Below are 115343 nucleotides of genomic sequence, written 5' to 3'. Positions count from 1 at the left end.
GATGGTCTTGCCGACGCCGAGCTCGACCAGCGTCTTCGGTGCCGAGCCCTGGAACTGCGCCGGGTACTCGAGCGCTCCGGCGCCGACGATGCAGCCCTGGCCCTTGGTCAGGCGCGGGACGGAGTGCTCGGTGCCGATGCCGCCGGGGTTCGTCAGGGAGATCGTCGTGCCCTGGAAGTCCGACGGGGTGAGCTTGTTGTCCCGGGCGCGCTTGACGACGTCCTCGTAGACGGAGAGGAACTGCCCGAACGTCAGGGTCTCGGCCCGCTTGATGCTCGGGACGAGCAGGGAGCGCGTGCCGTCCTTCTTCGGGACGTCGATCGCGATGCCGAGGTTGACGTGCGCGGGGGTGACGAGGAACGGCTTGCCCTCGCGCTCCTCGTAGGAGACGTTCTGGCTCGGGAACTCCTTGAGCGTCTGGACCATGGCCCAGCCGATCAGGTGCGTGAAGGAGATCTTGCCGCCGCGGGCCCGGCGCAGGTGGTTGTTGATGACGATCCGGTTGTCGATCATCAGCTTCGCCGGGATCGTCCGGACGCTGGTCGCGGTCGGGACGGTCAGCGAGGCGTCCATGTTCGACGCCAGGGTCTTCGCCATGCCGCGCAGCGGGGTGGCGACGTCCTCGTGGGTCTCCTCGTGCTCGTCGGCGGAGTCGTTCGCCTCGGCCGGGATGGGGGGCGGCGTCGGCTGGCGCGAGGTGGTCCGGGCCTGGAGCGGGGTCTTCGCCTCACCGGTCGCGGGCTGCTGTGTGCTGGACGGCCCGGCGACGGCGGCGGGCTGCTCGGCGGGGGCGTCCGCGGCGGCAGCGGCCTGCGCGGGGGCTTCGGCGGTCGAGTCGGTCGCGGCGGTCGAGTCGGTCGAGGTGGTGGAGGCGGTGCTGCTGAGCTGGGTGCGGTGGTAGCTCTCGAGGACCGGCCACCAGGACTCGTCGACGCTGCTCTTGTCGGCGACGAACTGCTCGTAGAGCTCGTCCACCAGCCACTCGTTCGCGCCGAATTCGCCCGCGGTCTCGTCAGTTCCGGTCAGATGGCTCGACACAGCCGATCGCCCACTCTCCGTCGATTGATGCTCGTGTGTGTCGTGCAGGGCAACCCTGTCCCGCACGCCGTCAACCCTAGCCGCTCATCCGTGGCCGTGAGGTGGGAGACGGCGGGTGAGTCGAGCCTCCAGACCCGGTCCGCGTGGCGCTCCCCGGCGGCCCTCCGCAGGCCGCCGTACAGTGGCCGTCATGAGGTTCTACGAGACGCGGCCGACCCACGACCTGACCTACTCCGACGTCTTCCTCGTCCCCAGCCGGTCGAGCGTGACGAGCCGCTTCGACGTGGACCTGGCCACGAACGACGGCACCGGCGCGACGATCCCGATCGTCAGCGCGAACATGAACTCCGTGACCGGTCCGCGGCTGGCCGCGACCCTCGCTCGGCGGGGCGGCCTCGGCGTGCTGCCGCAGGACATGCACCTGCAGGACCTCGACGCGGCGATCCGCTGGGTGAAGGCGCAGCCGGTCGCGTTCGACTCCGCGCTCGACCTGGGCGCCGACACCACCGTCGCCGAGGCGCTCGAGCAGCTGCTGCCCGTCGCGGGCCGTGGTGTCGTGGTCCGCGACGAGGCGGGGGAGTACCTGGGATGCGTGCCCGCCACCCGTCTCGCCACCGCCGGTGCCGACGCGGTCCTCGGCGACCTGCTGCACGGCGCGACGACCGCGATCGACGCCGAGGACGCTGGGTCCTCCCGCCACGTGTACGACGTGCTCACCGCGGCCGGCGTCGACTTCGCGCCGGTGATGCGGCACGGCAAGGTCGTCGGCACCGTCAGCCCGACGAGCGCCATCCGCTCCGACATCTACCGGCCCGCGGTCGACGCCTCCGGCCGACTGCGTGTCGCCGCGGCCGTCGGCATCACCGGCGACGTCGGCGCGAAGGCCGCAGCGCTGGCGGACGCCGGTGTCGACGTCCTGGTCCTGGACACCGCGCACGGTCACCAGGAGGGCATGATCCGCGCGCTGCGCGCGGTGTCCGCGCTCGACCTCGGCATCCCGCTCGTCGCCGGCAACGTCGTCACCGCCGACGCCGTGGCCCACCTCGTCGCCGCGGGTGCGTCCATCATCAAGGTCGGGGTCGGTCCCGGGGCGATGTGCACCACGCGCATGATGACGGCGGTCGGTCGTCCGCAGTTCTCCGCCGTCCTCGAGACCGCCGCCGCCGCGCGTTCGCTCGGCGCGCACGTCTGGGCCGACGGTGGCGTCCGCTACCCCCGCGACGTCGCGCTGGCCCTGGCCGCGGGTGCGTCGGCCGTGATGATCGGCTCGTGGTTCGCCGGCACACTCGAGGCACCCGGCGTGCTCCGCCGCGACGACGCCGGACGCGCGTACAAGGAGAGCTGGGGGATGGCGTCCGCCAAGGCGGTGCGGGAGCGCTTCGAGCGCCTCGACCCGTACGAGCGGGCGCGCAAGGCGCTCTTCGCGGAGGGCATCTCGTCCTCGACGATCTACCTCGATCCCGAGCGGCCGAGCGTCGAGGACCTGCTGGACATGATCACGACGGGCCTCCGCAGCTCCGCCACCTACGCCGGCGCGACGAGCCTGCCCGAGTTCGCCGACCGTGCCCTGGTCGGCATCCAGTCCGCCGCCGGTTACGAGGAGGGCAAGCCCCTGCCCGTCAGCTGGTAGGGGAGCACCGACGGACGGGAGGCCCGGTACCAGCTGGTACCGGGCCTCCCGTCCGTGAGGGCGTCGCGTCAGCGGCGGGCTCGGCCGTCCTCACCGCGGAAGCGACAGTCCAGCGCCGATGACCGGGACACGACTGACGCTGCCACGAGTGGAATCACGACGTCGGGTCAGCGACGCCGGGTCGCGTCCTCGACGGTGCCGATGAGTTCCTCGAGGATGTCCTCGAGGAACAGCACGCCCGTCGTCCGGCCGTCCGCGTCGAAGGCCCGCGCCACGTGGCGTCCAGCCCCGCGCATCGTCGCGAGCGCGTCCTCCAGGTCCATCTCCGTGTAGAGCGAGATGAGCTGGCGGATGCGCTTCGGCGGCACCGGGTCGTCGAACTCGTCCGGCCGCAGGTCGATGACGTCCTTGACGTGCACGTACCCGGTCGGGTCGCCCGCGTCGTCGACCAGGACGTACCGCGAGAAGCCGCGCTGGGCGACGGCCCGTTCGACGTCGGCGGGCGTCGCGTCCTCGTGGAGGGTGACGAGCCCGGACATCGGCACGGCGACGTCCTTGACCTTCTTCTCGGTGAACTCGAACGCCATCCGAAGTGTGCCGGAGTCGTCGGCGAGGGTGCCCTCGCGTCGGGACTGCTCGACGATGGTCTGCACCTCTTCCACCGTGTACGCGCTGACGGCCTCGTCCTTGGGCTCCACCTTGAACAGGCGCAGCACCGCGTTCGCGACCTCGTTGAGCCCGACGACGACCCAGTGCAGGCCGTGGCCGATGTACCAGAGCGTCGGGACGAGCAGCAGCGCCGCCCGGTCCGGCATCGAGAACGAGATGTTCTTCGGGACCATCTCGCCGAAGACCACGTGCAGGAACGACACGAGCAGCAGCGTGAAGACGAACGCGATGACGCCGATGACCTCGCCGCTCCAGCCCGTCAGGTGCAGCGGGACCTCGAGCAGGTGGTGGATCGCCGGCTCGGAGACGTTGAGGATCAGCAGCGAGCAGACCGTGATGCCGAGCTGTGTGGTCGCGAGCATCCGGGTGGCGTGCTCCATCGCCCACAGTGTCATCTGTGCGGCTCGCGACCCCTGCTCCGCACGCGGCTCGATCTGCGAGCGGCGGGCCGAGATCACGGCGAACTCGGCTGCGACGAAGAACGCGTTGCCGCCGAGCAGCACGAACAGCCAGAAGATGCCCCACCAGTCGGAACTCATCGGGTGGCCTCCTGGTCCGTCGTGGTGGTGCGCTTGCCGTTGCCGTTGCCGGCGCTGCTGCCCAGGGTGTCCTCGCCGACCGGGTTCGGCGTGTACCGGATCCGGTCGATGCGCCGGCCGTCCAACCGCTCGATGCGGAAGACGCCGGAGTCGATGGCGACCTCGTCACCCACGACGGGCAGGCGTCCGAGCTCCTGCATGAGGAACCCGCCGACGGTCTCGTAGGGGCCGTCCTCGGGGACGGTGACGCTCGCGCGGTCCTCCAGCTCGTCGGGGCGCAGCAGCCCCGGGAAGGTCAGCCAGCCGCGGCTCCGGACGACGTCGATGCGCGCCCGGTCGTGCTCGTCGGACACCTCGCCGACGATCTCCTCGACCAGGTCCTCGAGCGTGACGACGCCGGCGGTCCCGCCGTACTCGTCGACGACGATGACCATCTGGTAGCCGCGACCTCGGACCTCGGTGAGCAGGGTGTCGCCGGGCATGGTCTCCGGCACTCGTTCGGCGTCGGTCATCAGGGCGCCGACCGGCACCTCGGCGCGCTTCTCACGCGGGACCGAGACGGCCTGCTTGACGTGCACGAGCCCGACGACGTCGTCCGCGTCCTCCTCGATGACGGGGAAGCGGCTGAAACCGGTCTTGCGCGCCAGGGCGATGACCGCCTCGGCGCTGTCGGACACGCGGATCGTCGACAGGCGCGGACGCGGCGTCATCACGTCGCTGGCGTTGAGCTCGGAGAAGGACAGCGTGCGCTCGAGCAGCGTTGCGGTGTCCTGTTCGAGCGAGCCCTCGGACGCGGACCGGCGGAGCAGTGACGTGAGCTCCTCGGCACTGCGGGCGCCGGAGAGCTCCTCCTGCGGTTCGATGCCGATCGCGCGGAGGACGGCGTTCGCGGTGCCGTTGAGCAGGGCGACGGCGGGCTTGCACACGGTCGTGAAGCCGACCTGCAGGGGCACGACCAGGCGTGCGGTCTGCAGCGGCAGGGCGAGCGCGAAGTTCTTCGGCACGAGTTCGCCGAGGATCATCGACAGCAGGGTCGCGATGACGAGCGCCACGATCGAGCCCACGGTCTCGACGACGCCCTCGGCGAGGTTCATCGCGAGGAACGGCGCTTCGAGCAGCGTGGCGATCGACGGCTCGAGCAGGTAGCCGGTGAGCAGCGTCGTCAGCGTGATGCCGAGCTGCGCGCTGGACAGGTGCGTCGAGGTGACCTTGAGCGCACCGATGACGGTGCTGAGACCGGTCTCACCGCGGTCTCGGCGGGCTTCGACGTCGGCGCGGTCGAGGTTCACGAGCGCGAACTCGGAGGCGACGAAGACGCCGGTGCCGAGCGTCAGCAGGATGCCGCCGATCAGCATGACGATGTCGACGGGGCTCACGAGGCACACCTCGGAGTCGGGCAGCTCACTGTGTGAGCGGCGGGCATGTGATGGTCAGAACTAGGAGGGTCGTCCACAATGCCTCGATGGTACCGGGCGCTTCCTCGGAGGAAGCGAGAAGGCGTCAGGAGGTGAGCCGTGCCTCCCGTCAGATGCTGGCCGCGAGCTCCTCGAGCGACCGGCGCAACCCGGCGGCCGAGGTGAAGTGCACCCCCACCGCGCCGACGGCGTCCGCGCCGGCGGCGTTCTCCGCGCGGTTGTCGACGAAGACCATGGCACTCGGCTCGATGCCCAGACGTGTGCAGGTCTCGCGGTAGATCGAGGCGTCCGGCTTCAGGACGTGTTCCTCCGCGCTCACCACGACTACCTCGAACAGCGAGCCCATCGGCGAGCGTCGGTACGGGTCGCCGAAGTCGAAGCCCGCGTTCGAGAGCAGCGCCAGCCGGGTGCCGCCGTCGTGGAGCTCCTCGACGAGGGCCAGGACCTCGGGGTCGACCTCGAACCAGCCGGTGAAGTCGAGCGCCCACAGCCGGTGCACCTCGGTCACCGACCAGGTCCGGCCGGTGCGCTCGGCGATCGCGCCCCAGTACTCCAGCACCGTCAGGTCGCCGCGGTCCAGGTCGTGTCGGAGCTCCTGGTACACCGGGAACAGCGTGTCGGCGTCGAGCCCGGTCGCGTCGAGCAGTGCGGCACGGGCGGCGTGCGGGGTCCGGCTGATCACCTCGCCGTAGTCGAAGACGACGACACGACCAGGCAGGGACAGGCTCATGCCCGTCACCGTACCGTGGGCACGATGAACGACTTCGTCTCCGTCCGACCCGTCGACGCCGCCCCCTGGATCACCGTTCCCTCCGGCGACACCTCGAAGTACCGACGCGGGGTCCTCGGCGTCGCCACCGGGTCCGCGCAGTACCCGGGTGCGGCCGTGATGGGGGTCGACGCGGCCGTGCACACCGGCCTCGGCATGGTCCGCTACGTCGGCCCGGAGCGGGCCACCGACTTCGTGCTCGCCCGTCGGCCCGAGATCGTCGCCGGCGTCGGTCGCGTCCAGGCGTGGCTCCTCGGGTCGGGCACCGCCGCCGGTTCCCTCGACGAGCTCGACGAGACGACCCGAGCCGGTTTCACGCACGCCTCGGACGACGGCGTGCCGGTCGTCGTCGACGCGGGGGCGATCCCGCTCGTCGACCTCGGCCCGCTCGCGGTGCTCACCCCGCACGCCGGGGAACTCGCGTCGCTCCTCGGCGTGTCCCGGGACGAGGTCGAGGGCGACCCGCGCGGCTCAGCACTCCGTGCCGCCGAACGGACCGGGAGCGTCGTGCTCCTCAAGGGCGCCGACACGCACGTCGTCACGCCCGACGGCGGGGTCCGGCTGGTCGCGTCGTCGGCGACCCCCTGGCTTGCGGCAGCGGGGGCCGGGGACGTGCTCGGCGGGGTGCTCGGCGCGCTCGTCGCCGCCCGCGCCGGCACGTCCGAGGTCGGACCGGAGGAGCTCGCGTACCTGGCGGCGGCGGCAGCGGTCGTGCACGGGGTCGCTGCCCGTCGGGCCTCGCGTGGTGGGCCGTTCCCGATGACGGCGCTCGTCGAGCAGCTGCCCGGGGTGGTGCGCGACCTCGCGGTCACGGGCGACGCGCAGGTCGACTGACGGGGCCGCGGGACGGCCCGTCGGACGGGAGGCGCGCCGGCGGGCCGGTGCCGTGCCTCCCGACTGTCAGCCGGTCGCGCCGAGACCCGCCCGGTCACCGGTCAGGACGACGGCGAGGCGTGCACGAGGAACTCGACCGCCCCCGCGTCGTCGACCTTCACGAAGCCCAGGTTCGGCGCCTGCACCGAGTAGTCGGAGAACGTGATCGGGACCGTGCCCGAGACGTCGACGCCGTCGCCGCTGAGTCCGACCTGCAGCGTCGCCGTCACCGGCTTGGTGACGCCGTGCAACTCGAGGGTGCCGGTCGCGCGGACCTCGGTCGTGCCGCCGCCGGTCGGGACGGCGTCGGACACCGGCTCGGTCAGGGTGAACGTCGCCGTCGGGAACGCCTGCGTGTCGAGGGCCGAGTCGCGGAAGTACGAGTCGCGCTGGGCCGAGTCGGTCGCGATGGTGCCGACCTGCACGGTGATCGTCGCCGCGCTGATCGTGGTGCCGTCGACGGTCGCTGTCCCGGTGACCTCGGACGTGCGGCCGGTGACGGTGACGTCCGATCCGTTGAGGACCTCGTGGACGCGGTAGCCGGCCTCGGACCCGTCGCCGACCGTCCAGGTGCCGGACAGGTCCTGCGCGTCGAGCGTGGAAGGAGCACGGCTGGCGGCGACCGTCGGTGTCGCTGACGCCTTGGCGTTCTCACCGGAGGTGTACGCGCGGGTGCCGATCGCGACGGCGACCACCGCGACCACGGCGACGACGACGAGCACGACGAGCACGACCACGAGGCGGCGCCGGGGGCGGGGGGACGGGCGGTTCGGAGCGGAGGTCACCCGAGGACGGTGACACGTCACTCTCGGGATCGGCTGAGGATCTGTGCCCGGTCGGTACGCTCGTCCGGTGCGCAGGAACCCGTGGCCCGAGATCGTCGTCTTCGGGGTGGCGTTCGTCACGGTGCACCTGGTCCTCTGGTACCTGACGCTCGTCGTGCCGAACCAGCCGATCGGTGACGTCACCATCACCTACCGACGGTGGATCGAGTCGGGGCAGGCGTCGCACTTCTGGGTCGGCATCGACTCGGCGTGGGTGTACCCGATCCTGGCGATCGTGCCGATGGCGGCCGCGGCCCTCGGCGGCACCGCGTCGATCGGCACCGGATGGCTGCTGCTCATGGTGCTGTTGAACGCGGTCGCGGCCGCGGTCCTCTGGCGCTTCCGGGCGTTCGGCGTCCGGGTGGTCTGGTGGTGGCTGGTGTTCCTGCTGGCCCTCGGTCCGATCGGCCTCGGACGGATCGACACCGTCGCCACCGCGGTCGCACTGGTCGGCGTGGCATTCGTCGCCGCACGACCCGGGATCGCCTCCGCGGTGTTCACCGTCGCGGCTTGGATCAAGGTGTGGCCGGCCGCCCTGGTCGGGGTGCTGTTCGTCCTCCGCCGCGGGCGTCGCGTCGAGGTCGTCGCCGGTGCGTTCACCGTCACCGGGCTCGTCGTCCTGGTCGACGTGCTGTTCGGCGGTGCGACGCACCTGCTCTCGTTCATCGGCGAACAGACCGGTCGTGGGCTGCAGATCGAGGCGCCGCTCGCCACCCCGTTCCTCTGGGCCGCCGCCGCCCACGTGCCCGGCGCTGCGGTCTTCTACGACCGGGAGATCCTGACCTTCGAGGTCTCCGGTGCCGGCACGACGGTCGCCGCGGCACTCTCCACCCCGCTGATGGCGGCCGTCGTGGTCGTCGGCGTCGTGCTCGCGCTGCTCGCCGTCCGGACCGGGGCCCGCCGCACCCAAGTCGCCCCGGTGCTGGCGCTGCTGTTCGTCGCGGCGCTCATCGCGACGAACAAGGTCGGGTCGCCGCAGTACATCGGGTGGTTCGCGGTTCCGGTGGTCTGGGGGCTCGCCGCCGGACGGGGGAGTGCCTGGCGGTTCCTGCCGGTCGCCGCCGCGATGCTGCCGATGGCCTTCCTCACGCAGCTCGTCTACCCGGGCTACTACGACCAGGTGCTCGCCGTGCAGCCGTGGATCCTCGTCGTCCTGTCGGTGCGGAACGCCCTCGAGGTCGCCGTGCTGGTCTGGGCGGTCGTCGTGCTCGTCCGGCTGTGGCGGCAGGGGATCGAGCCACGCGCCTCCCGTCGGGCCGCCGACGCGACGCAAGCGGACCCCGTCGCGCGTTGACGTGTGGCGGGGCAGGATGGGGGCATGATCGTCGCCTTCTCCATCGCCCCGTCCGGTGGGCCCGCCGCAGCCGAGGACGGCTCCGTCCACGACGCCGTCGCCGCAGCCGTGCGGGTCGTCCGTGAGTCCGGCTTGCCGAACCGCACCTCGTCGATGTTCACCGAGCTCGAGGGGGAGTGGGACGAGGTGTTCGCCGTGGTCAAGGCCGCCACCGACGCCGTCGCGCCGTTCGGGACGCGGGTCTCGCTCGTGCTCAAGGCAGACATCCGGCCCGGGCACACGGGGGAGATCGACGGGAAGCTCGAGCGGCTCGAGGCGGCGCTCGCCTCGGCCTCGGACGGTCCCGAGCACTGAGTGCCCTCGGACGGCGCGGTCTCAGCGCGACACGCCGCCCACGTTCCAGCGATGTCAGCGGTCGGGTGTGTGCTGGATGCATCGGCCGGCGCACGAGCGCCGGCACCCGCGACGGAAGGAGCCCGCTCATGATGCACGACGGTTGGTGCCCGGACTGCGACCTCCCCTCGGTCGTGATCGACGTCTCCGATGACGAACAGCACGCTTGGGCGAGCTGCACCGAGTGCGGCACCGGTTGGGTGCACCGCGACGAACTGCCGGAGGCGCGCATCGCCACCCGCGCATCGGAGCAGCGAGCAGCCTGAACCGTGAGTGATCTCGACGCCGAGCGCTGATCCTCAGCGGACCCCGACCCCGACGGTGACCCACCGCCGGGGTCGCTTCATGTCGGCCGCTCGGTTCGTTGACTTCGGTCAATCATGTGCAATGATTGACGCTGGTCAAGTAACGGGTGCAGCGTGGCATGCCGGAGAGTTCTGAGGAGTCCAGATGTCACAAGCCGAACCCGAGGCCGCCCACGGGCCCTCATCCGACGCACCAGCGATGACGCAACGGCAGGTGCTCGAAGCGCTGTCCGGTCTGCTGCTCGGCATGTTCGTCGCGATCCTCGCCTCGACCGTCGTCAGCACGTCGCTGCCGCGGATCATCGGCGACCTCGGCGGCGGTGAGAGTGCCTACACGTGGGTCGTCACCTCGACACTCCTGGCGACGACCGTGTCGACCCCGGTGTGGGGCAAGCTCGCCGACCTCTTCAACCGGAAGCTGCTCATCCAGCTGTCGCTGGTGGTCTTCGTCCTCGGGTCGGCCCTGGCCGGCTTCTCGCAGAACCCCGGGACGCTCATCACGTTCCGCGTCCTGCAGGGTCTCGGTGCCGGTGGCCTGACCGCGCTGAGCCAGATCATCCTGGCCGACATCATCAGTCCCCGCGAGCGCGGTCGCTACGGCGGGTACTTCGGTGCGGTCATGGCCGTCGGCACCGTCGGCGGACCGCTCTTCGGTGGCTTGCTGACCGACAGCCTCGGGTGGCGGTGGAACTTCTTCGTCGGAGTCCCGTTCGCGGTCGCGGCGATCATCCTGCTGCAGCTCACCCTGAAGCTCCGCGCGATGCCGAAGCGCAAGGTGTCGATCGACTACCTGGGCATCGCGACGATCGCCGGTGGTGTCTCGCTCCTGCTGATCTGGATCACCCTGGCGGGGAAGAACTTCGACTGGGTGTCGCCGACGTCGGCCGTCATGGTGATCGGCGCAGTCGTCCTGCTCGTCGCGACGGTGTTCATCGAGCTCCGCGCGACGGAGCCGATCCTCCCGATGACGCTGTTCCGGAGCCGGACCTTCTCGATGTCCGTGATCGGGTCGATCGCCGTGGGCATCGCGATGTTCGGCGCCACGGTCTACCTGGCGCAGTACATGCAGCTGGCTCGCGGGGCCACTCCGACGCAGTCCGGCCTGCTGACGATCCCGATGATCGGCGGACTGCTCATCGCCTCCACCGTCGGCGGCAGTCTCGTGACGAAGACCGGCAAGTGGAAGCCGATCATGCTGATCGGGTCGATCGCGCTCGTGGTGGGTCTCGCCCTCATGGGGACGATCGAGTACGACACCCCCTACCTCGTCGTGGCCGTGTACATGTTCGTGATGGGTTCCGGCGTCGGTCTCGTGATGCAGAACCTCGTCCTCGTGGTGCAGAACACGACGGAGCCGCGGAACATCGGTGCGGCCTCCGCCGGCGTCGCGTTCTTCCGCTCGCTCGGCGGTGCGCTCGGGGTGTCGGTGCTCGGGACCGTTCTCGGCAACCGCGTCACCGACCTGCTCGGCGACAAGCAGGCCGAACTCGGCAAGGCGATCGCGGCGCTCGGCGCCAAGGGCGCGGCCGTGGCGAAGGAGCTGTCCTCCGGCAGCATCCCGGCCGTGAGCAAGCTGCCGTCGGGCGTCCGCCAGATCATCGAGTCGGCGTACGGGCAGGGCGTCGCCGACGTGTTCCTGATCGCGGCGCCGATCGCGGTCCTGCTCGTCCTGGCGATCGTCTTCATGCCGAACGTGCCGCTGACCACGAAGACCGTCGCCGAGCGCTCCACGGACCAGGGGCCGCTGGCCGGGTCCGCGGAGGACTTCGCCGGCATCGGTACCGTCACCGGATCGAACCCGGTCATCGAGGCCGGTGGTTCCCAGGGTTCCGCCGGGACACGTGCTCGAAACTCGTGAGATGACGTCGTCCGGGACTCCGCCCACCGCAGGTGACGACGGGGTCCCGGACGGCCTGGAGGCCCGCGTCGGAGTGCTGGAGCGCCAGTTCGCGGCGCTGTTCAGCGCGTACCGCACGCGCCTCCGGCAGCAGGCGACGGACGTCGACCCGGCACTGCAACCGTCCGGCTTCCGGACGCTGCAGGAGCTCGTCGACCGCGGGCCGGTCGGCGCGGGGGAGCTGGCGGAGTCGTTGGGCTTCGACAAGAGCGTGCTCAGCAGGCAGCTCCGGCAACTCGAGTCGCTCGGTCTGGTGTCGAGGGGTCAGGACCCGGCGGACCGCCGCGCGGTCGTGATCAGCCCCACCGATGACGCCGTCGCCCGGATGGAACGGATCCGCACCGGAGCGCGAGACGAGTTCCGCACCAACCTGGCGGAGTGGCCCACCCGCGACCTGGACGAACTCGCCCGACTGCTCGCCAATCTCCGGCCGCGGTGACGCTCGGCACCAGCACCAGCACCAGCACCAGCACCAGCACGGACAGTTCGTCGTGACGGGACCGTCGCGCCGGTCGGGAATCCCGGTCGGCGCGAATGCGTTCCATCGTCCAGTCGGCGACAGTGTCGGCATGTCGGTCGAATCGATTCGGCCACTCGTCTTCCGCCGCCGTGTTGGAGCGGTCTACACTGATCCGGCACCCGATCCCACGTGCTCGTACCCACCGTGCTCGCGCACGAGAACAGGTCCCATGTCCCAGCTCACGCCGGCACGTCGTACGCTCGCCATCCTCGCTCTCGCGCTGGGTGGCTTCGCCATCGGGACCACCGAGTTCGTCGCGATGGGGCTGCTGCCGAACATCGCCGAGGCGCTGCTGCCCGGTCAGTACTCCGCCGACCCCGAGGGCGGGGTCGCCCACGCCGGGTGGATCGTCAGCGCGTACGCCCTGGGGGTCGTGGTCGGTGCACCGACGATCGCGGCGATGTCCGCCAGGTTCCCGCGCAAGGGCCTGCTCATGGTGCTGCTGGTCGGGTTCGTCGTCGCGACGGTCGCGAGCGCGGTCCTGCCCTCGTTCGGCCTGGTCCTCGTCGCCCGGTTCGTCGCCGGACTCCCGCACGGTGCGTACTTCGGCATCGCCTCGATCGTCGCCGGCGACATCATGGGACCGGGGAAGCGCGGCAAGGGCATCGCCCTCGTGCTCCTCGGCCTGTCGGTCGCCAACGTCGTCGGTGTCCCCGCGGTCACCTGGATCGGTCAGGTCGCCAGCTGGCGGACCGCCTACGGGGTCGTCGCCGCGCTGTTCGCGCTGACGTTCCTCGCCGTGTCGGTGTTCGTGCCGCGCAGCGGTCGGGACGTGCACGCGACCATCGGGCGGGAGCTCCGGGCCTTCCGGGTGCCGCAGGTCTGGATCGTGATGAGCCTGGGAGCGGTCGGCTTCGGCGGCTTCTTCGCCGTCTACTCGTACATCTCGCCGCTGGTGCAGAACGTGACCGGGTTGTCGGAGTCCTCGGTGCCGCTCGTGCTGGTCGTCGTCGGGCTCGGCATGGTCGTCGGCGGTTTGCTCGGTGGATTCCTGGCGGACCACAGCGTCAAGGCCACCATCTTCGTCGGGCTGTTCGCCCTGATCGGCGCGCTGCTCGTGACGGTCCTCACCGCACAGTGGGTCGTCGGCCTGTTCATCGGGGCGTTCCTGCTCGGTGCGACCTCGTCCGCGATCCCGCCGGCGGTGCAGTCCCGACTGATGGACGTCGCCGGTGACGCCCGCACCATCGCGGCAGCACTCAACCACTCCGCCTTCAACCTGGGCAACTCGCTCGGCGCTGCGCTCGGCGGCGCGGTCATCGCGGCCGGCTTCGGCTTCGTCGCCCCGGGCTGGCTCGGCATCGGTCTGGCGCTGCTCGGTGTCCTCGTCGCGGTGATCAGCTACGCGGTCGAGAACCGAACGAACCGACGCGCAGCGGCGGTCCGGACGGCGGGAGCCAGCACCGGCCCGATCCGCGAGTCCGTGTCCTCGCACTGACGGCACCTCGCGGCACCTCGCGGCGCCGGGTGGGTCTCACGGACAGCAGTGTCCGCGCGCGCTGACCGACCCTGGCCGTATCGCCACATGCCGTGACTCGCCGCGTGCGCTCCGCCGCGGTGCGCGCATCGTGGCATCTCGACGCGTGAAATGCCTCAATTGCGGCACCTCGCGGTGGAGCCCGCCCGCTCGCCCGGCGACCCGGCCCCTACAACCCGTGTGGGGAACCGTCCTGGACGATGATGCCGTCGGTGATCGCCCGCTTCCGGAGCGCCACCTTCGTGCCGACGTCGAACCCGGCGACGCGGTACTTCTCGCGGATGCGCTTCAGGTAGCTCTTCGCGGTCTCCTCGGAGATGCCGAGCTGGTAGGCCACGCTCTTCACGGGCTCGCCACCGCCGTAGAGCGCCATCACACGACGCTCCTGGGCGCTGAGCTTCGGCACGCCGCCGACGTCCCCACTGTTGATCGCCAGGTCGAGTTCGGCGGAGACGTACTGCTCGCCGCGCTGCGCCGCACGGATCGCCTCGACGATCATCGCCGCGTCCTCGCTCTTGACGAGGTAGCCGAGGGCTCCGGCACCGAGGGCCTCACGAACCACGTTCGGCTCGGAGTACGTGCTCATCACGACCGTCTTCACGCCGGCGGTCTTCAGCGTCGAGATCTTCAGGGACACCGGGATGGAGTCCTTCAGGTCCAGGTCGAGCAGCACGACGTCGACGGGGAAGGCCGGACTGGTGAGCAGCTCCGGCCAGGTGGTGACCGCGGTGACCATCGCGATGTCATCGGCTGCGTTCCGGATCCACTCGGTCAGGGCGCTGAGCAGCATCCGGTGGTCGTCGACGAGAGCGAGTCTGATCGGTTCTGCTGGAGTCGCCATGCGCGATGGTCCTTTCTGGTGGGTCCGTCCCGGGCCTGCTGATCCTAGGAGGATCGGCGACCGGGTTCGGGGAGGCTGGCCATGTTGTCCGGTAGCGGCACTCGCTGCGTGCCGGCGTCGCTGCCGGGAGGCTCGTGGTGCGTCACATCTGCGGGTGCCGGTTGACGACGCAATGCGCCGTGACGTGCAGCACGCCGTCGCGGACGCTGTCGGTGTAGGGCCCGATGCGCTGCAGGGCCGTCCACGCGGCCGGGCCGAGACGACGGCGGGGGACTCCGCGCGACTCGATGACGACCGGGACGTCCATGGTGTCGTCGGTGACCGGGTGGCCGTCGCTGCCGACGGGACCGAGGGTGACCGAGACGACGGGCACGCCAGGCTGCTGGGCGCGGCCGTCGCCGACCATCTGCCACAGCGCCTGCAGCAGGCCGTCGCGCTGGGCGGGGGTCAGGTGCCCCGCGAGGGCGCTCGGGTCGGTGACGGCGACGGAGCGGCCGAGGTTGTCGGACTCCGTGATCGCGTGGTACAGCCAGGTCTCGCGGCGGCCCTCGATCAGGTGCAGGCGGAGCTCGGTGGCGAGGGACGCGGCGACGGAGGCCGATGCGTCGGACAGCGGCAACGGGTCGGAGCCGTTCGCGACGGCGTCGAGCAGCTTCTCGGCGGCGAGGTCCAGGCGGGCGAGTTCGTCCGAGGCGAGCATCCCGACGGCGAACTGGGGGGCGCCGACGTTGCTCTGCACGAGCACCCGGTCGAGTTCGCGCTGCACGAGCTGCCGGAAGCGGTGCACGACGAACAGCGCCACGGACGGCGGGACGACGGTGACCGCGAGCATGGTGACGATGCCGGGCAGGGTCTCGGTCGTCAGCGGGGTGGACACAGCGGCGTAGACGGCGAACGCCAGGCCGAGGCCGACGATCGCGGCGATGACCTCACGGGCGGGCCGGAGGGTCGTGATCGGCAGCAGCGCGAACCCGGCCGCCATCGACGCGGTGGCGGTGTGGCCGACGTCGTGCTGGTCCCACATCCCGATGAAGTCGAGCGTGACGATGCAGGCGAGCACGACGCAGATCAGCCCGAAGGCGACACCGGTGAGTCGTTCCCCGTACGTGAGGACCGTGGCGAGCACGCAGCTCGCGGCGACGACGAACAGCGCCCAGGCGGCCGCGGTCATCCACGGGTTGGTGTAGTCGTCCCAGTGCACGAGGAAGAAGACGATCCCACCGAGCGCCTCGAGTCCGGTGAGCACGGCGGCACCGAGCCCGAGGTGGCCGGCACCGAGCGAGGCACCGGGCTGGGCTGCCTGTCGGAGCGAGCGGGCGCCGGTCGAGGTGGAGGGCAGGCCGCGCGCCTGTCGTCGTTCGGTGCCCCGGTAGCGTTCGCGGGCCTCCCGGCGGGTGCGGGGGGCGGTCTGCTCACCGGGCAGGCCGTGGCTGATGGTGTCCTCCGGCACGCCGCTCATCGGGGTGCCTCCAGGACGACGGTGGTGCCGGCACCCGGTGCCGAGAACAGGCGGGCGTCGCCACCGACCTCGCGGAGGCGGTTCACGACGCTCTCCTTGAAGCCGAGCCGTTCGGCGCTGACGGTGTCGAGTTCGAAGCCGACGCCGGAGTCGGTGACCATCGCGCGCACCGTCGCCTCGTCGTGCACGATCGTGACGTGCGCCTCGGGGACGCCGGCGTGGCGTCGGACGTTCTCCAGGCACTCGCCGAGCGCGAGCAGGAACGCGTCGAGCACGTGCTTCGGCAGCAGCACCTGCCCGGTGCCGTGCCAGGCGACCTCGAGACCCATGCGGCCGAAGCGCTGCTTGACGGACTCCAGGGTCTGGCCGAGCGGGGACTCCTCGGTCCGGGTGAGGGAGTAGTCACCGGACTGCTGTGGCTGCGGGGTCGCGCCGAGGCGGAGGTGGCGGAGGAGTCGTGCGTCCTCCGCGGCCTGCTCCCGCATCGCGTGCTCGGAGACGCCGACGCCGGAGTGCGCCAGCAGGGTCAGGGTGGCGAGCACGGTGTCGTGCAGCAGTCGGGCGCCCTGTCGTCGCTGCGCCTCGGTCTCGCTGGCCTGGCGTTCGGCGCGGTGGGCGGTGCCGATGCTGTAGATGCGACGAGCCACGCGCGGGATGCTGCGGCTGATCCAGACGGCGACGACGGCGACGAGGACCCAACCGAGGAGCACGCCGCTGACCGGGGCGCTGAGGACGGCGCCGCTGGCCCAGCTCATCAGCCCGAGGGAGACGACTCCGGCACCGGCGGCGAGGCCGAGTCCGACCCGGTGTCCGCGCTGCGCCATGAGCAGGGAGGCGAGTCCACCGCCGGCGAGCGGGACGAGTGCGCTGGCGATCACGCCGCGGTCGTCCGCCGCGACGGCCGTGGTGAGGATCGTCACGGCGCCGAGACCGGCGACGACGGTGGTGGCCGTCCACCAGGTCGAACCGTTGGCCCCGAACGCGAGGAGCGCCCCGACCATCACGGCGATGCAGCCGAGTCCGAGGACGAGCTGTGCCACGGGGACGGCGAGGGACGTGGCCACGCCCACGACGCTGACGAGCGCGCAGACGACGCCCACGACACGGGTCGTCGACCGGAGGAGGCGGTCGCGTTCCTGCGCGAGGAGTTCCATCGTTGGTCCTGGCTGTTCCTGGTTCGGGAAGCTGGTTGGTCTTGGGAAACCGAGCACTGGTCGAGACCGTGCACTCTGCATCATTCCACGGGCGACACCCGTAGTGGGGTCTTCGGCGCGCGGGGGTCGACGGATCGGTCTGCGGGTGTCCCGTCTTCCGGGGACACCGATGCACCCCGATCAGTCGAGCAGTCGCCGCAGGTGCGCCCCGACGGCCTCGTGTTCGATGAGGAAACCGTCGTGACCGAACTCGCTCGTGATCACCGCGGCGCGGTCGCCGTCCAGCGTGTCGGGCACTCCGGCGGCGATCCGGTGCTGGTCCTCGACGGGGAAGAGCCGGTCGCTGGAGATGCCGACGACGAGCGTCCGAGCGCGCACCCGGGTGAGCGCCGCAGCCACCCCGCCGCGTCCGGCACCGACGTCGTGCGAGTCCATCGCGTGCGTGAGGGCGACGTAGGACGCCGCGTCGAACCGTCGGGTGAACTTGTTGCCGTGGAAGTCGAGGTAGCTCTCCACCGAGAACCGTCCGTCGTCGCCCAGCGGGGAGACGTCGCTCTGCCACGAGCGGGCGAACCGGCCGTTGAGCTCGTCCGAGGCCCGGTAGGTCATCATCGCCATCCGCCGCGCCAGCGCCAGGCCCCGGTGCGGGCCCTCGCCGGGTTCGGCGTCGTGGTGGTCGCCGCCGGCGAACCCCGGGTCCATCTGGATCGCCGCACGCTGCAGGGAGTTCGCGGCGATCTGGTCCGCGGTGGTCTGCGCGGTGCTCGCCAGGACCGCGAGCCGGGCGACGCGTTCCGGGGCGGTGACGGCGGCCTCCAGGGCGTGCATGCCGCCCATCGAGCCACCGACGACGGCGGCGAAGCGCTCGATGCCGAGCCGGTCGGCCAACCGCAGCTGCGTGGCGACCTGGTCGCGGATCGTGACGAACGGGAACCGGGAGCCCCACTCGACGCCGTCGGGTGCGAGCGAGGACGGGCCGGTGGTGCCCTGGCAACCGCCGAGCATGTTCGGCGCGACGACGAACCAGCGGTCGGTGTCGATGGCGCGTCCGGGTCCGACGACGTCGCCCCACCAGCCCGCCGTGCGGTGCCCCGGTCCCGGCGGGCCCGCGACGTGCGAGTCGCCGGTCAGGGCGTGGAACACCAGGACGACGTTGTCCTTCGCGGGGGAGAGCGTCCCCCAGGTCTCGTACGCGACGCGGACCGACGGGATCCGGCCGCCGCGGACGAACTGCTCGCCGAGCGCCTCGAAGCGCCGTGCGCCGGGCGGGTCACCCGGCCGCCACGCACCGGTGACCGGCGGCTTGCCGAGCGTGCCGAGCTCGGCGCCGGGCACCAGGGTGGACGGCACGGAGTCCTCGGGAGTCGTCTGCCAGTCCATCGTGCGTCCATCCTCCCTGGAGGCGCGGCTCGCCGCCGCCGTGTTACGTCGCGCCCGGCGCGTCTCGGCCTCGCGGGACGCAACGTGGGCGGCTTCCCGCAACGGAACACCGCTGCGAGGAGCCGCCCACGTTGCGTCCCGTGGGTGCCTCAGCCGGGAGGCGCGGCACGGGTCAGGCGCGCAGGCCCGCCTGGGCGACGGCGCGGGCCGCGGCGAGCCCGGCCTCGAGGTCGGCCTTGAGGTCCTCGACGTTCTCGATGCCCACCGACAGGCGCACCAGGCCCGGCGTGACCCCGGTGGTGAGCTGCTGCTCGGGGGTCAGCTGCGAGTGGGTGGTGGACGCCGGGTGGATCACGAGCGAGCGGACGTCGCCGATGTTCGCCAGGTGCGAGAACAGCTGCAACTCGTCGACCAGGGCACGACCCGCGTCGACGCCGCCCTTCAGTTCGAAGGACAGCACGGCGCCGACACCACGGGGCGCGTACTTCGTCGCCGCCGGGTACCACGGGCTCGTCGGCAGCCCCGCGTACGCCACCGTCGCGACGTCCGGGTGCCGGTCGAGCCACTCCGCGATCTCCTGCGCGTTGGAGACGTGCCGTTCCATCCGCAGGCTCAGCGTCTCGATGCCCTGCAGGAGCGCGAACGCGGTGTCCGCCGAGTTCGACGCACCGAGGTCGCGGAGCAGTTGCACGCGGGCCTTGACGATGTACGCCAGCGCGTCACCGACGGCCTGCGAGAACACCGCCCCGTGGTACGACGGGTCCGGGGTGCTGAACTCCGGGAACCGCTCGGCGTGCTCGGACCACGCGAACGTCCCGCCGTCGACGATGATCCCGCCGATGACGGTGCCGTGCCCGCCGAGGAACTTCGTCGCCGAGTGCACCACGATGTCCGCGCCGTGCTCGAACGGACGGATCAGGTACGGCGTCGCGATCGTGTTGTCGACGATCAGGGGCACACCGGACTCGTGCGCGACGCCCGCGACGGTCTCGATGTCGAGCACGTTGATGCGCGGGTTGCCGATGGTCTCGGCGAAGAACAGCTTCGTGTTCGGACGGACCGCGCGACGCCACTCCTCCGGGTCGTCCTGGTCCTCGACGAACGTCGTCTCGATGCCGAGCTTCGCCAGCGTGTACTTGAACAGGTTGTAGGTGCCGCCGTAGATCGACGACGACGACACGATGTGGTCACCGGCACCCGCGATGTTGAGCACCGCGTAGGTCTCCGCCGCCTGGCCGCTCGACACGAGCAACGCCCCGGTCCCGCCCTCGAGCGCGGCGATGCGCTGCTCCACGACGTCGTTCGTCGGGTTCATGATCCGAGAGTAGATGTTCCCCGGCTGCGCCAGCGCGAACAGGTCGCGGGCGTGGTCCGAGTTCTCGAACACGTACGAGGTGGTCTTGTAGATCGGCGTCGCCCGGGCACCCGTGGTCGGGTCCGGTGCGGCACCCGCGTGCACCTGCGTGGTCTCGAACCGCCAGGCGGCTGCGTCGTTCGTGGTCATCGGGGCTCCTCTTCCGTCGCCCGTCACGCTACGCAGCTGACCGGGCGGGCACCAGCGGGGGAGTCGTCGGACGTAACGCGCAGTGCCGAGGGGGAGGGGCCTCGCGGCATGGCGGGAAGTGGACGACGGGTCCGCTCGTGTCGCGACAGGGAACACGCGTGACCTACAGTGTCGCCGTCATGCCCTCTCCGAACCCGCCCGCGCAGCCCGGACGCTCGCACGTCAGACGGCACGACGTGGCCGGCCGGGACATCGACGAGGCCACCCACTTCTACGAGCGTGTACACGACGCGCACGCCGTGCGGCTCACGCAGGACGAGGACCGGCCGTTCGGGTACCGGCTGCGTGCCGTCGGCGACGAGCGGTTGCGACTGCGCAGCTCGGCACTCAGCGCTCGCCGCTGGGGCCGGATCGAGCCCCAGGGCCGCTACCTCGTCACCTGGGCGCACGACGGCGAACTGGCCATCGACGGCGGCACCGACACCGAACTCGTCGTCAGCGCCGGCACCCCCGCCGTCTACCCGACCGGCCGCCCCTTCACCATCGAGGCCCCGCCGAGCATCACGCTGCACACGATCGACATCGACGGCCCGGCCCTCGAAGCGCTCCACCTGGCACGGAGCGGCGAGCACGCGGAACCGCTCCGGTTCGCCCAGACGCCGGACCCCGAGGGACTCGCCGCACTGCAGCGCACGCTCGCCGCGTCGACCCCGGTCCTCCTCGACCCGAGCGCCGACCGCCTCACCCGGGCACGCCTGGTGGACGCGGTGAGCCGCCGGGTCCTCGACGCCTTCGCGCCCGCCCCGGCCTTCCCACGCTTCCCCGGCCACCCGGCGAACGTCGTCCGCGCGCTCGACTACATCGAAGCCCACCTGACCGAGCCGATCACGACGGCCGACCTCGCCGCAGCCGCCGGCCTCAGCCAACGCGGACTCCAGCAGGCCTTCGGGCGGAACGACCTGCCCACGCCGCTCGAGGCCCTGCGCGAGGCAAGACTCCGTCGAGCACGCACCCTCCTCGCCGACGCCCGACCCGGCGAGGTCAGCGTCGCCACCGTCGCCCGACAGCTCGGGTTCGTGCACCTCGGACGCTTCGCCGGGTACTACGCCGAGCGGTTCGGGGAACGCCCGAGCGACACGCTCCGCGGCTGACCCGGTCCCCGGGCCGCTGCCCGTGTCCGGCACACGCGGCAACGGTCCCCGTCTGACCTCCCGCCCTGTCGTCCCGGCGTTCCGTGGGCCGCCGGGACGAAAGGCACGACATGTGTGGACTGGCTGCCGAACTGCGGTTCGACGGGGGACGGGCGGACATCGACGCGGTCCGACGGATGACGACGTGCATGCAGGACCGCGGCCCGGACGGCGGGGGACTCTGGGACGGCGGCTGGGCGGTGCTCGGACACCGACGGCTCAGCGTCATCGACCGCACCGACCGTGCCGCGCAGCCGATGGAGTCCGGCGTGCAGGACGTCGCGATGGTCTTCAACGGGTGCGTCTACAACCACCGTGAACTGCGCGGCGAACTCGCCGCCGACTACCCGTTCCGCACCACCAGCGACAGCGAGGTCATCCTCGCCGCCTACGCCCGCTGGGGTGAGCGCTTCGTCGACCACCTCGTGGGCATGTTCGCCGTCGTCATCGTCGATCGTGACCGACACCGGGTCGTCATCGCCCGCGACCGGCTCGGCGTCAAACCGCTCTACCTCGCCGAGGTGGAGGGCGGCCTCCGCATCGCCTCCACCCTGCCGGCACTCCTCGCCGGCGGGGACGTCGACACCGCCCTCGACCCCGTCGCACTGCACCACTACTTCAGTTGGCACTCCATCGTGCCGGCACCCCGCACACTCCTCCGCGGCGTGCAGAAGCTCCCCGCCGCCACCGTCCGCACCATCGACACCACCGGCACCACCGAGGACCGGCTCTTCTGGTCACCCGCCTACGAACGCGACCCGGCACGCGCCCACTGGAGCGACCGTGACTGGGAGGACGCGATCGAGGAGAGCCTCCGCACCGCCGTCCGCAGGCGGCTCGTCGCCGACGTCCCCGTCGGGGTCCTGCTGTCCGGCGGACTGGACTCGAGCCTCCTGGTCGCGATGCTCGCCGACGAAGCCGGCGGCACCACGGGCACCTACAGCATCGGCTTCGACGGCGCCGGCGGCGAGGACGGCGACGAGTTCGCGTGGTCCGACCTGGTCGCCGACCGCTTCGCCACCGACCACACCCGGATCCACGTCCCCGCCACCGACCTGCCCGCGGCACTCGTCGACTCCGTCGGCGCGATGCCGGAACCGATGGCCACCCAGGACGTCGCGGCCTTCCACCTGCTGTCCCAGCGCGTCGCCGAGACCGAGCGGGTCGTGCAGTCCGGACAGGGCGCCGACGAGGTCTTCGCCGGCTACGCCTACCACCGCCCGGCGATGGACGTCCGACGCGGTGGCGCGCTCGCCGCGTTCACAGGCGCGTTCGTGGACCCCGCCGCGAGCGCCCGCACCCTCCTCGCACCCGGCGCCCTTCCGGCCACGGACGTCAGCCACCTGCTCCTGCAGGAACACCTCGGCGCACCTGGCGCCGAGACCGCCCTCGACGCGGTCCTCCGGCTCGACACGCACCTGCTCATGGTCGACGACCCGGTGAAACGCGTCGACAGCATGACCATGGCCTCCGGTCTGGAGGCCCGTGTCCCGTTCCTCGACCAGGACCTCGTCGCACTCGTGGCCGCGTGCCCGCCCGCACTCAAGACCGCCGACGGCGGCAAGGGGGTCCTGAAGTCCATCGGCCGACGCCTGCTCCCACCGGAGGTCGTCGATCGGCCCAAGGGCTCCTTCCCGGTGCCGGGCGTCCGCAACCTCGACGACGACGTCGTCACGGTCGCGCGGGACGCCCTGCTCGCACCCGAGGCACGGGACCGCGGCCTCGTCCGCGCCACCGCCGTCGACGCACTCCTCGCCGACCCGCGCCGCCACCGGACCCGCGCCGGGGGGACCGTGCTCTGGCTCCTCGCGGTCCTCGAGCTGTGGCTGCAACGACAGGGCATCCGGTGAGCGGCCCACGCGCGGTGCAGTGGACCAGCCCCGAGGACGGCTTCTGGCTGGCCCGCGTCGACGGAGTCCTCGCCGGACAGGTCGACCGGCACCGCCACGGGTACCTCGTCACGGACGCGCACAGCCGCTGGGTGGGGGACTACCGCGACCTCGGCACCGCCCAACAGCAGCTGCGCCGGTCCCTCGACGGGATCTGAGCGCGTTCAGGCCGGGTCCCGGCGGAACAACCAGTCGACCTTCGGCTCGAGCAGCCACCGCATCCCGCGCCGCACGAACGGCTGTGCCAGGAACAGGCTCACCGCACACGCCACCAGCACCATCAGCAGCACGAACGGCCACGCCGAGTGCTCACCCGCCAGCACCCCCGACTCGCGGATCGGGTAGAGCAGGAACGTGTGCAGCAGGTACACGTACATCGTCGCCGCACCGAACCGCGTCAACCAGACCGTCCGCCGCGGCACGAGGACCAGGAACGACGCCGTCAACAGCGTCGCCAACAGCATCAGCGCGAAACGGACCCCGCCGGCCCACCACGCGTCCTCGCCGAGTCCCGAGTACGAGTCGTCGTAGAAGAACCAGTGGTGCAGGTCGAACTCCTTGAACTGCGGGATCCACAGCGCGCACGACACCGCCCACGCCAGGAACACCACACCCGCGAGGACCCGCACGCGGACCACCGTCCGCCGGGAAGCCTCGTACCAGCGGTCGAACAGCCCCCACTGCTTCACCTGCCAGCCGAGCAGGAAGAACGGCAGCAGGCTGATCGCCCGGCCGAGGGACAGCGTCGAGTCCACGTTGTCGAAGTACCCGACGCCGATGCTCAGCACCACCGCCCACACCAGCGGTGCCCGCAGCTGCGCCAGGTACGGCAGGATCAGCCGGAAGATCCCCAACGCCAACAGGAACCAGAGCGTCCACGTCGGCTTCGTCGGGTTGAACTCCTTGCCACCCTCCACCACCGCCTGCACCACGGTCCAGATCGTCTGCATGATGATGTACGGCACCACGATGTCCGTGAACGTCCGCCGCATCCGCTTCGCCGTCGGGGTGTCCGCCGACGAGAAGTACCCGCTGATCACCCCGAACGCCGGCATGTGGAACGCGTAGATGAACGTGTACAGCGCCAACGCGTGCTCACTGCCCGTGGTCTGCCGCTGGATCGCGTGCCCGATCACCACCAGCGTCACCGCCAGGAAGCGCGCCGTGTCCCACATCGGGATCCGCCGCCGGATCCGACCCGGGTCGAGCGCGCCCGCCGGGGCAGAGGGCGCGGGAGGGGCGGCGTCCGTCGTCATCCTCCGCACGTTACCGTCCGACGGGTGCCCCGGTGTCGGTAGCGTTGCCCCGGGCCGCCCACCGTCCCCGACCCGCGAGGAGCATCATGACCACACGTCGAGCCGTCGTCACCGGAGCCAGCTCGGGCATCGGCGCCGCCACCGTCCGCCTGTTCCGCCGACACGGGTGGGACGTCCTCGCCGTCGCCCGCCGAGCCGACCGGCTCGAGGTGCTCGCCGCGGAGACCGGCGCGGACACCCTGGTCGTCGACGTCACGGACTCCGCCGACGTCGCGGCGCTCGCCGCACGGGTGGACGAGCTCGGCGGCGCGGACGTGCTCGTCAACAACGCCGGGGGAGCGTTCGGGTCGGCCTCGGTCGAGCACAGCGACGCCGACGACTGGCGGGCGATGTTCGAGGTGAACGTCCTCGGCACGAAGCGCGTCACCGCTGCCCTCCTGCCGGCACTCCGTCGTCGTGCCGGCGAGACCGGCGGCGCGGACGTCGTGACCGTGACGAGCACGGCGGGCTTCGTCGCCTACGAGAACGGCGGCGGGTACGTCGCCGCGAAGCACGCCGAGCACGCCCTGGTCGGCGTGCTCCGACTCGAGTTGAACGGCGAACCGATCCGGGTCGTCGAGATCGCGCCGGGCATGGTGAAGACCGACGAGTTCGCACTGGTGCGGTTCGGCGGCGACAGCGACGCGGCCGCGGCGGTCTACGACGGGGTGGAGGCACCACTGGTCGCCGACGACGTGGCCGAGGCGATCGTGCACGCCGTCGAACTGCCGGCCCACGTCAACCTGGACCTGGTGACCGTCCGGCCGGTCGCCCAGTCGGCGCAGCACAAGCTCGCCCGCGGGCCGCTGACCCCGAAGGCGTAGCGGCCGGGCCACGGCGCGGGGCCCGCAGCGCCCGGGCGGCGATCACGGGTCGCGGTCGGAGCATCCCTGCCGGTACCGTGGGCGGATGCCGATCAGCAGCGAACCCGCGGAGTCTCCCGCCTCGTCGACCGTGACCGTGACGAGCGGACCGGAGGTGCTCGGTTGGCTCGAGTTCGGCGACGCAGCCCGGCTGCTGGCGAAGGACGTCCTGTCCGCCGGCTTCGAGCCCGAGGTCGTCGTGGCCGTCGCCCGTGGCGGGCTCATCATCGCCGGTGCCGTCGCCTACGCCCTCGGCACCAAGCAGTGCGGCTCGATCAACGTCGAGTTCTACACGGACGTGGAGCAGCGCCTGGAGGAGCCGGTCGTGCTCGCTCCGGCCCTCGACGCACCGAGCCTCGCCGGCAAGCGGGTCCTGGTCGTCGACGACGTGTCCGACTCCGGACGCACCCTGGCCCTGGTGGTCGACATCATCCGCAGCGCCGGCGCCGACGTCCGCAGCGCCTGCCTGTACTCGAAGCCCGGCACCGTCCTCGAGCCGGACCACGTGTGGCGTCGTGTCGACGGCTGGATCACGTTCCCGTGGAGCGCCCTCGCACCGGTGACGGCCGAGTCGTGAGCATCCACCTCGTCGGCGGCGGCCCCTTCGTCGCCGCGGATGCCGCCGCGGGCTTCACCGCCGAGGCCACCGCCCGCTCGGCCGCCGTGGGACGGACCGTCCCGCGCATCGCACTGCTCTCCGTCGCCTCCGCGGACGGGGCCTCGCCGTCGTCGACCGCGGACATCGCCGAGGTCCTCGGAGGGTCCCGTGCCGCCGAGGTGCTGGTGACCGAGGTCGCGGCGGGCGCGGTCTTCGAGACCACGGTCCTCAGCGACGTCGACGCCCTCGTCGTGGGCGGCGGTCGTACCCCCGACTACCTGGACGCCGTCGCTCCGCTCGTCGACCAGATCCGCCTGCTCGTCTCCGACGGGCTGCCCTACCTCGGCTACTCCGCCGGCGCGATGATCGCCGCGGACCGCGCCCTGGTCGGCGGCTTCCGCATCGGCGGCGTCGAGGTGTGTCCCGAGGCCGCGTCCGAGGGGCTCGACGAGGTCGAGCTCCGCGAAGGGCTCGGGCTCGTCGACCTGACCATCGACGTCCACGCGGTCCAGGCCGGCACCCTCGCCCGCCTGGTCGCGGCCGCCGAGGCCGAGTTCGTCACCGCGGGCCTGGCCGTCGACGAGGACACCACGCTGGTCGTCGGCGAAGGCGCCCTCGAGGTCCGGGGCACGGGGAGCGTCTGGCGGGTGCTGGCGGGCGACGAGTCCGTCTCGGTCGCCACCATGGGCGCCTGAGCGTGCAGCCGAAGCCCCTCGCCGACCTGGTCGACCCGGGCTGGGCGGCAGCGCTCGCGCCCGTCGAGGACGACGTCCACCGCATCGGCGCCTGGCTCCGTGCCGAGACCGAGGCCGGTCGTCCGTACCTGCCCGCCGGTCCCGCCGTGCTCCGCGCCTTCGAGGAGCCGTTCGACCGGGTGAAGGTGCTCGTCGTCGGCCAGGACCCGTACCCGACGCCCGGACACCCGATCGGGCTGTCCTTCGCCGTCGACCCGCACGTGCGGCCGGTCCCGCGCAGCCTGCAGAACGTCTACCGCGAACTCCACGACGACCTCGGCGTCACGCCGCCGCCGCACGGTGACCTCCGCGCCTGGTCGGACCAGGGCGTGCTGCTGCTCAACCGCGTGCTGACGGTGGGCGTCGGCGAACCTGCCAGCCACCGCGGCAAGGGCTGGGAACGGGTGACCGAGCGGGCGGTCGAGGCGCTCGTCGCCCGCGACCGTCCGCTCGTCGCCGTGCTCTGGGGTGCGCAGGCCGCGTCGGTCCGACCGCTGCTCGGTGACACCCCGGTCGTGGCGTCGGCCCACCCCAGCCCGCTCAGCGCCTCCCGCGGGTTCTTCGGCAGCCGCCCGTTCTCGGCCGTGAACGACCTGCTCGTCGCCCAGGGGGCCGACCCCGTCGAGTGGACACTGCCGACGGAGGCGTGACGGGCCTCCCGTAGGCTCGTGTCGTGCTCGAGGAGGAATACCAGCAGCGGCGCGTCCTGCCGCGCCACCTGCGTGCCCCGGCGCCGGTCGAGCCGGCGTTCGCGTACGCGATCCGTCCCGTCACGGCCGCGGACCTGCCCGAGGTCCGCGAGATCCACACGCACTACGTGCGCAACTCGTCCGTGACCTTCGACGCGGCCGCGTTCACCTTCGCGGCGTGGAAGAAGCGGTTCGACGAGGTCCAGCGTCGCAAGCTGCCGTTCCTGGTCGCGGAGAACCCGTCCGGACAGGTGCTGGGGTACGCGCTCGTCGAGCCGTGGAACATCCGCGACCGGTCGAACCGGGTGGTCGAGGACTCCATCTACCTCGGCGCCGCGGCGGGCGGCAAGGGCCTCGGCCGGGCGCTGATGGAGGCGCTGCTCGAAGCCTGTCGGACCGTCGGCGTGCGGGAGGTGATCGCCGTGATCGCCGACCGGTCCGCAGACGCGTCGATCCGGCTGCACGAGCGGCTCGGCTTCGAGGAGGTCGGACGGATGGGCCGCGTCGGCTACAAGTACGACCGGTGGCTCGGCACGGTCACGATGCGGTTGCGGCTGCGGAGCACCCGCAAGCCGCTGTTCGGTCCGCGCGACTGACGTCGACCGCCGAACGAGACCCCGTCCGGACCCGTCGTCAACCTGCTTCGGCGACGAACTCGTCCCGGGTGGTGCGCACCAGGTCGGCGGCCGCGGCGGAGGCGACCCGGGCGTCCCGGCCGACGACCGCCCGACCGACGGCGTCGTGCCGGGCCGCCGCCCCCGCCGTCCACCCGGTGATCGTGTCCCGCGGCTCGCTCGTCCGGGTGCGCAGCAGCGCCTCGACGGTGCCCGCGAAGTGGGCGAAGACCGCGTTGCCGGAGCCCGTGAGCAGCGCGCGGTGGAAGCGGACGTCGGCGTCGAGGTAGGCGCGCCCGTCACCCGCGGACGCTGCGGCGACCATCTCCTGCGCGGCGGTGAGGACGGCGTCGGCCGCCGCCCCGCCGTGTTCCGCGGTGAGGCCTGCGGCGACCGGCTCGATGCCCAGCCGGAGGTCCAGGAGTTCGCGCTGCTGGGTGAAGTACGCCCCGGAGGTGCCCCGCCAGCGGATCACCGACGGGGACAGCAGCTCCCACCGGGTCGCGGGCTGCACCTGTGTCCCGACGCGCTGTCGTGGTTCGACCAGCCCGAGGGACTGCAGGACACGCAGTGCCTCGCGGACGACGGACCGCGAGACGCCGAACTCGGCGACGACGTCGTCCGGGCGGAGCACGGTGCCGGGGACGAGGGTGCCGTCGACGATGCGCTGACCGAGCGTGTCGAGCACGTGGGCGTGCAGGCCGCCGGGTGTCGGCATCGTTCCTCCTCGTCGGACCTCGTCACGCGGATGTGTGACGCGGTGACCATTGCAGCGGCAGACTGCGCCTGAGTCCGGGTGGCGCGCGGACGACGACGATGTAGTCTGATTAATCAGATTATTGCACCGGCGACCGCGGCTGGGATCAGCACCCCGGTCCACCCGGCACCAGCAGCAGGACGGCAGCAGCGCAGGAGCTGCTCCAGGAAGGGGCACAGATGCCTCACCTCCAGACCACCCCAGCGATCCCGGACCACGTGCTCGCCGCCGGGACCGAGACGGTCGACCCGTCCGGTCCGATCCCACAGCTCGTCATCGCCGCCCTCATCGGCATCGTGGTGATCATCGCCCTCATCACCTGGCTCAAGGTGCACCCCTTCGTCGCCCTGACGATCGGTGCGCTCGGCGTCGGCATCGGTGCCGGGCTCGCCCCGGAGAAGGCGGTGGCGAGCTTCGGGGACGGCTTCGGCGCGACCATGACGAGCGTCGGGATCCTCGTCGGCCTCGGCTCGATGTTCGGCAAGCTCCTCGTCGACTCCGGCGCCGCTGACCGGGTCGTCGACACCCTGGTCCGGCGGTCCTCGGCCGCGGCGCTGCCCTGGACGATGGCACTGATCGGTGCGCTGATCGGCCTGCCGATGTTCTTCGAGGTCGGCCTGGTCCTGCTCATCCCGATCATCGTCCTGGTCGCGAGGCGCAGCTCCGTCCCGATCATGAAGATCGCGATCCCGGCCCTCGCCGGGCTCTCCACGATGCACGCGTTCGTCCCGCCGCATCCCGGTCCGCTGGTCGCCGTCTCGACGGTCGGTGCGGACCTCGGCACGACGCTGGCGTTCGGCATCGTGCTCGCGATCCCCGTCATCGTCCTGGCCGGCCCGGTCTTCGCCCGCTTCGCGGCGCGCTGGGTCGACGTCCCGGTGCCGGACATCTTCGGCGCACGGGGCGAGGACCCCGTGCACTCCGGCCGGGAGGCCCGCCGCACCCCCGCCTCGGAGGACACCGCGTCCCTGCCCCACGGCAAGAGCGACTTCACGCGGGTGATCAGCGAGCCACGCAGCCCGTCGTTCGCCGTCGCGCTGGTCGGCATCCTGCTGCCCGTCGTGCTCATGCTCGCGCAGGCGATCCGCGAGGCCACGGCCCCGGACGCGCGTGGTGCCTGGGTGGGCGTGCTCGACTTCCTCGGGACGCCGATGATCGCGATCGGCATCGCGACCGTCTACGCGATGGTCTTCTTCGCGATCGGCGGCGGCATGGACCGGTCCGCGGTCGCGAAGTCGCTCGAGAGCGCGTTGCCGCCGGTCGCCGGGGTGCTCCTCATCGTCGGTGCCGGCGGTGGCTTCAAGCAGGTGCTCATCGACACGGGCATCGGCGGCGTGATCGCCGACGCGGTCAAGGACTCCGGCATCTCGGTGCTCCTCGTCGCCTGGGTGGTCGCCGCGCTCGTCCGCGTCGCCACCGGGTCCGCCACCGTCGCGACCGTCACGGCCGCGGGCATCATGGCCCCGATCGCGCACGACCTGTCGTCCCCGATGACGTCACTGCTCGTGCTCGCGATCGGCGCCGGGTCGGTGTTCCTGTCGCACGTCAACGACGCCGGGTTCTGGTTGGTGAAGGGGTACCTCAACACCTCGGTGGGACAGACCTTCAAGTCGTGGTCGGTGCTCGAGTGCCTGATCTCGGTCATCGGTCTGGTCGGCGTGCTCGTCGCCGGGATCTTCATCCGATGAGCGGGCAGTCGGACGAACGGCAGCCCCGCTCGGAGTCCCGGACGCTGGACGCGCAGGTGCTCGTGGTGATGGGCGTCTCCGGTTCCGGCAAGTCCACCGTCGCGGCGATGGTCGCCGACGAGCTCGGGTGGGAGTTCGCGGAGGGCGACAGCATGCACCCGGAGGCGAACGTCGCGAAGATGCACGCCGGCACACCCCTGACGGACGAGGACCGCTGGCCGTGGCTCGACGTCGTCGCCGGCTGGATCCGCGGCCACCTCGACGCCGGGACGAACGGGGTGGTGACCTGCTCGGCGCTGAAGCGGTCGTACCGGGACGTGCTGCGGGCCTCCGGGGTGGTGTTCGTGCACGTCGCCGGGGACGGAGCCCTGCTCGAGGAGCGGATGTCCTCACGGTCCGGGCACTTCATGCCGGCGTCCCTGCTCGCATCGCAGCTGGCGACCCTCGAGCCGCCGCAGCCGGACGAGGCGCACCTCACCGTCGCCGCCGACCGCTCACCGGAGGAGGAGTCCGCCGAGGTGCTCGAGCTGCTGGGGTTCCGGACGGCCTGACGGGACCGCCCCGCTTGAGAGGGCGGACGGGCGGACGTCGGCAGCATGGGGGCATGCCTGTCGACGACTCCCCGTCCCTGCTCACCCGCGGCTACGGCTTCGGCGCCCACGTCTGGCGCCGGGCGGCCGACGGTGCCAGGGCGGTGCCGATGCGCTTCCTGCTCCGTGACGCGCTGCTGGTCCGCGGTGCCGAGGGCGTCGAGCTGTTCTACAGCGACCGGATCGCCCGACACGGTGCGATGCCGCCGATCGTGCAGCAGACGCTGTTCGGCGACGGGTCCGTGCACAGCCTCGACGGCGCCGAGCACCGGCACCGCAAGGCGACCTTCGTCGACGTCGCGTACGAGGACGAGCAGGTCGCCCGCCTCACCCCGCTCATCGCGCAGGAGTGGCACCGGGAACTCGACGAGTGGCTCGGCGGCGGGCAGCGGTCCGCCTACGACGCCGCCGTCGGTGTGTTCGGCCGAGCCGGCATGCGGTGGGCGGGTCTGCCCGGGACGCCGGACGCGAAGACCCGATGGGCGGCCCGCCTGGCGCAGATCGTCGACGGGTTCGGTGTGCCGTACTCGCCCGAGTACCTGCTCGCCGTCCGGAACCGGTGGTGGTCGAACCGGCACGCGGAACGGCTGGTCCGGGCGGTCCGGGACGGCGATCTCGACCCGGCCGAGGGCACGGCGCTGTACGAGTGGGCGTGGCACCGTGACCGCTCCGGCGTCCTGTTGCCCGCGGTGACCGCCGGCGTCGAGCTCCAGAACAGCATCCGTCCGCTCATCGCGGTCGCCCGGTTCGTCGCGTTCGCCGCGAAGGAACTGCACGACCGGCCGGAGTGGCGTGCCCGGATCGCCGAGGAGTCCGTCACCCGACGCTCGCTCGCCGGCGGGCCCCTCGCGACCGCCTTCGCGCAGGAGATCCGCCGGACGGCGCCGTTCGTGCCGATGCTGCCCGGGTGGGCCACCGAGGACCTCGACATCGGCGGCGAACGACTCGCGAGCGGCGGCCGGGTCCTGCTCGACCTGCTCGGCACCGACACCGACGACCGTTCGTGGCCCGACGCCGACCGCTTCGACCCGGATCGGTTCCTCGGTGTCGACGACTACGAGGCGATCGAGACGTTCGTCCCGCACGGTGGCGGCGACGTCGTGACCGGCCATCGGTGCCCGGGGGAGAAGCTCGCGATCGTCGCACTCGCCTCTGCGGTCGCGACCCTGAGCGACCCGCGTTTGAGCGTCCTCGACGAGGGGCTCGACGTCGACCGTCGCCGCCTGCCCACCAAGCCCGCGTCCGGTGGCCGGGTCCGGGCCTCCCGGTCCCCGGGTGATGTCGCCGGCGGCCGATCGCGGGCGTCCGGATCCGGCGGCTGCCCGTTCCACCGCGGCGGCGGCCACTGACCCCGTCCCACCGGACGACATCGGGCGGGGCGGGACGGAGCGCGCCGACCTCCCGGATCAGACCTCGGTGACCCGCCCGGCCTCGACCCGCCACTGCCGGTCGAGCTGCACGGTGTCGAGCATCCGCCGGTCGTGGGTGACCAGCAGCAGCGTGCCTTCGTAGGACTCGAGCGCCTGCTCGAGCTGCTCGATCGCGACGAGGTCCAGGTGGTTCGTCGGCTCGTCCAGCACGAGCACGTTCACCCCGCGAGCCTGGAGGAGCGCCAGGCCGGCCCGAGTCCGTTCGCCCGGCGAGAGCTCACCGGCGGCCCGTCCGACGTGGTCGGCCTTCAGACCGAACTTCGCGAGCAGGGTGCGGACGTCCGCGGTGTTCATCTCGGGGACCAGTCCCTCGAACACGGCGGCCAGAGGCTCGGACCCGGTGAACAGCGAGCGGGCCTGGTCGACCTCGCCGACCGCCACGCTCGACCCGATCGACGCCGTGCCGGTCGTCGGTTCCTGCCGTCCGAGCAGCGCCCGCAGCAGCGTCGACTTGCCGGCACCGTTCGGGCCCGTGATGCCGATCCGGTCACCGCCGTTCACCTGCAGCGACACCGGCCCGAGGGTGAAGCCGCCCTGCTCGTAGCTGGCGTCCGACAGGGTCGCGACGACGGCCGAGGACCGCGGTGCCTGCCCGATCGTGAACTCGAGCTGCCACTCCTTGCGCGGCTCCTCGACCTCGTCCAGCCGGGCGATCCGCGACTCCATCTGCCGGACCTTCTGCGCCTGCTTCTCGCTCGACTCGCTGGCCGCCTTACGGCGGATCTTGTCGTTGTCCGGCGCTTTCTTCATCGCGTTCCGGACGCCCTGGCTCGACCACTCGCGCTGCGTCCGGGCCCGTGAGACCAGGTCGGCCTTGGTGGACGCGAACTCGTCGTACGCGTCGCGCTTGTGCTGACGGGCGATCTCGCGTTCCTCGAGGTACGCGTCGTAGCCACCGCCGAACAACCGGTTCGACGACTGCGCCAGGTCGAGTTCCAGGACCGCCGTCACCGAGCGGGCGAGGAACTCGCGGTCGTGGCTGACGAGGACGACGCCGCCGCGCAGGCCGCGCACGAACTCCTCGAGCCGGTCCAGCCCGTCGAGGTCCAGGTCGTTCGTCGGCTCGTCGAGCAGCACGATGTCGAACCGCGAGAGCAGCAGCGCCGCCAACCCCACCCGAGCCGCCTGTCCGCCGGACAGCGAGGTCATCAGCGAGTCCGCCGTGACCGAGCCGTCGGGTGCGTCGAGGGTCAGGCCGAGGTCGGCGAGCACCACCGGCATCCGCTCGTCGAGGTCGGCGGCACCCGAGGCCAGCCACCGTTCGAGGGCGACCGAGTACCGGTCCGCTGCGGCGTCGCCCGCATCCGGCTCGCCGAGGGCCAGCGCCGTCGTGTCCATCTCCGCCGCCGCGTCCGCGCACCCGGTCCGGCGGGCGACGTACTCCGCAACGGTTTCCCCGGGCACCCGCTCGTGCTCCTGTGGCAGCCAGCCGACGAACGCGTCCGTCGGCGACAGTGACACGGTCCCGGTGAGCGGCTCGTCGACCCCGGCCAGCAGGCGGAGCAGCGTGGACTTGCCCGCGCCGTTCACGCCGACGACGCCGATCACGTCACCGGGTGCGACCGTGAGGTCGAGGGAGTCGAACAGCGTGCGGGCGGCGTAGCCGCCGGCGAGCCCCTTGGCGACGAGCGTGGCGGTCATCCCCACATCGTCCCACCTCGCCGGGGCCGCCACGGACCGGGACGGGAGGCGCGGTGCCGGGCCGCCCCGCGCCTCCCGTCAGTCGAGCGGTGCGGCCGAGTCGAATGCGACGGTGAGCAGGGGCAGCTCGTCGCGGGGGAGCACCGCCGTCAGGAGTCGCCCGTCGTCGAGCTCGGTCGCCAGGCCGAGCACGAAGGGGTCCGTGTCGAGGAGCAGCCCGGGGCGCTCGACGCCGTCGACCAAGACGGGGTGTCCGGACTGGACGCTGCGTTCGTCGACCAGCGTCGGCCAGGGGTCCTCGGTGGACTCCGGGAGAGCGAGTTCGTCGCGGTACCCGTTGACGAGGACGTACTGCACGTGCTCGACGAGCACCTCGGCAGGTGACGGGCGGGTGGTACCGCGCCGGCTCCAGTGGGTCTGGACCGCCTCCCACAGCATCGGGTACCGCATCCGCTCGACCGTGGCGACGAGCCAATCCGGGCGTGGCCAGGGCGGGACCTCCTCCAGGGACCGTCGCCGCTCGTCGTCCATCGCCGCCAGGTTCACCGGGTCGTCCTGGTCCTCCGGATTCCGCCAGAGCGTGTACTGCCGCGACACGGTGGCACTGTCGCGGACGCCGTCGGATTCGCCCGTCTGCACGCCGACGGAACCGAAGTCCTCGAGATGCCGCTGTGCGACGAGCCCGGCGATGCCGAACCCCAGCGAGCGGGCCGCGGCCCGGCGCGCGATCTCCGGGTCGGGCGCATCCGCACTGAGCACTCCGCCGTGGTCCATGCGCCGAGCCTGGTCCCGTCGAGGCGGTCGGTCAAGGGCCGGGGAGCGACACGTCGGCCTAGGCTCGGTCCGTGTTCGAACTCCACCACCTGTCCGCGCAGGAACTCTGGGACTGGATCCGCCGCGGTGACACCACCGCCCGGGAGGTCACCGACCACTACCTCGCTCGCATCGAGCGGCTCGACCCGGAGTTCGGCGCGTTCGTGACCGTCACCGCCGAGGCCGCGCGTGCCCGGGCCGACCATCTCGGTGATCTGGTGCCGACGTCGCGGCCGTTGTGGGGCCTCCCGTCCGCGGACAAGGACCTGACGGACCGGCGCGGCGTCCCCACCCGGTCCGGGACGCTCGCCCTGCCGGGTGACCCGGCGACGGTCGACCATCCGCTCGTCACCGCCCTCGACGACGCCGGGGCGATCAGCCTGGGCAAGACGGCGACGCCTGAGTTCGGCATGTCGTCGTCCTCTGAGACGCGCTTCGGCACCACCCGCAACCCGTACGACACCGCGCGTGCCCCGGGCGGGTCGTCGAGCGGCGCCGCCGTCGCCGTCGCGGCCGGGCTGCTGCCGGCGGCCGTCGGGTCGGACGGCGGAGGCTCGGTGCGGATCCCGGCCGCGGCCACCGGCCTGGTCGGCCTCAAGCCGAGTCGTGGTCGGGTGCCGTCGATGCCCGGGCGTTCCGGGCTGGGCGGACTCGCTGTCGCCGGGCCGCTCACCCGGACCGTCGCCGACGCGGGGATGCTGCTCGACGCACTCGTGGCGCCGACCGGTCTGGCCGAGCGCCAGCCCTACGCGCTCGTGACACCCGAGGTCGGCGAGGGGCCGTTCACCGCGGCCGCCGTCCGGGGCGAGGGACGCTTCGTCGTCGGGCTGCTCGACGGCTCGCCGTGGGACGACTTCGTCGACGTGGTGGTCGACCCGGCCGCGCGGGAGGCCGTGGACACCGCTGTCCGTGTGCTCGGCGAGGTCGGGCACGGGGTCGAGGAGGTGGCGATGCCGCGCGTCCCGTACGCCGAGTCGTTCCAGGTGGCGTGGGAGTCCTCCGGCGCCGGCATCGCCCGGATCCCCGGCATCGACCTGGGCGCCCTGACGCCCCTCGTCGCCTGGCTGGTCGAGCGCGGTCGGGCCCTCACGGGCACGCAGGTGCTCGACGCGATGGCCGGGCTCGACACGTTCTCGGTCGCCCTGATCCGCGCGTTCGACCGCTTCGACGCCGTCCTCACCCCGACGCTCGCCATGACCCCGAGACCGCTCGGCTGGTACGGCGACGACCCGGAGGAGGACTTCCGTCGCCAGTGCGCGTACTCACCCTGGACGTCGATGGCGAACGTGTCGGGGTTGCCCGCGATCTCGTTGCCCGTCGGGGTCACGGGCGAGGGGCACCCGGACGGCGCGGGGCTGCCGATGGGCGTGCAGCTCATCGGGCGCCCGGGGGGTGAGTGGGTGCTCCTGGCGATCGGGGCGCAGCTCGAGCGCCGACTGCGCTGGCAGCGGCGGCACCCGGCTGGCTGGTAGCGCGGGCGCCGCTGCCGGAGGCGCGCTCCGGCCCGGCCGTCGAGTGGTCACGACTTGCCGCATGCTCTCCGCCGAGATGCCGCGCTTGCGGCATCTCGCGCGTCGAGGTGCCGGCTTCCTGGAACCTCGACGGACCACACTCGTGCGCCTCCCACGCGCCTACGGCAGAGTCGGCGCGGCCGCGACCAGGGCCCGGGTGACCTCGTGCGTCGGCGCGTCGAGCAGGGACACCGGGCCGTGCTCCACGATCCGCCCCGCCGACATCACCGCGACGGTGTCGCACAGGCGCTGCACGACCCCGATGTCGTGCGAGACGAGCACGAGTGTCGCGCCGAGGTCGTCCACGAACGAGCGGAACAGGTCGATCACGCGGGCGCGGACCACGACGTCGAGGGCGCTCATCGGCTCGTCCCCGAACAGGATCCGCGGTCGGTGCACCACCGCCCGGGCGATCGCGATCCGCTGGCGCTGCCCGCCGGAGAACTCGTGCGGGTACCGGTCGGCGGCGTCGGCGGGCAGGTCCACCCGTTCCAGGACTGCGGCGACCATCGCGCGGTGGTCGCCGGCGACACGGAGTGCCCGGAGCGGTTCGGCGACGATCGCACCGACGCGCATCCGCGGGTCGAGCGAGGCGACCGGGTCCTGGAACACGATGCCGGTCTCGCGCCGGAACCAGCGCGAGGACGCGGCCGATGCCCGCGCGTCCACAGGGCGGCCCGAAGCGTGGACCGTGCCGGTGGTGGGGGCCTCCAGTCCGGCGAGGAGGCGGACGAGCGTCGACTTGCCGGACCCGGACTCACCGACGATCCCGAGCCGTGCGCCGGCCGGGACGATGAGGTCGACGCCGTCGACGGCGGTGCGGAGCGCGCCGGGTTCGAAGGGGCCGCGCCGGGGGAGCCGGTACGTGCGGCGGAGGTCCGCGCCGGCGAGGGCCGGAGCGGCGGTGTCGGGATCCCTCACGAGGTCCTCCTGGCGGTGGCCCGGGCTGCCTCGACGAGCGCGAGCGTGGCGGGGTGCCCGGGCGTGGCGAGCAGGTCGGCGACGCGGCCCTGTTCGACGACACGTCCGGCCTCCAGGACGACCGCCGTGTCCGCGATCCGCGACAGGACCGCCAGGTCGTGCGTCACGAACAGCATCCCCGTCCCCCTGGAGGCCGTGAGCGACTCGAACAGGTCGAGGATCCGCGCCTGCGTGGTCACGTCCAGGGCCGTGGTCGGCTCGTCGGCGACCAGGAACGCGGGCTCGCCCGCCATCGCCATCGCGATGCAGATCCGCTGCCGCTGCCCGCCGGACAGCTGGTGCGGGTACTGCCGGAGGAGCAGTTCCGGGTCGGGCAGGCCGACGTCCCGGGCGAGTCCGACGGCGGCCTCGGCGGCGGCGCGCCGGTCGAGACCCCGGTGCAGCCGGAGCGGCTCGACGATCTGCCTGCCGACGCGCCGGATCGGGTCGAGGGCGGTCCCCGGCTCCTGGAACACCATCCCGATCGCCGCGCCGCGGGTGCGTGCACGCTCGCGGTCGGGCATGCCGACGAGCTCCCGTCCGTCCAGGCGGATGCTGCCGGTGACGGTCGCACCGGCGGGCTCCAGGCCCATCAGGGCGAGCGAGGTCATCGACTTGCCCGACCCGGACGCGCCGATCACGCCGACACGTCGGCCGGGAGGCACGGCGAACGTCACGTCGTCGAGCACCGCCCGCCCCGCGATCCGGACCGTCAGGCCGCGGACGTCGAGGCCGGTCGTCGCCGTTCCGGTGCTCATGCCATGCCCTCCGTTCCGCTGACCGTGCCGGTCGTGCCACGGGCGTCGGCCGTGCCCACGGCGGTGCCGGGTGCGGGAGCCGTGTCCGGCCCCCGCCGACTGGTCGTCAGCCGTGGGTCGGTGGCGTCCCGGACCGCGTCGCCGAGCAGGGACAACGCCATCACGACGAGCGCGATCGCCGCACCCGGCCAGGTCGCGCTCCACGGGTGCACCCCGATGTACGTCTGCAGGTCGGAGAGCAGCCGACCCCAGGACGCCGTGCCCGCGTCGGCACCGTAGCCCAGGTAGGACAGCCCGGCCTCTGCGAGGACCGCGGTCGCCATCGCGAGCGACAGCTGCACGGTGAACAGCGGCGCGGCGTTCGGGACCAGGTGCCGGAACAGCACGCCCAGCGACCCGACCCCGGATGCCCGCGCGGCGACGACGTAGTCGCTCCGGGCGATGCGGCGGATCTCTCCGCGGGCGACCCGGGCGATGGTGACGCCGAACGCCAGCCCGACGGACACCACGACGACGCCGAGGGACCCGCCGTACACGGCGGTGAGGAGCATCGCGGTGAGGAGGGTGGGGAAGGCGACCAGGACGTCGAGGAGCACCGCCGTGGCCTCGCGGACCCAGCGGGCGGTGAGGGAGCCGATCGCAGTGAGGACGATGCCGACGACGGTCGCGATGACGCCGGCACCGACCGCGACGACGAGGGTGGTGCGGGTGCCGGCGAGCAGGTAGCTGGCGATGTCGCGGCCGACCCCGTCGGTGCCGAACCAGTGCGCGGCGCTCGGGTGCTCCCACTGGTGGAACGGGTCGGTGCGGAAGGGGTCCTCGGGCGTCCAGACGAGCGACACCCCCGCCAGGACGACGAGCAGCCCGAGGACGACCACGGCGAACAGTCCGGTCGGGGTCCGGAGCAATCGGCGGAGCGCGCTCATGACGAGGCCTCGCGCTGGCGGGGGTCGAGCACGCGGTGCAGCACGTCGACGGCGAACCCGACCAGCAGCACGAGTCCGGTGAGCACGAGGAGTTCGGACTGCACCTTCGTGATGTCGCGCCGGCCGACGTCGGTCACGAGCATGCGGCCGACCCCGGGCAGCGAGAACAGCTGCTCGACGACGACGGCGCCGACCAGCAGCCCGGCGATCTGCACCCCGAGGACCGCGAGTACCGTCAGCGCGACACTCGGCAGGCCGTGGCGGAGGAGCGCCCGGTTCTTCGTCAAGCCGATCGCCGCCGCGGTGCGGACGTGGTCGGCGTCGAGGACGGACAGCGTCGCCGACCGGGTGAAGCGGAGGATGACGGCCCCCTCGACCGCGCCGATGGTCAGCGCGGGCAGGACGAGCGCCGCGAACGCCCGGCCCGGGGTGTCCCAACCGTCGAGCGGGAAACCCTGCACGGGCAGCCAGTGCAGGGTCACGGCGAACAGGGCGACGAGCAGCATGCCGGCCCAGACGACCGGGATCGCGGCGACGGCCTGCGCGACGGCGGAGATGACCGCGCCGCCGGGTCGGCGCCGGAGCACCGCGGCGAGGACGCCGAGCGGGACGCCGATCACCAGCGCTGCCGCGAGGGACATGCCGGCGAGCGGCAGCGTCACCGCGAGCTTCTGCGCGATCTCCGGAGCGACCGGGCCACGGGTGACCAGCGAGTCGCCGAGGTCACCGCGGAACAGGCCGCCGATCCAGTCGAGGTACTGCAGCACAACGGGCCGGTCGAGCCCGAGCTGCTCGCGGAGCGCGGCGACCTGGGCGGGCGTCGCCTCGGCGCCCGCGACCACCTGCGCGACGTCACCGGGGAGCACGCGGAGCGTCGCGAAGACGATCAGGCTCGCCACGAGCAGTCCGACGGCGAGCAGGAGCACCCGCCCGACGAGGAATCGGGTCACGACTCCGATGCTACGAGACGGCGAGGTCCGCCAGGTCCAAGCGAGTCGTGGTGCTGTCGAACGGGAAGCCGGTGACCCCGTCGCGGACCGCCGTCGTGGTGGTCGCCGTGTAGAGCCACTCGGCTGCGGCGTCCTCGCTGACGATCTTCGCCGCCTGCTGCAGGGCGCGCACCTTCTCGGCCTGGTCGGTGGTCACCAGCGAGGCCGCGTAGAGCCGCTGGACCTCCGGGTTGTCGTACCCGAAGTAGTAGTCCGGGTTCGCCCAGTTGCCGAAGTCCCGCGCCTCGGTGTGGTTCACCATGCTGAGGTCGAAGTCCTTCTTCTCGAACACCGAATCGAGCCAGGTCGCGAAGTCGACGCGCTGCACCTTGAGCGTGATGCCGACCTCAGCGAGCTCGGAGGTCAGGACATCGCCGATCGCCGTGGGGTACACGTTGGCGTAGGTCAGGGTGAGCGTCGGCTTCGTGACGCCGGCCTGCCGCAGGAGCTTCTTCGCCGCGGCGGGGTCGTACGCGTCGATGTCGGTCAGGTCCTGGTAGCCGGGGTCGAGCGCGGGGATCGGGCCGCCCTGCTCCACGCCGCCGCCGCCGATGGCCTTGATCACGGCTTTCGGGTCGATGGCCTGCCGGATCGCCCTGCGGACGCGGACGTCGTCGAAGGGTGCCTTCTGGTCGTTGAACGCGAGCGTGTACTTGTCGGTCGTCTTGCCGGTGTGCAGTGTGACGCCGGAGGTGTCCTGCAGCTGGCTCTTCAGCGTGCCGTCGACCGCGGTCTCGACGTCGAGGTCCCCGCCGGCCATCGCGTTGACGGCCGTCGACGGGTCGGTGATGTACCGGAAGACGACCTTCGCCACCTTCGCCTTCGCTCCCCAGTAGTCCGGGTTCCGGCGGAAGGTGAGCGAGTCGCCCTGCTTCCAGCTGGCGACCTCGAACGGCCCGGTGCCGTTGGCGGTCTTCGTCCGGTCGTTGTCGGCCGCCTGCTCGAGGACCAGGCCCGCGCGGCCCGTGAGGTTCCAGAGCAGGTCCGAGTCCGGCTTCGAGAGGGTCAGCGTGACGGTGTCGTCCCCGGTGGCGGCCACAGTCTCCACCGCGGCGAGGTCGTCCGCGTCGACGTACGACTCGTGCGCCTTGACGTCCTCGAACGACCAGACGACGTCCTTCGCGGTGACCGGCTCGCCGTCCTGGAAGGTCGCACCGTCGCGCAGCGTGAACGTGTAGGTCAGGCCGTCGTCGGACACCTCGTGCGAGGACGCCAGCACGTCGCGGACCTTCCCGTCCGCGGTCCGTCCGACGAGCCCCTGGTAGACGTTGTCGATGAGCACCTGATCGAGCGCGTTGCCGGACTGGGTGCGGATGTCGAGGCTGGTCGGTTCGAGCACCAGGCCGACCCGGACCGTCCCGTCGGCGCCGCCCCGGGTGTCGTCGGAGCCGCCGGAGCAGCCGGTCAGGGCGACCGAGGTCGCGACGACGAGGGCTGCCGCGGCCAGGGCGGTGCGGTGGAGCGGACGCATGCTGGGTTCCTTCCCGGAGCCAGACCCACGAGGGCCGGGACGAGGGCGGCGCGACGACGGTCGTCAGCGACGCTCGGACGAGGCTACCGGGCGGCCGGGCACCGGCGGTGTCAGGTCTCGGACGAAGTCTCGGGGGGTTCTTCGACGCCATCCAACAAGCCGTGAGCCGTCGCCCATTCCCGGATCGCGTCCGCGAGGGCGAGCGGCGCCTGCGTCTGCACGGCGTGCCGCGACTCCACCGTCACGATCGTGGCGTCCGGCAGCCGCTCGGCGAACACCTGGTGCAGCTTGGGGGAGACGTACCCCCGGTCACCGCGGACGAGCAGCAGCGGGACGTCGAGCTGCTCGAGGTCCGGCCACGCGTCCGCGAACCGCCCGACGGACGACGTGCGACCGCCGAGGTGCGGGAAGTGGTGCCGCCGCACGAGTCGTCCGTCGGCGCCGAGCCGGGTCGAGTGGCGCGCCTCCCGGAGGAGTGTCGCCTCGTCCCCACCGACTCGCGCGGCGATCGCCCGTTCGACGACCTCGTCCAGGCTCGCGAACGGCTCCTCGGACTCCAGGGCACGGGCGATCCGGTCGACGGCCCGCTGCGCGAAGTCCGGGGACATGTCGACGAGCACGAGCCCGGTGACCCGCTCGGGTGCGAGGGCGGCGAGCCGCGCGGACAGGATCGCACCGAGTGAGTGGCCGACGACGAGCCCCGGCGGCACGTCGAGGGCGTCCAGGGCGGCGAGGACGGTCGGTGCCGTCGCGGTCGCCGCGTAGTCCGCGTCCTCCCGCCAGGCCGAGCGGCCGTGCCCGGGCAGGTCGAGCGCGACGGCCGGCTGGTCGATCGCGACCGCGGTCTGGTCGAAGCTGTGGGCGTCGATGCCGAGCCCGTGCAGGTAGGTGATCCGCGCCTCCCGTCCGACTGCCGGCGGGCTGGTGCGCGACCAGCGGATCGCGGAGACCGTCCCACCGCCGTCGGTACGGACGTCCTGCCGGGAGGCGCGGAGCGGCTCGGTCACGCCGCTCGCGGCCGCCAGGGCGGGGACGTCGGCGAATTCGTCATCGTGCTCGGACACCCGACCAGTGTCGCAGTGCCTCGCGCCCTTTCTGTCGTTAGGTTAGGCATGCCATACTCGAGGTGTGGCAGCCCGGTACCGTGTCTTCTCCGTCCGTGTGGCCGCCGTCACGTCGCTCACCCCGCACTTCGTCCGGGTGACGCTGACGGGTGACGAGCTCGCGGACTTCTCGGCCGTCGGTCTCGACCAGCGCATCAAGGTGCTCCTGCCGCTCGAGGGCCACGGGTTCTCGGACCTGCCCGAGGGCCAGGACTGGTTCGCCGCGTGGCGTGCCCTGCCGGACGCGACCCGGAACCCGATCCGCACCTACACCGTCCGCTCGTTCCGGCCCGACGCCCACGAGCTCGACATCGACTTCGTCGCCCACGGGGACGCCGGCCCCGCATCGCGGTGGGTGTCCGCGTGCCGCGTCGGTGACGAACTGCGGATCGTCGGGCCGAGCGTCCCGGAGTCGCCCGCCGACCTGCCGTCCGGCGCTGCCGAGTTCTCGCCCGGGTCCGCGAACCGGATCCTGCTCGCCGGGGACGAGACCGCCGCGCCCGCGATCTGCGCCATCCTCGAAGCCCTCGACGTCAGCGCCGTCGGGCACGTCTTCATCGAGGTCCCGACCGACGCCGACCGGCTGCCGGTGTCGGCGCCCGCCGGGGTCGAGGTCCGCTGGATCGCCCGCAACGGCGCCTCGCACGGGGCCCGGATGACGGACCACGTGCACGCCTGGGCCTCGACCGTGGCACCGGACCCGCTCGTCGTCGACCGACGCGCTGCGGCCGCGGCCGAACTCGTCGACGTGGACGTCGACGAGCAGGTGCTCTGGGACGTCCCGCGTGAGGACGACGACCTGCCCGTGTACGCCTGGATCGCGGGGGAGGCCGGCTGCGTCAAGGAGCTCCGTCGTCACCTCGTGCGGAGCATCGGCCTGGACCGGAAGCAGGTCGCGTTCATGGGGTACTGGCGGCACGGCAAGGCGGAGTGTTGAGTCCTGCCGGTCGTCCGGCCACCGTCCTCACCCCGGAGGCGCCGGTCACCGCGCTCGGAGCCCGGGGGCTCCGGCTCGGGTACGACGACCGGGTGGTCGTGCAGGACCTCGACGTGGACGTCCCGGACGGCGAACTGACCGTCATCGTCGGGCCGAACGCGTGCGGCAAGTCGACGCTGCTCAAGGCGCTGGCGCGGACGCTCAAGCCCTCGGCCGGTACCGTGTACCTGGACGGCCGGCCGATCACGTCGTACCGCCCGAAGGCCGTCGCCCGGCGGGTCGCGATGCTGCCGCAGACGCCGATCGCCCCGGACGGCATCACCGTGCGGGACCTCGTGGCCCGAGGACGGTTCCCCCACCAGGACCTGCTGCACCCCTCCAGCGGGACCGATCGACAGGTCGTGCAGGCGGCCCTGGCGCAGACCGACATCCTGGGGCTCGCCGACCGTGGCGTCGACGAACTCTCCGGCGGGCAGCGGCAGCGGGTGTGGATCGCGATGGTGCTCGCGCAGCAGACCGACATCGTGCTGCTCGACGAGCCGACGACGTTCCTCGACATCGCGCACCAGTACGACGTGCTCGAACTGGCGTCCACGCTGCACGCCGCCGGGCGCACGGTCGTCGCGGTGCTGCACGACCTCAACCAGGCGGCCCGCTACGCCACGCACATGATCGCGATGCGGGACGGCGTGATCGTCGCGCAGGGGACGCCGGAGTCCGTCGTCACCGAGGAACTCGTCGCGGACGTCTTCGGGCTGCCGTGCGTGGTCGTGCCGGATCCGGAGACCGGGACGCCGCTGGTCGTCCCGCGCCGCTCGCGCTGAGTCGGGTTGACGCGTGCGTCGGGCCGGGCCGCCGCGTGCGCTGAGCCGGGCTGCCGGGCTGCCGGGCTGCCGTGCGTCGGGCCCGGCTGCCGCGCGCGCTGACCCGGGCTGCCGCGTGCGCTGAGCCGGGCCGCCGCGTGCGCTGAGCCGGGCCGCCGCGTGCGCTGAGACGGGCTGCCGCGCCCGGCTCGGGTCCGTCGAGTGGTCCCACATCGTCGTTCTCAGCGCCGCGGAACGACCGAACGTGACCGAACGGCGGATCCGTTGTCGTGACCGTTCGGCGCGAGGACGATGCCCGGTTGTCCTCTGCCGGGCGCTCGATCGGATCGGCGGCGCAGAACGGCGCCGCACAACGGAAACCGGCTCGAACCGGGGGATCCCGTGGTTCGAGCCGGTTGCTGTTGTGCGTGGCCGGGCGGCGCCGGGCTCCGGGGGCCGGGGGCCGGGCGCCGGGCGCCAGGCGGCGCCAGCCGAGCCGGGTGCCGAGCGCGGGCAACGCGGGTCAGCGGTAGCCGCCGTCCTCCAACCCGGCCTCGACCTCGAAGCGGTTGCGGAGCGGGTCCCGCCCGGAGATCCCGTAGAGGAGGGGCATGAGCATGCCGTAGCGGCGCCACTGGTCGACGTGCACACGCTCGTGCCGCAGGACCCGGTCGCCGTCGTTGTCCCGCGTCAGGTAGACCGAGCCGACGCAGGTCCCACCGCGCCGGAAGACCCAGCGCGGCAGTCCCCGGCAGACGATCAAGCCGTCGACGACCCGCACGGGTCCGGACGACAGCGGCAACCCGATCGCCAGGCCCACGGCGGTCGCGAAGAGCCATCCCGCGCGGGACACCGGCGAGTCGACGAACGGGTTCCGCATCGGCTACTCGGGGCGGCCGTAGGTCTCGAGCAGGCGCAGCCAGATCTCGTTCATGGTCGGGTACGCCGGGACCGCGTGCCAGAGCCGGTCGACCGGGACCTCGCCCACGACCGCGACGGTGGCGGCGTGCAGCATCTCGGCGACGTCCTGCCCGACGAAGGTGACCCCGACGACGACCCCGCGGGACTCGTCGACGACCATCTTCGCCCGGCCGGTGTACCCGTCCGCCTGCAGTGCCGAGCCGGCGACGCTGCCCAGGTCGTACTCGACCGCGCGGACGTCGATGCCCTGCTGACGCGCCTGCTCCTCGGTGAGGCCGACGCTCGCGACCTCGGGGTCGGTGAAGGTCACCTGCGGGACCGCGGCGTGGTCCGCGGTGGCGACGTGCGCGCCCCACGGCTCGGCGTGCACCGGACGGCCCTGGACCCGTGCCGCGATGACCTCGCCGGCTGCGCGGGCCTGGTACTTGCCCTGGTGGGTGAGGAGCGCTCGGTGGTTGACGTCGCCGACGGCGTACAGCCAGTCGGTGCCGGTGACGAGCATGGTGTCGTCGACGTCGAGCCACTCGCCGTCGGTCAGCCCGACGGAGGAGAGCCCGAGGTGCTCGGTGCCGGGCGCGCGGCCGGTCGCGGCGAGGACCTCGCTCGTGACGAGGGTCGTGCCGTCGTCGAAGGTGGTGGTGACCAGCCCGTGCTCGTCGCGGTCGACGCGGGTCGGGTTCACACCGGTGCGGACGTCGATGCCCAGCTCCCGCATGCCGTCGGCGACGAGTTCGCCCGCGAAGGGCTCCATGCCGCCGAGGAGACCGTGGCGGGCGGCCAGCGTCACCTTCGCGCCGAGGGCTGCCCAGGCGGTCGCCAGCTCGGAACCGGCGACGCCGCCACCGATGACGAGCAGGCTCTCCGGGACCTCCTGCGCACTGGTGCCCTCCCGCGTGCCCCACGGCTTCGCCTCGGCCAGACCCGGGACCGGCGGCAGGGTGTGTACCGAACCGGTGACCAGGGCGACGGCGTGTGCGGTGTACGTGGTGCCGTCGACCTCGATGGTCTTCTCGCCGGTGATCACGGCACGGCCCCGGATCAGTGCGATGTCGGCGGACTCGAGCCACTGCACCTGCGATGCGTCGTCCCAGTTGCTCGTGAACGAGTTGCGGCGTGCGAGCACGGCGGCCGCGTCGACGTCACCGGTCACGGCTTCCGCCGCGCCAGCCACGCGCTTGGCGGCGGCGACCGCGTGGCTGCTGCGGAGCAGTGCCTTGGACGGCATGCAGGCCCAGTAGGAGCACTCACCGCCGACGAGTTCGGCTTCCACCACGGCGACCGTCAGGCCGCGCTTGTGGGCGTAGTCCGCCACGTTCTCGCCGACAGCGCCGGCTCCGATCACGATGAGGTCGTAGTCCGTCATGTGGCCGAGCGTAGCCTTCGCCGGGCGGTCATCGGCCGGGAGCGGTGCGCCCGGTGGAGAACCGGACCCGACGGGTGCGTCAGGCCGCGCGCGCCGCGGTGGTCAGGGCGCCGACGACCCGCAGGATCACGCCCAGGTCCTCGACGGCACGGCTCGGGTCGACCGGGGCGAACCCGGTCAGGGCTGCTCCGACGAGCCGTCGTCCGTCCGCGGCCGCCTGGACCAGGGCGACGAGGGCTGCGCCGTCGATGCCGAAGGGGACCGGTTCGAGCAGCCCGTCGACCTGCGAGGGGTCGAGGACGTCGAGGTCGACGTGCACGAACACGCTGCCGGCACCGGTGCGCTCGACCGCGGCACGGACGGTGTCCGGGGTCGCCGCGTCCACGTCGAGGTGGGTGATCCCGGCCCGGTCCAGAGCGGCCGCCTCGGCGGGCTCGGTGCCGCGCGTGCCCGCGACCACCACCGACGACGCCGGGACGACCGGCAGGTCCGGGAACAGATCCGACGGCCTGTCGACCAGGAGGCGCAGCGCGGCCGTCTCGGCCGCGACCGGCTGGGCGCGGTTCAACGCCCGGAACCCGCTCGACCCGGAGAGGCGCACCACGGCCGTGTCCGCCCCGACCAGGACGGAGGCGCCGAGCACGCTGGACCCGTCGCCGCCGATCACGAGGACGGCTTCGGTGGCGACAGCCGCCTCCGCGGCGACGGAGCCGGAGACCGTGAGCACCGAGGTGTACCGCGCGACCGCGGTGTCGAGGCGGTCGCCGGCACCGGTCGGCACGTCGATCGTGGTGGTCGCCGTGCGGGGGAGGTCCGCTGCGACGGCGGCTGCTCCATCCGCGAGCCGCATGGCGCGCGACGACGCCGAACCCTGCCACTGACCGACCACGATGAAGCGCATCCTGTCAGTCTGTCAGGCGGGTCCGACGTCGTCCGGAGCAGTCGTCGTGCGTGTGCCGGCCCGTCGGGGTCAGACCGTCGGGCCGCCGGACTTCAGGGCGGCGAGACGGGCTTCGACCTCGGCGTCACGGCCGACGTCCTCGAGGCTCTCGAACTGTGCGTCGAGACTGGAGGCCTGCAGCTCCTGCTGACCGATGACCTTCGCCTCTTCACGGCGGACCTTCTCCTCGAAGCGGGCCAGGTCACTCGTCGGGTCGGTGATGTCGATGTTGCCCAGGGCGTCGTTGACCTTCGACTGCGCCTCGGCGGTCTTGGCACGGGCGACGAGGGTGTTCCGCTTCGACCGGAGCTCCTCGAGCTTCTGCTCCATGCCGGCGAGACCCTGCTTGAGCTTCTCGACCTGCTCGTTCTGCGTGGCGAGTGGTGCGGCGTTGTCCTGAACCTCTTGTTCAGCAGCGATCTGCTTGCCGATCGCGATCTTCGCGAGGTTGTCGAACTTGTCGGCATCCGAGGCCTTGCCCTCGGCGCGGTACCTGTCGGCAGCGGCGGAGGCGTTCGCGGCCTTCTGACCCCACTCCTGCGCGGCGCGGACGTCCTCCTCGTTGTCCTGCTCGAGCAGGCGGAGGTTCCCGATCGTCTGCGCGATGGCGCTCTTGGCGTCCGCGATGTTGTTCGAGTAGTCGCGGACGAGCTGGTCGAGCATCAGCTGCGGGTCCTCGGCGTTGTCGATCAGCTGGTTGATGTTCGCCCGGACGAGTGTGGAGATGCGGCCGAAGATGGACTGCTTTGCCATTGCTGGTTCCCTTTCGTGGATGGACTGCTGGTTGGTCGAGAGGTCTGGTCAGAACCGGCCGCCGCCGGAGAAGCCGCCGCCCCCGCCGCCGCCACCACCGAAGCCGCCGCCGCCGAAGCCGCCGCCGCCGCCGAAGCTGCCGCCACCGTAGCTGCCGCCGCGCCCGCCGAGCAGACCGCCGAGGACGATGCCGGTGACGAGTCCGCCGAGCTGTGCGCCACCGCGGCCGCCACCCATGCCCCCGCCGGCACCGGGCCATCCGCCCATGTCGTTGTTCGCCTCGTCGACGGCCGCGGCCGCGTACTGCTCGGCCGCACGGGCCGCCTGCAGCGCACGCTGTGGGTCGGTCACAGCGAGGTCGAGGGCGTCGTCGAGCGCGCGTTCGGCCTCGGACAGACGGGTGCGCGCGGTCGAGCCGACACCACCGCGGTGCACGGTGACGTACTGGCGGGCCTGGGTGATCCGGCTCCGGGCGTCCCGCAGTGCGGCGTCGAGGGCCTGGGTCGCGCGGCGGTGCTGCTCCTCGGCGGTGCGGGCGCTGGCGAGGGCCGCGTCGATGTCGGTGTTCGCCTTGGTCAGTGCGTCGACGGCGCCGACCGGGTCGCGGGGGTCGACGTCGGCGCGGAGGACCCGCTGCGCCCGCGCCACGGCGGCGGCCAGGTCTGCACCACCGGTGGTGAGGGTGCCGGCGGCGGCGAGGTCCCCCTCGATGTCGGCGCGCATGGCCTCGGCGCGGCTCGCGGCGTCGGCGAAGGTGGTCTCGGCCGCGGTCACGGCACCGGTGAGCTGCTGCACCTGAGCCAGTGCGTGCTGGCCGTCGCGGACGGCGACGACCGCTCCGCCACGGTCACCGGCGGCGAGGGCCGTCCGGGCTGCGGCGGCGCGCTCGTCGGCGTACCGCAGGACCTCGCCTGCCTGGTCGACGTTGTCGGCCACGGTCGCGAGGGTCCGGCCGGTGTAGGCGCTCCGGACGCGCTCGAGAGCGGCACGGGCTGCGTCGACGGCGGCGGGAGCCGCGGTGAGCGACGTCGTGAGTTCGGCGGAGGCGGTGTCCACCGTCTCCTCGAGCGCCCGGAGCTGGTCGAACGCCTCGGTCTGGGACTCGATCGCCGCGTGGGCCTGCTCGCACGTCGTGATGATCTGGTTCGACCAGTCGACGCGCTGCTGGGCGCTGTCCGGGACCTCGTCGTCGAGCTGCTGTTGGAGGGCGAAGGCCTTGCGGACCTCGCGTCTGGCGATCGCGACGGTGTCGGCGAACGGCTTCGCGGCGTCGTCGCCGAACTGGGCCGCGGCGAACCCGACCTCCTGCTCGGCGGTGCGGATCTCGTCGTCGATCGTGACGAGGGCGCCACCGGCTCGGCGTTCGAGCTCGGCGAGGGTCTGCTCCTGCTGCTCGCGTGCCGCGGCCGCGCGGCGCCTGCTGCGGGTACGGATCACCAGGACCGCGACGACGGCGGCGAGCACGGCGAGGCCGAGCAGGATCCACAGCCAGGTCAGGTCGGCGGGCTGCTGGCTCTGCTGGAGTCCGGCGGCGAACGCGGTCGCGGCGGCGGCCCACTGCCCCTGCTTCAGCCGGGGGAGCAGGTCCGAGTCGACCGCGGTCTCGACGTCGCCGGAGCTGATGGCGGTCTCGTTCGTCTGCTGGACGTCGTAGTTCCGCTCGTCGACCGCGACGGACAGCAGGATGCCGTCCGTCTCGATCTGGTTCCGCTGCAGCGTCGCCGCGCCCCATGCCGTGTGGTCGGTCGGGTCGGTGAACGACGGGACGAAGACCACGTAGAGCTGCGTCTGCGTGTCCTGGTAGAGCTCCTGCACGGCCTGCTCGACGTCGGCCTGCTGCGCGTCGGTCAGTGCGCCGGCGTCGTCGACGACGTAGGCGCTGCCGATGTCGACCGGTGCCGTGGCCTGCGCTCCCGCTGCGGGGAGCACGACGAGCGCCACCGCGGCCACCGCCGAGACGATCCCCGACAGCAGCCGCGTCACCCTCGCCGAACCGGGGTCCGTCCTGCTTCCGACCGCGCGCATCCGTCCTCTTTCCGTGGTCCTGTCGACCTGGTCCGTGGCCGTCGCCCGGAGTCTATCCAGGCACCCGTTGGACCGGCCCGGGCTGTGGACAACTCGGTCAGGAGGCGTCGACCTGTACCCCGTCTCGCCTCCGTGGCTCCGAGCCGGATGCGGACGATCCGGGAGGCGTGTCCCCCGAAACGGGGTATGGTGAGTCCACGTCAACGAGGAAGGGGTCCAGCAATGGAGCGAGCGACCACCGCAGAAGTCGTCCCACTGGAGGACGGGTACCACCGCGTGTCGACACCGCTGAGCGGTGTGATCGGGTTCGTCCGCGAGAGTGACGGCCGGTACGAGGTCCTCCGTGGCCGCGTCCGCCAGGCCACCCGGTCCGAAGGCAAGTACGCGACGATGAACGTCGCACTCATCGCCCTCACGCACGCCTGAAGGGCTCCGTGTCGGACGGTGTCGTCGTCCGCGTCCTGACCGGACGTGGGACACGCGCCGCCGACCGGGAGGCCCTGGTCGCGTTCGTCGCGGACGTCACCGACACCGCCGAGGCGCTGGTGCGTGTCGTGCGTCGGTGCGCGCACTGTGGGGCGGCCGACCACGGCCGTCCGGCAGCCGTCGTGGACGGTCACGACATCCGCGTGAGCCTGTCGCGGACGACGGGCGTCCTCGCACTGGCCGCCGTCCCGAGCACGACGAGCCCCGACACGATCGTCCCGAGCGCGATCGTCCCGAGCGCGATCGTCCCGAGCGCGATCGTCCCGAGCGCGATCGTCCCGAGCGCGATCGTCCCGAGCGGGATCGGCGTCGACGTCGAACGCCCCTCCCGCGTCACCGCCGCCGAGCTCGACGCCTTCACGCCGGGGGAGCGTCAGCGGGCCGAACGGTCCGGGTCCGCCGCCGTCCACCTCACCGCGTGCTGGGCCGTGAAGGAGGCCGTCCTGAAACGGGACGGTCGGGGCCTCCGCGTCGACCCGACCGAGGTCGACGCGGTGCTCGGGTGCATCACGCCCGAGCCCAGCGGGCACACCGCCCGCTTCGACGGCCTCGTGCAGCCGGTGACGGTCCTCCGGCTCGATGACGACCTCGTGCTCGCCGTCGCGGCAGGCAGCGCCCCGGTCACGGTCCAGGACCGACGCAACGGGCTGGTCACCGACCGAGAGAATGCCCATCGAGTGGTGGCGCTCAGCGCCCGGGAACGACCCCGGCCATCAGGCGGCGGCGGCGTTCGCTGAGGAGCGACACTCCTCCGGCGGCCGTCCCGCGACTGACTCCGCGGCGATGCCGCGGAGGCGCGCGAGGCGATCGTGGGTAGCGGTGAGGTCCTCGATCTGGCGTCGGATGCGATCGCTCTCCTCGTCGAAGTGGTCGAGCATCGTCGACGTGGCGACCCCGGTGTCGAGGAAGGGCAGGAGTTCGATGATCCGGCGGCTCGGCATGCCCGCTGCGTAGAGCATCTGCATGAAGCGCACACGCGTGACGTCGGACTCGCGGTACTCCCGGTGTCCTCCTGCGGTCCGCTCGGACGCGAGGAGGCCTTGTTCCTCGTAGTACCGCAGCGACCGCACGCTGACGCCGGCCTGTTCCGCGAGTGCACCGATCCGCATCCTCGACTCCCGGGCTTGATCCTCACGCTGATGTCAGGTTCTACCGTAGCGGCATGAACATCTCTGGAGCCACTGCCCTCGTCACCGGCGCGAACCGCGGGATCGGACGCCACCTCGCCGCCCAGCTGGTCGCACGCGGGGCCAAGGTGTACGCCACCGCCCGCCGTCCTGAACTGATCGACCTCGAGGGCGTCGAGCCGCTCGCCCTCGACATCACCTCCCCGTCGTCCGTCGCAGCCGCCGCCGCGGTCGCGACCGACGTCGACCTGTTGATCAACAACGCCGGGATCGCCACCACGGCGACCCTGCTGGGTGATCTGGACGCGGTGCACGCCGACATGGACACGAACGTCTGGGGCACCCTGTCCGTGATCCGGGCGTTCGCTCCCGTCCTGTCCGAGAACGGTGGTGGGAGCATCGTGAACATCGCCTCGGGCGCCTCCTGGCTGGCCATGCCGGGCGCCTCCGCCTACGCGGTGTCGAAGGCTGCCCTGTGGAACATGGGCAACGCGTTGCGGCACGAGCTGGCCGGACAGGGGACATCGGTGATGTCCGTGCACCTCGGCATCGCTGACACGGACATGGCGGCGGGAGTCCCGCTGGCGAAGACCGACCCGGCGGACGTGGCGCGCGCGACCCTCGACGGGGTGGAGCGCGGCGTGTACGAGGTCGTGGTGGACGAGCAGACGGCGTTGGTCAAGCAGATGCTCGCCCGTGACCCCGAGGAGTTGTACGCGGTCCTGGCCCAGATGCTCGCGGGGGAGACGCGGCCCCGGGACTAGGGCAGTTCCGGCACCCCGGGCTCGTCGATCCACGGTCCGATGGCGAGCAGCACGTCCTCGGGCGTCCTGCCGGCCGCCGCCGCGAACGCCCCGACGACGTCGGGCGTCGCGACCGTCCCGTGGCGGTGCCGTTCGGTGATGGTCCGGAGCCCCGCGGTGAAGGCCTGGTCACCGATCGTCCGACGGAGGGCGTGCAGGGCGATCGCCCCACGCTTGTAGACGCGGTCGTCGAACATGTCCCGAGCGCCCGGGTCGGCGACCACCAGGTCCTGCGGCTGGTCGAGCAGGCCGGCCCGGTGCTCGGCGGCGAGCACGTCCGCCGAGGCACCGCCGCGGTGCTCGGACCAGAGCCACTCGGCGTAGCAGGCGAAGCCCTCGTGCAGCCAGATGTCCCGCCACTGCCCGAGGGTGACCGAGTTCCCGAACCACTGATGGGCGAGTTCGTGGGCGATCAGCCGGTCGGTCCCGTGTTCGCCGTCGACGTGGTTCCGGCCGAAGACGGCCAGGCCGTGTGCCTCGAGCGGTATCTCGAGCTCGTCGTCGGTGACCACGACGCCGTAGTCCGCGAACGGGTACGGGCCGAAGCGGTCGGTGAACAGGGCGATCATGTCCGGCACCCGTCCGAAGTCGGTCTTCACCGCCGCGGTCAGGTCGGCCGGGTGGTGCAGCGTGACCGGGACGTCGCCGCCGCGGATCGTCGTCGTGCGGTAGCGGCCGATCTGCACCGTGGCGAGGTACGACGCCATCGGTTCGGTGACGGCGAAGGTCCACCGGCTGCCGCGTGCGGTGCGGTCACGGCCGAGCAGTGCCCCGTTCGCGACGACGTCGTACCCGGCTTCGCAGGTGAGCTCGATCCGGTAGGTCGCCTTGTCGTCGGGCCGGTCGTTGCAGGGGAACCACGACGGCGCACCGATCGGCTGGCTGGCGACGATCACGCCGTCGGTCAGCTCCTCCCACCCGAGCGTGCCCCAGGGGCTCCGGAGCGGTCGGGGTGCGCCGCGGTAGCGGACGTGCACGGTGAACTCGGCTCCGGCGGGGATCGGCGTCGCGGGCGTGACGGTCGTCTTGTGGGTGCCGACGGAGACCTTCTTCGCGCGGACACCGTCGACGTCGACCCGGTCGACGGACAGCCCGTGCAGGTCGAGGACGACCCGGTCGAGCGCTTCGTTCGCCACCGCAGTGACGGTCGCGGTCGCGTCCAGGCGGTTCGTGGCGACGCGGTAGTCGAGGTGCAGGTCGTGGTGGCGGCTCGACCAGCGTCGGTCGCCGCTGTGCGGGGTGTACGGGTCGGCGGAGGGGTCGGTCTGCTTCACGGTGCCGGTCAGTCTGTCACGGCCCCGGGGGCGTCACGCCACGGCGGGTGTCCCCATGGCGCGATCGGGTTGCCGGCCCAGAGCGTCCCGGCGGGGACCTGCTCGCCGCGCATGACGAGGCTCGCCGGTCCGACGGTCGCACCGGGGCCGATGCCGGCGGCGGGCAGGACGACGCCGTGGGGGCCGAGCGTCGACCCCGCGTCGAGGGTGACGGCGTCGAGCTGCATGACGCGGTCGTGGAACAGGTGGGTCTGGACGACGGTGCCGCGGGCGACCGTCGCGCCGTCGCCGATCGTGACGAGGTCCGCCTCGGGCAGCCAGTACGTCTCGCACCACACGCCGCGGCCGATCGTCGCGCCGAGACTCCGCAGCCAGACGGACAGGGCGGGCGTGCCGATGGCCTGCTCGGCGAACCAGGGACGGGCGACGGTCTCGACGAAGGTGTCCTGCACCTCGTTGCGCCAGACGAACGAGGACCACAGCGGGTGCTCGGTCGCGGTGATCCGGCCGACGAAGGCCCACTTCGCCACGGTCGACACGGCCGCAGCCACCGCTCCGGCGACGATGAGCACCGGGCCGGCGAGCAGCACCGTCCACCCGATGCCGACGGTGCTCCAGGACGCCAGGAGCGTCAACGCGACGCCGAGGGCGATGCCGGCGGACACCATCGGGGCGAGCAGACGCAGCAGCTCCCACGCGCCGCGGGCGAACTTGAGGCGGGTCGGCGGCCGGAAGGTGCGCTCCTCGTCGAACTGCGCGGCGGCCCGGCGCAGGCGGACCGGCGGGCTGCCGAGCCAGGACGACCCGCGCTTGGCCTTCTTCGGCACGGCCGAGAGCACCGCGACGAGTGCCTCGCGGGGGACCGAGCGACCGGCACCGGTCATGCCCGAGTTGCCGAGGAACGCCCGACGTCCGACCTTCGAGCGGCCGATCTTCACCCGTCCACCGCCGAGTTCGTACGTGGCGACCATCGTGTCGTCGGCCAGGAACGCACCCGAAGCGATCTGCGTCAGCGCGGGGATGAGCAGCACGGTGGAGATCTCGGTGTCCCGACCGACCTGCGCACCGAGCAGCCGGAGCCACAGCGGCGTGACGAGGCTCGCGTACAGCGGGAACAGCAGCGTCCGGGCGGCGTCGAGGATCCGCTCGGTGCTCCACACCTGCCAGCCGGTCCGGGAGCGCACCGGGTGTCGTCCCTCGACCAGTCCGAGTCCGAGCAGCCGGACCGCGGCGACGACGAGCCCCGCGTACACGACGCCGGCGACGACCGTGCCGAGCGGGACGGCGAACAGGGCCGGACCCACCACGGCGACGAGCGAGTCCGGACGCCCGACCACCGCGGCGACGACGGCGAGCCCGGCGGCGACCCCGACCACGGGGAGCCCGGCGACGGCGACGGAGCCGACCCCGTAGGCGAGCAGCCAGCGTCTCGGGGAGGCGGGGCGCGCCTCCCGGCCGTGGCGTGCCGAGCCGACGCGTCCGGCGGGAGAACCAGCCCATCGTTCGCCGTCGGGGACGGGCCCGGCGACGGCGGAACCGGCCTCGACCTCGGCGCCGTCACCGACGTGGGCGCCGGGCATCAGCGTCGAGCGGCTGTGCACGACCGCGTCCGCTCCGATGTGCACCCGGCCGAGCCGGAAGACGTCGCCGTCCACCCAGTGCCCGGCGAGGTCCACCTCGGGTTCGACCGAGGCCCGCTTGCCGATCGTGAGCATGCCGGTCACGGGCGGCAGCGTGTGCAGGTCGACGCCGCGACCGACGGTCGCGCCGAGTGCCCGGGCGTAGTAACTGATCCACGGCGCGCCCGCCGTGGAGGGACCGTCCACCGCCTCGGCGATCCGCTCGGCGAGCCAGACCCGAACGTGCACCGATCCACCACGGGGATGGTCGCCCGGACGGACGCCGGCCAGCAGCAGACGGGCCGCGACGACCGTGAGCGTCATCTTGCCCGCGGGGCTGACGAACAGCAGGAGACCGACCACGAGCGCCGGCCAGGGCAGCACGGGCAGGAACGGCATGGTCGTGGCGTGCAGGACCTGTGCGACCAGCGCCGTCCAGCTGAGCAGCCGCAGTCCGCGGAGCACCTGGAGCGGCAGCCCGAGGAGGGTCAGCAGCGCACCGGTCGCGGGCGGGACCGGCACGACGTCACGGCGGACCGCGGCGACCGGACCGGACTCGTCCAGCGCGTCCGCCAGTGCACCGATGCGGGGATGGTCGTACACGTCGGCGACGGTCGTCGTCGGGTACCGCTCGCGGATCGCGGAGACCAGCTGCGCAGCGGTCAACGAGCCGCCACCGTGCGCGAAGAAATCGTCGTCGACGTCCGCGACGGGCACGCCGAGGATCGCGGACCACCGTTCGGCGATCCACGCGACGGTCGGCGGCAGGTCGGTGCCGGTCACACCCTCGAGCGGCCAGGGGAGGGCCGCTCGGTCGACCTTGCCCGACGTGCGCGTCGGCAGGACGTCGACCACGGCCAGGAGCGGCACGAGCGCGGCGGGCAGCTCCTGTCGCAGTCGCTCGTTCGCCGCGGCCGTGTCGATGGACGCGCCGGCGACCGGTGCCACGTACCCGACGAGCACCTGGTTGCCGGCAGGGGTCCGCTGCACCACGGCAGCACCACCCGCGACTCCGTCGAGCGCCTGGAGCGCGGCGTCGATCTCGCCCAGTTCGATGCGCCGCCCACCGAGCTTCACCTGGTCGTCCGCACGACCCTGGAAGACGAGCCCCTCCGGGTCGTAGCGGACCAGGTCGCCGGACCGGTACGCCCGCGCCCACCCGAGGGTCGGGAACGGCGCGTACTTCTCCGCGTCCTTCGCCGGGTCGAGGTAACGGCCGAGCCCGACACCCCCGATGACGAGCTCACCCACCTGCCCCGGCGCGACCCGCTGCCCCTCGGCGTCCACGACGGCCAGATCCCACCCGTCGAGCGGCAGCCCGATCCGGACCGGGGTGCTGCCGTCGAGCAGGGCCCCGCACGCGACGACCGTGGCCTCGGTCGGCCCGTAGGTGTTCCAGACCTCCCGGTCCCGCGACGCGATGCGGGCGGCGAGCTCGGGCGGGCACGCCTCACCGCCGAAGACCACCAGACGCACGGACTCCAACGCGTCGTCCGGCCACAGCGCCGCGAGCGTCGGGACCGTCGACACGACGGTGATCCCGTGCGCGATGAGCCACGGCCCGAGGTCCACACCGCTCTTCACCAACGACCGGGGCGCCGGGACCAGGCAGGCGCCGTGCCCCCAGGCCAGCCACATCTCCTCACACGACGCGTCGAACGCGACACTGAGCCCGGCGAGCACCCGGTCCGCCGGACCGAGCGGAGCGGCCTGCAGGAACATCCGCGCCTCGGCGTCGACGAACGCGGCAGCGGAGCGGTGTGTGACGGCGACGCCCTTCGGCACCCCCGTGGACCCGGAGGTGAAGATGACCCACGCGTCGTCGTCGGTGGTCGGGGGCTCGGCGCTCGCCGTGGGGTCGGTGACCGGCAGGGCTGCGCCGTCGCGGTCGCGGAGCACCCCGCCGGCCCCGATGACGCCGACGACACCGGCCTCACCGAAGACGAGGGTCGCGCGTTCCTCGGGGTCGTCGGCGTCGACGGGGACGTAGGCGGCACCGGCGGCGAGGACGGCGAGGATCGAGAGCGAGAGGTCGCGACCGCCGGAGGGGATGCGGATGCCCACCCGGTCGCCGCGGCGGACGCCGTGCCGTGCCAGGTCGTCGGCGCCCTCGTGCACGAGGGCGAGGAGCGTGCGGTAGTCGAGCGGCCCCTCGGGCGTCTCGAGGGCCAGGGCGTCAGGGTGCGTCCCGGCGGTGGCGGCGAGGACGTCGAGCAGGGTCCTGGCGGGTGCCGCGAGGCTGCCCCGGTCGAGTTCCCGCTGCGTGGAGTGCGTCACGCCGCGTGATCCTAGAGCCCCGAGGTGTCCTCCTCGGAAACAGCGGTGACGCTCACCCGTCGGAGTCGTCACGACGAGGTGCGTGAACCTGCCGGAGTCACCACGACGAGGTGCGTCCCTTGTCGGAGTCGCCACGACGAGGTGCGTCACCCTGTCGGAGTCGTCACGACGAGGTGCGCCGACCCACCGGGGTCACCACGACGAGGTGCGCCGACCCACCGGGGTCACCACGACGAGCTGCACCGACCCACCGGGGTCACCACGACGAGCTGCACCGACCCACCGGGGTCACCACGACGAGTTGCGCCGATCAACCGGAGTCACCACGGGGGATCAGTCGGCGAAGCCGACATCGCGCGCTGCCGACCGAGCGCAGCGAGGACGTCAGCTTGCGCGGAGATGTCGACCACAGCTTGCGCGGGGATTTCACTGTGCCCCCAGGAGGATTCGAACCTCCGCCCCTGCCTCCGGAGGGCAGTGCTCTATCCCCTGAGCTATGGGGGCCCGGGGTGACATCAACCGTAGCAGGTCCGGACCGCGCCCTCGTACGCGTGTCCGGCCTCCGGCCTGCTGTTCCGGACAGGACGCCCCACCGGACGGGAGGCCCGTGCCGGGCCCGCCCCGCGCCTCCCGTCCGACGGCGGTCCGCCGGGCGGTCCACCGGGCGGTCCGATCAGGGCGTCGGGGACCCAATCGGGGCCGTGGTGTCGGGCGCGACCGCTGCCCGGACCGCGTCGACGACGGGCTGCGCGGTGCCGGGTTCGGTGTAGAGGGAGGACGAGGTGTGGATCCAGGAGCGGTCGGCGAAGGCGTCGGCGCGGCCGGTCCTGCCGGCGAGGCTGAAGTAGCCCTCGACCGTGTAGGTGGGGACGGAACCACCCTGTTCGAAGAGGGCGTCCTCGAGTTGCGTCAGCTGCTCCTGCGGAAGGTTGGCGACGGCGACGGTCACGGTCACGCTGTCGTCGGTGGTGGACCGCCAGGTGCAGACCCGACCGTGCTGGGCGGCGATCTGGGCGACCGGGGAGCCCTTCGTCGGCTTCGGGGACCGGACGCGGTCGAACCGCTGCCCGTAGACGCTGAACGTGTCGGCGGGCACGAGCTCGTCGCAGGTCTGCGTCACGGGGCGTCCCACGACGCCGGCGGTCGCCGAGGCGGAGGCGGTCGTGCCGTCGCCGTCGCCACCGGAGCAGCCGGCGAGGACGAGGGCGGCGGGGACGACGAGGGCGGCGATGCTGATCGCCCGGAGGCTGCGGGAGGTCATGACGCCCCATCCTGCTGCATGGTGCCCGGCGTGGTCCGGGTGCTGCCTGGGTGTCCCGGTAGACTTGTCCGCCGTGACTCCTGCCGAACTCTCCGAAGCGTACCTGTCGATCCTCACGGGCATCGTCGAGCGACGAGGTGCTGCCGACACGGTGACGATCGAGGACTCGCACGTGGCTCTGGAGCGTCCGAAGAACCGGGCGCACGGCGACTGGGCGTCGAACGCGGCGATGCAGCTCGCGAAGCGCCTGGGCACGAACCCGCGGGAGCTGGCCACGGAGATCGCCGGCGAGCTGACCGAGCTCGACGGTGTGGCCTCGGTGGACGTCGCGGGTCCGGGCTTCATCAACATCACGCTCGAGGCCGCCGCGGCGGGCGAGGTCGCGCGCACCGTCGTCGACCAGGGGGAGTCCTTCGGCCACGGTGACCTCTACGACGGGGTGCGGATCGACCTGGAGTTCGTCTCGGCGAACCCCACCGGTCCGATCCACATGGGCGGGGTCCGCTGGGCCGCGGTCGGCGACAGTCTGGCCCGCGTGTTCCAGGCGCAGGGCGGCCTGGTCACCCGCGAGTACTACTTCAACGACCACGGCAACCAGATCGACCGGTTCGCCCGGTCGCTGCTGGCGTCCGCGCTCGGCGAGCCGACGCCCGAGGACGGCTACGGCGGCGCCTACATCGGCGAGATCGCGGCCCGGGTGCTCGCGACGCTCGAGCCGGGGCTCGACGTGACGGACCTGCCGCGCGACGAGGCGCAGGAGCTGTTCCGGCGCGAGGGCGTCGAGTTCATGTTCACGGACATCAAGCGCTCCCTGCACGACTTCGGGGTGGACTTCGACGTCTACTTCCACGAGAACTCCCTGCACGAGTCGAAGGCCGTCGACCGCGCCATCGCCCGACTGCAGGAGCAGGGCCGGATGTACGAGGCCGACGGCGCACTGTGGCTCCGCACCACGGACTTCGGCGACGACCGCGACCGTGTGGTCATCAAGTCGGACGGCGAGCCCGCGTACATCGCCGGTGACCTGGCCTACTACCTCGACAAGCGCGAGCGCGGCTTCGAGCGCAACCTGATCATGCTCGGCGCGGACCACCACGGCTACGTCGGTCGGATGATGGCGATGTGCGCTGCGTTCGGGGACGAGCCGGGCAAGAACCTCGAGATCCTCATCGGTCAGCTGGTGAACCTGCTCAAGGACGGCCAGCCGCTCCGGATGTCGAAGCGCAACGGCACCGTCGTCACGATGGAGGACCTCGTGGACGCGGTGGGTGTCGACGCCGGTCGGTACGCCCTCGTCCGGTTCGCGAGCGACACCGCGATCGACATCGACCTCGACCTGCTCACCAAGCGGACGAACGACAACCCCGTCTTCTACGTGCAGTACGCCCACGCCCGCACGCAGTCCGTCGCGCGGAACGCCGCGGCATCAGGTGTCGACCGGTCGGTGTTCGACGCGTCGCTGCTCACGCACGAGTCGGAGAGCTCGCTCCTCGGTGCCCTCGCCGAGTACCCGCGCGTGCTGCGTCAGGCCGCCGAGCTCCGCGAACCGCACCGCATCGCGCGCTTCATCGAGCAGCTCGCCGGGCTGTACCACCGCTGGTACGACTCCTGCCGCGTCACCCCGCTGGGCGACGAGCCGGTGACCGACCTGCACCGCACCCGCCTGTGGTTGAACGACGCCACCGGGCAGGTCGTCCGCAACGGTCTCGGGCTGCTCGGCGTCAGCGCGCCCGACCGGATGTAGTCGTGTCGACCGCAGCAGCGCCGGCAGCGGGCCGACGCCCGAAGCGCCGCGGCCGGACGGTCGCGATCGTGCTGGTCGTCGTCCTCGTGGTCCTCGCCGTGCTCGTCGTGGTGGCGGAGTTCGTGCTCCGCGGCGTGGTGGATCGGACGGTCGCGTCGCAGGTCGAGCAGTCGCTGCCGGACGGCACGACGGGAACGGTCGACGCCCACGTGCCGGGGGTCGTCATCCCGCAGCTGCTCCGCGGCACGCTCGACGACGTCCGGATCACGTCGGACCGACTCACGGTGGAGGGCATCCCGCTCGCCGCCGACGTCACGGCGCACGACCTGCCGGTGGACGGCAAGGGGGCGGTGCACGACGTCGACGGCACCGTCCGGCTCGCTTCCGGTGCGGTGAAGGACCTGGCGAAGTACTCGCCCCTCTTCGAGCGGGTCCGCCTGATCAACGGTGGGGTCGAGCTGCGGGGGAGTGCCTCGGTGCTCGGCTTCCGGATCGGCTACGCGGCGGACGGTTCGGTCACGGCGCAGTCCGACGGGCGCGGGGTGACGATCACGCCGAAGACGGTGCGGATCACGAACTCCTCGCTGGGGCTCGACGTCGACGACATCCCCGGCGTCTCGGACGTCCCGGTGCCGGTGTGCACGGCGCAGTTCCTGCCGGAGCAGCTCCGGGTGCGCTCGCTCCGGGTGACCTCGGCGGCGGCGACGGTCCGGATCACGGCCGACGAACTGCCCCTCAACGAGGCGGGCCTCCGCACCACCGGTCGCTGCTGACCGGGCGCGTGGTGCCGTGTCCGACGGCCGTCCACAGGCGGCGTCACATGGCCGGGAGGGACGCCCCGACCGGATAGGATCGGGTCCCGTGAGCGAGAACCCCCTTGCGCCGCCGCGACTGCGGTACCCGGCGGACGCCTCCGAACTGGTGGACCGGATCTGGCCCGCGTCCGCGACCCGTACCGACGAGGGCATGCTCGCGATCGGTGGAGTCGCTGCTGACGCGCTGGTCGAGCGCTTCGGTTCTCCTCTCTACGTCGTCGACGAGCGTGATGTGCAGTCGCGTGCCGTCCGCGTGCGGGACGCCTTCACCGACGCGTTCACCCGGATCGGTACGCGGGCACACGTCTACTACGCGGCGAAGGCCTTCTGGACGACGCACGTCGCGCGCTGGATGGCCGACGCGGACCTCCGGCTCGACGTCTGCACGATGGGCGAACTCGCCGTCGGACTGGCCGCGGGCGTCGACCCGGCACGGATGGGCTTCCACGGCAACGACAAGTCGGACTCCGAGATCGAGCGCGCCGTCGCGGTCGGCCTCGGCACGGTCGTGCTCGACAGCCACGAGGAGATCGGCCGCGTTGCCCGGATCGCCGCCGACGCCGGGGTGACGCAGCGGGTCCGCATCCGGATCAACAGCGGCGTGCACGCCTCGACACACGAGTTCCTCGCCACCGCGCGGGAAGACCAGAAGTTCGGCATCCCGCTGTCCGAGGCGGTACAGGCGGCGACCGCCGTCCGTGCCGAGCCCTCGCTCGCCTTCGTCGGGCTGCACTCCCACATCGGATCGCAGATCTTCGACGACAGCGGGTTCCGCGAGGCCGCCCGTCGGCTCATGGACGTGCACGCCATGCTCGTCGAGTCGGGTCCTGTGCCGGAGCTCAACCTCGGCGGCGGCTGGGGGATCGACTACACCGAGGCCGACTCCGCCCTCGAACCCGAGGACGTCGCCGACGCCCTGGCCGCGATCATCGCGGACGAGTGCTCGTCCCGAGGCATCCCGGTGCCCGAGATCGCCGTGGAGCCCGGCCGGTACATCGTCGGCCCACCCGGCGTCACGCTCTACCGCGTCGGCACGATCAAGCCCGTCACGGTCGACTCCGAGGACGGATCCGCCGCGACGCGCACCTACGTCTCGGTGGACGGCGGGATGAGCGACAACATCCGGCCGGCGCTCTACGGCGCCGAGTACACGGCGCGGCTCGCGCGGACCTCGGACGCCGACCCGGTGCTCACCCGGGTGGTGGGCAAGCACTGCGAGAGCGGTGACGTGGTCGTCCACGACGAGTACCTGCCCGGCGACGTGCACCGTGACGACCTGCTCGCCGTGGCGGCGACCGGTGCCTACTGCTGGAGCCTCGCGAGCAACTACAACCACGTCGGCCGCCCGCCGGTCGTCGCGGTCGCCGACGGGGCAGCCCGTATCCTCGTGCGGGGCGAGAGCGTCGACGACCTCCTCGCCCGCGACACGGGCGTCGTGCCGGTACCCGACACCGGTACGGACGCCTGAGAACCCGACCCGGAGAGACCCCCACCAGATGATCGAATACCGCAACGTCCGCGTCGCACTGCTCGGAGCCGGCTCGGTCGGCTCCCAGGTCGCACGACTCCTGCTCGAGCACGGACCGGAGCTCGCCACGCGTGCCGGTGCCGGCCTCGAACTCGTCGGGATCGCCGTGCGCGACGTCGACGCACAGCGGGACGTCGACCTGCCGCGGGAGCTGTTCACGACGGACGCCGGTTCGCTCATCCTCGGCGCCGACATCGTCGTCGAGCTCATCGGCGGGATCGAGCCCGCCCGCACGCTCGTGCTGCAGGCGCTGCAGTCCGGTGCGGACGTCGTCACCGGCAACAAGGCGCTGCTCGCCACCCATGGTCCGGAGCTCTTCGCCGCTGCCGAGCAGGTCGGCGCACAGCTCTACTACGAGGCCGCCGTCGCCGGGGCGATCCCGATCATCCGACCGCTGCACGACTCGCTCGCGGGTGACCGCATCGAGCGCATCATGGGCATCGTCAACGGAACGACGAACTTCATCCTCGACCTGATGGACCGCGAGGGCGCGACGTTCGAGGACGCCCTGGCCACCGCCACGGAGCTCGGGTACGCCGAGGCCGACCCGACCGCGGACATCGAGGGCTACGACGCCGCGCAGAAGGCCGCGATCCTGGCCTCGATCGCGTTCCACACCTCGGTCCCGCTCGCCGCCGTGCACCGCGAGGGCATCACCTCGGTCACGATCGAGCAGGTCCGCGCCGCCCGCAAGGCCGGCCACGTCGTGAAGATCCTCGCCACGTGCGAGCGCCTCACCGACGCCGACGGCCGCGAAGGCGTCAGCGCCCGCGTCTACCCGGCACTGGTGCCGGAGTCGCACCCGCTCGCCAGCGTCCACGGCGCGAAGAACGCGGTGTTCGTCGAGGCCGAGGCCGCCGGTGACCTCATGTTCTACGGTGCCGGAGCCGGCGGGGTCGAGACGGCCTCCGCGGTCCTCGGCGACCTGGTGTCCGCGGCGCGACGGCACGTCATCGGCGGTCCGGGCGTCGCCGAGTCGACCCGGTCCGCGCTGCCGGTGTTCCCGATCGGCACGGTCCGCACCCGCTACCAGATCTCCCTGCACGTGTCGGACGCACCCGGTGTGCTCTCGACCGTCGCCGGAGTGCTCGCGGCCCACGGCGTCAGCGTCGAGACCGTCGAGCAGACCACCACGGGCGCCACTGAGGGGACCGCGACGCTCGTCATTGGCACGCACCTGGCGCGCGAAGCCGACCTGGCCGACACCGTGGCCGCACTCCGCGGCGAGGACGTCGTCCTGGACGTGACCAGCGTCCTGCGGTTCGTCGGCGCCTGACGCCGGCACGCGCCTCCCGACAGACCCATCCACACCGATCCACCGGACAGAGAGAGAAGCCTGATGGCCCACCAGTGGCAGGGAGTCCTGCGCGAGTACGCCGACCGACTCGACGTGACCGACGCGACCCCGATCGTGACGCTCGGTGAGGGCGGGACCCCGCTGATCCCGGCGCGTCGACTCTCCGAGCGCACCGGCGCGACCGTGTACGTGAAGTACGAGGGCATGAACCCGACCGGCTCCTTCAAGGACCGCGGCATGACGATGGCGATCTCGAAGGCCGTCGAGCACGGCGCGAAGGCCGTCATCTGCGCCTCGACCGGCAACACCAGCGCCTCGGCCGCCGCGTACGCGACGCACGCCGGGATCACCGCCGCCGTGCTCGTGCCCGAGGGCAAGATCGCGATGGGCAAGCTCAGCCAGGCGGTCGCCCACGACGCCCAGCTGCTGCAGGTGCAGGGCAACTTCGACGACTGCCTGGACATCGCGCGCGACCTGTCCGCCAACTACCCGGTGCACCTGGTCAACTCGGTGAACAACGACCGCATCGAGGGGCAGAAGACCGCCGCCTTCGAGGTCGTCGACGTCCTCGGCGACGCGCCGGACTTCCACTTCCTGCCCGTCGGCAACGCCGGCAACTACACGGCGTACTCCCGCGGCTACCGCGAGGACGTGGCCTCGGGCCGCTCCACCAAGATGCCGCGCATGTTCGGCTTCCAGGCGGCGGGCTCGGCCCCGATCGTGCACGGCGAGGTCGTCCGACACCCGGAGACAATCGCCTCCGCCATCCGCATCGGCAACCCGGCGTCGTGGAAGTACGCGCTGGAGGCCCGTGACGAGACCGACGGCTACTTCGGCGCCATCTCGGACGAGGCGATCCTGGCGGCGCACCACCTGCTGTCGGCCGAGGTCGGCGTCTTCGTCGAGCCCGCTTCGGCCATCGGCGTGGCCGGGCTCCTCGAGCGCTCCGATGCAGGCGTCATCCCGAAGGGGGCCACGGTCGTCATCACGGTGACCGGTCACGGCCTCAAGGACCCGCAGTGGGCACTCCGCACCCAGGACGGTGGCGAGGTCGCGCCGACGAGCGTCCCCGTCGACACCGCGGCGATCGCCGACGTGCTCGGACTGGTCAGCGCGCGGTGAACGCCGACCGCTCGTCCGGACCGGGGGAGGGCCTGACCGCCCACGATGCTGTACCGGCCGGACGGGCGGTGCGTGTGCGCGTTCCGGCGACGTCGGCGAACCTCGGACCCGGCTTCGACTCCCTCGGGCTCGCGCTCTCCCTCTACGACGAGGTCGTCGTCCGCGTCCGCTCGGAACCCGGCGCGACCGTCACCATCGACGGTGTCGGCGCGGGCGAGGTCCCGACGGACGACACGAACCTGGTCGTCCGGGCCGTCCGCCGAGGCCTCGAGCATGCCGGGGTCGCGCAGCCGGGGCTCGAGCTGCACGCCACGAACGCCATCCCGCACGGACGCGGCATGGGGTCCTCGGCAGCGGCGATCGTCGCCGGGCTGATGGCGGCTCGTGGCCTGCTCGAGGGCATGGTCGACCTGGACGCCGCGACCCTGCTCACCCTCGCGACCGAGATGGAGGGGCACCCGGACAACGTCGCCCCGGCCCTGTTCGGCGGCTTGACGATCGCGTGGATGACCCCGGACGGCCCGGCACACAAGCGGCTGCTCGTGCACCGCGGTGTCTCGCCGGTCGTGTTCGTGCCGACGTCGACGCTCTCGACGAAGCTCGCTCGCTCCCTGCAGCCGATGACGGTGCCGCACGAGGACGCGGCCTTCAACGTCTCCCGGTCGGCGCTGCTCGTCGCGGCACTCATCCAGAGCCCGGAACTGCTCCTCGCCGCGACCGAGGACCGGCTCCACCAGGCCTACCGGGCGAGTGCGATGCCGGAGACCGACGCCCTCATCGGCCTGCTCCGGCAGCACGGTCTGGCCGCCGTCGTCTCGGGTGCCGGACCGAGCCTCCTGGTCATGGGCAGTGATCCGGCACAGCGTCTCGACGCCGCGGAACTGGTCGAGCGACACGCCGAATCCACCTGGCGCCCGCTCATGCTGGCCGTCGATCTGGGTGGTGCTACAGTGAAGGCGCTCCCGACGCTCGAAGCCGATCTCGCGCAGGCCTCGACCATCCACGGTCGACCGCCAGCCTGATCCGGTGCGTGGGGCACTCTCTCCAGATCACCGTTCTTGGCCAGATCACCGTTCCCGGTCCGTCGTCTGAACGACGGCCGTTGCACGCTGCCACGGGTCCGGTGGAAACTCTCCGCGTTCTGCGGTCGGAAGGAACAACAGCATCGTGACCGACGTCACCACCTCCACCTCGGTGGAGATCCCCACTGACCTGCGCACGCTCCGTCTCCCGGAGCTCCAGCGCATCGCCTCGTCCCTCGGCATCACCGGGCTCTCGAAGCTCCGCAAGGGCGACCTGATCGCATCGATCGAGGACAAGCGACCGGCCGAGGCGTCCGCCTCGGAGACGCCGGTCCTCGACGGTGCCGGCACCGGCACCCCGGCTGCCGAGGTCGCACCGGCAGCGGCCGAGGCGCCCGCCACGCAGGTCGACATCGCGCAGGCTCCGGCCGCGCAGACCACCGAGGCCCCCGCCGAGTCCGCACCGCGCGGCCGTCGCAGCCGCCGCGTCACCTCGGGAGGCACGGTCACCGCCGAGCCGACCGCTGCGGTCTCGCACACCAACGCCGGGCACACCGGCACCGAGGACCTCCTCGCCGGTCTCGACCAGGTCCGTGCCGAGAAGGACGCCCAGGAAGCCGCCCAGAGTGGCCAACGTCGTGGTCGCGGCCGCGACCGTCAGGCGCAGCAGGCCGACACCCAGGAGTCGCGCGGTGCCACCGCCGAGACCCAGGTCCCGGTCGCGGACGCCGTCGAGCAGGGCGACCAGGACGCCGTCCAGGACGACGCCCGTCAGGACGAGGGCCAGCAGAACGACCAGGCCGACCAGGGCGACCAGACCGAGGGCGGCGCCCGTCGTGGCCGACGCAGCCGTGGCCGCGGTCGTGGCCGCGGGCAGAACGCCGACCAGGCCGACCAGGGCGAGCAGAAGCCCGCTCAGCAGCAGGCCGAGCCCGAGCAGAAGCCGGCCCAGCAGCAGAACGGCAAGCAGCAGAACGGCCAGCAGCAGAACGGCCAGCAGAAGCAGCAGGACCAGCGCGACGCGCAGCGCGACCAGAAGCAGCAGGACCAGAAGCAGCCGGAACAGCAGCGCGGCGAGCAGCAGCGTGGCGACCAGCAGCGTGGCGAGCAGCAGCGCGCCGCCGAGCAGGAAGCCGAGAACGGGCGCACCCGCCGGCAGCGTGACCGCAAGCGCGGTCGCGGCGGCCAGAACGACGAGTTCGAGCCCGAGGTCACCGAGGACGACGTCCTCATCCCGATCGCCGGCATCCTCGACGTGCTCGACAACTACGCCTTCGTCCGCACCACGGGCTACCTGCCGGGGCCGGAGGACGTCTACGTCTCCCTCGGCCAGGTGAAGAAGTACCACCTGCGCAAGGGTGACGCCGTCGTCGGCGCGATCAAGCAGCCGCGTGACAACGAGCAGCAGAGCCGTCAGAAGTACAACGCACTGGTCAAGATCGACACGATCAACGGTCAGACCGCCGACGAGGCCGCCGCCCGAGTCGACTTCCAGGACCTCACACCGCTGTACCCGAACGAGCGTCTGCGCCTCGAGACCGAGCCGGCGAAGCTGTCGACGCGGATCATCGACCTCGTGTCGCCGATCGGCAAGGGCCAGCGCGGCCTGATCGTCTCCCCGCCGAAGGCCGGCAAGACCGTCGTCCTGCAGGCGATCGCGAACGCCGTCTCGAAGAACAACCCGGAGGCGCACCTGATGGTCGTCCTGGTGGACGAGCGTCCCGAAGAGGTCACCGACATGCAGCGCACGGTGAAGGGCGAGGTCATCGCCTCGACCTTCGACCGCCCCGCCGAGGACCACACCACGGTCGCCGAGCTCGCCATCGAGCGTGCCAAGCGCCTGGTGGAGCTCGGCCACGACGTCGTCGTGCTGCTCGACTCCATCACCCGTCTGGGCCGCGCGTACAACCTCGCCACCCCGCCGTCGGGCCGCGTGCTCTCCGGTGGCGTGGACTCGGCTGCGCTCTACCCGGTCAAGCGCTTCTTCGGCGCCGCCCGCAACATCGAGAACGGCGGCTCGCTGACCATCCTCGCCACCGCTCTCGTCGAGACCGGGTCGAAGATGGACGAGGTGATCTTCGAGGAGTTCAAGGGCACCGGCAACATGGAGCTCCGCCTCAACCGTCACCTGGCCGACAAGCGGATCTTCCCCGCCGTCGACATCAACGCCTCCGGGACCCGTCGGGAGGAGCAGCTGCTCTCCGCCGACGAGGTCGCGATCACCTGGCGCCTGCGTCGTGCCCTCGCCGGGCTCGACCCGCAGCAGGCGCTCGACGTGGTGCTGCGGAACCTCCGGGAGACGCAGTCGAACGTCGAGTTCCTGGTCCAGATCCAGAAGTCGGTGCCGGCGACCAGCGGTCACCACGGCAACGGCCACCAGGAGTAACGCGTGTTCGAGTCGGTGGCAGGGCTGCTGGCGGAACACGAGGAACTGACGCAGCAGCTGTCGGACCCCGCGCTCCACGCCGACCCGGCCCGTGCGAAGAAGGTCAATCGGCGGTACGCCGAACTCAGCCAGATCAAGGCCGCGTACGAAGCCTGGCAGGCGGCGGGGGACGACCTCGCCGCCGCCAGGGAACTCGCGCGTGAGGACGAGGCGTTCGCGGAAGAGGTCCCCGGGCTCGAGGGGCAGCTGGCCGAACGCCAGGAGCGCCTCCGCCGACTCCTCATCCCGCGCGACCCGGACGACGGCCGCGACGTGATCATGGAGATCAAGGGCGGCGAGGGCGGCGAGGAATCGGCGCTGTTCGCGGCCGACCTGCTCCGGATGTACTCGCACTACGCCGAGGGCAAGGGCTGGAAGGTCGAGCTCCTCGAGCGCACCGAATCCGACCTCGGCGGGTACAAGGACGTCCAGGTCGCGATCAAGTCGAACACGACGGACCCGTCCCAGGGCGTGTGGGCGCACCTGAAGTACGAGGGCGGAGTGCACCGTGTGCAGCGGGTGCCGCAGACCGAGTCGCAGGGTCGTATCCACACCTCGACCACCGGGGTGCTCGTCTTCCCCGAGGTCGACGAGCCCGAAGAGGTCGAGATCAACCAGAACGACCTGAAGATCGACGTGTACCGGTCGTCGGGTCCGGGTGGGCAGTCCGTCAACACGACGGACTCCGCCGTGCGCATCACGCACCTCCCGACGGGCATCACGGTCGCGATGCAGAACGAGAAGTCGCAGCTGCAGAACCGAGAGGCGGGGATGCGCGTCCTGCGTGCCCGGATCCTCGCGCGTCAGCAGGAGGAGCTCGACGCCCTGGCGTCGGACGCGCGCAAGTCGCAGATCCGCGGGATGGACCGTTCGGAGCGCATCCGGACGTACAACTTCCCGGAGAACCGGATCGCGGACCACCGCACCGGCTACAAGGCGTACGACCTCGACCGCGTCATGAACGGTGCGCTCGAGCCGGTCATCCAGTCCGCCATCTCAGCGGACGAAGAGGCTCGACTGGCCGCCATCGGCGACCAGGACGCCTGAGCGGCGTGGACCTCCCGCAGCCGACGTTCGCCGCGGACCGCCTCCTGCGTGAGGCGGTCGCGGCGCTGTCGGCAGCGGGTGTGCCCACGCCGCAGGTCGACGCCGAGCTGCTGCTGGCGTGGGCGACCGACACCTCCCGTGGCGCGGTGCAGGCCCGGGCGCTGACCGGGGGAGCGATCGCCGCCGAGCACGTCGAACGCTTCCGGCACGCGGTGGCGCGACGTGTCACCCGCGAACCACTGCAGCACGTCACCGGCGAAGCCCACTTCCGTGCCCTCACCCTGTCCGTCGGACCGGGGGTGTTCGTGCCGCGACCCGAGACCGAGTCGGTCGTGCAGTTCGGCATCGACGCGCTCCGCGCCACCGCGGTCCCCGAGCCGATCGCGGTCGACCTCGGTGCCGGGAGCGGTGCGATCGCCATCGCCATGGACACCGAGGTCCCGAACGCCGTCGTGTACGCCGTCGAGCGGTCGGCCGAGGCCCTGCCGTGGACCCGCCGCAACGTCGACGCCCACGGCGCCACCGTGCGACTCGTCGAGGGCGACCTCGCCGATGCGTTCCCGGAGCTCGACGGACAGGTCTCGGTCGTCGTGTCGAACCCCCCGTACGTCCCGGACGACGCGGTGCCGATCGACCCCGAGGTCCGCGACCACGACCCGGCACTCGCGCTCTACGGCGGACCCGACGGCCTCGACGCCGTACGCGCCCTGACCGAGACCGCGTGGCGGTTGCTCGTCCCCGGTGGTCTCGTCGTGGTCGAGCACGCCGAACAGCAGGGTGCCGGGGTCCGAGCGGTCCTCGCCGCGCGCGGCTTCCGATCACCCGAGACGCACGTCGACCTCACCGGACGCGACCGCACGACCACCGCCACGCGCTAGGCGGACGTGGGTCGGGCCTCCCGGTCGGCGGTCAGGCGGGGGCCGGCTGAGCGTTCGTCGGGACGGGCGTGGTCTCGTGCGCCGCGACGAAGGTCCGGACCGCGTGCCGCAGGTCGGTGTCGTGCTCGACCAGGACGGCTGTGATGCCGACACTCCGAGCGCCGGCGACGTTCTCCGGCATGTCGTCGGCGAAGAACGTCCGCTCCGCGGGGACGCCGTGGTGCTCGAGCACCCGCCGGAAGACGTCCTGCTCGGGCTTGCGCGCACCGAACCTGCTCGACGTGTCCAGGTGCTCGCCGAACAGCGGAGGCAGGGACGGCACCCACTCGTGCAGCCAGCGTCCGGCCAACGGACCGTTGTTCGTGAGGAGCGCCACCCGGCCGTGCTCCTTGGCGATCCGGACCGCTTCGAGCCGGTCGGGAAGCTCGGTCATCGCGGCGCCCCGGACCCGGGCCCACTCGGCCTCGTCGACGTCGCAGCCCATGGCCTCCTGGAAGGCGGCCAGGTACTCGTCGCCGTCCGCGAAGTGCCCCGCCTCGGCACGTTGCTCGCTGCCGGTGTCCCACCAGCGGCGCCGGAGCTCGACGAAGTCGTGTCCCGTCAGCTCGGAGAGTCCGGCCATGCGGGTCTTCCAGTCGTAGCGGACGAGGACGTCGTCCATGTCGAAGAGGAACAGGAGTGGGGGCGCGGGCGTCTCGTTCACGATGCCCCCCATCCTCGCGCACTATCATCGTGCAGGTCATGGCTTCCCGATACGACTGCTCCGACCCCGACGGGCTCCTCACCGGGATGCGGCTCGCCCGAGCCGCCCTCGGTCGCGGTGAACTCGTCGTCGTCCCCACCGACACCGTGTACGGCGTCGCCGCGGACGCGTTCCGCGCGCAGGCCGTGCAGCGCCTCCTGGACGCGAAGGGCCGGACGCGTCAGTCCCCGCCGCCCGTGCTCATCCCGGGCGTGGCGACGATGGACGCCCTCGCCAGCGAGGTCCCCGAAGCGGTGCGACGACTCGTCGACGAGTTCTGGCCCGGCGGTCTCACCGTCATCCTCCGCGCGCAGCCGTCCCTCGACTGGGACCTCGGCGAGACGCGCGGCACCGTGGCGCTCCGGATGCCGGACTCGCGCATCGCGCTCGAGCTCCTGCAGGAAGTGGGACCGCTCGCAGTGTCGTCCGCGAACTCGACCGGTGACCCCGCCGCGATGGACATCGACGACGCCGAACGGATGCTCGGCGACAGCATCGCGGTGTACCTCGACGGAGGCGCGATCCCCGTGCACGAGGGCACCGTTTCCTCGACCGGCTCCACGATCGTCGACGCCACCGGCCTGGCCGCGGGCGACGGCCTGCGGATCGTGCGCCACGGCGTGATCTCCGACGACGAGATCAGGCGGGTCGTCGGGGACGACCTCGTGCGGTGAAGTTCTACCTGCTCGCGGGGGTCATCTCGGCGGTCGTGAGCTTCCTGGTGAGCTGGCTCGTCTGGAAGCTCGGCATCAAGTACAGGTGGTACCCGAAGGTCCGCGAACGGGACGTGCACCGCACCCCGACGCCGAGGCTCGGCGGCATCGCGATGTTCCTCGGCGTGATCGTGTCGCTGCTCTGCGCGTGGTTCCTCTTCCCGGCGATCGCCGGGCAGGACTACTTCCGGCTCGTCTTCGCGGAGCCGGGGCGAGTGCTGGCGGTCCTCGCCGGGGCGACGATCATCGTGGTGCTCGGCGTCGCGGACGACATCTGGGACCTCGACTGGATGACGAAGCTCGCGGGACAGATCATCGCCGCAGGCATCCTCGCGTGGCAGGGCGTCGCGATCGTCTCACTGCCGATCGGCAACACGCTCGGCGTCGGCTCGTCCTACATGAGCCTGATCTTCACGGTGCTCGCCGTCGTCCTGGTGATGAACGCGGTCAACTTCATCGACGGCCTGGACGGTCTGGTCGCCGGCGTCGCGATCATCGCCGGTGGGGTGTTCTTCCTCTACACGTTCTTCATCAACCGCGTGGTCGTCGAGACGGAGTTCTTCTTCAACCTGCCGTCACTGCTGACCGCGGTGCTGGTCGGTGCCTGTGCCGGGTTCCTCGTGCTCAACTGGCACCCCGCGAAGCTGTTCATGGGTGACGCCGGAGCGCTGCTCGTCGGGTTCCTGATGGCCACCAGTGCAGTGTCGATCACCGGCAACATCGACCCCGCGGCGGTCCGGACGCGCACGGACCTGCTGCCGGCGTTCATCCCGATCCTGCTGCCCTTCGCGATCCTCGTCGTGCCGATCCTGGACTTCGCCCTCGCCGTGGTCCGTCGCGTCAGCGCCGGCAAGTCACCGTTCTCCGCGGACCGGAAGCACCTGCACCACCGCCTGCTCGACATGGGGCACTCGCACTTCCACGCGGTGCTGGTCTTCTACGCGTGGACGGCGACCGTCGCGTTCGGTTGCCTGCTGTTCCTCTTCGTCAACTGGTGGTGGGTCACGGCCTTCGTCGCCGTCGGCTTCACGGCGTGCGCCATCGCGACGTTCGCGCCGCTCGGACGCAAGCGCGTGGAGATCGTCGCGCAGACGACCGCCCGGAACGGGGGTGTCGTGGACGCCAGTCTCGACCCGTTGGACCGCGCCGCCTCCACTCGTGACGCACCCACCCGCCCCTCGTCCCACCCGATCTCTGGAGACCCCTCGTGACCACCCCGAACGGCCTCGACCACGTCCGGCCGGTGTTCCGCCGCATCCTCCTGCAGGGCGCGGTCCTCGCCGGTGCCCTCGCCCTCGTCGGGGGTGTCGTCGGCTGGTTCGTCGCCGGCGGCCCCGGCCTCACCGGCGGGCTGATCGGTGCGGTGATGAGCGTCGTGTTCTGCGGGCTCACCGCGGTCAGCGTGCTCCTGGCGATCCGGTTCTCCGGCGGTCAGATGATCTCCGGCGCCTTCTTCGGCACGATCATGGGCACCTTCCTGGTGAAGTTCGTCCTGTTCATCGTCGTGCTCGTGGCGCTCAAGGACCGCGACTGGGTCAACACGCCCGTCCTCGCGGTCGCGATCATCATCGGGGTGATCGGTTCGCTCGTGATCGACGTCACCGTCATCGCACGGGCGCGCGTCCCGATCGGCGTCAGCCTGCCGGGCGACCGAACGGACGCTGAGGATCGCGGCCCCGCTGCCTGAGAGCCCGAGAAGCCGCACACACCTGATAGGCTTCGGGAGCCCGCTGCCGGAGCATGAGCTCGGACGGGCAAGCCTCCACATCAGTCCACCTCCGCGTGCCATGCGTGCGCGCCCCGACACAGGAGACAGCGCTGCTATCCCACGCTCTTCCCCTGTCCCTCATCGCTGCGGGTAACCCCGTCGCGGCGGGGAGCAGCAAGGCCGCCGAGTTCCATGGTCCGTCGATCAACGAGTTCTTCCCGGACCCGATCTTCTTCGCCGGTACTGCATTCGAGATGGACCGCATCGTCCTCATCCGCTTCTTCGCGGTGGCCGTGCTCCTCGTCTTCGCGTTCGCCGGAACCCGCGCGCTCAAGCTGGTCCCCAACCGTGGACAGGCATTCATCGAGTACGCCTTCGACGTCGTCCGTCGGAACACCTTCGACAACCTGGGTGAGAAGGACGGCAAGCGTTTCCTGCCGCTCCTCGCGACGATCTTCTTCGGCGTCCTGTTCATGAACCTCACGGGACTCGTCCCGTTCATGAACATCGCCGGTACCAGCCGCATCGCGATGCCGATGATCCTCGCGATCGTCGCCTACGTCGCGTTCATCTACGCCGGCCTCCGCAAGCACCCGGGCACGTTCCTCCGGAACTCGCTCTTCCCGCCCGGGGTGCCGTGGCCGCTGTACATCATCGTGACGCCGATCGAGATCGTGTCGACCTTCGTGCTCCGTCCGATCACGCTGACGCTGCGACTCCTGATGAACATGGTCGTCGGGCACCTGCTCCTCGTCCTGTTCTTCTCGGCGACCTGGTTCTTCTTCTTCGACGCGGAGAGCCTCTTCAAGTTGTTCGGTGTCGGGACGCTCGCGTTCGGCATCGCCTTCAGCTTCTTCGAAGTCCTCGTCGGATTGCTCCAGGCGTACGTCTTCATGCTGCTGACGGCCGTCTACATCCAGCTCGCGCTGGCTGACGAGCACTGACACCCTTCTGACCCCCTACGGGACCGACACTCGTCGGACCCGCACTTCGAAAGGAAAACACGTGGACGCAACGACCGTTCTCGCGGAGATCAACGGCAACATCGCGACGGTTGGCTACGGCCTCGCTGCGATCGGCCCGGCCATCGGCGTCGGCATCGTCGTCGGCAAGACCATCGAGTCCGTGGCCCGCCAGCCCGAACTCCAGGGTCGCCTCACCACCCTCATGTACATCGGTATCGCCTTCACCGAGGCCCTTGCCTTCATCGGCATCGCGACGTACTTCATCTTCACCGCCCAGTAAGGCATCTCGATGCAGACTGCACTCATCATCGCGGCGGAGGAGACCCACAATCCGCTGATCCCACCGGTGTACGACATCGTGTGGTCCGCGGTGGCCTTCGTCATCATCTTCATCGTGATGTGGCGTGTCGTCACGCCGCGGATCACGAAGATGCTCGATGAGCGCACCGAGGCCATCGAAGGCGGCATCAAGAAGGCCGAAGCCGCCCAGGAACAGGCCGCTGCTGCGCTCGACGAGTACAACAAGCAGCTGGCTGATGCGCGTGCCGAGGCATCGCGCATCCGTGAGCAGGCCCGTGCCGACGCCACCGCGATCGGCAACGAGGTCCGCGAGCAGGCCAGCGCCGACGCCGCACGCATCACCGCGAACGCCCAGGCGCAGATCGAGGCAGAGCGCCAGAGCGCGCTCCAGTCGCTCCGCTCCGAGGTCGGCACGCTCGCACTCGGCCTCGCGTCGGGTGTCATCGGCGAGTCCCTCCAGGACGACGCCAAGGCGACCGCCGTCGTCGACCGCTTCCTCGCCGACCTCGAGTCGTCGCAGGGTGCCCAGACGGCGGCCGGAACGGAGCACTGAGCATGCGCAGCGCCACCCGCGAAGCGATGACGTCCACCAGGGCGGTGCTCGCCGACCTCGGCGGTGCCGTCGACCTGGGCGTCGGAGCACAGATCTTCGCCTCCGGGCGAGCGATCGCCCGGGCGCCGCAGCTGCTCAACCTGCTCGCCGACCCGACAGCCGACACCGCAGGCAAGAAGGTCCTCATCGACCGCGTCTTCGCCGGACAGAGCGACGCCACGCGCGCCGTCCTGGCCGCCGTCGCCGGTTCACGCTGGTCGTCGCAGGGTGACCTGCTGGCCGGCATCGAGGACGCAGCGGTCCGCGCCGTGGCCGCCACGGCGGACCAGTCGACCTCGATCGAGGCCGAGCTGTTCGCCTTCGAGACCGCGGTCCGTTCGGACGCCGGACTCGAGCTCGCGCTCGGGACCAAGCTCGGCAGCGCCGACCAGAAGGGCTCCCTCGCGGAGCGTCTGCTGGCCGGCAAGGTGTCGCAGCAGACGATCACCATCGTGTCGAACCTCGTGCAGCAGCCCCGCGGCCGCCGCATCGGCGAGATCGTGCGTGACGCCTCCCGGATCGTCGCGGACCAGGCGGACAAGCTCGTCGCCACGGTCATCACGGCGACGCCGCTGTCCGACGACCAGGCGGCTCGTGTCGCCCGGGGGATCGCGCAGCGCTACGGACGGGACATCACCGTGAACCGCGTCGTCGACCCCTCGGTCGTCGGCGGGGTGCGCGTGCAGGTCGGCGGCGACGTCATCGACGGCACCGTCGCGACGCGGCTCGCAGACCTCCGTCTGCAGCTCGCCGGCTGAGCGTACGGTCGGACTCGTCCCTCCAAGTCCACAACGGGAACTGCCCCGCCCGGCAGCATCACCCTCTCGGAGCCGAAGGGCCCCGGAAACCAACAAGGAAAATCCCATGGCAGACATCACCATCAGCCCCGATGAGATCCGTGATGCCCTGAAGGACTTCGTCTCGAACTACGAGCCGACGAAGGCCTCCACGGCCGAGGTCGGGCACGTCACCGACGCCGGTGACGGCATCGCCCACGTCGAAGGCCTCCCCGGCGTCATGGCCAACGAGCTGATCCGCTTCCAGGACGGCACGCTCGGCCTCGCCCAGAACCTCGACGAGGACTCGATCGGTGCCATCGTGCTCGGCGAGTTCTCCGGCGTCGAAGAGGGCCAGGAAGTCACCCGCACGGGTGAGGTCCTCTCCGCCCCCGTCGGCGACGCGTTCCTCGGCCGGGTGGTCGACCCGCTCGGCGCCCCGATCGACGGTCTCGGCGAGATCGCCGCCGAGGGTCGTCGTGCCCTCGAGCTGCAGGCGCCGGGCGTCATGTCCCGCAAGTCGGTCCACGAGCCGATGCAGACCGGCATCAAGGCGATCGACGCGATGATCCCCGTCGGCCGCGGCCAGCGTCAGCTGATCATCGGTGACCGCCAGACCGGCAAGACGGCCATCGCGATCGACACGATCATCAACCAGAAGGCCAACTGGGACTCCGGCGACGAGAACAAGCAGGTCCGCTGCATCTACGTCGCCATCGGTCAGAAGGGCTCCACGATCGCCTCCGTCAAGGGTGCGCTCGAGGACGCCGGCGCGATGGAGTACACGACCATCGTCGCCGCTCCGGCCTCCGACCCGGCCGGCTTCAAGTACCTGGCCCCCTACACCGGCTCGGCCATCGGCCAGCACTGGATGTACCAGGGCAAGCACGTCCTGATCATCTTCGACGACCTGTCGAAGCAGGCCGAGGCCTACCGAGCGGTGTCGCTCCTCCTGCGTCGTCCGCCGGGACGCGAGGCCTACCCGGGTGACGTCTTCTACCTGCACTCCCGTCTGCTGGAGCGTTGCGCGAAGCTGTCCGACGAGCTCGGCGCCGGATCGATGACGGGTCTCCCGATCATCGAGACGAAGGCGAACGACGTCTCGGCGTACATCCCGACCAACGTGATCTCGATCACCGACGGCCAGATCTTCCTGCAGTCGGACCTCTTCAACGCGAACCAGCGTCCGGCCGTCGACGTGGGCATCTCGGTGTCCCGCGTCGGTGGTGACGCCCAGGTGAAGTCGATCAAGAAGGTCTCCGGCACCCTGAAGCTCGAACTGGCGCAGTACCGCTCGCTCGAGGCGTTCGCGATGTTCGCGTCCGACCTCGACCAGGCGTCGCGTCGTCAGCTCGACCGTGGTGCCCGCCTGACCGAGCTGCTCAAGCAGCCGCAGTACTCGCCGTACCCGGTGGAGGAGCAGGTCGTCTCGATCTGGGCCGGCACCAACGGCAAGCTCGACACGGTCCCCGTGCCGGACGTGCTGCGTTTCGAGTCCGAGCTGCTCGACCACCTGCGTCGCAACTCCGACGTGCTCACGACCCTGCGCGAGACGAACCAGCTCAGCGACGACACCGTCGCCGAGATGTCGAAGCAGATCGACGAGTTCACGAAGAGCTTCCAGACGAGCGACGGCAAGACGCTCGGCTCGGAGCAGTTCGACGCCGCGGACTCCGAGGACGTCGACCAGGAGCAGATCGTCAAGGGTCGTCGCTAGATGGCAGCGCAGGTCCGGGTCTACCGTCAGCGGATCAAGTCCGCGAAGACCACGAAGAAGGTCACGCGCGCCATGGAGCTGATCTCGGCGTCGCGGATCCAGAAGGCGCAAGCCCGCATGGCCGCGTCCGGTCCGTACTCCCGTGCGGTGACCCGGGCCGTGTCGGCCGTGGCGACGTTCTCGAACGTCGACCACGTGCTGACCACCGAGCCGGCGACGTCGACCCGCGCGGCCGTGGTGCTGTTCACCTCGGACCGCGGTCTCAACGGCGCGTTCAGCACCAACGTCCTCAAGCAGGGCGAGGAGCTCGCCTCCCTGCTCCGCAGCGAGGGCAAGGACATCGTGTACTACCTGGTCGGGCGCAAGTCCGTCGGGTACTTCACGTTCCGTGAGCGCGCGTCGGAGCAGCAGTGGGTCGGCAACACCGACCAGCCGGAGTTCTCGACCGCCAAGGAGATCGGCGACGCCGTCGTGGCGAAGTTCCTGCAGGACACCGCAGAGGGCGGCGTGGACGAGATCCACATCGTCTTCAACCGGTTCCTCAGCCTCGCCACGCAGGAGCCGCAGGTCGTCCGCCTGCTGCCGCTCGAGGTCGTGGACGGAGTGGACGAGCCCCAGGGCGACGAGCCGCTCCCGCTCTACGAGTTCGAGCCGGACGCCGACGCGGTGCTCGACTCGCTGCTCCCGGTCTACATCGAGAGCCGCATCTTCAACGCCATGCTGCAGTCGGCTGCTTCCGAGCACGCCGCCCGTCAGAAGGCCATGAAGGCGGCGAGCGACAACGCCGACTCCCTGATCCGTGACTTCACCCGTCTCGCGAACAACGCGCGACAGGCCGAGATCACGCAGCAGATCTCCGAGATCGTCGGCGGCGCCGACGCCCTCTCGTCGAAGAAGAAGTAGTCCGCCGCGTGCGCGGACAGACACCCACCCCAGGAAGGCACCAGCCATGACCGACACCGCAACCACCGCGGTCGAGACGTCGTCGGCGCCCGGTGTCGGCCGGATCGCCCGTGTCACGGGTCCCGTCGTCGACATCGAGTTCCCGCATGACGCGATCCCGGAGATGTACAACCTCCTGTTCACGACCGTCACCATCGGTGAGTCGTCGCAGGAGATCGGCCTCGAGGTCGCGCAGCACCTCGGCGACGACCTCGTCCGTGCCATCTCCCTGAAGCCGACCGACGGCCTCGTCCGTGGTCAGGAAGTCCGTGACTCGGGCGCTCCGATCTCGGTCCCCGTCGGCGACGTCACCAAGGGCAAGGTCTTCGACGTCCTCGGCAACGTGCTCAACTCCGACGAGAAGATCGAGATCACCGAGCGCTGGCCGATCCACCGCAAGGCCCCGGCCTTCGACCAGCTCGAGTCCAAGACCTCGATGTTCGAGACCGGCATCAAGTCCATCGACCTCCTCACCCCGTACGTGCAGGGTGGCAAGATCGGTCTCTTCGGTGGTGCGGGCGTCGGCAAGACCGTCCTCATCCAGGAGATGATCCAGCGCGTCGCGCAGGACCACGGCGGTGTGTCGGTGTTCGCCGGTGTCGGTGAGCGCACCCGTGAGGGCAACGACCTCATCGGTGAGATGGAAGAGGCAGGGGTCTTCGACAAGACGGCCCTCGTGTTCGGCCAGATGGACGAGCCGCCGGGGACGCGCCTCCGTGTCGCCCTGTCGGCGCTGACGATGGCGGAGTACTTCCGCGACGTGCAGAAGCAGGACGTCCTGCTCTTCATCGACAACATCTTCCGCTTCACGCAGGCCGGTTCCGAGGTCTCCACGCTGCTCGGTCGCATGCCGTCCGCGGTGGGCTACCAGCCGAACCTGGCTGACGAGATGGGTGTGCTCCAGGAGCGCATCACCTCGACGCGTGGCCACTCGATCACCTCGCTGCAGGCGATCTACGTGCCGGCTGACGACTACACCGACCCGGCGCCGGCGACCACGTTCGCCCACCTCGACGCCACCACGGAGCTCTCCCGCGAGATCGCGTCGCAGGGTCTCTACCCGGCCATCGACCCGCTGACCTCCACGTCGCGGATCATGGACCCCCGGTACCTGGGCGCCGACCACTACGAGACCGCCACGCGCGTCAAGCAGATCCTCCAGAAGAACAAGGAGCTGCAGGAGATCATCGCCATCCTCGGTGTCGACGAGCTCTCCGAAGAGGACAAGATCACGGTGGAGCGCGCCCGTCGCATCCAGCAGTTCCTGTCCCAGAACACCTACATGGCGAAGAAGTTCACCGGTGTCGAGGGCTCCACGGTGCCCCTCAAGGACACCATCGAGTCCTTCCGCGCCATCGCCGATGGCGAGTTCGACCACGTCGCGACGCAGGCGTTCTTCAACGTCGGTGGCATCAACGACGTGGAAGAGAAGTGGTCTCAGATCCAGAAGGAGAACCGCTGAGATGGCGGGTCTCACCGTGAGCGTCGTCTCGGCTGACCGCGAGGTCTGGTCGGGCGACACCACCATGGTCGTCGCACGCACGACCGAGGGCCAGATCGGCATCCTCGCGGGACACGAGCCGATGCTCGCGATCCTCGCGCAGGGTCAGGTCCGCATCACGCGGGCTGACGGCTCCACGGTCGCGGTCGACGCGGAGGACGGCTTCCTCTCCGTCGAGCACGACACGGTGACGATCGTGGCGCGGCAGGCCGCGCTGGCGTCCTGACCGGACTGACCGTCCTCCTCCCGCCGTCCGAGACGAAGCGGGAGGGCGGGGACACGGAGCGCACCCTCGATCTGGGTGCGCTCTCGTTCCCGGAACTGGCCACTGAGCGGGCCGCGGTGATCACCGCGGCCCGCTCCGTCAGTTCCGAGGAGACCTCCGCGCGGACGGCGTTGAAGCTCGGGCCGAAGTCGGTCGCTGAGCGGCTCCGCAACCTGGTCCTCGAGACCAGCCCCACCATGCCGGCCGTCGAGCGGTACACGGGCGTGCTCTACGACCCGCTGGACGCCCTGACCGCGGACGCGGCGACGCGCGCCTGGTGGGATCGTCACGTCGTGGTGCAGTCCGCGATGTTCGGACCGGTGGGCGCGGGGGACCGGATCCCCGCGTACCGGCTGTCGCACGACTCCCGGCTCCCCGGGATCCGGCTCGCGTCGCACTGGTCTGCTCCGGCATCAGCGGCGCTGGCGACCCGTCCGCCGGGGCTGGTCCTCGACCTCCGGTCGGAGGGCTACCGCGCGCTCGCGCCGGTGCCGGACAGCGTTCCCCTGCGCGTGGTCAGCGTCGCCGGAGACGGTCGACGCAAGGCACTGAACCACTGGAACAAGACGGCGAAGGGGCGGCTCGTCTCGCTGCTCGGGCGGACCCAGGCGTCGGTTTCCTCGATGCTGGAACTCGCCGCCTGGGCTGCGGCGCACGGAGTCGTCGTCGAGCAGGTCGGGAACGGCTGGGACCTGGTCGCCGAGAGTCTCGAGCCCGTGGCGGTCTGACCTCCGTTCCTCCACAGGGCGGTCGCGACGGTTGGCCGTCCACTGGTCGCTGGAGCGGCCGTCCTGGAGGCCCGACCCACGTCAGGCTCGCCTGCATGCGAACCACAGACACCTCGACCGGACCCACGACCCCGACTTCCCCTCGCCACAGTCACGAGATCGCCGCTGCCGTCACGCTGCCGAGCGCTGCTCGCGCCCTCGTCGCACCGGGCCCCCTGACCACGGCGGGCGGCATCGCGGTCACGACGGCGTGCGGCGCGCTGTCGACCCGCGTGGCGCTCCTCGGGTTCCTGGCCGACCCGGACGCCGATGACCCGATCGGCATCAGCGGGCACGATCCGTTCACCGACCCGATGCCCTCGGCGCTGCTCGGATCCGGTCCGGAGCCCGACCGCGACCGGGTGCGACGGGCCGGCGACCGTTGTGTGGACGCCTGGCGTCAGTGGTCCGGGGACCGCGACTCCGGACAGTCCGTGGTCGGCGTCGGGGGAGCACTCGGGCTCGGTGCGTGGTGTGCGTGGGCGCTGGGCGCGGAGCTCCGTGCCGAGACGCGGGCGCGGTACGCGCTCGACCTGCGCGCTGACGACCCGCTCGCGCAACTGGTGCTCCGCAGTTGCACGCTGGGCATCCGGGCGGCGTGGCGTGGATGAGACCGGGTGCACCGCATCGTCTACGGTTGTGGTGCCGACCGGAGGAGCCGCACGTGCAGGACGACGAGGACCAGCTCGACGACACCGTGCTGCGTGCGTCGGACCGGCGTCGGGCGACCACCGCTCCGGGGCAGCTCGACGACACCTTCGTTCGTCCCGGGCGTCATCGGACTCCGGCGTCGTCTCGCCCGGACCAGGAGGCCGGCCTCCCCGCGGCCGTCCCCTCGATCCGGATCGGGGCACGGGTGTACCGCCTGGACCGTCCCGTCGTCGTCGGCCGGCGGCCCGGCCCCCCGCGGGTCGTCCAGGGCCCGGTGCCGGAACTCGTGACCGTGCCCTCGCCGGGCGGAGTGGTGTCCTCCTCCCACGTCCTGTTCCACGCCGCCGGGTCCACCGCCGTCGTCGACGACCTGCACGCCACGAACGGCACGGTCGTCCGCGCTCCCGGCGCCCCGCCGCACCGGATGCCCTCGGGCGCCTCGATGGTCGTGCTGACCGGTACGGTTGTCGACATCGGGGACGGCGCCACCATCGAGGTGCTGTCGCCGTACCTGCGGTCCGTCCCTCCCGGCGGTCGCGAGTCGTCCGGACCCCTCTTGTCTCCACCGTCCACCACCGGTCCGTCCCGAACCCCCAGAGAGCGACCCTGAACCGTGACCGAACTCGGCCGTGCTGCCTCCTCCCACGCCATCGACCTGCCCGACGGCAACGGTGCGACGCTGACCTTGTCGTGGGGGGCCGCGACCGACGTCGGACGCCGCCGTGACCACAACGAGGACAGCTACATCGTCGACGCCCCCTACTTCGTGGTGGCGGACGGCATGGGTGGCCACCTGGCGGGTGACCGGGCGTCCGACGCGGTCGTGCGCCGCCTCGGCGACTCCACCACCGAACCGTTCGCCTCGCGGCAGACCATCCAGCGGGCACTGCTGCTCGCCACCGCCGACATCGAGCGGGCAGCGGGCGGCAACGCCATCGGGGCAGGCACGACCGTCACCGGCGTGGCGCTGGTCGCGACGCACGGACAGCCCTCGGCACTCGTGTTCAACGTCGGTGACTCGCGCACGTACCGCAGCGATGCGGGAGCACCCTTGAAGCGACTGACGATCGACCACTCGGTGGTGCAGGAGATGGTGGACGCCGGTGTCCTCCGGGCCGAGGACGCCGAGTCCCACCCGGACAGCAACGTCATCACCCGGGCCGTCGGGTTCGGCGAGCCGCCGGAGCCGGACTGGTGGACCATCCCGCTCCGGACCGGCGACCGCTACGTGGTCTGCTCGGACGGCCTGACGAAGGAGATCGGCGACGTCGGCATCTCGCGCATCGCTGCGAAGGTCGACGACCCGCAGGAGCTCGCGGAGCGGCTCGTGGGCGACGCCGTCATCGCCGGCGGTCGGGACAACGTCACGGTCGTCGTGCTGCAGGTCGACGACGCCCCGGCGGTGCCCGACGACATCGAGGACACCCTCCCGCGTCACTGACCTCGACGGGACATGCTGCGAACGGGTCTGGACGACCAGGCCCGGTAGAATCCCGCAATGCCGTCGTGACCACGCCACTCAGCCGGGAAGGAGCGTCCATGGCCCGCAGACTGCCGTCGAGCCCTCCCGTGCTCCCGGGCTTCAGTCCGGTGCACGTGCTCGGCTCCGGTGGCTTCGCCGACGTGTTCCTCTACGAGCAGGACATGCCCCGACGCCAGGTCGCGGTCAAGGTCCTGCTCGACGAGGTCGTGGACGACCGCGTCCGCCAGATGTTCCAGGCCGAGGCGAACCTGATGGCGCGTCTCAGCACCCACCCCTCGATCCTCACCGTGTTCCAGGCGAGCGTCGCCGCGGACGGTCGCCCGTACCTCGTGATGGAGCTCTGCTCGGCGTCGATCAGCGAGCGCTACCGTCGCGAACCGGTCCCGGTGTCGCAGGTCCTCTCGGTCGGCGTGCGGATCGGCTCGGCGCTCGAGACCGCACACCGCGACGGCGTGCTGCACCGTGACGTGAAGCCGTCGAACATCCTGCTCACGGCCTACGGCAACCCGGTGCTGTCGGACTTCGGGATCGCCGCGACCCTCGGAGAGGCCGATCCCGACGAGCCCGTCGGCATGTCGATCCCGTGGTCGGCGCCGGAGGTGCTCGGCGACGAGTCGCGCGGCACGATCCAGTCCGAGGTCTACTCGCTCGCAGCGACCGTGTACTCGCTCCTGGCCGGACGGAGTCCGTTCGAGGTGCCCGGCGGCAAGAACGGCGCCGCCGACCTCATGGCGCGGATCGACAAGGGCGGACCGCTGCCCACCGGGCGTCCCGACGTGCCACCGACCCTCGAACGAGTCCTGGGTGCAGCGCTCTCGCGGCGCCCACGGGACCGACCTCCGACGGTCATGGAACTCGTGCGTGGGTTCCAGCAGGTCGAGGCCGAGCTCGGTCTCCCGCAGACCCCGGCCGAGGTCGCGGTCGAGGCCTGGGCGGTCGCCACACCGTCGCGGCCCGACGAACAGACCGTCATCGCGGCGGTCGGTGCGGGTGGCGGTGGGGCCGGAGCTCGGTCGGGCCGTCGTCGTCGGACCCGCTCCACCCTGCGCGGCGGCGCGGTGGCGAGCGCGTCAGAGAGTGTCGGGACCGTCCACCGGTCCGCCTCCACCGCGGGCGGCCGCCGCGGATCGCGATCTGCTCTGGTCTGGGCGACCGTCCTGTCCTCGGTCGTGGTGGTGGCGCTTGCCGTGACCACCGTGGCTGTCCTCACCCGCGGCGGTGACGACGCCGTACCCGTCGTGTCGGACGTCAGCGCCACCGCCGGTGCGTCCGCCGTGACGTTCCGCTGGACCGATCCGGGCCTCCAGCAGGGCGACACCTTCGTCGTGACGACCGACGGTGCGACGAGCCAGCAGACCGGGACGACGTTCGTCGCGACCGGCCGCCCCGGCGTCGAGCAGTGCATCCGGGTCGCGGTGAACCGTGACGGCCGCACCGGGGCGGACAGCGTCGAGCGGTGCGGCACGATCGGCGGAGCCCGGTGATCCGACGGCTGCTCGCTGCCCGGCGTTCCGCGACCGTGACGACCGCGGTGGCCGTCGTCGTCGGGGCGGTCGTCGCCGGGACGGCGCTCGTGTCGAACGGCTACCACGCACAGCGCGTCGACCTCGGCGACGGCACGGTCTGGGTGCCCTCGGCGCAGTACGGTGCGGTGGGCCGCGTCAATCCACAGGTGCTCGAACTGAACACCGCGGTGGAGACCTCCTCGGACGCCACTTCCGTGCTGCAGCACGGATCGACGGTCTACGCGGTCGACCAGACGAAGGGCACGGTGGCCCGGGTCGACGTCGCGGACGCCACCCTGGGTGACGCCGTCACGCTGCCCACGGGTTCGCCGACCGTCCTCTTCGCCGGGGACACCGCCGTCATCGGCAACGCGGACACCGGCGACCTCTGGTCCACACCCGCGGACTCCCTCGACGAGTTCGACGCCTCGACGGACCCGCAACTGACCCTGGGTGCCGATGCCGTGTTCGACGCGTCTGCCGACCATGTCGCGGTGTACTCGCCGCGGACCGGCACCGCCTCGCTCGTCGCTCTGGATCCGACCCCGACCGTCGAACGCCGCTCATCCGTCCGGATGGACCGCACGCACGCCTTCCAGGTCGCGACCGTCGGTGACCACATCGCCGTCCTCGACCGCACCGACGGCGTGCTCTCGATCGACGGACGGACCGTCGACCTGGGGGACCGAGTCGGCTCCGCACCCGCGTTGCAGCAGTCGACCAGCACCGGTGACGACGTGACGGTCGCGGGCACTGCCGGCCTCGTCCGTGTGTCCGCTTCCGGCGCCGTGCAGCAGTCCGCCCTCGCCGTCTCCGGACGTGCCGCTCGACCGTGGACCGACGACGGGTGCACGTTCGGAGCGTGGAGTGGCGGGCAGGCGATCGACACCTGCGACGGTCGTGCCGTGCAGGACCTCGACCGGGTTCCGGGCGGCGCGGCGCTCCAGGTGGTGCACAACGGGCGCACCGTGGTGGCCAACGACCCGGAGACCGGGCGCTCCTGGGCCGTCGGCCGCAGCGGCCAGCTCATCGACAACTGGGCGCAGCTCGTCGACGAGCAGGACGACCAGCAGCAGGAGCGGGCGTCGGACGACGACCCGGAGGTCGAGAAGGAGCAGGCCCCGCCCGTCGCGGTCGACGACGACCTCGGCGCTCGTCCGGGCCGCACCACGACCCTCCCGGTCCTGCTCAACGACCACGACCCGAACGGCGACCCGCTGGTCGTCAGCGACGTCGGCGACGTCGACGACTCGGTGGCGCGCGTCACGATCGTCACCGACGGCCAACAGCTGCAGGTCTCCCTGCCCGCCGCGGCCACCGGCGTCGTGACGTTCCCGTACACGATCACCGACGGCAACGGGGGGTCCGCGACGGCGACCGTCCGGGTGACCGTCCGGCCGGAGTCCGAGAACGAGCCGCCCCGGCAGGTCCGCGCGACACGGGCCGACGTCGTCCGGGGCGGGCACGTCTCGACGAACGTCCTCGGCGACTGGATCGACCCGGACGGCGACCCGGTGTACCTCGAGTCGGCCGACCCGTCCGAGGGCGACCACACCTCGACCACGCCGGACGGCCTGCTCGACTACCGCAACGACAGCGGTCGCACCGGCGACCGGGTCCAGCAGGTCACCGTCAGCGACGGCCGGGACACCGGTCGCGGTCCGGTCACGGTGACGGTGGCGGCGCAGGGCGACGTGCCGCTGCGCGCCGAGGGCTTCCCCGTGAGCGGGTACGCCGACAAGCCGTTCACGGTGGAACCGCTCGACCACGTCCGCGGGGGCAACGGTGGCGTCACCCTCACGAGCGTGTCGTCAGCGCCGGGCCTGACGGTGACGCCGAGCTACGACAGCGGGACCGTGCGCGTCGAAGCGCGGACGCCGGGGGACTGGCAGCTCGAGTACACCGTCTCGGACGGCACCAAGACGGCCAGCGACGTGGTGCGGATCACCGTGCTCGCGCCGCCCGACGCCTCGGCCGCGCCGGTGACGACGCCGAAGACCGTCTTCGTCACCACGCTCTCGTCGAAGGACACCGACGTGACGGCGACCGACTTCGACCCGGCCGGCGGCGTCCTCCTCGTCACCGGACTCGACGGGCCGCCGAGCGGTTCCGGCGTCCAGGCCGACGTGGTCGACCAGCACATCGTCCGGGTCAGCCTCACCGCACCGCTGGACGGCCCGGTGTCCTTCGGCTACACGGTGTCGAACGGACTCGCGACGGCCACGGGCACGATCACGGTCGTCGAGATCCCCGAGCCGGACCGCATCCAGCCGCCCGTCGCCCAGCCGGACACGGCGACCGTCCGGGTCGGCGCCGTCACCGACATCGACGTCCTCGCCAACGACACCCAGCCGGAGGGCGGCGCGATCTCGCTGCTGCCCGACCTCGTCCAGGACGTCCCTCGCGGTGCCGGTCTGCTGTTCGCCTCCGGTGACCACCTGCGCTACCTCGCACCGAACACCCCGGGCACCTACACGGCGGCGTACCGGGTCGCCGGACCGGACGGGCAGACCGCAGACGCGACCGTCTCGGTGTCCGTCCGTGACCGCGACCGTGCGACGAACGGCGCGCCCGTCCCGCAGACGGTGACGGCGCGCGTGGTCGCCGGTCAGTCCGTGCGCGTCTCGGTGCCCCTGAGCGGGATCGACCCGGACGGCGACTCCGTGCAGCTCGTCGGCGTGGCATCGAACCCGGAGAAGGGCTCGGTGGCAGACGTCGCCGCCGATTCGCTCACCTACGAAGCCGGTGACTACTCAGCGGGGACGGACGAGTTCACCTACACCGTGGTCGATGCCCTCGGGGCCCGCGCCACGGGCACGGTCCGCGTCGGCATCGCCCCGCGTGCCGACGCGGCCGGCCGTCCCGTCGCCGAGGCCGACCGCGTCACCATCCGCCCCGGCGGATCCGTGTCCGTCCGGGTGCTGCAGAACGACTCCGACCCCGAGGGCGGTCGCCTCACCGTCACCGCGGTGGAGCCCACCGCGCCCGACGTCCGCGCGCGGGTCGTCGGCGGCCAGACCGTCCAGGTGACCCCGCCGCCGTCCGCCCGGCGCGGCGACTTCGCGGTGGCGTACACGGTGGCCGACGACCAGGGCGCGACCAGCACCGCGTTCGTCACCGTGACGGTCGACGAGGACGCACTCCCACTGCGCCCCGAGGTCGACGACACCGTGCTCGACCTCCAGGACGTGCTCGGACGGCAGACCGTCACCGTCGACGTCCTCCGGAACGTCTTCTTCGCCGAGGGCACCGACGCGGACCTCCGGATCGGCGTGGTCGACGGCTACCGCGGCACCGCGTCCGTCACCGGTGACGACCGCCTCGTCGTCCGCGTCTCGGACACGTCGCAGGTGATCCCGTTCTCGGTCGCACGACGCGACCACCCGGACGTGGTGTCCTACGGCTTCGTCCACGTCCCGGGCGCTGACGACGCGCTCCCGCAGCTCGACCGGACCGCTCCCGCGGTCTCCGTCCGCAGTGAGTCGACGGTCCGTATCCCGCTGTCCCGCTACGTCGTGACCGCGAACGGCAAGACCGCGGTCGTCACCGACCCCGGGGCCGTGAAGGCGACGCACGCCGACGGTGGTTCCCTGGTGGTCGACGACTCGACGCTGCAGTTCACCTCGTCGAAGCTCTACTTCGGCAAGGCGTCGATCTCGTTCGAGGTGACGGACGGATCGGCCGCGAACGGCGGAACCGGACGCGTCGCGACCCTCGTGCTGCCGATCACCGTGACGCCGCGCTCGAACCAGCCGCCGGCGCTCACGGGGACGACCCTCGAGATGCAGCCCGGCGACCGGCGCGTGCTCGACCTCACCAAGCTGACCGACTACCCGTACCCGGGGGACCTGCCGGAGTTGCGGTGGTCCGTGGTCGAGCGACCGGGCAACGGCACGACGGCGACGATCTCCGGGCAGCGCCTGACCGTCGCGGTCGACGACGCGGCGTCACCGGGCGAGCGGTCCACGGTCGGCGTCGGTGTCGCCGACTCGACGGCCCAGGGGCGATCGGGCCGCATCACCATCGAGGTCGTCACGTCGACCCGACCGCTGGTGCAGCCCGGACCGGACAGCGCGGTCGTACGACGAGGCACGTCCACCACGGTCGACGTGCTCGCCAACGACCGACAGACGAACCCCTTCCCGGGGCAGCCGTTGCGGGTCGTCGACATCCGCGGCCTCGCCGGCGGCATCCCCGCGGGCGTGACGATCACCCCGAGTGCCGACCGGTCGCGCCTCCGGGTGAGCGTCGCCGCGGACGCGAAGCCGGTCGACACACACCTGCAGTACCGGGTCGTCGACGCGACGGGGGACGCCGACCGATCCGTGTGGGGCGACGTGACGGTCTCGGTGCAGGACGTCCCGGACGCGCCCGGTACCCCGACCCGGACCGGTACCGAGGCCGGTGGGCGGGTCACGCTGAACTGGTCCACCCCCCGTGCGAACAACGCACCGATCACCGGCTACCGCGTGACCGGGACCGGCGGCGTCACGAAGGACTGCGGCACCGCCACCGTCTGCACGGTCACCGGGCTGGACCCGACCGCGTCCTACCGGTTCAGCGTCCTGGCCGAGAACGAACTCGGCAGTTCGCAGCCGTCGCCGCAGTCCGCCACGATGAGCGCCGACTTCGTCCCGACGGCACCGACCGGGCTCTCGGTCGTCCCCGACCGGACGAACCCCGGGCAGCTCGACGTCTCGTGGAACGCGGTGCCCCGACCCGCCACGGGCAGCGCCGTCGACGACCACGTCGTGACGATCGCCGGCCCTGGTCTCAGCGACACGAGACGGACGGGCACCGCGACGACCACGTCGTTCAGCGGCGCGACGAGCGGCGCGGTCTACGTCGTGACCGTCTCGCCCCGCAACGACGCGGCCCGGGACGGCACGGTCGTGCAGTGGAACAGCGCGACGGCGTCCGGAACCGCCGTCGGGACCCCCGGCGCGCCGCAGGACGTCCGGGCCGTCACCGGTGAGCAGCCGGACGACCAGGGCAAGTCGACGGTGACGATCACCTGGTCGCCCGCGGACGGTGCCGGGGGGTCCGGTCCGACCTACCGGGTGTACCGGGTCGCACCGGGGAGCAGCCCGAGCTGCGACGCCCTGTCCGGCCAGACGTCGCTCGGCGCGGAGTCCGGGACGACTGACGCGGGTGTCGGCGGCGGTGGCGTCCGGTACGCGGTGGTGTCCGACAACGGCCTGTTCTGCAACGTCGCCTCCGCCAGCGCGGTCGCCTACGAGACCCCGGGCGGCACCGCTGCTCCGGCCGTCGCGATCGTCTCCGGGGCGACCGCCACGCAGTCCGACCTCCGGGTCACCGCCCCGGGTGCGGAGGTCGACCACTACCGCCTCCAGACGGGCACATCGGTCCTCTCGCTCCAGCCCGGCCAGGCCTGGACCGGGGTGCCCGGGACCGGCGCGCGGAACGCCCCGGCCACCCTCACGCTCCAGGCGTGCGGGGCGCCCGGCGACGCCTTCTGCACCGGCACGGACGATTCGTGGTCCGCACCGGGTGTCGCCTTCGACACGTCGAGCTCGGTGGACGGCGCGCAGGAGGGGCAGCAGATCGTGGTCAGCGGTCCGACCGTCGGCAGCGGCGTGAGTGTGACGTCGTACACGGCCCGGTGGTACAGCGATGGCGACGGCACGGTCGCGATCACGCCACAGGACGGTGACACCTGGCAGCCCGGCGACACGGCCCCGACAGCGCCAGCCGGCGCCAAGTCCGTCCGGATCCTCGTCACGGTGCAGCTGGACGCCGACCCCAGGCTCTCGGCCACGACCGGCAGGTCCTCGCCGACGTCAGACGTCGCAGCGGCCGACCCACCGCCCGCCGACCCACCGCCCGCCGACCCACCGGTGGACCCTCCGGCTGATCCGGCACCCGGTGCCGGCGACCCCGCCCAGCCGACATCGTGACCGCCAGCACCGCCGACGCCGTCCCCACCACCGAAGGAACGACACCCGCATGAGCATGACCCCGGAGCAGGCCACCTGGTTCGCCGACGTCGCCGGCCGCATCGTGACCAACGTCGAGCAGGTGCTCCTCGGGAAGACGTTCGTGATCCGCCTCGCCGTCACCGCGATGCTCAGCGAGGGGCACCTGCTGCTCGAGGACGTCCCCGGGACCGGCAAGACCAGCCTGGCGCGCGCCCTCGCCCAGAGCGTGCAGGGGTCGACGAACCGTGTCCAGTTCACCCCGGACCTGCTGCCCGGCGACATCAGCGGCATCAGCGTGTACGACCAGCGTGCGCAGGCGTTCGAGTTCCACCGTGGTCCGGTGTTCGCGAACATCGTCCTGGCCGACGAGATCAACCGCGCGAGCCCGAAGACCCAGTCGGCGCTGCTCGAGGCGATGGAGGAGTCCGCCGTCACCGTGGACGGCGTCACCCACCGGCTGGCGCAGCCGTTCATGGTCGTCGCCACACAGAACCCGATCGAGCAGGCCGGCACCTACCGCCTGCCCGAGGCGCAGCTCGACCGGTTCCTCATGAAGACGTCCATCGGTTACCCGGACCATGCGGCGACCGTCCGGATCCTCGAGACGTCCGCGGCGCCGTCCGCAGCGGTCCCCGTCGCGAGCGTGGTGCCCGCGGCGACCGTCACCGAGATGGCCGCTCTCGCCCGTACCGTGCACGTGGACCCGGTGATCGCCGACTACGTCGCGCGCCTGGTGGACGGCACCCGTGGCGCGACCGAGGTCCGACTCGGCGTCAGTGTGCGCGGAGCGATGGGCCTGATGCGCGCGAGCCGCGTCCTCGCCGCCGTCAACGGTCGGCACTACGTCACGCCCGACGACGTGAAGGCACTCGCCGAGCCGGTCCTCGCGCACCGCATGGTGCTCGATCCGGAGGCCGAGTTCGACGGCGTCAGTGCCTCGAGCGTCGTCGCGCAGCTGCTCGTCGACACGCCACCACCGGCCGACCGGGTCCCGCGGTGACGGACCACCGTCCCACCGGGACGCGTTCCCGGCGGCCCCTCGCGACACGGTCGCGTCGGGCGGCCACCCAGGAGGGCGCCCGGACGGTCGCCGGACCCACCAACGTCCGGACCCGTCTGGTCGGTGACCGCGAGGACGTCGCCGCTGACGCCGTGGTCGGTGTGGTCCGCGCGTGGCGTACGGCCGGGAGGCTCGTCATCCGTGTCCGGGACGACGTCGCCTCCGTCGTGACGGGCCTCGGATGGACCGCAGTCGTCCTGACGATCGTCGCGTTCGTCGCGGGGTACCGTTCCGGGCTCCGCGAGGTCGTGGTCGTCGGGTGGGCGGGGGCGGTCCTGGTGGTGGTGGCGGCGATCGCGCTCCTCGGCCGGTCCCGGCTGCTCATCCGGATGACACCACCGCAGCACCGCGTGGTCGTCGGGGCCGACGCCGGGGTGACGATCACCGCCGAGAACCCCACGCGCCTGCCGACCGTCCCGACGACGGTCGAGGTGCCGGTCGGGGTCGGACTCGTCGACGTCACGATCCCCGCGGTACCGCCGCGAGGCACCTTCGAGCAGCACGTCGCGGTCCCGACCGTCCGCCGAGGGGTCCTCGACGTGGGACCGGTGACGGGCGTCCGTGCGGACCCGGTCGGCCTGGTCCGCCGGGAGGTCGTGTGGACCGCGCGTGAGCAGGTCATCGTGCACCCGCGGACGATCGCGATCCCGTCGACGAGCACCGGTCTGGTCCGCGACCTCGAGGGGCAGGCGACCACCGACCTCTCACCCGCAGACATCGCGTTCCACGCGATCCGCGAGTACATGCCGGGCGACGACCCGCGGACGATCCACTGGAAGTCGACGGCGAAGACCGGCGCGTTCATGGTGCGACAGTTCGAGGACACCCGACGTTCGCACCTGGTCGTCGCGCTCGGCGTCGCCCGCGCGGAGTTCGCCGACGACGACGAGTTCGAGCTCGCGGTCAGCGTGGCCGCGTCGCTCGGCACCCGCGCCGTCCGGGATGGCCGTGAGGTCACGGTGGTGGTCTCGGAACGGACCCCGGAGTTCGCCAAGCGCGCCGTCCGTGCCGTGCACCCGATGCCGACCGTCACGCCGACCCGGTTGCTCGACGCGTTCGCCCGGGTCGGACTGGCGGACGCCTGCCTGCCGGTCGCCGAGGTCGCGCGCATCGTCGGGCGCGACACCCCCGGGATCTCGGTCGCGTTCCTGGTCGTCGGGTCGACCGTCGGCGTGCCGGCCCTCCGCCTCGCGGCGACCCGGTTCCCGATCGGGGTCGAGGTCGTCGCCGTCGTCTGCGAGCCGGAGGCCGTGCCCCGGTCGGTGCGCGTCGGTGGCCTGACGATCATGACCGTGGGGTACCTCGAGGACCTCCGCCACGCACTGCAGCGATCGGTCTCCGTGTGACGGCCGACGAGCGCCGGTCCCCGCGTCCTCCCGTGGCCCGCTCCGGTCCTCGTTCCGGCGCGCGCGCAGCCCGACGACGTCGCGCGGCACCGCTGCGTCTCGTCGCGGGCACCCTGGCCGTCTGGCTCCTCGTGGCGCTCGCGAGTACGGCTTGGTGGCCGATCCACCGTGACGCCAGCATGGTGTCCGCGGGGGCCACCGCGGTGGTGGTCGGTTCGGTGATGGCGCTCCTGGGAGCGGGGATGCGCCTCCCGGCCGCGGTCGTGTCGATCGCGACCGTCGTCGGGTTCGCGGCGACGGGGGTGCCCGCTGCTGTGCCCGGTGCGGCCGACGGTCCGCTCCCGACGGTGCCCGGGCTGGTGGACCTGTTCAGCGGCGTCGCCCTCGGGTGGCGGCAGCTCCTGACCATCAGCCTGCCGGTCGGGTCCTACGAGGCGCTCCTCGTGCCGTACTTCGTGTCCGTGCTCCTCGTGACGGTCGTCGGCGTGAGCATCGCGACCCGTGCCTCCCGTCCGGAACTGGCCAGCTTGCCGGCGCTGGCGCTCTTCGTGACCGGCACGGTCTTCGGTCCGACCCGGCTCGAGACCTCCGTCTGGCTCGGGGTCCTGCTGGCGGGGATCGCGCTCGTGTGGGCGTTGACCGTCCGGCACCTCCGCCGTGCGGCGACCGTCGCGGCGACCACCGGTACCCGCATCCCGATCGCCCGTGCCGTCGTCCGGCCTGCGCTGGTCGGCACGGCCACGATCGCCGCGGCGGCGGTCGTCGCGACCGGACTCGGCTTCGTGGCACCGCCTGCCGGCACCCGTACGGTCGCGCGGAGCGGCGTCGTCAAGCCCTTCGACCCGCGAGACCAGGTCAGCCCGCTGAGCGGGTTCCGCGCCTACGAGGAACGCGGTCGGGCCGAGCAGCCGCAGCTCACCGTCACCGGACTGCCCGCCGGCGGGTTCATGCGGATCGCCACCCTCGACAGCTACGACGGCGTCGTCTACCGCGTCGGTGGGCCGGACGGCGACGCGGCATCCGGCTCGTTCGAGCGCGTCCCGACCGCGGTGGACACACGTGACGTCCGGGGGACCGCCGTCCGGGTCGTGGTGACCGTGGACGGGTACCGGGGCGTCTGGCTGCCGACGGTCGGGGAACTGACGTCGGTGTCGTTCCGCGGCCCGGACGCCGATCGCGAGCGGACCGCCTTCTTCTACAACCGCTCCACCGGCACCGCAGCGGTCGTCGACGGCGTGAGCGACCGCACCCGGTACACGCTGTCGGCGGTGCTCCCCGACCAGCCGACCGAAGACGAACTGCGCGACGCACGACCGGGTGATGCGGTCGTCCCGACTCCGCGTGACGTCCCCGCTGCGGTGCAGGACGCCGTGCGGGCAGACAGCGACGCGGACACCAGCGACGGGGCGCAGTTGCTCGCGGCCCTGCAGGCACTGCAGCGCAACGGCTACGTCAGTCATGGCGTCGGCGACGACCGTCCGAGCCGGAGCGGACACGGCGCCGACCGGATCGCGGAACTCCTCACCGCGGTGCCGATGGTGGGGGACCAGGAGCAGTACGCCGTCGCCGCTGCTCTCATGGCCCAGGAGATCGGTTTCCCCGCGCGGGTCGTCCTGGGGTTCACGGCCGGTGGCGACTCCGGTGCGCGGGACACGACCAGCGGGGCGACCACCGGCCGGACCACCTTCCGCGGTTCGGACGTCACCGCACGCATCGAGGTCGACACGGCGCAGTGGGGATGGGTCATGCTCGACCCGAACCCGGCGGTCCGCGAGATCCCGGACCAGTCCGACCAGACGCCGAAGCCCGTGACACGGCCGGAGACCGTCGTCCCGCCGCCGCCAGCCCAGCAGCTCGACCAGGACGAGCAGACACCGCCGCAGGCGGACCGGGACACCCCGCCGACGCAGCCGGTGTGGTTGCAGATCCTGCTCGCCGTGCTGCCGTGGGCACTCGGGGTCCTCGGGCTCCTCGCACTCGTGCTGCTCCCGATCGCCACCGTCGTGCTGGCCAAGCGTCTCCGGCGTCGACGGCGGAGACGAGCACCGGAGCCCCGGACGCGCGTGGTCGGCGCCTGGGACGAGTACCGGGACGCCCTGCTCGACGGCGGACACGACGTCACCCCGTCGGCGACCCGCCGCGAGGTCGGTGCAGCCGCACCCGGCGAGGCCGGCGCGGTCATCGCAGCCGACGCCGATGCGGCCGTCTTCGGTCCGAGCGACGTCGACGACGCCGTCGCCGACCGGACCTGGGCGGCGGCGGACGGGGCGATCGCCGCCCTGCGCGCTGGGCGCGGTCGGCGCGACCGGTTCCGCGCGGCGACGTCGCTGCGGTCCTTCCGGCGGTCGTTCCGGCGGTGAGGGGCAGTGCCACGTCGCCGTCGGGAGCGGTCGGAGAGTGCTCCGATCGGCGGTGACTACGATGTCCCGAGGCCGGAGGCACCTCGCGGACGGCCGGACGAGGACAGAGGCACCCTGTGATCAGATGCGAACACTGCGGATCGGCGCTCCCGGACGGAGCGATCTTCTGCGGTGAGTGCGGACGAGCCGTCACGACCTCGGCAGCTCGCCGCACTGCACCCGTCGAAGCCGCCGACCGTGCGACCCCGCCACCGCTGCAGCAACCCGACGCGCACGGCCGCGTGCCCGAGACCGGCGACGACGCCTGGCTCCCGGAGTCGACGCTCGACCCCGCGACCCGCGCCTGGCTGACCGGCGCCGATCGTGCGCGTCCCGCGCCGGCAGCGGCCGGCTCGGTTGGTGCTGGTGCCGGTGACGCCCCCGACGCGTCGTCCGGCTCCATCACTCCGCGCCCCGACCTGACGCCGCGCGGTGCCCCCAGCCACGTGCACGGTGCCGGCACCGGTCTCGGCGACTGGACCGGACGCCCCGCCGGTGCAGAGACGCCCACGGAGCCGACACTCGATCCCGACGCCTTCCCCTCCGAGGCCGTCGCTCCGCAGGACGACCCGGAGGTCCAGCGCACCGCCGCCTGGGCCCCCCTGGGGACGGACGCCGCGGACTCAGCCGGTCCCTCTGCTGACGTCCCGGTCTGGGAACCGCAGACGACCACGGCTGCTCCGCCGGCCGGACCCTCCTGGTGGGTCGGTCGTGCCCCCTCGGCTGCGGTCGCGGCCACGCAGACGTCCTCGGACGATGCTGACGGATCCAGTGCCGGCGAGGCCGACGACGCTCCCCGGCCCGGTGACACCGCGGCGTTCCAGCCGGTCCTCGAGCGGCGCGCGCCCCGCCCCGCTCCGCTCGTGGCGCCGGGGAGCCAGAGTGCGACCTGCCACGTGTGCGGGCACGCTCTCGAGCCCGACGACATCTTCTGCGAGGAGTGCGGATCCGTCCGACCCGCCGTCACCGCGGCGTTCACCGGTCCCGTGATGCCCCTGCCGCTCACCCGGCCGGACTGGGCCGCTGACGAGGACGCCCTCCGTAGCGCAGTCTCCGACGCCCACGAGCTGACCGAGGACCGCGACGGTGCGGGTGGCCCCAGCACCCACCAGCCCGTCGTCGACGAGCCCGTGGCCGATGAGCCCGTCGCCGACGAGCCCGTTCCTGACGAGACCGTGGTGGACGGACTTGCTGCCGATCAGCACGACCCGGTCGAGACCGCGGCCGGCGAGCCCGTCGTCGACGACGCTGGTGGTGCTCTCGCCGAAGCGCAGGACTCCGATCCGGCGCACAGCGACAGCGACAGCAGCGACGTCACGGTCGACCAGGAGGCCCTCATCCCCTCCGCGGCGCCGCTCCCGCCCGTCGCACCCCGGCAGCCGCCGGTCGCTGCACCCCTGCCCCCTGTCGGACTCCCGGACGAGGCTGCGGACGGCGGAGCGCCGGTCGACCCGGTGTTCGACGCGGACGAGGACGAGGACGTCGAAGAGACGCGCATCGTGTCCCGTACCGCCGATCACGCCCCGTTCCTGCTGCACTTCAGCACCGGCGAGCGGCTCGGCGTCCACGGGTCGGCGCTCCTCGGGCGGCTGCCGCGCCCGGAGGCCGGTGAACGGTTCGACGACCTGCTGACCATCCGCGACCCCGGCAAGTCCGTGTCGAAGACGCACCTGGAACTCGGGCGCGACGGTGACGACCTCTGGGTGTCCGACCGCTACTCGGGCAACGGCACGGTGGTCCGGCACATCGACGGGTCGATCCGCCGCTGCGAGCCGGGGCGCCGGTACCGGGTCGAGCGTGGTGCTCGTGTGGACGTGGGGGAGCAGTTCTTCCTGCTGCAGTGACGTCCGCGGCCGCCTCTCCAGAGTGACGCGTTCGCCCGCCGGTTCTCCACAGTCCTGGTCGGGGACCGCTGGCGGGTGCGTGTTCGCGCTGTGATGGGGGACATGGAACCTCGTGGAGCAAGTCGCGTGGCCGTGACGGTGGCGGTCCTCATCCTCGCCGGGACGCTGGTCGTACCGATCGGCAGTGTGCCGGCCCTGTGCTGCGCGGCGGCGGTGTGCACGCTCGTCGGGCTCTCGGTGCGGTCTCGAGGACACGACGGTGAGCCTCCGGTGGTCGTCGTCCCGCCCGGTGCCGATGCCGGTGCCGAGCGCGGCGAGTCCGTCGGTGCCCGTGAAGAGGCCCTCGCGAGTCCCGGCCCAGCACGGGACGAGGACCTGCCCGACGGTCGAGTGGAGGACGACGCAGGGGATGGCTGCGTCGTCGTCGGCCGCACGAGCAGCGGTGCGCTCGTCCGGGTCGACCCCACCGACGGGATCGTCGTGTGCGGCACCGGCGCGCTCGCCCGGGCCGTCTTCACCGGGCTGGTGGACCAGCTCGACCAGTTCCGCCGTCGGCACGCCGACCGGGACCTCGTCGACCCGTTCGCCGGATGGGCGTCGCTGCGCGTCGGCGCCGACGTCGGTGTCCTCCACCGGCGCAGCGTGCGCAGCGGCATGCCCGAGGGGACCGCAGCCGCTGCGCTCCTGGACCCGGACGGCCGCCGTCGGTCATCGGTCGTCCTGGTCCCGAGCACGGCGACGTCACCACGTCGGTGGACCGCCGTCGTCGACGTCACGCGGTACGGGTGCCGCCTCCGGCGTCGGCTGTCCGACGGTTCGGCGGAAGCCGTGGGTGTCGCGGTGACCCCGACGCTGCCGCTGCTCGTCATCCCGGACCGTCACGACGTCCCCCGGACCCCGGACCCGGCGGACGACTCAGCGCGGATCCGGGTTCAGCGCAGGCCCGCGCCGACGCGGACCGCGCCGACGGGCACGCCGCCGCCGAGCACCCGTTCGCCGGTCGTGGCGAGGACCTCGTCCGCGGCCGCGGCGTCGACGAGCCCATTGCGCACGAGGAGCGTCAGCGCTGCCAGCGTGCCGGCGCGGAGCGAACCGTCGAGCACCTTGACCGCGACGGCGGGACCCTGCGGCACCCCCATCACCATCACGCCCTCGGCGCCGAGCTTGGCCAGGACGCCGAGCCGTTCGATCGTCACGGTGTTCGCCCGGCCCACGCCGTCGATCGCCCACGCGTTCGCCAGCACCGCGTCGGTCAGCGCTGCCGTGTCGTCGTCCGCGCGGGCCACCACACCCGCGATGCCGCGTGCCAGGCCGGTGAGCGTGAGCGGGAACACCGGCGCGCCGCACCCGTCGGTACCGACGACGTCGACGACCTCGCCGGTCACGTCCTCGACGGTGCTGCGCACCGCACGCTGGAGCGGGTGGTCGATCTCCAGGTACGTCGCCGCGTCCCATCCGTGCACGCGGCAGGCAGCGAGCATCCCGGCGTGCTTGCCGGAGCAGTTCATCGCCAGACGTCGGGGACCGTCCATGCCGCGCGCGGTCTCCCGGTCGAAGGGCAGGTCTGGTGGGCACCCGAGGTCGTCCTCGCGGTGGTCGAAGCGTTCGAGCATGCGCAGCGCCAGTGACTGGTGGGACGGGGTCCCGGCGTGACTCGCGGTCGTCATCACGAGCTCGTCCCCCGCGAAGAGTGCCCCGGCACGGCGGATCGCCAGCGCCTGGAACGGCTTCATCGTCGAGCGGGGGTAGATGCTCGCCACGGCGTCACCGACCGCGTCGATGACGGTGCCGTCGGCAGCCACGACCACTCCTGCCCCGATGTGCCGACTCTCGTCGAAGCCGGAACGGTCGAGGACCGCCAGCTCGACGGACCCGTCGACGGTGAGAGGATGACGGTCGGTGCTGGGAGCCGCGCGCATCCCGCGAGCCTACCGACCAACGGACCGCGCACCGCGACGAAGGGACCGCCGATGACCGACCACTCCTACGAGGTGTCCGTGCGCTGGACCGGCGACCGGGGGACCGGCACGAGCGGGTACCGCGACTACGGCCGAGACCACGTGGTCACCGCTCTGGGCAAGCCCGACGTCCTCGGCAGTGCCGACCCGACGTTCCGGGGCGACCGAGACCGGTGGAACCCGGAGGAGATGCTCCTGGCGGCACTGAGCCAGTGCCACATGCTCAGCTACCTGTACGTCGCCTCGACCCTCGGCATCACGGTGGTCGACTACCAGGACCGAGCCACGGCGAGCCTCGACGTGCACCGCGACGGCTCCGGCGAACTGACGGGGACGGTCCTCCGCCCCGTCGTCACCATCCGCGAGGATGACCGTGTCGAGGATGCCCGCACGGCGCACGCCGAGGCGAACCGCCTGTGCTTCATCGCCCGCTCGGTCGCGTTCCCGGTCCATCACGAGGCCGAGATCCTGGTACTCGGAGCCGACGCATCAGTGGGTGCGGCAGGATGAGACGCGTGAAGCGTCTCCGTCTGCTCCCCCTCGCCCTCGTGCCCGCCGTGATCCTCGGCCTCGCGGCCTGCTCCGGCTCCGGCTCGTCGGACTCCTCGGCATCAGCCACCTCCGCCCCGAGTTCGACCCCGACGCCGATCACCTCGTGCCCGAAGCCCGGCAAGGCCTCGGGCTCCGTGAAGGTCACCGGAGCGGTCGGTGGCTCGGCGGCACCGAAGGTCGCGTTCGACAAGGGCCTGACGGCCGACCCGCCGCAGGCCACCCGCGTCGTGAAGGGCACGGGCGCTTCCCTCGCCGAGGGCGACTTCGTGCAGGTCGCCTACAGCGCCTACAACGCGAAGGACGCGAAGAACCTCGTCACGGTCGGGTTCGACCAGGGCAACCCGCAGGTCCTCTCCGTCGGTGGCACCGGCTTCGGCGCCATCCTGTCGTGCGCGAAGGTCGGTGACCGCGTCGCCGTGGTCGGTCAGGCGGCGGCACTCGGCTTCAACACGAGCGGCTCCATCGTCGTCGTCGCGGACGTCGTCGAGCAGACTCCGACCAAGTCGACCGGTACGCCGCAGGACCAGGACCCGAAGCTGCCGACCGTCAAGGACGCCGCCGACGGCGAGCCGACGATCTCGATCCCCGACTCGGCCGCTCCGACGAAGACCACTGCCGAGGTCATCAAGCAGGGCGACGGCGACACGATCAAGGACGGCGACACCGCGCTCGTGCAGTACAAGGGCGTCGCCTACAAGGGCGGCAAGGAGTTCGACTCATCGTGGTCGAAGGGCTCGCCGACGACGTTCACGATCTCGAACAGCGGTCTGATCCCCGGCTTCGTGAAGGGGCTGGTCGGTCAGAAGATCGGCTCGCAGGTCATGATCGTCGTGACTCCGGAGGACGGCTACGGAGCAAACCCCCCGGAGGGCTCGGGCATCCCGGCCAACGCGACCCTGGTCTTCGTGGTCGACCTGCTCGCCAAGGGCTGACCCCGATGCCCGCCCGCCGCCGCGTCGTCCTCCTCGGCAGCACCGGATCGATCGGGACCCAGGCGCTCGACGTCATCGAACGGAATCCCGAACGTTTCGAGGTCGTCGGCCTGACGGCGGGCAGCAACGCCGGTGCCCTCGCGGAGCAGGCCGCCCGGTTCGGGGTCCGCGAGACCGCCCTCGGGGCCGCCGACGCCGAGCGGTTGGTCCGGAGCGTCGAGGCGGACGTCGTCCTCAACGGCATCACCGGTTCGGTGGGACTCGGCCCGACCCTCGCGGTCCTCGAGACGGGCGCGACACTGGCGCTGGCCAACAAGGAGAGTCTGATCGTCGGCGGTCCGCTCGTGCAGGCAGCGGCCGCTCCGGGGCAGATCGTCCCCGTGGACAGCGAGCACTCCGCGATCGCGCAGGCGCTCCGGTCGGGCAGCGATGCCGAGGTGCGACGCCTGGTCCTGACCGCCAGCGGTGGCCCCTTCCGCGGGCGGACCCGCGCCGAGCTCGCCGACGTCACGCCGACGCAGGCGTTGGCACACCCGACGTGGGACATGGGCCTCGTGGTCACGACGAACTCCGCGACGCTCGTCAACAAGGGACTCGAGGTCATCGAGGCGCACCTGCTGTTCGGCGTGCCCTACGACCGCATCGACGTCACCGTGCACGCGCAGTCGATCGTGCACTCGATGGTCGAGTTCGTCGACGGTTCGACGATCGCGCAGGCGTCGCCGCCGGACATGCGCCTGCCGATCGCGCTCGGGATGGCGTGGCCGGACCGTGTGCCGCACGTCGGCGTCCCCCTCGACTGGACGACCGCGAGCACCTGGACCTTCGAACCGCTGGACACCCGGGCCTTCGGCGCCGTCGACCTCGCCAAGCGCGTCGGTGTCCTCGGCGCCACGTTCCCGGCGGTCTTCAACGCCGCCAACGAGCAGGCCGTCGCCGCGTTCCATGCGGGCGCGATCGGGTTCCTCGACATCGTCGACACGGTGGCACGGGTCGTCGACGAGCACACCGCGGGGGAGCGGTCGCTCGACGGCGTGCTCGCCGCGGAGCGGTGGGCACGGCGGACGGCGGACCGGATCCTGTCGCGCACGACGTGATCCGTGCCTCCCGGGCGGCACCGCTCTGGAGGCTCACATCACCACCCAGCCCGCGTACGGCTCCGTCATGGCCAGCGTCCCGTACTCTTTGCCGGTGACCGTCGGAACCGTCCTGCTCTTCGTCCTCGGCGTCGTCGTCTTCGTCATCGGTCTGCTGGTGTCGATCGGCCTCCACGAACTCGGCCACCTGGCCTTCGCGAAGCTCTTCAAGGTGAAGGTGACCCAGTACTCGCTCGGATTCGGCAAGACGATCTGGTCCTTCCGGCGAGGCGAGACCGAGTACGGCCTGCGGCCGATCCTGCTCGGCGGCTACATCTCGATGGTCGGGATGCTCAAGCCCCGTGCCTCCGGACGCGAGATCACGAACACCGGCATGTACTCGGCCTTCGTGCAGGACGCTCGGGCGGCCAGCGCCGAGCAGATCGCGGAGTCCGGCGGTGACGACTCCCGCGCGTTCTACCGGTTGACGCCGTGGAAGCGGATCATCGTGATGGTCGCCGGACCGGCGATGAACCTGGTGATCGGCGTCGTGCTGTTCGGCATCCTGCTCGTCGGGTTCGGTGCCCCGACCACGACGTTCACGTCGAGTGTCGACTGCGTCCTGCCGACCAGTGCGCGCACGACGTGCACGGACGGTGACGCCGTGTCGCCTGCGAAGCAGGCCGGCCTCCGCTCCGGCGACGTCGTCCTGTCCGTCGGCGGCGTGCCGAACCCCACCATCACCCAGGTCTCTGACACCTTCCAGCGGTCCGCCGGCAAGGCCGTCCCGGTCGTCGTCGAACGCGACGGCACCGAGCGCACGCTGCGGGTCACGCCGGTGCTGGCCACCCGCGACGTCTACGACGCAGACGGGACGGTCGCGGAGAACAGCGACGGCACGACGAAGACCCAGCGCGTCGGCGTGGTGGGAGTGAGCATCGGGCAGACCCTGGTGCGCCAGTCACCGGCGGCGGTCCTGCCCGCGACGGGCGCACAGATCGGCGCATCCGCACACCTCATCATCGACCTGCCGCAGCGTCTGGTCGCGGTGTGGAACGCGGCCTTCGGTTCGCAGGCCCGGTCGCAGGACAGCCCGGTGTCGGTCGTCGGTGTCGGTCGGGCGATCGGGACGGTCTCGTCGATGAGCGGCGTCCCCGTGGTCGACAAGGTCTACACGATCCTCGGCCTGCTGGCGTCGTTGAACATCGGCCTGTTCGTGCTCAACATGGTGCCGCTCCTGCCGCTCGACGGCGGCCACATCGCGGGTGCGCTCTGGGAGGCCGTGAAACGGCGGACCTTCCGCCTGTTCGGCAAGGCCGACCCCGGTCCGATCGACCTGGCGAAGACGATGCCGCTGACGATGGTCGTCGTCGTGCTGCTGGCCGGCATGAGCGCGCTCCTCATCTACGCCGACATCGTCCGACCGGTCGACCTCTTCGGGTAGCGCCGACCTCCTCGCGCAGCGTCGACCACTCCGGGGAGCGGGGGAACGACGAGGCCGTCAGCGCCCACTACGCTCACCCCATGAGTGCAGAGCCGACGGCCCCGAAGCGGCCGATCGCCGACCCGACCCGCGCCGTCGAGCGGCAGGGCATCGACGTGATCACCGAGTCGGAGCGGAAGGGCCGTCCGCGCGGGCTGTTCTGGCCGTGGTTCGCCGCCAACATCTCCGTGCTCGGCCTGGCCTACGGCTCGTTCGTCCTGGACTTCGGGATCTCGCTGGCGCAGGCGACCGTGGTCTCGGTGATCGGCGTCGTCTTCTCGTTCCTGCTGTGCGGCGTGGTCGCGATCGCCGGCAAGCGGGGCTCCGCCCCGACGATGGTCCTCAGCCGTGCCGCGTTCGGCGTGCACGGCAACCGGTTGCCGTCCTTCCTCAGCTGGGTCCTCACCGTCGGGTGGGAGACCGCGCTGGCCGCCCTCGCCGTGCTCGCGACCTCGACGGTGTTCCAGGCGCTCGGCTGGGACGACGGCGTGTTGACGAAGCTCGTCGCCCTGGTCGTCGTCGCGGCGCTCGTGGTCGGGGCCGGCATCGCGGGCTTCGACGTGATCATGCGGATGCAGACCTGGATCACCGTCGTCACCGGCGTGCTGACGATCGTCTACGTGGTGCTCGCGCTCCCCTCGATCGACTTCGGCACGCTGGCCGCCCTGCCGGCGGGGAGCGCGCAGAACGTCATCGGTGCCCTGGTCCTCGTCATGACGGGCTTCGGCCTCGGCTGGGTGAACGCGGCGGCGGACTACTCGCGCTACCTGCCGCGATCGTCCTCCACCGGCGGGGTCGTCGGGTGGACGACCTTCGGCGGTGCCCTGGCGCCCGCAGTCCTCGTCGTCATCGGGGTGATGCTCGCCGGGTCCTCGGAGGAACTGCACGCAGCGATCTCGGCCGACCCGATCGGTGCCCTGGTGACGGTGATGCCGACCTGGTTCCTCGTGCCGTTCGCGGTGGTCGCGATCCTCGGGCTCGTCGGCGGAGCAGTCCTCGACATCTACTCCTCGGGGCTCGCGCTCCTCAGCGCGGGGGTCAGGATCCCGCGACCGGTGGCCGCCGGTGTCGACGGCGTGCTCATGGTCGCCGGGGCGGTCTTCGTGGTGTTCTTCGCGACGGACTTCATCGGTCCGTTCCAGGCGTTCCTCATCACCCTCGGCGTCCCGATCGCCGCATGGTGCGGGGTGTTCGTCGCGGACGTCCTGCTCCGTCGACGCGCCTACGCCGAGGGTGAGCTCGACACCCCGCGTGGTCGCTACGGCAGCGTCCGGTGGTCCGCCATCGCCCTGGTGGTCATCGGTTCGGTGCTCGGGTGGGGGCTCGTGACGAACTCGACGCCGGGGGCGGAACTCGTGCACTGGCAGGGCTTCCTGCTGGGACCGTTCGGTCTCGGCGGGGTCACCGGGCCCTGGGCGTACGCCAACCTCGGGGTCCTCGTGGCGCTCGTCGTCGGGTTCGTCGGCACGTTGCTGTCCGGCGGCCGGGCCGTCCGTCGGCAGGAGGCGCTGCCGGTCACCGAGCCGGTGTCGCGCGTGCCGGATGCCGAGCTCCGCCCGTGACCGCAGCGGACGTGGCGGTGGACACGGCCGCCGCCTGGCTCGTCATCATCGACATGCAGCGGGTGTTCACCGGCGACAGCCCGTGGGCGGCTCCGCGGTTCGCCGAGGCCTCGGCCGCGATCGAGCGGCTCCTGCCGCGCTTCGCGGGTCGCACCGTCGTCACCCGGTTCGTCGCGCCCGCGGAGCCGACAGGCGCCTGGGTGCCGTACTACCGCGACTGGCCGTTCGCGCTCGTCCCGGACGACGACGAGCTGTACGCACTCACCGAGCCGTTCGCCGCGCTGGCGGCGACGGGGACGCCGGGCGGGGTCACGACGTCGTCCGTCCCCGTCGTCACCGAGCCGACCTTCGGGAAGTGGGGGACGAGCCTCCAGGCCGTCACCGACACCGACACCGGAGCGGGGCCGGAGCGACGGCACCTGGTGCTCACCGGGGTCTCCACGGACTGCTGCGTCCTCTCGACCGCTCTGGCGGCCGCGGATGCGGGCGTCCGGGTCACCGTGGTGGCCGACGCGTGTGCCGGCGCGAGCGACGTCGACCACGCCCGGGCACTCGACGCGATGCGGCTGTACGCCCCGCTCGTCACCGTCGTCGACACGCTCTGACGCGGACCCGGGCAGCGCACACGGCCGCTGCCGCCGACCCAGCCTGAGTCCCGGCGGACCGCGCTGTCCAGACGAGCGCGTAGAGTTCGGGACGTGCCCGCAGTGAACCTCGGAATGCCGAAGGCCCCCGAAACCCTGGCCCCTCGTCGCAAGTCCCGGCAGATCCGGGTCGGCAAGGTCCTGGTCGGTGGCGACGCCCCCGTGTCGGTGCAGTCGATGACCACGACGCCGACCACGAACATCAACGCGACCCTGCAGCAGATCGCCGAGCTGACCGCGTCGGGCTGCGACATCGTCCGTGTCGCCGTGCCCAGCCAGGACGATGCCGACGCGCTGCCGATCATCGCCAAGAAGTCCCAGATCCCGGTGATCGCGGACATCCACTTCCAGCCGAAGTACGTCTTCCAGGCCATCGACGCCGGCTGCGCCGCGGTGCGGGTGAACCCGGGCAACATCCGGAAGTTCGACGACCAGGTCGGCGCCATCGCGGCCGCCGCGAAGGCCGCGGGCGTGTCCCTGCGCATCGGCGTGAACGCCGGTTCGCTGGAGCCCAGCCTGATGCAGAAGTACGGCAAGGCCACGCCCGAGGCGCTCGTCGAGTCGGCCGTGTGGGAAGCCTCCTTGTTCGAGGAGCACGACTTCCACGACTTCAAGATCTCGGTCAAGCACAACGACCCCGTCATCATGGTCAAGGCGTACCGCCAGCTCGCCGAGCGCGGCGACTGGCCGCTGCACCTCGGCGTGACCGAGGCGGGCCCGGAGTTCCAGGGCACGATCAAGAGCGCGACCGCGTTCGGCATCCTGCTCGGCGAGGGCATCGGCGACACCATCCGTGTGTCCCTCTCGGCTCCGCCCGCACAAGAGGTGAAGGTCGGTCTGCAGATCCTCCAGTCGCTGAACCTCCGCGAGCGCAAGCTCGAGATCGTCTCCTGCCCGAGCTGCGGCCGCGCGCAGGTCGACGTCTACCAGCTGGCGAACGACGTCACCTCGGGTCTCGAGGGCATGACGGTGCCGCTGCGCGTCGCCGTCATGGGCTGCGTCGTGAACGGTCCGGGCGAGGCTCGTGAGGCCGACCTCGGCGTCGCCTCGGGCAACGGCAAGGGCCAGATCTTCGTGAAGGGCCAGGTCATCAAGACGGTGCCCGAGGCCGAGATCGTCCAGACCCTCATCGACGAGGCGAACCGTCTCGCCGACGAGATGGGTCCCGCCGCCGGCACCGGCAAGCCGCTGGTCGTCACTCCCTAGCAGCCGCGCGGTCGCGGTTCGCGGCCGACTGCCGGACGGGAGGCCCGTGGCGACACCGCCACGGGCCTCCCATCCGTTCCGCCACAGGTCCGGCGCCGCGGCCCCGCCGTCCACAGGCGGGTCGCGTCGTGACCGCGCGCCGCTAGGCTGACGGCGTGGTCACACGGCTCTCTCATCTCTTCCTCCGCACGCTCCGCGACGACCCCTCCGACGCGGAGGTGACGAGTCACAAGCTGCTCGTCCGCGCCGGCTACGTCCGCCGCCAGTCGCCGGGCATCTTCGCCTGGCTGCCGCTCGGACTCCGCGTCCGCGCGAAGATCGAGGGCATCATCCGCGACGAGATGGTCGCGGCCGGTGCGCAGGAGGTCCTGCTGCCCGCGCTCCTGCCGCGCGAGCCCTACGAGGCCACGAACCGCTGGACCGAGTACGGCGACGGCATGTTCCGCCTGCAGGACCGCAAGGGCTCCGACTACCTGCTCGCGCCCACCCACGAAGAGATGTTCGCGCTCCTCGTGAAGGACCTGTACTCGTCCTACAAGGACCTCCCCGTCACGCTCTTCCAGATCCAGGACAAGTACCGCGACGAAGCCCGTCCGCGCGCCGGGCTGCTGCGGGGCCGTGAGTTCACGATGAAGGACGCCTACTCGTTCGACGTCTCCGACGCTGGTCTCGAGCGCAGCTACCAGGTGATGCGCGACGCCTACGAGCGGATCTTCGCGCGCCTGGGCCTCGAGTACGTCATCGTCAAGGCCGACGCCGGCGCCATGGGCGGCTCGAAGTCCGAGGAGTTCCTGCACCCGATCGCGGTCGGCGAGGACACCTTCGTGCGAAGTGCCGGCGGCTACGCGGCCAACGTCGAGGCGTACGTCACCCCGGTGCCCGACGCGAAGCCGGTCGACGGCCTGCCGGAGCCCGTGCTGCTGCCGGCGTCGGACACGCCGACGATCGAGTCGCTCGTGGCGCACGCCAACGCGGTCGCCCCGCGCGACGGCGCCCCGTGGACCGCGGCGGACACGCTGAAGAACGTCGTCCTGGCACTGACGCACCTCGACGGCACCCGAGAGATCGTGGTGGTCGGCCTGCCCGGCGACCGCGACGTCGACCTCAAGCGCGCCGAGGTCGCCTTCGCTCCGGCCGAGGTCGAAGCCGCGGGCGACGACGACTTCCGCAAGCACCGTGGCCTGGTCAAGGGCTACATCGGCCCGCAGGTCCTCGGCGCCGACAGCGCGACCGGTCTGCGCTACTTCGTGGACCCGCGCGTGGTGGACGGCACCTCGTGGGTCACCGGTGCCAACGAGCGTGGCGTCCACGTCTCCGGCCTGGTGGCCGGGAGGGACTTCGTCGCCGACGGCGTCGCCGAGGTGTCCGACGTCCGTGCCGGTGACCCCGCGCCCGACGGCTCCGGTCCGCTCGAGACCGCTCGGGGCATGGAGATCGGTCACGTGTTCCAGCTCGGCCGGAAGTACGCCGAGGCGCTCGGACTGAAGGTGCAGGACGAGAACGGCAAGCTCGCGACCGTGACGATGGGCTCGTACGGCATCGGCGTGACCCGCATCCTGGCGATCCTGGCCGAGGCGCACAACGACGAGAAGGGCCTGGCCTGGCCGAAGCACGTCGCCCCGTTCGACGTGCACGTGGTGGCCACCGGGCGGGACGCCACCGCGTACGACCTGGCGGAGTCGATCGTCGCGCAACTCGAGGGCGAGCGCTTCGACGTGGTCTACGACGACCGGCCGAAGGTGTCGCCGGGCGTCAAGCTCCGGGACGCGGAACTGCTCGGCATGCCGGTCGTCGTCGTCGCGGGTCGCGGCGCTGCCGACGGCGTCGTCGAGCTCTGGAACCGGGCGACCGGTGAGCGTCGTGACCTGCCGGTCGCGGAACTGCTCGAGGCAGTCCGAGCGATCTGACACACCGGCGTCCGAAGCGAGGCCCGTGGCGGATCCGCCACGGGCCTCCGCCATTCCTGCGGTACGATCGACGACGGCTTCCGCGCGGTTCCATCCGCGGGAGTGACTCATCTGAATACGGAGGCACCTCGGTGAAGATCGACCTCGCAGTCCTGCGACTCATGGAGCGTGAGCGGGAGATCCCGTTCGACGAGCTCGTCCAGATCATCGAATCTGCCATCCTGACCGCTTACCAGAAGCACGGCGCTGAGAACGACGAACCCGTCGACGCCCAGGCCCGGGTCGAGCTGGACCGCAAGTCCGGCGAAGTGTCCGTGTTCGTGCCCGAACGCGACGAGGACGACAACGTCATCGGCGAGTCCGTCGATCAGCCGAGCGACTTCGGCCGGATCGCGGCGTTCGCCGCCAAGCAGGTCATCAACCAGCGTCTGCGCGACATCGGCGACGACAAGATCCTCGGCGAGTTCCGCGGCAAGGAAGGCGACATCGTCGCCGGCATCGTGCAGCAGGGACCGAACCCGAAGATGGTGATGGTCGACCTCGGCACCGTCGAGGCGATCCTGCCGCCCGAAGAGCAGGTACCGGGGGAGACCTACGCGCACGGCACCCGCCTGCGCGTCTACGTGACGAGCGTGGGTCGTGGCCACAAGGGGCCGCAGATCACCGTGTCGCGGACGCACCCGGGCCTGGTCCGGAAGCTGTTCGCCCTCGAGGTCCCGGAGATCGCCTCCGGTGTCGTCGAGATCACCTCGCTGGCGCGCGAAGCCGGGCACCGCACGAAGATGGCGGTCAAGGCGAACGAGCCCGGCGTGAACGCAAAGGGCGCCTGCATCGGCGAACTCGGCGCCCGCGTGCGTGCGGTGACGAACGAGCTCGGTGCCGAGAAGATCGACATCGTGGACTGGTCCTCGGACCTCTCCACCTTCGTCGCCAGCGCCCTGTCGCCCGCGAAGGTCACGAGCGCGTTCGTGCTCGACGCCTCGACGAAGGCCGTCCGCGCACTCGTGCCGGACTACCAGCTGTCGCTCGCGATCGGCAAGGAGGGGCAGAACGCCCGTCTCGCCGCGAAGCTGACCGGTGCCCGGATCGACATCCAGCCGGACTCGATCCTCGACGGTGACGACTGAGCAGCACCCCCATCGGCGCGGTCCGGTTCGCTCGTGGCGAGAGGCCTCGGGCGCGCCGGATCGCGGTCGTCGGAGTCAAGGAGTAGAGTGGACGCCGTCAGAACGTGCATCGGCAGTCGTCGTCGTGCAACCCGATCCTCCCTCCTCCGTGTCGTCGCTCGCAGCGATGGCTCCGTGGTAGCGGATCCGAAGGCAGTCATGCCGGGCCGGGGTGCATGGCTCACACCGACCGTCGAAGCGTACGAACTGGCCGTCAAGCGCAGGGCATTCCGCCGTGCGCTCCGGCTGGAGCGTGATCCCGACACGTCCGCGGTGCGCGAGTACCTCGCTGGGCTGGGGCCCGATGGCCCGAACAGCACAGCTCCCGAGCGCCAGGACATGACAGAACAGGCTGAACGGCTTATGGACAACTGATGAGCGGCTCGAAATGAGACCCGTCAACCATTGAGTCCTGCCCCTTGACGGGGTGGGACCCGTGAAGGAGAACAGTGGCGAAACCACGCGTACACGAGATCGCAAGCGAGCTCGGCGTCGACAGCAAGACCGCAATGGAGAAGCTCAAGGAACTCGGCGAATTCGTCAAGGGCCCGAGCTCGAGCATCGAACCCCCCGTCGCACGGAAGCTCCGTGCAGCACTGCAGGCAGAGGGCGCGTCCGCGTCGTCCGCTCCGACGACCCCCGCCGCCAAGGCTCCCGCGGCACCGCGTTCCGGTGCCCCGAAGCCCGGCGGCCCCAAGCCCGGCCCGAAGCGCCCCACCCCGGCACCCGAGCCCGTCGTCGAGGAAGCACCCGCGGCCCAGGCAGTCGACGGCGCGCCGACTCCCGCCGCCCCGAAGTCCGTCGCGCAGCGGCAGGCCGAGGCAGAGGCGGCACGCAAGGCCGCGGCCGAGCAGAAGGCCGCTGAGCAGCAGGCAGCTGCGCAGCAGACCGACGGCGACCAGCAGGACTCCGGTCCCAGCGACGCCGTGAAGCCCGGCGGCACCAAGCCGTCCGGTTCCGGTTCCGCCCCGAAGCCCGGTGGGCCGAAGCCCGGAGCCCGTCCCGGCAACAACCCCTACGCGTCGAGCCAGGGCATGGGCGCACGTCCGCCGCGCCCCGGCAACAACCCCTTCGCCTCCAACCAGGGCATGGGCCAGCGTCCGGCCGCCGGTGCCGGCAACGGCATCCCGCGTCCTCAGCCGCCGCGTCCCGGTGCTCCCCGTCCGGGTGCCCCGCGCCCCGGTGGTCCCGGCCAGAACAACCGTCCCAACGGCTTCGGGCAGCGCCCGGGCCAGGGTGGCGGTGGCCGTGGTGGCCCCGGTGGTGGCTTCAGCCGACCCGGTGGCGCCGGTGCCGGCGCAGGTGGCGGCTTCGCCCGTCCCGCGTTCACCGGCCCGCGCCCCGCAGGTGGTGGCGGCCGTGGTCGTGGCCCCGGTGGTGGTACCGCTGGTGCGTTCGGTCGTGGTGGCGGCAAGAGCCGTGCCCGCAAGTCGAAGCGGACGAAGCGCGCCGAGTACGAGATGCGGCAGGCACCGTCCCTCGGCGGCGTGCAGGTCCCGCGTGGTGACGGCAACACGGTCATCCGACTCCGTCGCGGTGCGAGCATCTCGGACTTCGCGGACAAGATCGACGCGAGCCCCGGCAACCTGGTGACGGTGCTGTTCCACCTCGGTGAGATGGCGACCGCGACCGAGTCCCTGGACGAGGCGACCTTCGAGGTCCTCGGCGAGGAGCTGGGCTACAAGATCCAGGTCGTCTCGCCCGAGGACGAGGACAAGGAGCTCCTCGAGGGCTTCGACATCGACATCGACGCCGAGTACGCCGACGAGGACGACTCCGTCCTGCAGCAGCGTCCCCCGGTCGTCACCGTCATGGGTCACGTCGACCACGGTAAGACCCGACTGCTCGACGCGATCCGGAACTCCAAGGTCGTCGAGGGCGAAGCCGGCGGCATCACGCAGCACATCGGTGCGTACCAGATCGTCACCGAGCACGAGGGCATCGAACGCCCGATCACGTTCATCGACACCCCGGGTCACGAGGCCTTCACGGCCATGCGTGCTCGTGGTGCGCAGGTGACGGACATCGCGATCCTCGTGGTCGCGGCGGACGACGGCATCATGCCGCAGACGATCGAGGCGCTGAACCACGCCCAGTCGGCCGGTGTGCCGATCGTGGTCGCGGTGAACAAGATCGACAAGGACGGGGCGAACCCGGCCAAGGTCCGTCAGCAGCTCACCGAGTACAACCTGGTGGCCGAGGAGTACGGCGGCGACGTCATGTTCGTCGACGTCTCCGCTCGTCAGAACATCGGCATCCAGGACCTCCTGGACGCGGTGCTGCTGACCGCGGACGCCGGTCTCGACCTGCGTGCGAACCCCGACAAGGACGCCCGAGGCGTGGCGATCGAAGCACGGCTCGACAAGGGCCGTGGTGCAGTCGCCACCGTGCTCATCCAGTCCGGCACGCTGCACGTCGGTGACGCGATCGTCGCCGGCACGGCGTACGGCCGTGTCCGTGCGATGGCCGACGAGAACGGCAACCTGGTCGAGGCCGCGACGCCGGCCCGTCCGGTCCAGGTGCAGGGTCTGTCGTCGGTGCCCCGCGCCGGTGACACGTTCCTCGTCACCGAGGACGACCGCACCGCCCGTCAGATCGCCGAGAAGCGTGAAGCCGCGCAGCGCAACGCCCAGCTGGCCAAGGCCCGCAAGCGCATCTCGCTCGAGGACTTCACCCGTGCACTCGAAGAGGGCAAGGTCGACTCGCTCAACCTCATCATCAAGGGTGACGTCTCCGGTGCCGTCGAGGCACTCGAGCAGTCGCTCCTCGACATCGAGGTGGACGACAGTGTCCAGCTCCGCATCCTGCACCGCGGTGTGGGTGCGATCACGGAGTCGGACATCGACCTCGCCACGATCGACAACGCGATCGTCGTCGGCTTCAACGTCCGTCCGGACGTCAAGGCCCGCGAGCGTGCTGCCCGTGAGGGCATCGACGTCCGCTTCTACTCGGTCATCTACAACGCACTCGAGGACATCGAGAACTCGCTCAAGGGCATGCTCAAGCCCGAGTACGAAGAGGTCCAGTCGGGTGTCGCGGAGATCCGGGAGGTGTTCCGTTCCTCCAAGTTCGGCAACATCGCCGGTGTCATCGTCCGGTCCGGCACGATCACGCGCAACGCCAAGGCGCGCGTCATCCGTGACGGCGTGGTCCTGGCCGACGGACTGGCGATCGAGTCGCTCCGTCGGTTCAAGGACGACGTCACCGAGGTGCGCACGGACTACGAGGCCGGTATCGGCCTCGGCAAGTTCAACGACATCCAGCCCGGCGACGAGATCGAGACCACCGAGCTCGTCGAGAAGCCGCGCGACTGATCGCACTGAGTACCATGGGCCCCGCCTCCTCCGTCCGGAGGAGGCGGGGCCTCACCCCGTTCCGCAAGGAGGAACCCCCATGGCTGACCCGCAGCGCGCACGCAAGATGGCCGACCGCATCAAGGAAGTCGTCGCTCGTCGTCTCGACAAGGGCCTGCGCGACCCGCGTCTCGGCTTCGTGACGATCACCGACGTCCGGGTGACCGGGGACCTGCAGCACGCGTCGATCTTCTACACCGTGTACGGCTCGGACGAGGAGCGCGCGGACTCCGCCGCGGCGCTGAAGGCCGCGACCGGCCTGCTCCGCACCGAGGTCGGCAAGAACATCACGGCGCGGCTCACTCCGTCGCTGGAGTTCATCGCCGACGCCCTGCCGGACACGTCAGCGCACCTCGAGGACCTGCTCGCGCAGGCCCAGATGCGTGACCTGCAGGTCCAGCAGGCGGCGGTCGGTGCGACCTACGCCGGCGATGCGGATCCGTACAAGCACGAGGACGAGGACGAGGACGTGGACGGCACAGCGCCGTCCGGGCCCGACGCTCGCGTCTGACACCCGATCGACCACGAGAGCGCCCGCCACCACCCCGGTGGCGGGCGCTCTCGCGTTGCCGGCGCTCTCGCGTGGCAGGCGCTCGCGTGGGTGCGAGGCCGTGGGCGCCGGGGGGGGTCAGCCGCGCGGCAGCCGGTAGCCCTCCAGGTCGTCGCCCTCGGCGAGTCCGTCGCGCAGCAACGACGCGAGCGCCCGGTCCCGCTGATCGGCATCCGGCCACACCATCGTGATCTCCGCCGGGCTGACGGGGACGTCGCTCGCCCGCAGTTCGGCCATGATCATCCCGCGGACCTGTCGGTCGCTGCCGGCGAACCGGGACTGCTTCGCGGCGCGCGGTCCGTCGTGATCCGGGTACCCGGCTGCTCGCCAGGCGCAGCGGTCCGCGATCGGGCAGGCGTCGCAGGCGGGGGACCGCGCGACGCACACGAGGGCTCCGAGCTCCATCACCGCGGCGTTCGTCGCCGCGGCGTCGTCGCGGTCGGCGGGCAGGGTCGCCTCCATCAGCGGCAGGTCCTGCTTGGCCTTCGCCGGCCCGGGTTCGCCCTGGCCGAGGACGGCACGTGCCAGGACACGCCGGACGTTGACGTCGACGACGGGGTGCCGGTCACCGTACGCGAACACCGCGACCGCACGGGCGGTGTAGTCCCCGATCCCGGGGAGGGCCAGGAGGTCGTCGACGTCCCGGGGGACGACGTTGCCGTGCCGCTCGGCGATGACCGTCGCGGCCGCGTGCAGGGCGAGGGCCCGTCTCGGGTAGCCGAGCCGGTCCCAGGCACGCACCGCGTCCGCCGGGGGCGACGCCGCGAGGTCCGCGGGGGTCG

99 protein-coding genes, 1 tRNA gene and 1 pseudogene (2 of these 101 cut by a window edge) are annotated in these 115343 nt (G+C 71.8%); 68 read left to right on the top strand and 33 right to left on the bottom strand.

Features of this window, described 5'->3' with window-relative positions:
* Positions 1–1038: the 5' end (the start) of a multifunctional oxoglutarate decarboxylase/oxoglutarate dehydrogenase thiamine pyrophosphate-binding subunit/dihydrolipoyllysine-residue succinyltransferase subunit gene (locus DEJ25_RS03885; RefSeq protein WP_181427338.1), read on the bottom strand. Its footprint begins 2766 nt before the window's first position; 1038 of the gene's 3804 nt are visible here — the first part of the coding sequence; it begins with the start codon at positions 1036–1038; its stop codon lies beyond the left edge, outside the window.
* 190 nt (positions 1039–1228) lie between these two features.
* Here DEJ25_RS03885 and DEJ25_RS03880 point away from each other — a divergent pair, with 190 nt between their 5' ends.
* A complete protein-coding gene (locus DEJ25_RS03880; protein ID WP_111043904.1) occupies positions 1229–2668 on the top strand; it encodes a GuaB1 family IMP dehydrogenase-related protein in 1440 nt (479 codons plus the stop codon).
* A gap of 167 nt (positions 2669–2835) precedes the next feature.
* Here the strand turns inward: DEJ25_RS03880 and DEJ25_RS03875 are convergent, their stop codons facing one another.
* The 3 genes from DEJ25_RS03875 to DEJ25_RS03865 form a co-directional block, all read right to left on the bottom strand.
* Entirely contained in the window at positions 2836–3876 is a 1041-nt protein-coding gene (locus DEJ25_RS03875) for a hemolysin family protein (protein WP_110902087.1), read from the bottom strand.
* Positions 3873–5231 (bottom strand): hemolysin family protein, encoded by a 1359-nt coding sequence (locus DEJ25_RS03870; RefSeq protein WP_258366416.1) that lies wholly within the window; start codon positions 5229–5231, stop codon positions 3873–3875. Before DEJ25_RS03870 ends, DEJ25_RS03875 begins: the two co-directional genes overlap by 4 nt.
* 169 nt (positions 5232–5400) lie before the next feature.
* A complete protein-coding gene (locus DEJ25_RS03865; protein ID WP_111043835.1) occupies positions 5401–6021 on the bottom strand; it encodes an HAD family phosphatase in 621 nt (206 codons plus the stop codon).
* A gap of 24 nt (positions 6022–6045) precedes the next feature.
* On the opposite strand from DEJ25_RS03865, the gene DEJ25_RS03860 reads away from it, so the two are divergent.
* Entirely contained in the window at positions 6046–6894 is an 849-nt protein-coding gene (locus DEJ25_RS03860) for an ADP/ATP-dependent (S)-NAD(P)H-hydrate dehydratase (protein ID WP_111043903.1), read from the top strand.
* Between the two features lie 101 nt (positions 6895–6995).
* Here the strand turns inward: DEJ25_RS03860 and DEJ25_RS03855 are convergent, their stop codons facing one another.
* Entirely contained in the window at positions 6996–7718 is a 723-nt protein-coding gene (locus DEJ25_RS03855; protein ID WP_258366409.1) for a YceI family protein, read from the bottom strand.
* Positions 7719–7785: 67 nt separating this feature from the next.
* Here DEJ25_RS03855 and DEJ25_RS03850 point away from each other — a divergent pair, with 67 nt between their 5' ends.
* The 6 genes from DEJ25_RS03850 to DEJ25_RS03830 all read left to right on the top strand — a co-directional run bounded on the left by DEJ25_RS03850 (position 7786) and on the right by DEJ25_RS03830 (position 13604).
* The gene (locus DEJ25_RS03850) at positions 7786–9051 is read left to right on the top strand and encodes a glycosyltransferase family 87 protein (protein WP_258366408.1); all 1266 of its coding nucleotides are present in this window, start codon (positions 7786–7788) and stop codon (positions 9049–9051) included.
* Positions 9052–9075: 24 nt separating this feature from the next.
* On the top strand, positions 9076–9405 hold the full coding sequence (locus tag DEJ25_RS03845; RefSeq protein WP_111043832.1) for a thiamine-binding protein: 330 nt from the start codon (positions 9076–9078) through the stop codon (positions 9403–9405).
* A gap of 128 nt (positions 9406–9533) precedes the next feature.
* The gene (locus DEJ25_RS16570; protein ID WP_181427337.1) at positions 9534–9710 is read left to right on the top strand and encodes a hypothetical protein; all 177 of its coding nucleotides are present in this window, start codon (positions 9534–9536) and stop codon (positions 9708–9710) included.
* A gap of 184 nt (positions 9711–9894) precedes the next feature.
* Positions 9895–11607 carry an MDR family MFS transporter gene (locus DEJ25_RS03840; protein WP_375334536.1) on the top strand — a complete coding sequence of 571 codons (1713 nt, stop codon included), beginning with the start codon at positions 9895–9897 and terminating at the stop codon, positions 11605–11607.
* 1 nt (position 11608) lies between these two features.
* Positions 11609–12085, top strand: coding sequence for a MarR family winged helix-turn-helix transcriptional regulator (locus tag DEJ25_RS03835; RefSeq protein ID WP_111043830.1), 477 nt, complete (start codon positions 11609–11611; stop codon positions 12083–12085).
* Positions 12086–12335: 250 nt separating this feature from the next.
* Positions 12336–13604, top strand: a complete 1269-nt coding sequence (locus DEJ25_RS03830; RefSeq protein ID WP_111043829.1) for an MFS transporter — start codon at positions 12336–12338, stop codon at positions 13602–13604.
* A 208-nt stretch (positions 13605–13812) separates the two neighbouring features.
* On the opposite strand, the gene DEJ25_RS03825 is transcribed toward DEJ25_RS03830, so the two are convergent.
* The 5 genes from DEJ25_RS03825 to DEJ25_RS03805 form a co-directional block, all read right to left on the bottom strand.
* The gene (locus tag DEJ25_RS03825; RefSeq protein WP_110902095.1) at positions 13813–14484 is read right to left on the bottom strand and encodes a response regulator transcription factor; all 672 of its coding nucleotides are present in this window, start codon (positions 14482–14484) and stop codon (positions 13813–13815) included.
* 142 nt (positions 14485–14626) lie between these two features.
* Positions 14627–15943 carry a hypothetical protein gene (locus tag DEJ25_RS03820; protein WP_111043828.1) on the bottom strand — a complete coding sequence of 439 codons (1317 nt, stop codon included), beginning with the start codon at positions 15941–15943 and terminating at the stop codon, positions 14627–14629.
* Positions 15940–17097 (bottom strand): sensor histidine kinase, encoded by a 1158-nt coding sequence (locus DEJ25_RS03815; RefSeq protein WP_111043827.1) that lies wholly within the window; start codon positions 17095–17097, stop codon positions 15940–15942. Before DEJ25_RS03815 ends, DEJ25_RS03820 begins: the two co-directional genes overlap by 4 nt.
* Before the next feature lie 180 nt (positions 17098–17277).
* Positions 17278–18477 (bottom strand): homoserine O-acetyltransferase, encoded by a 1200-nt coding sequence (locus DEJ25_RS03810; protein ID WP_111043826.1) that lies wholly within the window; start codon positions 18475–18477, stop codon positions 17278–17280.
* Positions 18478–18649: 172 nt separating this feature from the next.
* Positions 18650–19981 carry a bifunctional o-acetylhomoserine/o-acetylserine sulfhydrylase gene (locus tag DEJ25_RS03805; RefSeq protein ID WP_110902099.1) on the bottom strand — a complete coding sequence of 444 codons (1332 nt, stop codon included), beginning with the start codon at positions 19979–19981 and terminating at the stop codon, positions 18650–18652.
* Positions 19982–20160: 179 nt separating this feature from the next.
* Here DEJ25_RS03805 and DEJ25_RS03800 point away from each other — a divergent pair, with 179 nt between their 5' ends.
* The 3 genes from DEJ25_RS03800 (at position 20161) to DEJ25_RS03790 (ending at position 23218) form a co-directional block, all read left to right on the top strand.
* Positions 20161–21132, top strand: a complete 972-nt coding sequence (locus DEJ25_RS03800) for a helix-turn-helix domain-containing protein (protein ID WP_146240609.1) — start codon at positions 20161–20163, stop codon at positions 21130–21132.
* Positions 21133–21242: 110 nt separating this feature from the next.
* The gene (locus DEJ25_RS03795; protein WP_111043824.1) at positions 21243–23021 is read left to right on the top strand and encodes an N-acetylglutaminylglutamine amidotransferase; all 1779 of its coding nucleotides are present in this window, start codon (positions 21243–21245) and stop codon (positions 23019–23021) included.
* Positions 23018–23218: a hypothetical protein gene (locus DEJ25_RS03790; RefSeq protein WP_110902102.1), complete on the top strand. Its 201-nt coding sequence runs from the start codon at positions 23018–23020 to the stop codon at positions 23216–23218. The genes DEJ25_RS03795 and DEJ25_RS03790 overlap by 4 nt, the downstream gene beginning before the upstream one ends.
* 6 nt (positions 23219–23224) lie before the next feature.
* On the opposite strand, the gene DEJ25_RS03785 is transcribed toward DEJ25_RS03790, so the two are convergent.
* A complete protein-coding gene (locus DEJ25_RS03785; protein WP_110902103.1) occupies positions 23225–24316 on the bottom strand; it encodes an acyltransferase family protein in 1092 nt (363 codons plus the stop codon).
* Positions 24317–24402: 86 nt separating this feature from the next.
* Between DEJ25_RS03785 and DEJ25_RS03780 the strand changes: the two genes are divergently transcribed.
* The 5 genes from DEJ25_RS03780 to DEJ25_RS03760 all read left to right on the top strand — a co-directional run bounded on the left by DEJ25_RS03780 (position 24403) and on the right by DEJ25_RS03760 (position 27835).
* Positions 24403–25179, top strand: a complete 777-nt coding sequence (locus tag DEJ25_RS03780; protein WP_111043822.1) for an SDR family oxidoreductase — start codon at positions 24403–24405, stop codon at positions 25177–25179.
* Positions 25180–25264: 85 nt separating this feature from the next.
* Positions 25265–25795 carry a phosphoribosyltransferase gene (locus tag DEJ25_RS03775; RefSeq protein ID WP_181421440.1) on the top strand — a complete coding sequence of 177 codons (531 nt, stop codon included), beginning with the start codon at positions 25265–25267 and terminating at the stop codon, positions 25793–25795.
* Positions 25792–26511, top strand: a complete 720-nt coding sequence (locus DEJ25_RS03770; RefSeq protein WP_181427336.1) for a Type 1 glutamine amidotransferase-like domain-containing protein — start codon at positions 25792–25794, stop codon at positions 26509–26511. Before DEJ25_RS03775 ends, DEJ25_RS03770 begins: the two co-directional genes overlap by 4 nt.
* A gap of 2 nt (positions 26512–26513) precedes the next feature.
* Complete coding sequence (locus DEJ25_RS03765) at positions 26514–27200, top strand: uracil-DNA glycosylase (RefSeq protein ID WP_111043820.1); 687 nt, start codon at positions 26514–26516, stop codon at positions 27198–27200.
* Between the two features lie 23 nt (positions 27201–27223).
* Positions 27224–27835: a GNAT family N-acetyltransferase gene (locus DEJ25_RS03760; RefSeq protein WP_110902105.1), complete on the top strand. Its 612-nt coding sequence runs from the start codon at positions 27224–27226 to the stop codon at positions 27833–27835.
* A 37-nt stretch (positions 27836–27872) separates the two neighbouring features.
* On the opposite strand, the gene DEJ25_RS03755 is transcribed toward DEJ25_RS03760, so the two are convergent.
* The gene (locus DEJ25_RS03755) at positions 27873–28571 is read right to left on the bottom strand and encodes a FadR/GntR family transcriptional regulator (protein ID WP_110902106.1); all 699 of its coding nucleotides are present in this window, start codon (positions 28569–28571) and stop codon (positions 27873–27875) included.
* Between the two features lie 218 nt (positions 28572–28789).
* Here DEJ25_RS03755 and DEJ25_RS03750 point away from each other — a divergent pair, with 218 nt between their 5' ends.
* From DEJ25_RS03750 to DEJ25_RS03740, 3 genes are read left to right on the top strand one after another with little or no spacing between them, the layout of a single operon-like run.
* Positions 28790–30298, top strand: a complete 1509-nt coding sequence (locus DEJ25_RS03750; RefSeq protein ID WP_111043819.1) for a GntP family permease — start codon at positions 28790–28792, stop codon at positions 30296–30298.
* A complete protein-coding gene (locus DEJ25_RS03745) occupies positions 30295–30849 on the top strand; it encodes a gluconokinase (protein ID WP_111043818.1) in 555 nt (184 codons plus the stop codon). The genes DEJ25_RS03750 and DEJ25_RS03745 overlap by 4 nt, the downstream gene beginning before the upstream one ends.
* A gap of 53 nt (positions 30850–30902) precedes the next feature.
* The gene (locus tag DEJ25_RS03740) at positions 30903–32237 is read left to right on the top strand and encodes a cytochrome P450 (protein ID WP_111043817.1); all 1335 of its coding nucleotides are present in this window, start codon (positions 30903–30905) and stop codon (positions 32235–32237) included.
* 57 nt (positions 32238–32294) lie between these two features.
* On the opposite strand, the gene DEJ25_RS03735 is transcribed toward DEJ25_RS03740, so the two are convergent.
* Positions 32295–33959 carry an ABC-F family ATP-binding cassette domain-containing protein gene (locus DEJ25_RS03735; RefSeq protein ID WP_111043816.1) on the bottom strand — a complete coding sequence of 555 codons (1665 nt, stop codon included), beginning with the start codon at positions 33957–33959 and terminating at the stop codon, positions 32295–32297.
* A 78-nt stretch (positions 33960–34037) separates the two neighbouring features.
* Positions 34038–34733: a hypothetical protein gene (locus tag DEJ25_RS03730; RefSeq protein WP_111043815.1), complete on the bottom strand. Its 696-nt coding sequence runs from the start codon at positions 34731–34733 to the stop codon at positions 34038–34040.
* A gap of 71 nt (positions 34734–34804) precedes the next feature.
* Between DEJ25_RS03730 and DEJ25_RS03725 the strand changes: the two genes are divergently transcribed.
* Positions 34805–36244 (top strand): amidase, encoded by a 1440-nt coding sequence (locus tag DEJ25_RS03725; RefSeq protein WP_111043814.1) that lies wholly within the window; start codon positions 34805–34807, stop codon positions 36242–36244.
* A gap of 159 nt (positions 36245–36403) precedes the next feature.
* On the opposite strand, the gene DEJ25_RS03720 is transcribed toward DEJ25_RS03725, so the two are convergent.
* The 6 genes from DEJ25_RS03720 to DEJ25_RS03695 all read right to left on the bottom strand — a co-directional run bounded on the left by DEJ25_RS03720 (position 36404) and on the right by DEJ25_RS03695 (position 42451).
* Entirely contained in the window at positions 36404–37204 is an 801-nt protein-coding gene (locus tag DEJ25_RS03720) for an ABC transporter ATP-binding protein (protein WP_111043813.1), read from the bottom strand.
* A complete protein-coding gene (locus tag DEJ25_RS03715; RefSeq protein WP_111043812.1) occupies positions 37201–38001 on the bottom strand; it encodes an ABC transporter ATP-binding protein in 801 nt (266 codons plus the stop codon). Before DEJ25_RS03715 ends, DEJ25_RS03720 begins: the two co-directional genes overlap by 4 nt.
* Entirely contained in the window at positions 37998–38927 is a 930-nt protein-coding gene (locus DEJ25_RS03710; protein ID WP_111043811.1) for an ABC transporter permease, read from the bottom strand. The genes DEJ25_RS03715 and DEJ25_RS03710 overlap by 4 nt, the downstream gene beginning before the upstream one ends.
* Positions 38924–39877: an ABC transporter permease gene (locus DEJ25_RS03705; protein ID WP_111043810.1), complete on the bottom strand. Its 954-nt coding sequence runs from the start codon at positions 39875–39877 to the stop codon at positions 38924–38926. Before DEJ25_RS03705 ends, DEJ25_RS03710 begins: the two co-directional genes overlap by 4 nt.
* A gap of 10 nt (positions 39878–39887) precedes the next feature.
* On the bottom strand, positions 39888–41387 hold the full coding sequence (locus DEJ25_RS03700) for an ABC transporter substrate-binding protein (RefSeq protein WP_111043809.1): 1500 nt from the start codon (positions 41385–41387) through the stop codon (positions 39888–39890).
* A 110-nt stretch (positions 41388–41497) separates the two neighbouring features.
* The gene (locus DEJ25_RS03695) at positions 41498–42451 is read right to left on the bottom strand and encodes an alpha/beta fold hydrolase (RefSeq protein ID WP_111043808.1); all 954 of its coding nucleotides are present in this window, start codon (positions 42449–42451) and stop codon (positions 41498–41500) included.
* A gap of 64 nt (positions 42452–42515) precedes the next feature.
* On the opposite strand from DEJ25_RS03695, the gene DEJ25_RS03690 reads away from it, so the two are divergent.
* Both DEJ25_RS03690 and DEJ25_RS03685 read left to right on the top strand, forming a co-directional pair.
* Complete coding sequence (locus DEJ25_RS03690; RefSeq protein ID WP_111043807.1) at positions 42516–43427, top strand: siderophore-interacting protein; 912 nt, start codon at positions 42516–42518, stop codon at positions 43425–43427.
* Positions 43424–44251, top strand: a complete 828-nt coding sequence (locus DEJ25_RS03685; RefSeq protein WP_111043806.1) for an ABC transporter ATP-binding protein — start codon at positions 43424–43426, stop codon at positions 44249–44251. Before DEJ25_RS03690 ends, DEJ25_RS03685 begins: the two co-directional genes overlap by 4 nt.
* A 502-nt stretch (positions 44252–44753) precedes the next feature.
* On the opposite strand, the gene DEJ25_RS03680 is transcribed toward DEJ25_RS03685, so the two are convergent.
* The 5 genes from DEJ25_RS03680 to DEJ25_RS03660 form a co-directional block, all read right to left on the bottom strand.
* Complete coding sequence (locus tag DEJ25_RS03680; RefSeq protein ID WP_110902120.1) at positions 44754–45110, bottom strand: Fe-S oxidoreductase; 357 nt, start codon at positions 45108–45110, stop codon at positions 44754–44756.
* A 3-nt stretch (positions 45111–45113) separates the two neighbouring features.
* On the bottom strand, positions 45114–46514 hold the full coding sequence (locus DEJ25_RS03675) for an NAD(P)/FAD-dependent oxidoreductase (RefSeq protein ID WP_111043805.1): 1401 nt from the start codon (positions 46512–46514) through the stop codon (positions 45114–45116).
* Positions 46515–46593: 79 nt separating this feature from the next.
* A complete protein-coding gene (locus DEJ25_RS03670) occupies positions 46594–47415 on the bottom strand; it encodes an arginase family protein (protein ID WP_110902122.1) in 822 nt (273 codons plus the stop codon).
* A 69-nt stretch (positions 47416–47484) separates the two neighbouring features.
* Positions 47485–48207, bottom strand: coding sequence for a PspA/IM30 family protein (locus DEJ25_RS03665; protein WP_110902123.1), 723 nt, complete (start codon positions 48205–48207; stop codon positions 47485–47487).
* Positions 48208–48255: 48 nt separating this feature from the next.
* On the bottom strand, positions 48256–50232 hold the full coding sequence (locus DEJ25_RS03660; RefSeq protein WP_111043804.1) for a YgcG family protein: 1977 nt from the start codon (positions 50230–50232) through the stop codon (positions 48256–48258).
* Positions 50233–50454: 222 nt separating this feature from the next.
* Between DEJ25_RS03660 and DEJ25_RS03655 the strand changes: the two genes are divergently transcribed.
* Both DEJ25_RS03655 and DEJ25_RS16840 read left to right on the top strand, forming a co-directional pair.
* Positions 50455–50658, top strand: coding sequence for a hypothetical protein (locus DEJ25_RS03655; protein WP_111043803.1), 204 nt, complete (start codon positions 50455–50457; stop codon positions 50656–50658).
* An 8-nt stretch (positions 50659–50666) separates the two neighbouring features.
* Positions 50667–51455 carry a 4'-phosphopantetheinyl transferase superfamily protein gene (locus DEJ25_RS16840; RefSeq protein ID WP_220033160.1) on the top strand — a complete coding sequence of 263 codons (789 nt, stop codon included), beginning with the start codon at positions 50667–50669 and terminating at the stop codon, positions 51453–51455.
* Here DEJ25_RS16840 and DEJ25_RS03645 read toward each other — a convergent pair.
* Positions 51432–51827: a MerR family transcriptional regulator gene (locus DEJ25_RS03645; RefSeq protein ID WP_110902126.1), complete on the bottom strand. Its 396-nt coding sequence runs from the start codon at positions 51825–51827 to the stop codon at positions 51432–51434. The genes DEJ25_RS16840 and DEJ25_RS03645 overlap by 24 nt on opposite strands.
* 53 nt (positions 51828–51880) lie before the next feature.
* On the opposite strand from DEJ25_RS03645, the gene DEJ25_RS03640 reads away from it, so the two are divergent.
* Positions 51881–52609: an SDR family oxidoreductase gene (locus DEJ25_RS03640; protein ID WP_111043802.1), complete on the top strand. Its 729-nt coding sequence runs from the start codon at positions 51881–51883 to the stop codon at positions 52607–52609.
* Here DEJ25_RS03640 and DEJ25_RS03635 read toward each other — a convergent pair.
* From DEJ25_RS03635 to DEJ25_RS03620, 4 genes are all read right to left on the bottom strand, one after another.
* Positions 52606–53922 carry a M1 family metallopeptidase gene (locus DEJ25_RS03635; protein WP_258366083.1) on the bottom strand — a complete coding sequence of 439 codons (1317 nt, stop codon included), beginning with the start codon at positions 53920–53922 and terminating at the stop codon, positions 52606–52608. The genes DEJ25_RS03640 and DEJ25_RS03635 overlap by 4 nt on opposite strands.
* A gap of 8 nt (positions 53923–53930) precedes the next feature.
* Positions 53931–57818: a Pls/PosA family non-ribosomal peptide synthetase gene (locus DEJ25_RS03630; RefSeq protein ID WP_258366407.1), complete on the bottom strand. Its 3888-nt coding sequence runs from the start codon at positions 57816–57818 to the stop codon at positions 53931–53933.
* Positions 57819–58250: 432 nt separating this feature from the next.
* A tRNA-Arg gene (locus tag DEJ25_RS03625) sits at positions 58251–58322 on the bottom strand.
* A 169-nt stretch (positions 58323–58491) separates the two neighbouring features.
* Entirely contained in the window at positions 58492–59079 is a 588-nt protein-coding gene (locus DEJ25_RS03620) for a hypothetical protein (RefSeq protein ID WP_111043800.1), read from the bottom strand.
* Between the two features lie 73 nt (positions 59080–59152).
* Here DEJ25_RS03620 and argS point away from each other — a divergent pair, with 73 nt between their 5' ends.
* The 9 genes from argS (at position 59153) to prmC (ending at position 70957) form a co-directional block, all read left to right on the top strand.
* Complete coding sequence (argS, locus tag DEJ25_RS03615) at positions 59153–60823, top strand: arginine--tRNA ligase (protein ID WP_111043799.1); 1671 nt, start codon at positions 59153–59155, stop codon at positions 60821–60823.
* Between the two features lie 2 nt (positions 60824–60825).
* Positions 60826–61596, top strand: a complete 771-nt coding sequence (locus tag DEJ25_RS16565; protein ID WP_181421443.1) for an LmeA family phospholipid-binding protein — start codon at positions 60826–60828, stop codon at positions 61594–61596.
* Between the two features lie 88 nt (positions 61597–61684).
* Entirely contained in the window at positions 61685–63106 is a 1422-nt protein-coding gene (gene lysA / locus DEJ25_RS03605; RefSeq protein ID WP_111043798.1) for a diaminopimelate decarboxylase, read from the top strand.
* Positions 63107–63134: 28 nt separating this feature from the next.
* A complete protein-coding gene (locus DEJ25_RS03600; protein WP_111043797.1) occupies positions 63135–64442 on the top strand; it encodes a homoserine dehydrogenase in 1308 nt (435 codons plus the stop codon).
* Positions 64443–64505: 63 nt separating this feature from the next.
* The gene (thrC, locus tag DEJ25_RS03595; protein ID WP_110902134.1) at positions 64506–65585 is read left to right on the top strand and encodes a threonine synthase; all 1080 of its coding nucleotides are present in this window, start codon (positions 64506–64508) and stop codon (positions 65583–65585) included.
* A 74-nt stretch (positions 65586–65659) separates the two neighbouring features.
* Positions 65660–66607, top strand: a complete 948-nt coding sequence (gene thrB, locus DEJ25_RS03590) for a homoserine kinase (protein WP_258366406.1) — start codon at positions 65660–65662, stop codon at positions 66605–66607.
* Positions 66608–66752: 145 nt separating this feature from the next.
* Positions 66753–68993 (top strand): transcription termination factor Rho, encoded by a 2241-nt coding sequence (gene rho / locus DEJ25_RS03585; protein ID WP_111043796.1) that lies wholly within the window; start codon positions 66753–66755, stop codon positions 68991–68993.
* Positions 68994–68996: 3 nt separating this feature from the next.
* Positions 68997–70079 carry a peptide chain release factor 1 gene (prfA, locus tag DEJ25_RS03580; RefSeq protein WP_110902136.1) on the top strand — a complete coding sequence of 361 codons (1083 nt, stop codon included), beginning with the start codon at positions 68997–68999 and terminating at the stop codon, positions 70077–70079.
* 5 nt (positions 70080–70084) lie between these two features.
* Positions 70085–70957 carry a peptide chain release factor N(5)-glutamine methyltransferase gene (gene prmC, locus DEJ25_RS03575; protein ID WP_110902137.1) on the top strand — a complete coding sequence of 291 codons (873 nt, stop codon included), beginning with the start codon at positions 70085–70087 and terminating at the stop codon, positions 70955–70957.
* 31 nt (positions 70958–70988) lie between these two features.
* On the opposite strand, the gene DEJ25_RS03570 is transcribed toward prmC, so the two are convergent.
* Positions 70989–71660 carry an HAD family phosphatase gene (locus tag DEJ25_RS03570; protein WP_258366405.1) on the bottom strand — a complete coding sequence of 224 codons (672 nt, stop codon included), beginning with the start codon at positions 71658–71660 and terminating at the stop codon, positions 70989–70991.
* 38 nt (positions 71661–71698) lie between these two features.
* Here DEJ25_RS03570 and DEJ25_RS03565 point away from each other — a divergent pair, with 38 nt between their 5' ends.
* The 22 genes and pseudogenes from DEJ25_RS03565 to DEJ25_RS03465 all read left to right on the top strand — a co-directional run bounded on the left by DEJ25_RS03565 (position 71699) and on the right by DEJ25_RS03465 (position 98172).
* On the top strand, positions 71699–72373 hold the full coding sequence (locus DEJ25_RS03565) for an L-threonylcarbamoyladenylate synthase (RefSeq protein WP_111043899.1): 675 nt from the start codon (positions 71699–71701) through the stop codon (positions 72371–72373).
* Entirely contained in the window at positions 72370–73623 is a 1254-nt protein-coding gene (locus DEJ25_RS03560) for an MraY family glycosyltransferase (RefSeq protein ID WP_111043794.1), read from the top strand. Before DEJ25_RS03565 ends, DEJ25_RS03560 begins: the two co-directional genes overlap by 4 nt.
* On the top strand, positions 73620–74099 hold the full coding sequence (locus DEJ25_RS03555) for a hypothetical protein (protein ID WP_111043793.1): 480 nt from the start codon (positions 73620–73622) through the stop codon (positions 74097–74099). The genes DEJ25_RS03560 and DEJ25_RS03555 overlap by 4 nt, the downstream gene beginning before the upstream one ends.
* Before the next feature lie 104 nt (positions 74100–74203).
* Positions 74204–75064: a F0F1 ATP synthase subunit A gene (gene atpB / locus DEJ25_RS03550; protein ID WP_181427335.1), complete on the top strand. Its 861-nt coding sequence runs from the start codon at positions 74204–74206 to the stop codon at positions 75062–75064.
* A 61-nt stretch (positions 75065–75125) separates the two neighbouring features.
* Positions 75126–75365 (top strand): ATP synthase F0 subunit C, encoded by a 240-nt coding sequence (atpE, locus tag DEJ25_RS03545; RefSeq protein WP_110825114.1) that lies wholly within the window; start codon positions 75126–75128, stop codon positions 75363–75365.
* Positions 75366–75374: 9 nt separating this feature from the next.
* Positions 75375–75938 (top strand): F0F1 ATP synthase subunit B, encoded by a 564-nt coding sequence (locus DEJ25_RS03540; RefSeq protein WP_111043792.1) that lies wholly within the window; start codon positions 75375–75377, stop codon positions 75936–75938.
* 2 nt (positions 75939–75940) lie between these two features.
* Positions 75941–76735, top strand: a complete 795-nt coding sequence (locus tag DEJ25_RS03535; protein ID WP_111043791.1) for a F0F1 ATP synthase subunit delta — start codon at positions 75941–75943, stop codon at positions 76733–76735.
* A gap of 106 nt (positions 76736–76841) precedes the next feature.
* Positions 76842–78470, top strand: a complete 1629-nt coding sequence (gene atpA / locus DEJ25_RS03530) for a F0F1 ATP synthase subunit alpha (RefSeq protein WP_110902143.1) — start codon at positions 76842–76844, stop codon at positions 78468–78470.
* Positions 78471–79373: a F0F1 ATP synthase subunit gamma gene (locus DEJ25_RS03525; RefSeq protein ID WP_111043790.1), complete on the top strand. Its 903-nt coding sequence runs from the start codon at positions 78471–78473 to the stop codon at positions 79371–79373. It abuts the gene before it with no gap.
* Positions 79374–79419: 46 nt separating this feature from the next.
* A complete protein-coding gene (atpD, locus tag DEJ25_RS03520) occupies positions 79420–80874 on the top strand; it encodes a F0F1 ATP synthase subunit beta (RefSeq protein WP_111043789.1) in 1455 nt (484 codons plus the stop codon).
* Between the two features lies 1 nt (position 80875).
* Positions 80876–81139, top strand: coding sequence for a F0F1 ATP synthase subunit epsilon (locus DEJ25_RS03515; RefSeq protein ID WP_110902146.1), 264 nt, complete (start codon positions 80876–80878; stop codon positions 81137–81139).
* Positions 81136–81906 (top strand): peroxide stress protein YaaA, encoded by a 771-nt coding sequence (locus DEJ25_RS03510; protein WP_309146913.1) that lies wholly within the window; start codon positions 81136–81138, stop codon positions 81904–81906. The genes DEJ25_RS03515 and DEJ25_RS03510 overlap by 4 nt, the downstream gene beginning before the upstream one ends.
* 95 nt (positions 81907–82001) lie before the next feature.
* The gene (locus tag DEJ25_RS03505) at positions 82002–82556 is read left to right on the top strand and encodes a hypothetical protein (RefSeq protein WP_111043787.1); all 555 of its coding nucleotides are present in this window, start codon (positions 82002–82004) and stop codon (positions 82554–82556) included.
* A gap of 53 nt (positions 82557–82609) precedes the next feature.
* Positions 82610–83206, top strand: a complete 597-nt coding sequence (locus tag DEJ25_RS03500; protein WP_111043786.1) for a hypothetical protein — start codon at positions 82610–82612, stop codon at positions 83204–83206.
* Positions 83207–83209: 3 nt separating this feature from the next.
* Positions 83210–84037, top strand: coding sequence for a PP2C family serine/threonine-protein phosphatase (locus DEJ25_RS03495; protein ID WP_258366404.1), 828 nt, complete (start codon positions 83210–83212; stop codon positions 84035–84037).
* 98 nt (positions 84038–84135) lie between these two features.
* The gene (locus DEJ25_RS03490; protein WP_111043785.1) at positions 84136–85563 is read left to right on the top strand and encodes a serine/threonine-protein kinase; all 1428 of its coding nucleotides are present in this window, start codon (positions 84136–84138) and stop codon (positions 85561–85563) included.
* Positions 85536–91502, top strand: a complete 5967-nt coding sequence (locus DEJ25_RS03485; RefSeq protein ID WP_146240608.1) for an Ig-like domain-containing protein — start codon at positions 85536–85538, stop codon at positions 91500–91502. The genes DEJ25_RS03490 and DEJ25_RS03485 overlap by 28 nt, the downstream gene beginning before the upstream one ends.
* Before the next feature lie 49 nt (positions 91503–91551).
* Positions 91552–92523 (top strand): MoxR family ATPase, encoded by a 972-nt coding sequence (locus tag DEJ25_RS03480; RefSeq protein ID WP_110902152.1) that lies wholly within the window; start codon positions 91552–91554, stop codon positions 92521–92523.
* Complete coding sequence (locus DEJ25_RS03475) at positions 92520–93929, top strand: DUF58 domain-containing protein (protein WP_111043783.1); 1410 nt, start codon at positions 92520–92522, stop codon at positions 93927–93929. The genes DEJ25_RS03480 and DEJ25_RS03475 overlap by 4 nt, the downstream gene beginning before the upstream one ends.
* A 32-nt stretch (positions 93930–93961) precedes the next feature.
* On the top strand, positions 93962–96289 hold the full coding sequence (locus tag DEJ25_RS03470) for a transglutaminase domain-containing protein (protein WP_111043782.1): 2328 nt from the start codon (positions 93962–93964) through the stop codon (positions 96287–96289).
* A gap of 116 nt (positions 96290–96405) precedes the next feature.
* Positions 96406–96474: pseudogene (locus tag DEJ25_RS17200) on the top strand (zinc-ribbon domain-containing protein); the annotation flags it as partial.
* Between the two features lie 96 nt (positions 96475–96570).
* The gene (locus DEJ25_RS03465) at positions 96571–98172 is read left to right on the top strand and encodes an FHA domain-containing protein (protein ID WP_220033159.1); all 1602 of its coding nucleotides are present in this window, start codon (positions 96571–96573) and stop codon (positions 98170–98172) included.
* A 932-nt stretch (positions 98173–99104) separates the two neighbouring features.
* On the opposite strand, the gene DEJ25_RS03460 is transcribed toward DEJ25_RS03465, so the two are convergent.
* Positions 99105–100091: an asparaginase gene (locus DEJ25_RS03460; protein WP_111043780.1), complete on the bottom strand. Its 987-nt coding sequence runs from the start codon at positions 100089–100091 to the stop codon at positions 99105–99107.
* A 51-nt stretch (positions 100092–100142) separates the two neighbouring features.
* Between DEJ25_RS03460 and DEJ25_RS03455 the strand changes: the two genes are divergently transcribed.
* The 12 genes from DEJ25_RS03455 to rbfA all read left to right on the top strand — a co-directional run bounded on the left by DEJ25_RS03455 (position 100143) and on the right by rbfA (position 114522).
* The gene (locus DEJ25_RS03455; RefSeq protein ID WP_111043779.1) at positions 100143–100640 is read left to right on the top strand and encodes an OsmC family protein; all 498 of its coding nucleotides are present in this window, start codon (positions 100143–100145) and stop codon (positions 100638–100640) included.
* A gap of 5 nt (positions 100641–100645) precedes the next feature.
* Entirely contained in the window at positions 100646–101614 is a 969-nt protein-coding gene (locus tag DEJ25_RS03450; RefSeq protein ID WP_111043778.1) for an FKBP-type peptidyl-prolyl cis-trans isomerase, read from the top strand.
* A gap of 5 nt (positions 101615–101619) precedes the next feature.
* Entirely contained in the window at positions 101620–102711 is a 1092-nt protein-coding gene (gene dxr / locus DEJ25_RS03445) for a 1-deoxy-D-xylulose-5-phosphate reductoisomerase (protein ID WP_111043777.1), read from the top strand.
* Between the two features lie 94 nt (positions 102712–102805).
* Complete coding sequence (locus tag DEJ25_RS03440; RefSeq protein ID WP_258366403.1) at positions 102806–104134, top strand: RIP metalloprotease; 1329 nt, start codon at positions 102806–102808, stop codon at positions 104132–104134.
* A gap of 80 nt (positions 104135–104214) precedes the next feature.
* Positions 104215–105735: a cytosine permease gene (locus DEJ25_RS03435; protein ID WP_111043776.1), complete on the top strand. Its 1521-nt coding sequence runs from the start codon at positions 104215–104217 to the stop codon at positions 105733–105735.
* A 53-nt stretch (positions 105736–105788) separates the two neighbouring features.
* Complete coding sequence (locus DEJ25_RS03430) at positions 105789–106340, top strand: cysteine hydrolase family protein (RefSeq protein ID WP_111043896.1); 552 nt, start codon at positions 105789–105791, stop codon at positions 106338–106340.
* A 114-nt stretch (positions 106341–106454) separates the two neighbouring features.
* Positions 106455–107585, top strand: coding sequence for a flavodoxin-dependent (E)-4-hydroxy-3-methylbut-2-enyl-diphosphate synthase (gene ispG / locus DEJ25_RS03425; protein WP_111043775.1), 1131 nt, complete (start codon positions 106455–106457; stop codon positions 107583–107585).
* Positions 107586–107740: 155 nt separating this feature from the next.
* Positions 107741–109492, top strand: coding sequence for a proline--tRNA ligase (locus DEJ25_RS03420; protein ID WP_111043774.1), 1752 nt, complete (start codon positions 107741–107743; stop codon positions 109490–109492).
* 131 nt (positions 109493–109623) lie between these two features.
* Positions 109624–110619, top strand: coding sequence for a transcription termination factor NusA (nusA, locus tag DEJ25_RS03415; RefSeq protein ID WP_111043773.1), 996 nt, complete (start codon positions 109624–109626; stop codon positions 110617–110619).
* A 33-nt stretch (positions 110620–110652) separates the two neighbouring features.
* Positions 110653–111033, top strand: coding sequence for a YlxR family protein (locus DEJ25_RS03410; RefSeq protein WP_309146911.1), 381 nt, complete (start codon positions 110653–110655; stop codon positions 111031–111033).
* 74 nt (positions 111034–111107) lie between these two features.
* The gene (infB, locus tag DEJ25_RS03405; protein WP_111043771.1) at positions 111108–113972 is read left to right on the top strand and encodes a translation initiation factor IF-2; all 2865 of its coding nucleotides are present in this window, start codon (positions 111108–111110) and stop codon (positions 113970–113972) included.
* A 79-nt stretch (positions 113973–114051) separates the two neighbouring features.
* A complete protein-coding gene (rbfA, locus tag DEJ25_RS03400; protein ID WP_111043770.1) occupies positions 114052–114522 on the top strand; it encodes a 30S ribosome-binding factor RbfA in 471 nt (156 codons plus the stop codon).
* A gap of 117 nt (positions 114523–114639) precedes the next feature.
* Here rbfA and DEJ25_RS03395 read toward each other — a convergent pair whose 3' ends face one another.
* Positions 114640–115343: the 3' portion of an A/G-specific adenine glycosylase gene (locus DEJ25_RS03395; protein WP_375334535.1), read on the bottom strand. Its footprint extends 196 nt past the window's final position; only the last 704 of its 900 coding nucleotides appear in the window; the start codon falls outside the window, past its right edge — the gene reads right to left on this strand; it ends in the stop codon at positions 114640–114642.

This window comes from Curtobacterium sp. MCPF17_011 (genome assembly GCF_003234145.1).
Classification (GTDB): Bacteria; Actinomycetota; Actinomycetes; order Actinomycetales; family Microbacteriaceae; genus Curtobacterium.
This window is presented reverse-complemented; position numbering and strand designations above follow the sequence as displayed.

Coding starts and splice junctions, on each gene's coding strand:
- DEJ25_RS03880 (WP_111043904.1), top strand. CDS start 1,229: ATGAGGTTCTACGAGACGCGGCCGACCCACGACCTGACCTACTCCGAC.
- DEJ25_RS03875 (WP_110902087.1), bottom strand. CDS start 3,876: ATGAGTTCCGACTGGTGGGGCATCTTCTGGCTGTTCGTGCTGCTCGGC.
- DEJ25_RS03870 (WP_258366416.1), bottom strand. CDS start 5,231: ATGCTGATCGGCGGCATCCTGCTGACGCTCGGCACCGGCGTCTTCGTC.
- DEJ25_RS03865 (WP_111043835.1), bottom strand. CDS start 6,021: ATGAGCCTGTCCCTGCCTGGTCGTGTCGTCGTCTTCGACTACGGCGAG.
- DEJ25_RS03860 (WP_111043903.1), top strand. CDS start 6,046: ATGAACGACTTCGTCTCCGTCCGACCCGTCGACGCCGCCCCCTGGATC.
- DEJ25_RS03845 (WP_111043832.1), top strand. CDS start 9,076: ATGATCGTCGCCTTCTCCATCGCCCCGTCCGGTGGGCCCGCCGCAGCC.
- DEJ25_RS16570 (WP_181427337.1), top strand. CDS start 9,534: ATGATGCACGACGGTTGGTGCCCGGACTGCGACCTCCCCTCGGTCGTG.
- DEJ25_RS03840 (WP_375334536.1), top strand. CDS start 9,895: ATGTCACAAGCCGAACCCGAGGCCGCCCACGGGCCCTCATCCGACGCA.
- DEJ25_RS03835 (WP_111043830.1), top strand. CDS start 11,609: ATGACGTCGTCCGGGACTCCGCCCACCGCAGGTGACGACGGGGTCCCG.
- DEJ25_RS03830 (WP_111043829.1), top strand. CDS start 12,336: ATGTCCCAGCTCACGCCGGCACGTCGTACGCTCGCCATCCTCGCTCTC.
- DEJ25_RS03825 (WP_110902095.1), bottom strand. CDS start 14,484: ATGGCGACTCCAGCAGAACCGATCAGACTCGCTCTCGTCGACGACCAC.
- DEJ25_RS03820 (WP_111043828.1), bottom strand. CDS start 15,943: ATGAGCGGCGTGCCGGAGGACACCATCAGCCACGGCCTGCCCGGTGAG.
- DEJ25_RS03815 (WP_111043827.1), bottom strand. CDS start 17,097: ATGGAACTCCTCGCGCAGGAACGCGACCGCCTCCTCCGGTCGACGACC.
- DEJ25_RS03810 (WP_111043826.1), bottom strand. CDS start 18,477: ATGGACTGGCAGACGACTCCCGAGGACTCCGTGCCGTCCACCCTGGTG.
- DEJ25_RS03805 (WP_110902099.1), bottom strand. CDS start 19,981: ATGACCACGAACGACGCAGCCGCCTGGCGGTTCGAGACCACGCAGGTG.
- DEJ25_RS03800 (WP_146240609.1), top strand. CDS start 20,161: ATGCCCTCTCCGAACCCGCCCGCGCAGCCCGGACGCTCGCACGTCAGA.
- DEJ25_RS03795 (WP_111043824.1), top strand. CDS start 21,243: ATGTGTGGACTGGCTGCCGAACTGCGGTTCGACGGGGGACGGGCGGAC.
- DEJ25_RS03785 (WP_110902103.1), bottom strand. CDS start 24,316: ATGACGACGGACGCCGCCCCTCCCGCGCCCTCTGCCCCGGCGGGCGCG.
- DEJ25_RS03780 (WP_111043822.1), top strand. CDS start 24,403: ATGACCACACGTCGAGCCGTCGTCACCGGAGCCAGCTCGGGCATCGGC.
- DEJ25_RS03775 (WP_181421440.1), top strand. CDS start 25,265: ATGCCGATCAGCAGCGAACCCGCGGAGTCTCCCGCCTCGTCGACCGTG.
- DEJ25_RS03755 (WP_110902106.1), bottom strand. CDS start 28,571: ATGCCGACACCCGGCGGCCTGCACGCCCACGTGCTCGACACGCTCGGT.
- DEJ25_RS03750 (WP_111043819.1), top strand. CDS start 28,790: ATGCCTCACCTCCAGACCACCCCAGCGATCCCGGACCACGTGCTCGCC.
- DEJ25_RS03745 (WP_111043818.1), top strand. CDS start 30,295: ATGAGCGGGCAGTCGGACGAACGGCAGCCCCGCTCGGAGTCCCGGACG.
- DEJ25_RS03740 (WP_111043817.1), top strand. CDS start 30,903: ATGCCTGTCGACGACTCCCCGTCCCTGCTCACCCGCGGCTACGGCTTC.
- DEJ25_RS03735 (WP_111043816.1), bottom strand. CDS start 33,959: ATGACCGCCACGCTCGTCGCCAAGGGGCTCGCCGGCGGCTACGCCGCC.
- DEJ25_RS03730 (WP_111043815.1), bottom strand. CDS start 34,733: ATGGACCACGGCGGAGTGCTCAGTGCGGATGCGCCCGACCCGGAGATC.
- DEJ25_RS03715 (WP_111043812.1), bottom strand. CDS start 38,001: ATGAGCACCGGAACGGCGACGACCGGCCTCGACGTCCGCGGCCTGACG.
- DEJ25_RS03710 (WP_111043811.1), bottom strand. CDS start 38,927: ATGAGCGCGCTCCGCCGATTGCTCCGGACCCCGACCGGACTGTTCGCC.
- DEJ25_RS03700 (WP_111043809.1), bottom strand. CDS start 41,387: ATGCGTCCGCTCCACCGCACCGCCCTGGCCGCGGCAGCCCTCGTCGTC.
- DEJ25_RS03680 (WP_110902120.1), bottom strand. CDS start 45,110: ATGCGGAACCCGTTCGTCGACTCGCCGGTGTCCCGCGCGGGATGGCTC.
- DEJ25_RS03675 (WP_111043805.1), bottom strand. CDS start 46,514: ATGACGGACTACGACCTCATCGTGATCGGAGCCGGCGCTGTCGGCGAG.
- DEJ25_RS03670 (WP_110902122.1), bottom strand. CDS start 47,415: ATGCGCTTCATCGTGGTCGGTCAGTGGCAGGGTTCGGCGTCGTCGCGC.
- DEJ25_RS03665 (WP_110902123.1), bottom strand. CDS start 48,207: ATGGCAAAGCAGTCCATCTTCGGCCGCATCTCCACACTCGTCCGGGCG.
- DEJ25_RS03660 (WP_111043804.1), bottom strand. CDS start 50,232: ATGCGCGCGGTCGGAAGCAGGACGGACCCCGGTTCGGCGAGGGTGACG.
- DEJ25_RS03655 (WP_111043803.1), top strand. CDS start 50,455: ATGGAGCGAGCGACCACCGCAGAAGTCGTCCCACTGGAGGACGGGTAC.
- DEJ25_RS03645 (WP_110902126.1), bottom strand. CDS start 51,827: ATGCGGATCGGTGCACTCGCGGAACAGGCCGGCGTCAGCGTGCGGTCG.
- DEJ25_RS03640 (WP_111043802.1), top strand. CDS start 51,881: ATGAACATCTCTGGAGCCACTGCCCTCGTCACCGGCGCGAACCGCGGG.
- DEJ25_RS03620 (WP_111043800.1), bottom strand. CDS start 59,079: ATGACCTCCCGCAGCCTCCGGGCGATCAGCATCGCCGCCCTCGTCGTC.
- DEJ25_RS03600 (WP_111043797.1), top strand. CDS start 63,135: ATGATCGAATACCGCAACGTCCGCGTCGCACTGCTCGGAGCCGGCTCG.
- thrC (WP_110902134.1), top strand. CDS start 64,506: ATGGCCCACCAGTGGCAGGGAGTCCTGCGCGAGTACGCCGACCGACTC.
- DEJ25_RS03565 (WP_111043899.1), top strand. CDS start 71,699: ATGGCTTCCCGATACGACTGCTCCGACCCCGACGGGCTCCTCACCGGG.
- DEJ25_RS03540 (WP_111043792.1), top strand. CDS start 75,375: ATGCAGACTGCACTCATCATCGCGGCGGAGGAGACCCACAATCCGCTG.
- DEJ25_RS03535 (WP_111043791.1), top strand. CDS start 75,941: ATGCGCAGCGCCACCCGCGAAGCGATGACGTCCACCAGGGCGGTGCTC.
- atpA (WP_110902143.1), top strand. CDS start 76,842: ATGGCAGACATCACCATCAGCCCCGATGAGATCCGTGATGCCCTGAAG.
- DEJ25_RS03525 (WP_111043790.1), top strand. CDS start 78,471: ATGGCAGCGCAGGTCCGGGTCTACCGTCAGCGGATCAAGTCCGCGAAG.
- atpD (WP_111043789.1), top strand. CDS start 79,420: ATGACCGACACCGCAACCACCGCGGTCGAGACGTCGTCGGCGCCCGGT.
- DEJ25_RS03515 (WP_110902146.1), top strand. CDS start 80,876: ATGGCGGGTCTCACCGTGAGCGTCGTCTCGGCTGACCGCGAGGTCTGG.
- DEJ25_RS03505 (WP_111043787.1), top strand. CDS start 82,002: ATGCGAACCACAGACACCTCGACCGGACCCACGACCCCGACTTCCCCT.
- DEJ25_RS03490 (WP_111043785.1), top strand. CDS start 84,136: ATGGCCCGCAGACTGCCGTCGAGCCCTCCCGTGCTCCCGGGCTTCAGT.
- DEJ25_RS03480 (WP_110902152.1), top strand. CDS start 91,552: ATGAGCATGACCCCGGAGCAGGCCACCTGGTTCGCCGACGTCGCCGGC.
- DEJ25_RS03460 (WP_111043780.1), bottom strand. CDS start 100,091: ATGCGCGCGGCTCCCAGCACCGACCGTCATCCTCTCACCGTCGACGGG.
- DEJ25_RS03455 (WP_111043779.1), top strand. CDS start 100,143: ATGACCGACCACTCCTACGAGGTGTCCGTGCGCTGGACCGGCGACCGG.
- dxr (WP_111043777.1), top strand. CDS start 101,620: ATGCCCGCCCGCCGCCGCGTCGTCCTCCTCGGCAGCACCGGATCGATC.
- DEJ25_RS03435 (WP_111043776.1), top strand. CDS start 104,215: ATGAGTGCAGAGCCGACGGCCCCGAAGCGGCCGATCGCCGACCCGACC.
- DEJ25_RS03430 (WP_111043896.1), top strand. CDS start 105,789: ATGCAGCGGGTGTTCACCGGCGACAGCCCGTGGGCGGCTCCGCGGTTC.
- ispG (WP_111043775.1), top strand. CDS start 106,455: ATGCCGAAGGCCCCCGAAACCCTGGCCCCTCGTCGCAAGTCCCGGCAG.
- rbfA (WP_111043770.1), top strand. CDS start 114,052: ATGGCTGACCCGCAGCGCGCACGCAAGATGGCCGACCGCATCAAGGAA.